Origin of the sequence: Sporosarcina sp. P12(2017), assembly GCF_002743035.1 — a bacterium.
GTDB classification, from domain to species: Bacteria; Bacillota; Bacilli; order Bacillales_A; family Planococcaceae; genus Sporosarcina; species Sporosarcina ureae.
This window is the reverse complement of sequence record NZ_PDYL01000001.1, coordinates 115,344-229,166: the sequence shown is the minus strand read 5'-3', so window position 1 is coordinate 229,166 and position 113,823 is coordinate 115,344. Positions and strand designations below refer to the sequence as shown.

General features: G+C 41.6%; 141 protein-coding genes, 4 pseudogenes and 1 riboswitch (2 of these 146 running past the window's edge). Of the genes and pseudogenes, 19 read left to right on the top strand and 126 right to left on the bottom strand.

Annotation, left to right across the window (positions count from 1 at the left end):
• From CSV80_RS01280 to CSV80_RS01260, 5 genes are all read right to left on the bottom strand, one after another.
• A protein-coding gene (locus tag CSV80_RS01280) for a dihydrolipoamide acetyltransferase family protein (RefSeq protein WP_099669264.1) crosses the window boundary here: on the bottom strand, positions 1-1,311 show its 5' portion. Its footprint begins 12 nt before the window's first position; the window shows 1,311 of its 1,323 coding nt (coding positions 1-1,311); it begins with the start codon at positions 1,309-1,311; the stop codon falls past the left edge of the window.
• A gap of 18 nt (positions 1,312-1,329) precedes the next feature.
• Positions 1,330-2,313, bottom strand: a complete 984-nt coding sequence (locus CSV80_RS01275; protein ID WP_099669263.1) for an alpha-ketoacid dehydrogenase subunit beta — start codon at positions 2,311-2,313, stop codon at positions 1,330-1,332.
• Positions 2,313-3,317, bottom strand: a complete 1,005-nt coding sequence (locus tag CSV80_RS01270) for a thiamine pyrophosphate-dependent dehydrogenase E1 component subunit alpha (protein WP_099669262.1) — start codon at positions 3,315-3,317, stop codon at positions 2,313-2,315. Before CSV80_RS01270 ends, CSV80_RS01275 begins: the two co-directional genes overlap by 1 nt.
• A gap of 13 nt (positions 3,318-3,330) precedes the next feature.
• Positions 3,331-4,758, bottom strand: coding sequence for a dihydrolipoyl dehydrogenase (gene lpdA / locus CSV80_RS01265; RefSeq protein WP_099669261.1), 1,428 nt, complete (start codon positions 4,756-4,758; stop codon positions 3,331-3,333).
• 105 nt (positions 4,759-4,863) lie between these two features.
• Positions 4,864-5,955, bottom strand: coding sequence for a Leu/Phe/Val dehydrogenase (locus tag CSV80_RS01260; RefSeq protein WP_099669260.1), 1,092 nt, complete (start codon positions 5,953-5,955; stop codon positions 4,864-4,866).
• Positions 5,956-6,166: 211 nt separating this feature from the next.
• On the opposite strand from CSV80_RS01260, the gene CSV80_RS01255 reads away from it, so the two are divergent.
• Positions 6,167-6,409 (top strand): DUF2627 domain-containing protein, encoded by a 243-nt coding sequence (locus tag CSV80_RS01255; RefSeq protein ID WP_099669259.1) that lies wholly within the window; start codon positions 6,167-6,169, stop codon positions 6,407-6,409.
• 15 nt (positions 6,410-6,424) lie between these two features.
• Here the strand turns inward: CSV80_RS01255 and CSV80_RS01250 are convergent, their stop codons facing one another.
• The 26 genes from CSV80_RS01250 to CSV80_RS01130 all read right to left on the bottom strand — a co-directional run bounded on the left by CSV80_RS01250 (position 6,425) and on the right by CSV80_RS01130 (position 28,962).
• Positions 6,425-7,144 carry a glycerophosphodiester phosphodiesterase gene (locus CSV80_RS01250; protein WP_099669258.1) on the bottom strand — a complete coding sequence of 240 codons (720 nt, stop codon included), beginning with the start codon at positions 7,142-7,144 and terminating at the stop codon, positions 6,425-6,427.
• Entirely contained in the window at positions 7,137-8,690 is a 1,554-nt protein-coding gene (locus CSV80_RS01245) for a flagellar assembly protein A (RefSeq protein WP_158231841.1), read from the bottom strand. Before CSV80_RS01245 ends, CSV80_RS01250 begins: the two co-directional genes overlap by 8 nt.
• A 559-nt stretch (positions 8,691-9,249) precedes the next feature.
• Positions 9,250-10,044: a sporulation transcription factor Spo0A gene (gene spo0A, locus CSV80_RS01240; protein ID WP_099669256.1), complete on the bottom strand. Its 795-nt coding sequence runs from the start codon at positions 10,042-10,044 to the stop codon at positions 9,250-9,252.
• 223 nt (positions 10,045-10,267) lie between these two features.
• On the bottom strand, positions 10,268-11,221 hold the full coding sequence (locus CSV80_RS01235) for a SpoIVB peptidase S55 domain-containing protein (protein WP_099669255.1): 954 nt from the start codon (positions 11,219-11,221) through the stop codon (positions 10,268-10,270).
• Positions 11,222-11,331: 110 nt separating this feature from the next.
• On the bottom strand, positions 11,332-13,032 hold the full coding sequence (recN, locus tag CSV80_RS01230; protein WP_099669254.1) for a DNA repair protein RecN: 1,701 nt from the start codon (positions 13,030-13,032) through the stop codon (positions 11,332-11,334).
• A 17-nt stretch (positions 13,033-13,049) separates the two neighbouring features.
• Complete coding sequence (ahrC, locus tag CSV80_RS01225; protein WP_029054568.1) at positions 13,050-13,499, bottom strand: transcriptional regulator AhrC/ArgR; 450 nt, start codon at positions 13,497-13,499, stop codon at positions 13,050-13,052.
• A 77-nt stretch (positions 13,500-13,576) separates the two neighbouring features.
• Positions 13,577-14,398, bottom strand: a complete 822-nt coding sequence (locus CSV80_RS01220; protein ID WP_099669253.1) for a TlyA family RNA methyltransferase — start codon at positions 14,396-14,398, stop codon at positions 13,577-13,579.
• Complete coding sequence (gene dxs / locus CSV80_RS01215) at positions 14,395-16,293, bottom strand: 1-deoxy-D-xylulose-5-phosphate synthase (RefSeq protein ID WP_099669310.1); 1,899 nt, start codon at positions 16,291-16,293, stop codon at positions 14,395-14,397. The genes CSV80_RS01220 and dxs overlap by 4 nt, the downstream gene beginning before the upstream one ends.
• Positions 16,294-16,434: 141 nt before the next feature.
• Complete coding sequence (locus CSV80_RS01210; protein ID WP_099669252.1) at positions 16,435-17,319, bottom strand: polyprenyl synthetase family protein; 885 nt, start codon at positions 17,317-17,319, stop codon at positions 16,435-16,437.
• Positions 17,312-17,554, bottom strand: coding sequence for an exodeoxyribonuclease VII small subunit (locus CSV80_RS01205; RefSeq protein WP_029054564.1), 243 nt, complete (start codon positions 17,552-17,554; stop codon positions 17,312-17,314). The genes CSV80_RS01210 and CSV80_RS01205 overlap by 8 nt, the downstream gene beginning before the upstream one ends.
• A 2-nt stretch (positions 17,555-17,556) precedes the next feature.
• Entirely contained in the window at positions 17,557-18,906 is a 1,350-nt protein-coding gene (gene xseA / locus CSV80_RS01200) for an exodeoxyribonuclease VII large subunit (protein WP_099669251.1), read from the bottom strand.
• A gap of 63 nt (positions 18,907-18,969) precedes the next feature.
• Entirely contained in the window at positions 18,970-19,839 is an 870-nt protein-coding gene (folD, locus tag CSV80_RS01195) for a bifunctional methylenetetrahydrofolate dehydrogenase/methenyltetrahydrofolate cyclohydrolase FolD (protein WP_099669250.1), read from the bottom strand.
• Between the two features lie 78 nt (positions 19,840-19,917).
• Positions 19,918-20,292, bottom strand: coding sequence for a transcription antitermination factor NusB (nusB, locus tag CSV80_RS01190; RefSeq protein ID WP_029054561.1), 375 nt, complete (start codon positions 20,290-20,292; stop codon positions 19,918-19,920).
• A 524-nt stretch (positions 20,293-20,816) separates the two neighbouring features.
• Positions 20,817-21,203 (bottom strand): Asp23/Gls24 family envelope stress response protein, encoded by a 387-nt coding sequence (locus tag CSV80_RS01185; protein ID WP_099669249.1) that lies wholly within the window; start codon positions 21,201-21,203, stop codon positions 20,817-20,819.
• A 16-nt stretch (positions 21,204-21,219) separates the two neighbouring features.
• Positions 21,220-22,566 (bottom strand): acetyl-CoA carboxylase biotin carboxylase subunit, encoded by a 1,347-nt coding sequence (gene accC, locus CSV80_RS01180; protein WP_099669248.1) that lies wholly within the window; start codon positions 22,564-22,566, stop codon positions 21,220-21,222.
• 13 nt (positions 22,567-22,579) lie between these two features.
• Positions 22,580-23,089: an acetyl-CoA carboxylase biotin carboxyl carrier protein gene (accB, locus tag CSV80_RS01175; protein WP_099669247.1), complete on the bottom strand. Its 510-nt coding sequence runs from the start codon at positions 23,087-23,089 to the stop codon at positions 22,580-22,582.
• Between the two features lie 279 nt (positions 23,090-23,368).
• Positions 23,369-23,920 carry a SpoIIIAH-like family protein gene (locus CSV80_RS01170; RefSeq protein WP_099669246.1) on the bottom strand — a complete coding sequence of 184 codons (552 nt, stop codon included), beginning with the start codon at positions 23,918-23,920 and terminating at the stop codon, positions 23,369-23,371.
• Positions 23,907-24,329: a hypothetical protein gene (locus tag CSV80_RS01165; protein ID WP_029054556.1), complete on the bottom strand. Its 423-nt coding sequence runs from the start codon at positions 24,327-24,329 to the stop codon at positions 23,907-23,909. Before CSV80_RS01165 ends, CSV80_RS01170 begins: the two co-directional genes overlap by 14 nt.
• 64 nt (positions 24,330-24,393) lie before the next feature.
• The gene (locus CSV80_RS17440) at positions 24,394-24,561 is read right to left on the bottom strand and encodes a hypothetical protein (protein ID WP_155979529.1); all 168 of its coding nucleotides are present in this window, start codon (positions 24,559-24,561) and stop codon (positions 24,394-24,396) included.
• Positions 24,562-24,570: 9 nt separating this feature from the next.
• On the bottom strand, positions 24,571-25,470 hold the full coding sequence (locus CSV80_RS01160) for a stage III sporulation protein AE (protein WP_029054555.1): 900 nt from the start codon (positions 25,468-25,470) through the stop codon (positions 24,571-24,573).
• 35 nt (positions 25,471-25,505) lie between these two features.
• Positions 25,506-25,883, bottom strand: coding sequence for a stage III sporulation AC/AD family protein (locus CSV80_RS01155; protein ID WP_083030713.1), 378 nt, complete (start codon positions 25,881-25,883; stop codon positions 25,506-25,508).
• Entirely contained in the window at positions 25,884-26,093 is a 210-nt protein-coding gene (locus CSV80_RS01150) for a hypothetical protein (protein WP_029054553.1), read from the bottom strand.
• Positions 26,094-26,382: 289 nt separating this feature from the next.
• A complete protein-coding gene (efp, locus tag CSV80_RS01145) occupies positions 26,383-26,940 on the bottom strand; it encodes an elongation factor P (protein ID WP_029054551.1) in 558 nt (185 codons plus the stop codon).
• 24 nt (positions 26,941-26,964) lie between these two features.
• Positions 26,965-28,026 (bottom strand): M24 family metallopeptidase, encoded by a 1,062-nt coding sequence (locus CSV80_RS01140; protein ID WP_199083907.1) that lies wholly within the window; start codon positions 28,024-28,026, stop codon positions 26,965-26,967.
• Complete coding sequence (gene aroQ, locus CSV80_RS01135; protein WP_099669244.1) at positions 28,020-28,466, bottom strand: type II 3-dehydroquinate dehydratase; 447 nt, start codon at positions 28,464-28,466, stop codon at positions 28,020-28,022. Before aroQ ends, CSV80_RS01140 begins: the two co-directional genes overlap by 7 nt.
• Positions 28,467-28,536: 70 nt before the next feature.
• Positions 28,537-28,962 (bottom strand): hypothetical protein, encoded by a 426-nt coding sequence (locus CSV80_RS01130; RefSeq protein WP_029054548.1) that lies wholly within the window; start codon positions 28,960-28,962, stop codon positions 28,537-28,539.
• 122 nt (positions 28,963-29,084) lie between these two features.
• On the opposite strand from CSV80_RS01130, the gene CSV80_RS01125 reads away from it, so the two are divergent.
• Positions 29,085-30,074 (top strand): DUF1385 domain-containing protein, encoded by a 990-nt coding sequence (locus tag CSV80_RS01125; RefSeq protein WP_099669243.1) that lies wholly within the window; start codon positions 29,085-29,087, stop codon positions 30,072-30,074.
• Between the two features lie 118 nt (positions 30,075-30,192).
• Here CSV80_RS01125 and CSV80_RS01120 read toward each other — a convergent pair whose 3' ends face one another.
• From CSV80_RS01120 to CSV80_RS01085, 8 genes and pseudogenes are all read right to left on the bottom strand, one after another.
• Positions 30,193-31,620: a carbon starvation CstA family protein gene (locus CSV80_RS01120; protein WP_099669242.1), complete on the bottom strand. Its 1,428-nt coding sequence runs from the start codon at positions 31,618-31,620 to the stop codon at positions 30,193-30,195.
• 235 nt (positions 31,621-31,855) lie between these two features.
• A pseudogene (locus CSV80_RS01115) lies at positions 31,856-32,974 on the bottom strand (vitamin B12-dependent ribonucleotide reductase); the annotation flags it as partial.
• Between the two features lie 211 nt (positions 32,975-33,185).
• Positions 33,186-33,665, bottom strand: coding sequence for an HNH endonuclease (locus tag CSV80_RS01110; RefSeq protein ID WP_099669240.1), 480 nt, complete (start codon positions 33,663-33,665; stop codon positions 33,186-33,188).
• An 86-nt stretch (positions 33,666-33,751) separates the two neighbouring features.
• A pseudogene (locus CSV80_RS01105) lies at positions 33,752-34,390 on the bottom strand (vitamin B12-dependent ribonucleotide reductase); the annotation flags it as partial.
• 252 nt (positions 34,391-34,642) lie between these two features.
• A complete protein-coding gene (locus CSV80_RS01100; RefSeq protein WP_099669238.1) occupies positions 34,643-35,122 on the bottom strand; it encodes an endonuclease domain-containing protein in 480 nt (159 codons plus the stop codon).
• Positions 35,103-35,522, bottom strand: a complete 420-nt coding sequence (locus CSV80_RS01095; RefSeq protein ID WP_099669237.1) for a hypothetical protein — start codon at positions 35,520-35,522, stop codon at positions 35,103-35,105. The genes CSV80_RS01100 and CSV80_RS01095 overlap by 20 nt, the downstream gene beginning before the upstream one ends.
• Before the next feature lie 74 nt (positions 35,523-35,596).
• Positions 35,597-36,412: pseudogene (locus CSV80_RS01090) on the bottom strand (ribonucleotide reductase N-terminal alpha domain-containing protein); the annotation flags it as partial.
• 164 nt (positions 36,413-36,576) lie between these two features.
• Positions 36,577-37,410 carry a lipoate--protein ligase family protein gene (locus CSV80_RS01085; RefSeq protein WP_099669235.1) on the bottom strand — a complete coding sequence of 278 codons (834 nt, stop codon included), beginning with the start codon at positions 37,408-37,410 and terminating at the stop codon, positions 36,577-36,579.
• A gap of 175 nt (positions 37,411-37,585) precedes the next feature.
• Between CSV80_RS01085 and CSV80_RS01080 the strand changes: the two genes are divergently transcribed.
• The 3 genes from CSV80_RS01080 to CSV80_RS01070 all read left to right on the top strand — a co-directional run bounded on the left by CSV80_RS01080 (position 37,586) and on the right by CSV80_RS01070 (position 39,911).
• Positions 37,586-37,936, top strand: coding sequence for a rhodanese-like domain-containing protein (locus CSV80_RS01080; RefSeq protein WP_369802795.1), 351 nt, complete (start codon positions 37,586-37,588; stop codon positions 37,934-37,936).
• A 60-nt stretch (positions 37,937-37,996) separates the two neighbouring features.
• The gene (locus CSV80_RS01075) at positions 37,997-39,262 is read left to right on the top strand and encodes an ATP-binding protein (RefSeq protein ID WP_099669234.1); all 1,266 of its coding nucleotides are present in this window, start codon (positions 37,997-37,999) and stop codon (positions 39,260-39,262) included.
• Positions 39,263-39,746: 484 nt separating this feature from the next.
• Complete coding sequence (locus tag CSV80_RS01070; protein WP_099669233.1) at positions 39,747-39,911, top strand: aspartyl-phosphate phosphatase Spo0E family protein; 165 nt, start codon at positions 39,747-39,749, stop codon at positions 39,909-39,911.
• On the opposite strand, the gene CSV80_RS17720 is transcribed toward CSV80_RS01070, so the two are convergent.
• From CSV80_RS17720 to CSV80_RS01060, 3 genes are all read right to left on the bottom strand, one after another.
• Positions 39,835-40,086 carry a hypothetical protein gene (locus tag CSV80_RS17720; protein ID WP_233208462.1) on the bottom strand — a complete coding sequence of 84 codons (252 nt, stop codon included), beginning with the start codon at positions 40,084-40,086 and terminating at the stop codon, positions 39,835-39,837. The two genes, CSV80_RS01070 and CSV80_RS17720, sit on opposite strands and share 77 nt — an antisense overlap.
• Positions 40,083-40,631, bottom strand: coding sequence for a DUF7010 family protein (locus tag CSV80_RS01065; protein ID WP_099669232.1), 549 nt, complete (start codon positions 40,629-40,631; stop codon positions 40,083-40,085). The genes CSV80_RS17720 and CSV80_RS01065 overlap by 4 nt, the downstream gene beginning before the upstream one ends.
• Positions 40,632-40,718: 87 nt before the next feature.
• Entirely contained in the window at positions 40,719-41,144 is a 426-nt protein-coding gene (locus CSV80_RS01060; protein ID WP_099669231.1) for a DUF1801 domain-containing protein, read from the bottom strand.
• Between the two features lie 484 nt (positions 41,145-41,628).
• Between CSV80_RS01060 and queC the strand changes: the two genes are divergently transcribed.
• Genes queC through queF form a run of 3 tightly spaced genes read left to right on the top strand, consistent with a single transcriptional unit; the run spans position 41,629 to position 43,348 of the window.
• A complete protein-coding gene (gene queC, locus CSV80_RS01055) occupies positions 41,629-42,294 on the top strand; it encodes a 7-cyano-7-deazaguanine synthase QueC (protein WP_099669230.1) in 666 nt (221 codons plus the stop codon).
• A complete protein-coding gene (locus CSV80_RS01050) occupies positions 42,294-42,845 on the top strand; it encodes a VUT family protein (protein ID WP_099669309.1) in 552 nt (183 codons plus the stop codon). The genes queC and CSV80_RS01050 overlap by 1 nt, the downstream gene beginning before the upstream one ends.
• Positions 42,846-42,859: 14 nt before the next feature.
• Complete coding sequence (gene queF, locus CSV80_RS01045) at positions 42,860-43,348, top strand: preQ(1) synthase (protein WP_099669229.1); 489 nt, start codon at positions 42,860-42,862, stop codon at positions 43,346-43,348.
• 617 nt (positions 43,349-43,965) lie between these two features.
• Here queF and CSV80_RS01040 read toward each other — a convergent pair.
• The 14 genes from CSV80_RS01040 to CSV80_RS18095 form a co-directional block, all read right to left on the bottom strand.
• Positions 43,966-45,282 (bottom strand): GntP family permease, encoded by a 1,317-nt coding sequence (locus CSV80_RS01040; protein ID WP_099669228.1) that lies wholly within the window; start codon positions 45,280-45,282, stop codon positions 43,966-43,968.
• A 41-nt stretch (positions 45,283-45,323) separates the two neighbouring features.
• A complete protein-coding gene (gene hisD / locus CSV80_RS01035) occupies positions 45,324-46,601 on the bottom strand; it encodes a histidinol dehydrogenase (protein ID WP_099669227.1) in 1,278 nt (425 codons plus the stop codon).
• Between the two features lie 155 nt (positions 46,602-46,756).
• Positions 46,757-47,743, bottom strand: a complete 987-nt coding sequence (locus CSV80_RS01030; RefSeq protein WP_158231839.1) for a LacI family DNA-binding transcriptional regulator — start codon at positions 47,741-47,743, stop codon at positions 46,757-46,759.
• A 293-nt stretch (positions 47,744-48,036) separates the two neighbouring features.
• Positions 48,037-48,873, bottom strand: a complete 837-nt coding sequence (locus CSV80_RS01025; RefSeq protein ID WP_099669225.1) for a malate synthase — start codon at positions 48,871-48,873, stop codon at positions 48,037-48,039.
• Between the two features lie 709 nt (positions 48,874-49,582).
• Positions 49,583-51,070: an aminomethyl-transferring glycine dehydrogenase subunit GcvPB gene (gene gcvPB, locus CSV80_RS01015; protein ID WP_099669223.1), complete on the bottom strand. Its 1,488-nt coding sequence runs from the start codon at positions 51,068-51,070 to the stop codon at positions 49,583-49,585.
• Positions 51,063-52,409 carry an aminomethyl-transferring glycine dehydrogenase subunit GcvPA gene (gcvPA, locus tag CSV80_RS01010; protein WP_099669222.1) on the bottom strand — a complete coding sequence of 449 codons (1,347 nt, stop codon included), beginning with the start codon at positions 52,407-52,409 and terminating at the stop codon, positions 51,063-51,065. The genes gcvPB and gcvPA overlap by 8 nt, the downstream gene beginning before the upstream one ends.
• 21 nt (positions 52,410-52,430) lie before the next feature.
• Positions 52,431-53,531, bottom strand: a complete 1,101-nt coding sequence (gene gcvT / locus CSV80_RS01005) for a glycine cleavage system aminomethyltransferase GcvT (RefSeq protein WP_099669221.1) — start codon at positions 53,529-53,531, stop codon at positions 52,431-52,433.
• 163 nt (positions 53,532-53,694) lie between these two features.
• Positions 53,695-53,787: riboswitch (glycine riboswitch) on the bottom strand.
• 134 nt (positions 53,788-53,921) lie between these two features.
• Positions 53,922-54,428, bottom strand: a complete 507-nt coding sequence (locus CSV80_RS01000) for a shikimate kinase (RefSeq protein ID WP_029054530.1) — start codon at positions 54,426-54,428, stop codon at positions 53,922-53,924.
• Positions 54,429-54,590: 162 nt separating this feature from the next.
• Positions 54,591-55,025, bottom strand: coding sequence for a competence type IV pilus minor pilin ComGF (comGF, locus tag CSV80_RS00990; protein WP_029054529.1), 435 nt, complete (start codon positions 55,023-55,025; stop codon positions 54,591-54,593).
• The gene (locus CSV80_RS17285) at positions 55,022-55,321 is read right to left on the bottom strand and encodes a type II secretion system protein (RefSeq protein ID WP_143560444.1); all 300 of its coding nucleotides are present in this window, start codon (positions 55,319-55,321) and stop codon (positions 55,022-55,024) included. Before CSV80_RS17285 ends, comGF begins: the two co-directional genes overlap by 4 nt.
• Positions 55,314-55,766, bottom strand: a complete 453-nt coding sequence (locus tag CSV80_RS00985) for a type II secretion system protein (RefSeq protein WP_158231838.1) — start codon at positions 55,764-55,766, stop codon at positions 55,314-55,316. Before CSV80_RS00985 ends, CSV80_RS17285 begins: the two co-directional genes overlap by 8 nt.
• Positions 55,759-56,034: a competence type IV pilus major pilin ComGC gene (gene comGC, locus CSV80_RS00980; protein WP_099669220.1), complete on the bottom strand. Its 276-nt coding sequence runs from the start codon at positions 56,032-56,034 to the stop codon at positions 55,759-55,761. Before comGC ends, CSV80_RS00985 begins: the two co-directional genes overlap by 8 nt.
• Before the next feature lie 288 nt (positions 56,035-56,322).
• A complete protein-coding gene (locus CSV80_RS00975) occupies positions 56,323-56,565 on the bottom strand; it encodes a DUF3006 domain-containing protein (RefSeq protein WP_099669219.1) in 243 nt (80 codons plus the stop codon).
• A complete protein-coding gene (locus CSV80_RS18095) occupies positions 56,562-57,626 on the bottom strand; it encodes an MBL fold metallo-hydrolase (RefSeq protein ID WP_158231837.1) in 1,065 nt (354 codons plus the stop codon). The genes CSV80_RS00975 and CSV80_RS18095 overlap by 4 nt, the downstream gene beginning before the upstream one ends.
• Positions 57,627-57,778: 152 nt before the next feature.
• Here CSV80_RS18095 and CSV80_RS00965 point away from each other — a divergent pair, with 152 nt between their 5' ends.
• Positions 57,779-58,420 carry an HNH endonuclease gene (locus CSV80_RS00965; protein WP_099669217.1) on the top strand — a complete coding sequence of 214 codons (642 nt, stop codon included), beginning with the start codon at positions 57,779-57,781 and terminating at the stop codon, positions 58,418-58,420.
• Positions 58,421-58,453: 33 nt separating this feature from the next.
• Here the strand turns inward: CSV80_RS00965 and CSV80_RS00960 are convergent, their stop codons facing one another.
• The 45 genes from CSV80_RS00960 to CSV80_RS00755 all read right to left on the bottom strand — a co-directional run bounded on the left by CSV80_RS00960 (position 58,454) and on the right by CSV80_RS00755 (position 92,005).
• Positions 58,454-58,789, bottom strand: coding sequence for a YolD-like family protein (locus tag CSV80_RS00960; protein ID WP_099669216.1), 336 nt, complete (start codon positions 58,787-58,789; stop codon positions 58,454-58,456).
• A gap of 399 nt (positions 58,790-59,188) precedes the next feature.
• A complete protein-coding gene (locus CSV80_RS00950; RefSeq protein ID WP_099669215.1) occupies positions 59,189-59,926 on the bottom strand; it encodes a Panacea domain-containing protein in 738 nt (245 codons plus the stop codon).
• The gene (locus tag CSV80_RS00945; RefSeq protein WP_099669214.1) at positions 59,919-60,605 is read right to left on the bottom strand and encodes a nucleotidyltransferase family protein; all 687 of its coding nucleotides are present in this window, start codon (positions 60,603-60,605) and stop codon (positions 59,919-59,921) included. The genes CSV80_RS00950 and CSV80_RS00945 overlap by 8 nt, the downstream gene beginning before the upstream one ends.
• Before the next feature lie 260 nt (positions 60,606-60,865).
• Positions 60,866-61,660 (bottom strand): N-acetylmuramoyl-L-alanine amidase family protein, encoded by a 795-nt coding sequence (locus CSV80_RS00940; protein WP_158231836.1) that lies wholly within the window; start codon positions 61,658-61,660, stop codon positions 60,866-60,868.
• Positions 61,653-61,775 (bottom strand): hypothetical protein, encoded by a 123-nt coding sequence (locus CSV80_RS17970; RefSeq protein ID WP_255407624.1) that lies wholly within the window; start codon positions 61,773-61,775, stop codon positions 61,653-61,655. The genes CSV80_RS00940 and CSV80_RS17970 overlap by 8 nt, the downstream gene beginning before the upstream one ends.
• A 1-nt stretch (position 61,776) precedes the next feature.
• Entirely contained in the window at positions 61,777-62,055 is a 279-nt protein-coding gene (locus tag CSV80_RS00935) for a phage holin (RefSeq protein WP_099669212.1), read from the bottom strand.
• A gap of 13 nt (positions 62,056-62,068) precedes the next feature.
• Positions 62,069-62,503 carry a hypothetical protein gene (locus CSV80_RS00930; RefSeq protein WP_143560443.1) on the bottom strand — a complete coding sequence of 145 codons (435 nt, stop codon included), beginning with the start codon at positions 62,501-62,503 and terminating at the stop codon, positions 62,069-62,071.
• A 62-nt stretch (positions 62,504-62,565) separates the two neighbouring features.
• On the bottom strand, positions 62,566-62,712 hold the full coding sequence (locus tag CSV80_RS17430) for a hypothetical protein (RefSeq protein ID WP_158231971.1): 147 nt from the start codon (positions 62,710-62,712) through the stop codon (positions 62,566-62,568).
• Between the two features lie 2 nt (positions 62,713-62,714).
• Positions 62,715-62,828, bottom strand: a complete 114-nt coding sequence (locus CSV80_RS17965; protein WP_255407623.1) for a CD1375 family protein — start codon at positions 62,826-62,828, stop codon at positions 62,715-62,717.
• Positions 62,828-63,259, bottom strand: coding sequence for a hypothetical protein (locus tag CSV80_RS00925; RefSeq protein WP_099669210.1), 432 nt, complete (start codon positions 63,257-63,259; stop codon positions 62,828-62,830). The genes CSV80_RS17965 and CSV80_RS00925 overlap by 1 nt, the downstream gene beginning before the upstream one ends.
• 1,282 nt (positions 63,260-64,541) lie before the next feature.
• Positions 64,542-65,699 carry a hypothetical protein gene (locus tag CSV80_RS00915; protein ID WP_099669208.1) on the bottom strand — a complete coding sequence of 386 codons (1,158 nt, stop codon included), beginning with the start codon at positions 65,697-65,699 and terminating at the stop codon, positions 64,542-64,544.
• A 15-nt stretch (positions 65,700-65,714) separates the two neighbouring features.
• Positions 65,715-66,800 carry a hypothetical protein gene (locus CSV80_RS00910; RefSeq protein WP_099669207.1) on the bottom strand — a complete coding sequence of 362 codons (1,086 nt, stop codon included), beginning with the start codon at positions 66,798-66,800 and terminating at the stop codon, positions 65,715-65,717.
• Positions 66,801-66,818: 18 nt separating this feature from the next.
• Positions 66,819-67,202, bottom strand: coding sequence for a phage tail-collar fiber domain-containing protein (locus CSV80_RS00905; protein WP_099669206.1), 384 nt, complete (start codon positions 67,200-67,202; stop codon positions 66,819-66,821).
• Positions 67,138-67,284 (bottom strand): hypothetical protein, encoded by a 147-nt coding sequence (locus CSV80_RS17425; RefSeq protein ID WP_158231835.1) that lies wholly within the window; start codon positions 67,282-67,284, stop codon positions 67,138-67,140. Before CSV80_RS17425 ends, CSV80_RS00905 begins: the two co-directional genes overlap by 65 nt.
• Positions 67,285-67,295: 11 nt before the next feature.
• Positions 67,296-68,270, bottom strand: coding sequence for a putative phage tail protein (locus tag CSV80_RS00900; RefSeq protein ID WP_099669205.1), 975 nt, complete (start codon positions 68,268-68,270; stop codon positions 67,296-67,298).
• Positions 68,267-69,364 carry a baseplate J/gp47 family protein gene (locus tag CSV80_RS00895; RefSeq protein WP_099669204.1) on the bottom strand — a complete coding sequence of 366 codons (1,098 nt, stop codon included), beginning with the start codon at positions 69,362-69,364 and terminating at the stop codon, positions 68,267-68,269. Before CSV80_RS00895 ends, CSV80_RS00900 begins: the two co-directional genes overlap by 4 nt.
• Entirely contained in the window at positions 69,342-69,815 is a 474-nt protein-coding gene (locus CSV80_RS00890) for a DUF2634 domain-containing protein (protein WP_158231970.1), read from the bottom strand. Before CSV80_RS00890 ends, CSV80_RS00895 begins: the two co-directional genes overlap by 23 nt.
• The gene (locus CSV80_RS00885; RefSeq protein ID WP_143560442.1) at positions 69,815-70,069 is read right to left on the bottom strand and encodes a hypothetical protein; all 255 of its coding nucleotides are present in this window, start codon (positions 70,067-70,069) and stop codon (positions 69,815-69,817) included. Before CSV80_RS00885 ends, CSV80_RS00890 begins: the two co-directional genes overlap by 1 nt.
• Before the next feature lie 11 nt (positions 70,070-70,080).
• Positions 70,081-71,061, bottom strand: a complete 981-nt coding sequence (locus tag CSV80_RS00880) for an XkdQ/YqbQ family protein (RefSeq protein ID WP_099669201.1) — start codon at positions 71,059-71,061, stop codon at positions 70,081-70,083.
• The gene (locus CSV80_RS00875) at positions 71,058-71,711 is read right to left on the bottom strand and encodes a LysM peptidoglycan-binding domain-containing protein (protein ID WP_099669200.1); all 654 of its coding nucleotides are present in this window, start codon (positions 71,709-71,711) and stop codon (positions 71,058-71,060) included. The genes CSV80_RS00880 and CSV80_RS00875 overlap by 4 nt, the downstream gene beginning before the upstream one ends.
• An 18-nt stretch (positions 71,712-71,729) precedes the next feature.
• Positions 71,730-75,470 carry a tape measure protein gene (locus CSV80_RS00870; protein ID WP_099669199.1) on the bottom strand — a complete coding sequence of 1,247 codons (3,741 nt, stop codon included), beginning with the start codon at positions 75,468-75,470 and terminating at the stop codon, positions 71,730-71,732.
• Between the two features lie 162 nt (positions 75,471-75,632).
• Complete coding sequence (locus tag CSV80_RS00860; protein ID WP_099669198.1) at positions 75,633-76,124, bottom strand: phage tail assembly chaperone; 492 nt, start codon at positions 76,122-76,124, stop codon at positions 75,633-75,635.
• Positions 76,125-76,140: 16 nt separating this feature from the next.
• Complete coding sequence (locus tag CSV80_RS00855; protein ID WP_099669197.1) at positions 76,141-76,584, bottom strand: endoglucanase; 444 nt, start codon at positions 76,582-76,584, stop codon at positions 76,141-76,143.
• A gap of 17 nt (positions 76,585-76,601) precedes the next feature.
• A complete protein-coding gene (locus CSV80_RS00850; RefSeq protein ID WP_099669196.1) occupies positions 76,602-77,996 on the bottom strand; it encodes a phage tail sheath subtilisin-like domain-containing protein in 1,395 nt (464 codons plus the stop codon).
• A gap of 5 nt (positions 77,997-78,001) precedes the next feature.
• A complete protein-coding gene (locus CSV80_RS00845) occupies positions 78,002-78,226 on the bottom strand; it encodes a YqzN/YkzM domain-containing protein (RefSeq protein ID WP_233201485.1) in 225 nt (74 codons plus the stop codon).
• A complete protein-coding gene (locus CSV80_RS00840; protein WP_233201484.1) occupies positions 78,216-79,055 on the bottom strand; it encodes a hypothetical protein in 840 nt (279 codons plus the stop codon). The genes CSV80_RS00845 and CSV80_RS00840 overlap by 11 nt, the downstream gene beginning before the upstream one ends.
• Entirely contained in the window at positions 79,055-79,480 is a 426-nt protein-coding gene (locus CSV80_RS00835; RefSeq protein WP_099669194.1) for a hypothetical protein, read from the bottom strand. Before CSV80_RS00835 ends, CSV80_RS00840 begins: the two co-directional genes overlap by 1 nt.
• Position 79,481: 1 nt before the next feature.
• Entirely contained in the window at positions 79,482-79,844 is a 363-nt protein-coding gene (locus tag CSV80_RS00830; RefSeq protein ID WP_233208461.1) for a hypothetical protein, read from the bottom strand.
• A gap of 17 nt (positions 79,845-79,861) precedes the next feature.
• Positions 79,862-80,227, bottom strand: a complete 366-nt coding sequence (locus CSV80_RS00825) for a hypothetical protein (RefSeq protein ID WP_099669192.1) — start codon at positions 80,225-80,227, stop codon at positions 79,862-79,864.
• A gap of 16 nt (positions 80,228-80,243) precedes the next feature.
• Positions 80,244-81,305, bottom strand: coding sequence for a phage major capsid protein (locus CSV80_RS00820; protein WP_099669191.1), 1,062 nt, complete (start codon positions 81,303-81,305; stop codon positions 80,244-80,246).
• A gap of 14 nt (positions 81,306-81,319) precedes the next feature.
• Positions 81,320-81,712 carry a DUF2190 family protein gene (locus CSV80_RS00815; protein WP_099669190.1) on the bottom strand — a complete coding sequence of 131 codons (393 nt, stop codon included), beginning with the start codon at positions 81,710-81,712 and terminating at the stop codon, positions 81,320-81,322.
• Positions 81,713-81,730: 18 nt separating this feature from the next.
• Positions 81,731-82,912: a hypothetical protein gene (locus CSV80_RS00810; protein ID WP_099669189.1), complete on the bottom strand. Its 1,182-nt coding sequence runs from the start codon at positions 82,910-82,912 to the stop codon at positions 81,731-81,733.
• A 95-nt stretch (positions 82,913-83,007) separates the two neighbouring features.
• Positions 83,008-83,994, bottom strand: a complete 987-nt coding sequence (locus tag CSV80_RS00805) for a hypothetical protein (protein ID WP_099669188.1) — start codon at positions 83,992-83,994, stop codon at positions 83,008-83,010.
• The gene (locus CSV80_RS00800) at positions 83,981-85,498 is read right to left on the bottom strand and encodes a phage portal protein (RefSeq protein ID WP_099669187.1); all 1,518 of its coding nucleotides are present in this window, start codon (positions 85,496-85,498) and stop codon (positions 83,981-83,983) included. The genes CSV80_RS00805 and CSV80_RS00800 overlap by 14 nt, the downstream gene beginning before the upstream one ends.
• Positions 85,491-86,810 (bottom strand): PBSX family phage terminase large subunit, encoded by a 1,320-nt coding sequence (locus CSV80_RS00795; protein WP_099669186.1) that lies wholly within the window; start codon positions 86,808-86,810, stop codon positions 85,491-85,493. Before CSV80_RS00795 ends, CSV80_RS00800 begins: the two co-directional genes overlap by 8 nt.
• Positions 86,800-87,705: a terminase small subunit gene (locus CSV80_RS00790; protein WP_099669185.1), complete on the bottom strand. Its 906-nt coding sequence runs from the start codon at positions 87,703-87,705 to the stop codon at positions 86,800-86,802. Before CSV80_RS00790 ends, CSV80_RS00795 begins: the two co-directional genes overlap by 11 nt.
• A gap of 66 nt (positions 87,706-87,771) precedes the next feature.
• A complete protein-coding gene (locus tag CSV80_RS00785) occupies positions 87,772-88,611 on the bottom strand; it encodes a HEPN domain-containing protein (RefSeq protein WP_099669184.1) in 840 nt (279 codons plus the stop codon).
• A gap of 125 nt (positions 88,612-88,736) precedes the next feature.
• Complete coding sequence (locus CSV80_RS00780; protein WP_099669183.1) at positions 88,737-89,279, bottom strand: sigma-70 family RNA polymerase sigma factor; 543 nt, start codon at positions 89,277-89,279, stop codon at positions 88,737-88,739.
• A gap of 14 nt (positions 89,280-89,293) precedes the next feature.
• A complete protein-coding gene (locus tag CSV80_RS00775; RefSeq protein ID WP_099669182.1) occupies positions 89,294-89,482 on the bottom strand; it encodes a hypothetical protein in 189 nt (62 codons plus the stop codon).
• Positions 89,479-89,634: a hypothetical protein gene (locus tag CSV80_RS17420; protein ID WP_158231834.1), complete on the bottom strand. Its 156-nt coding sequence runs from the start codon at positions 89,632-89,634 to the stop codon at positions 89,479-89,481. Before CSV80_RS17420 ends, CSV80_RS00775 begins: the two co-directional genes overlap by 4 nt.
• 110 nt (positions 89,635-89,744) lie before the next feature.
• Positions 89,745-91,154 carry a hypothetical protein gene (locus CSV80_RS00770; RefSeq protein ID WP_099669181.1) on the bottom strand — a complete coding sequence of 470 codons (1,410 nt, stop codon included), beginning with the start codon at positions 91,152-91,154 and terminating at the stop codon, positions 89,745-89,747.
• Entirely contained in the window at positions 91,151-91,342 is a 192-nt protein-coding gene (locus tag CSV80_RS00765) for an XtrA/YqaO family protein (RefSeq protein WP_369802794.1), read from the bottom strand. The genes CSV80_RS00770 and CSV80_RS00765 overlap by 4 nt, the downstream gene beginning before the upstream one ends.
• 68 nt (positions 91,343-91,410) lie before the next feature.
• Entirely contained in the window at positions 91,411-91,584 is a 174-nt protein-coding gene (locus CSV80_RS17415; RefSeq protein ID WP_158231833.1) for a hypothetical protein, read from the bottom strand.
• A gap of 17 nt (positions 91,585-91,601) precedes the next feature.
• Positions 91,602-91,835 (bottom strand): hypothetical protein, encoded by a 234-nt coding sequence (locus tag CSV80_RS00760; RefSeq protein ID WP_099669179.1) that lies wholly within the window; start codon positions 91,833-91,835, stop codon positions 91,602-91,604.
• Positions 91,802-92,005, bottom strand: coding sequence for a DUF6877 family protein (locus CSV80_RS00755; RefSeq protein WP_099669178.1), 204 nt, complete (start codon positions 92,003-92,005; stop codon positions 91,802-91,804). The genes CSV80_RS00760 and CSV80_RS00755 overlap by 34 nt, the downstream gene beginning before the upstream one ends.
• Before the next feature lie 64 nt (positions 92,006-92,069).
• On the opposite strand from CSV80_RS00755, the gene CSV80_RS00750 reads away from it, so the two are divergent.
• Together CSV80_RS00750 and CSV80_RS17960 are read left to right on the top strand one after the other, a co-directional pair.
• A complete protein-coding gene (locus CSV80_RS00750) occupies positions 92,070-92,480 on the top strand; it encodes a helix-turn-helix domain-containing protein (protein ID WP_099669177.1) in 411 nt (136 codons plus the stop codon).
• A gap of 24 nt (positions 92,481-92,504) precedes the next feature.
• Positions 92,505-92,627 carry a hypothetical protein gene (locus tag CSV80_RS17960; protein ID WP_255407622.1) on the top strand — a complete coding sequence of 41 codons (123 nt, stop codon included), beginning with the start codon at positions 92,505-92,507 and terminating at the stop codon, positions 92,625-92,627.
• 6 nt (positions 92,628-92,633) lie between these two features.
• Here the strand turns inward: CSV80_RS17960 and CSV80_RS18225 are convergent.
• The 20 genes and pseudogenes from CSV80_RS18225 to CSV80_RS00665 form a co-directional block, all read right to left on the bottom strand.
• Positions 92,634-92,711: pseudogene (locus tag CSV80_RS18225) on the bottom strand (DUF7336 domain-containing protein); the annotation flags it as partial.
• 117 nt (positions 92,712-92,828) lie between these two features.
• Complete coding sequence (locus CSV80_RS00745) at positions 92,829-93,014, bottom strand: hypothetical protein (protein ID WP_099669176.1); 186 nt, start codon at positions 93,012-93,014, stop codon at positions 92,829-92,831.
• The gene (locus CSV80_RS00740) at positions 93,011-93,520 is read right to left on the bottom strand and encodes a Holliday junction resolvase RecU (protein ID WP_158231832.1); all 510 of its coding nucleotides are present in this window, start codon (positions 93,518-93,520) and stop codon (positions 93,011-93,013) included. Before CSV80_RS00740 ends, CSV80_RS00745 begins: the two co-directional genes overlap by 4 nt.
• A complete protein-coding gene (locus CSV80_RS17610; RefSeq protein WP_199083904.1) occupies positions 93,520-93,687 on the bottom strand; it encodes a DUF6011 domain-containing protein in 168 nt (55 codons plus the stop codon). Before CSV80_RS17610 ends, CSV80_RS00740 begins: the two co-directional genes overlap by 1 nt.
• Positions 93,688-93,881: 194 nt before the next feature.
• Positions 93,882-94,457, bottom strand: a complete 576-nt coding sequence (locus CSV80_RS00735) for a dUTP diphosphatase (protein ID WP_099669174.1) — start codon at positions 94,455-94,457, stop codon at positions 93,882-93,884.
• 238 nt (positions 94,458-94,695) lie between these two features.
• A complete protein-coding gene (gene ssb, locus CSV80_RS00730) occupies positions 94,696-95,202 on the bottom strand; it encodes a single-stranded DNA-binding protein (protein ID WP_099669173.1) in 507 nt (168 codons plus the stop codon).
• Positions 95,199-95,348: a pilus assembly protein PilO gene (locus CSV80_RS00725; protein WP_099669172.1), complete on the bottom strand. Its 150-nt coding sequence runs from the start codon at positions 95,346-95,348 to the stop codon at positions 95,199-95,201. The genes ssb and CSV80_RS00725 overlap by 4 nt, the downstream gene beginning before the upstream one ends.
• Before the next feature lie 13 nt (positions 95,349-95,361).
• Positions 95,362-96,189, bottom strand: a complete 828-nt coding sequence (locus tag CSV80_RS00720; protein WP_099669305.1) for an ATP-binding protein — start codon at positions 96,187-96,189, stop codon at positions 95,362-95,364.
• A complete protein-coding gene (locus CSV80_RS00715; protein WP_099669171.1) occupies positions 96,170-97,102 on the bottom strand; it encodes a Lin1244/Lin1753 domain-containing protein in 933 nt (310 codons plus the stop codon). Before CSV80_RS00715 ends, CSV80_RS00720 begins: the two co-directional genes overlap by 20 nt.
• A gap of 18 nt (positions 97,103-97,120) precedes the next feature.
• Positions 97,121-97,822 carry an MBL fold metallo-hydrolase gene (locus tag CSV80_RS00710; RefSeq protein WP_099669170.1) on the bottom strand — a complete coding sequence of 234 codons (702 nt, stop codon included), beginning with the start codon at positions 97,820-97,822 and terminating at the stop codon, positions 97,121-97,123.
• Positions 97,823-98,749 (bottom strand): RecT family recombinase, encoded by a 927-nt coding sequence (locus CSV80_RS00705; protein ID WP_099669169.1) that lies wholly within the window; start codon positions 98,747-98,749, stop codon positions 97,823-97,825.
• Positions 98,750-98,920: 171 nt separating this feature from the next.
• Positions 98,921-100,900, bottom strand: a complete 1,980-nt coding sequence (locus CSV80_RS00695) for an AAA family ATPase (protein WP_099669168.1) — start codon at positions 100,898-100,900, stop codon at positions 98,921-98,923.
• A gap of 94 nt (positions 100,901-100,994) precedes the next feature.
• A complete protein-coding gene (locus CSV80_RS17605) occupies positions 100,995-101,147 on the bottom strand; it encodes a hypothetical protein (RefSeq protein ID WP_199083903.1) in 153 nt (50 codons plus the stop codon).
• Positions 101,148-101,273: a hypothetical protein gene (locus CSV80_RS17955; protein WP_255407621.1), complete on the bottom strand. Its 126-nt coding sequence runs from the start codon at positions 101,271-101,273 to the stop codon at positions 101,148-101,150.
• Positions 101,260-101,442, bottom strand: a complete 183-nt coding sequence (locus CSV80_RS00690; RefSeq protein ID WP_099669167.1) for a hypothetical protein — start codon at positions 101,440-101,442, stop codon at positions 101,260-101,262. The genes CSV80_RS17955 and CSV80_RS00690 overlap by 14 nt, the downstream gene beginning before the upstream one ends.
• 175 nt (positions 101,443-101,617) lie before the next feature.
• Positions 101,618-101,899: a hypothetical protein gene (locus tag CSV80_RS00685; RefSeq protein WP_099669166.1), complete on the bottom strand. Its 282-nt coding sequence runs from the start codon at positions 101,897-101,899 to the stop codon at positions 101,618-101,620.
• Positions 101,900-101,911: 12 nt separating this feature from the next.
• On the bottom strand, positions 101,912-102,193 hold the full coding sequence (locus CSV80_RS00680) for a helix-turn-helix domain-containing protein (RefSeq protein WP_158231831.1): 282 nt from the start codon (positions 102,191-102,193) through the stop codon (positions 101,912-101,914).
• 154 nt (positions 102,194-102,347) lie between these two features.
• The gene (locus CSV80_RS00675) at positions 102,348-103,016 is read right to left on the bottom strand and encodes a Rha family transcriptional regulator (RefSeq protein ID WP_099669164.1); all 669 of its coding nucleotides are present in this window, start codon (positions 103,014-103,016) and stop codon (positions 102,348-102,350) included.
• Positions 103,017-103,031: 15 nt separating this feature from the next.
• Positions 103,032-103,322 (bottom strand): helix-turn-helix domain-containing protein, encoded by a 291-nt coding sequence (locus CSV80_RS00670; RefSeq protein WP_099669163.1) that lies wholly within the window; start codon positions 103,320-103,322, stop codon positions 103,032-103,034.
• Between the two features lie 147 nt (positions 103,323-103,469).
• Positions 103,470-103,694, bottom strand: a complete 225-nt coding sequence (locus CSV80_RS00665) for a helix-turn-helix transcriptional regulator (RefSeq protein ID WP_099669162.1) — start codon at positions 103,692-103,694, stop codon at positions 103,470-103,472.
• Positions 103,695-103,843: 149 nt separating this feature from the next.
• Here CSV80_RS00665 and CSV80_RS00660 point away from each other — a divergent pair, with 149 nt between their 5' ends.
• From CSV80_RS00660 to CSV80_RS00635, 6 genes are all read left to right on the top strand, one after another.
• Positions 103,844-104,482, top strand: a complete 639-nt coding sequence (locus CSV80_RS00660; RefSeq protein WP_099669161.1) for a helix-turn-helix domain-containing protein — start codon at positions 103,844-103,846, stop codon at positions 104,480-104,482.
• A gap of 108 nt (positions 104,483-104,590) precedes the next feature.
• Complete coding sequence (locus CSV80_RS00655; protein WP_099669160.1) at positions 104,591-105,178, top strand: hypothetical protein; 588 nt, start codon at positions 104,591-104,593, stop codon at positions 105,176-105,178.
• Positions 105,179-105,191: 13 nt separating this feature from the next.
• Positions 105,192-105,761, top strand: a complete 570-nt coding sequence (locus CSV80_RS00650; RefSeq protein ID WP_099669159.1) for an ImmA/IrrE family metallo-endopeptidase — start codon at positions 105,192-105,194, stop codon at positions 105,759-105,761.
• 110 nt (positions 105,762-105,871) lie between these two features.
• A complete protein-coding gene (locus CSV80_RS00645; protein WP_099669158.1) occupies positions 105,872-107,734 on the top strand; it encodes a DEAD/DEAH box helicase in 1,863 nt (620 codons plus the stop codon).
• 16 nt (positions 107,735-107,750) lie between these two features.
• A complete protein-coding gene (locus CSV80_RS00640) occupies positions 107,751-108,083 on the top strand; it encodes a hypothetical protein (RefSeq protein ID WP_099669157.1) in 333 nt (110 codons plus the stop codon).
• 87 nt (positions 108,084-108,170) lie between these two features.
• Complete coding sequence (locus CSV80_RS00635) at positions 108,171-109,325, top strand: tyrosine-type recombinase/integrase (protein WP_158231830.1); 1,155 nt, start codon at positions 108,171-108,173, stop codon at positions 109,323-109,325.
• A gap of 49 nt (positions 109,326-109,374) precedes the next feature.
• Here CSV80_RS00635 and CSV80_RS17280 read toward each other — a convergent pair whose 3' ends face one another.
• The 3 genes from CSV80_RS17280 to comGA are packed head-to-tail and all read right to left on the bottom strand — an operon-like array spanning position 109,375 to position 111,534.
• Positions 109,375-109,476, bottom strand: a complete 102-nt coding sequence (locus tag CSV80_RS17280) for a prepilin-type N-terminal cleavage/methylation domain-containing protein (RefSeq protein WP_143560441.1) — start codon at positions 109,474-109,476, stop codon at positions 109,375-109,377.
• 14 nt (positions 109,477-109,490) lie between these two features.
• Positions 109,491-110,543, bottom strand: coding sequence for a competence type IV pilus assembly protein ComGB (comGB, locus tag CSV80_RS00630; protein ID WP_158231829.1), 1,053 nt, complete (start codon positions 110,541-110,543; stop codon positions 109,491-109,493).
• Positions 110,530-111,534: a competence type IV pilus ATPase ComGA gene (gene comGA, locus CSV80_RS00625; protein ID WP_099669154.1), complete on the bottom strand. Its 1,005-nt coding sequence runs from the start codon at positions 111,532-111,534 to the stop codon at positions 110,530-110,532. The genes comGB and comGA overlap by 14 nt, the downstream gene beginning before the upstream one ends.
• Before the next feature lie 345 nt (positions 111,535-111,879).
• On the opposite strand from comGA, the gene CSV80_RS00620 reads away from it, so the two are divergent.
• Entirely contained in the window at positions 111,880-112,122 is a 243-nt protein-coding gene (locus tag CSV80_RS00620; RefSeq protein ID WP_029054524.1) for a DUF2626 domain-containing protein, read from the top strand.
• Positions 112,123-112,183: 61 nt separating this feature from the next.
• On the opposite strand, the gene CSV80_RS00615 is transcribed toward CSV80_RS00620, so the two are convergent.
• Positions 112,184-112,819, bottom strand: coding sequence for an MBL fold metallo-hydrolase (locus tag CSV80_RS00615; protein WP_099669153.1), 636 nt, complete (start codon positions 112,817-112,819; stop codon positions 112,184-112,186).
• Between the two features lie 158 nt (positions 112,820-112,977).
• On the opposite strand from CSV80_RS00615, the gene CSV80_RS00610 reads away from it, so the two are divergent.
• The gene (locus tag CSV80_RS00610) at positions 112,978-113,160 is read left to right on the top strand and encodes a DUF2759 family protein (RefSeq protein ID WP_029054522.1); all 183 of its coding nucleotides are present in this window, start codon (positions 112,978-112,980) and stop codon (positions 113,158-113,160) included.
• Positions 113,161-113,259: 99 nt separating this feature from the next.
• Here CSV80_RS00610 and CSV80_RS00605 read toward each other — a convergent pair whose 3' ends face one another.
• A protein-coding gene (locus CSV80_RS00605) for a YqgU-like beta propeller domain-containing protein (protein WP_099669152.1) crosses the window boundary here: on the bottom strand, positions 113,260-113,823 show its 3' portion. The gene runs 456 nt beyond the window's last position; only the last 564 of its 1,020 coding nucleotides appear in the window; its start codon lies off the right edge, out of view — the gene reads right to left on this strand; its stop codon occupies positions 113,260-113,262.

Below are 113,823 nucleotides of genomic sequence, written 5' to 3'. Positions count from 1 at the left end.
TGTCTTATCTTTAGCCATGCCTTCCAACAACTCTTTCACACGTGCAAGGAAACGTCCACAAACGAGTCCATCAAGCACACGGTGATCAAGCGACAGACAGAGGTTGACCATATCACGTGCAGCCATCATGCCATTGTCCATAATAACTGGACGCTTGACGATCGACTCCACTTGCAAAATAGCGGCCTGCGGATAATTGATGATGCCCATTGACTGGACGGAGCCAAATGAACCCGTATTATTGACAGTGAACGTACCGCCTTGCATCTCTGTCGACTTCAGCTTACCGTTACGTACTTTTCCTGCCAACTCATGAATTTCGCGACCAATACCTTTGATCGTCTTTTCATCCGTTTCTTGGATGACTGGAACATATAACGCATCGTCGGTTGCCACCGCAATCGAGATGTTGATGTCTTTTTTCATGACGATCGTATCGCCTGCCCACATCGAGTTCATTTCCGGGTATTCCTTCAACGCTTGTGAAATAGCCTTGATAAAGAAGGCGAAGTACGTCAAATTGAATCCTTCTTTTTCTTTGAATTCCTTCTTGACGCTATCCCGCAATAGCACGAGTTCTGTTACATCCACTTCTATCATCATCCAAGCGTGTGGTGCTTCAGTTACAGAACGTACCATATTGTTCGCAATCGCGCGACGTACACTCGTTACCGGAATTTCGATATCACCGTTTTCGAGTTTCACATTCGACGACACAGCTTGTTCAGGAGCCGACTGTTGATCGGAAGATGCCACTTGTTGTTGCGGCTCTTCTTGAACAGCAACTTCTTGTGGTGCTGTTTGCGACTGTGCTCCGCCACTTTCAATGAATGCCTGAATGTCTTTTCGTGTAATACGTCCCTCGCGTCCTGTACCGCTTACTTGTGCCAAATCAATGCCGTTTTCCTGAGACATTTTCAACACAGCAGGAGAAAATCGGCCCGCTGCCTTGCCGCCCGTCGCAGGCTGTGACTTCGCTTTCGGTGCTTCCTGGACTGGTTTCTCAGTAGGCTTTTCAGCTGGTACATCTGCTTTAGGTGATGAAACTTGTACTGGCTCTTCTGCGTCGCCTTCAATTTCAATCAAACAAACCGTTTCGCCTACTTCGATTGTATCGCCTTCTTTTGCGATGATTTCTTTGATCGTTCCTGAGAATGAAGAAGGGACTTCCGCTGTCACTTTATCGGTCGTCACTTCCGCAAGGGAATCGTATTTAGCTACCGTATCTCCTGGAGCGACAAGCCATTTTTCGATAGTTCCTTCTGTTACACTCTCACCCAGTTTCGGCATAGTAATTTTTTCAATGCCCATTTCCTTACGCCTCCTTAGTTAAAATTCCGCTAAATCCCTTGCTGCCTTTTCGACCTTTTCAGGATTCATCATAAAGAACTTTTCCATAGAAGGGGCATATGGCATTGCAGGTACATCGGGTCCTGCTAATCGTTTGATTGGCGCATCTAATTCAAATAAACAATTTTCTGCAATGATAGCCGAAACCTCACTCATGATGCTGCCTTCTAGGTTATCTTCTGTTACTAATAGAACTTTTCCTGTTTTCGAAGCAGCTTCAATGATTGCTTCTTTATCTAACGGATAGACCGTACGTAGATCCAAAATATGGACTGAAATATCATCTTCAGCTAAACGTTCTGCAGCCTGAAGTGCAAAATGTACGCACAAACCATACGTGATAATCGTTAGATCTTCTCCTTCACGCTTCACATCCGCTTTACCGATTGGCAATACATAATCATCATCCGGAACTTCCCCTTTAATTAACCGATACGCTCGCTTATGCTCAAAGAATAACACGGGATCTTCATCGCGTACTGCCGCCTTCAACAAGCCTTTCGCATCGTAAGGAGTAGATGGGATGACAATTTTCAAACCAGGCGTCGAAGCGAACATCGATTCGACTGACTGCGAATGATATAATGCTCCGTGAACGCCACCGCCAAAAGGTGCGCGAATGACAATAGGACAAGAGAAATCATTATTCGAACGATAACGAATTTTCGCTGCTTCCGAGACGATCTGATTGACCGCAGGCATAATAAAATCAGCAAACTGCATTTCTGCAATCGGACGCATACCATACATCGCAGCACCAATCGCCACACCCGCAATAGCGGATTCAGCGAGAGGTGTATCAAGCGAACGGTATTCACCGAACTGATCGTATAGCCCAGTTGTTGCTTTAAACACGCCGCCTTTACGGCCGACATCTTCACCAAGTACGAATACTTGGTTGTCGCGTTCCATTTCTTCTTTCATTGCCAGGGTGATGGCATCTATAAATGAACGAACGGCCATTATGCTTCGCCTCCCTTTTCTTCATAGACGTAGCGTAGTGCGTGTTCCGGCTTCGCGTATTCCGTCAGTTCCGCATACTCTGTCGCTTCATCAACCTGCTTTTGCACTCGTTCTTCTATTTCATCATACTTTTCATCCGTCAAGACATTAACTTCTTTCAGATAATGAATGAATGACAATAACGGATCTTGTTTCCTTTCGTCCTCAAGCTCTGCTGCATCACGATATTGACGTTGATCATCATCTGAAGAGTGTGCAGTCAGTCGATAACATACCGCTTCGACTAATGTCGGACCCTCTCCGTTTCTAGCACGGTCTGCCGCTTTTTTTACCACTTCATACACGGTCAGCGGATCTCTTCCATCTACCGTGTAGCCTGGCATACCGTAACCGATTGCACGATCCGAGACTTTCTCACATGCCATTTGTTTATCAAGAGGTACGGAGATTGCATATTTATTATTTTCCACCATAATCACTGTCGGTAATTTATGCACACCGGCAAAGTTCATGCCTTCATGGAAGTCTCCCTGATTGGAAGAACCTTCTCCAAGAGTCACGAACGTGATGAAATCTTCTTTATTCATTTTCGCGGCTAGTGCTACACCGACAGCATGTGGTAATTGCGTTGTAACAGGTGAAGATCCTGTCAATATACGATTCTTGCGTTGGCCAAAGTGACCTGGCATCTGCCGTCCACCGGAGTTCGGGTCTTCCGCCTTGGCAAAAGCCGATAACATCAAATCTTTCGGCGTCATACCGAAATGTAAGACAACTCCCATATCGCGGTAGTACGGTGCGATCCAGTCCTTTTCGTTATTCAGAGCGAATGAAGCCCCTACCTGTGCCGCTTCCTGTCCTTGACAAGAGATGACGAACGGAATTTTCCCTGCACGGTTCAGCAACCACATTCTCTCATCTAAACGACGTGCCATCAGCATCGTCTCGTACATCTGCAACACATCTTCATCTGTCAAACCCAATTCAATATGCCGATTACTCATTCCACTTCCTCCTTTACATGTGAATGGCTAGCCCATCAACCGCTAATGCCGCTTCACTGAACGCTTCAGATAATGTCGGGTGAGGATGAATTGCCGAAGATATTTCCCAAGGAATTGCATTCATCACCATCGCCAAGCCCGCTTCAGAAATTAGATCCGTTACGTGCGACCCCATCATATGGACACCGATAATATCATCCGTCTGCTGATCCACAATGATTTTCACGAATCCATCAGCATGACCGTTAACTAATGCCTTACCATTCGCCTTGAACGGGAATTTACCGATCTTCACATCAAACCCGCGATCTTTCGCTTGTTGCTCCGTCAAACCAACTGCCGCTGTTTCCGGGTAGGAGTAAACACAACGTGGTACTAGATCGTAATCAATCGAATCTACCTGTTTTCCTGCTATATGTTCGATCGCATGCAATCCTTCGTGTTCCGCTACATGCGCCAATTGAAGGCCGCCGATCACATCACCAATTGCATATATATGATCATCTTTTGTTTGATAATGATTGTTCGTTTGAATCGAGCCCTTTTCGACTTGGATATCGGTGTTTTGTAAACCGATATCATCGATTACCGGAGCGCGTCCCACTGACACCATCATCTTCTCGCTCGTGATGGACTGTTCTTCATCACCTAGCTTATAAGAAATCGTGACCTCACTGTCGTTTTTCTGCAACGACTCCGTCAAAATTTCTGCACCTAATATGAATTTTACACCGCGTTTTGCGAGCGCTTTGTGCATCGCAACAGCTACTTCACGATCTTCTGTAGCCAATATCTGCTCCAGACGATCCATGACTGTCACATCTACACCGAAATCTACTAGCATGGAAGCCCATTCGATGCCGATCACACCGCCACCAATAATCGTAATCGAAGATGGAAGCGCATTCATTAGTAGAGCTCCGTCGGATGTCATTACAGACTTTTCATCTACTTCGAGTCCAGGTAATGATCTTGGTTTTGATCCAGTAGCAATCACGAGATTTTTCAGAATCAATATTTCATTTTCATTACCGTTGTCCATTTCCACGGAAATAGTTCCAGGCATCGGAGAGAATATAGAAGCCCCTAGTATTCTACCCGTCCCATGATAGACGTCGATTTTACCTTTTTTCATCAATCCTTCAATACCTGCGTGCAATTGGTCGACAATTTTACCTTTACGTTTTTGTACTTGTGAGAAATCCAATGAGACATCTCCCGTATTCACGCCAAATTCATTCGCTTCTTGACGTGTTACGCGATAGACTTCCGCACTTTTTAGCATAGCTTTACTTGGGATACACCCGCTATGCAAACACGTACCGCCCAGTTTGGATTTCTCTACAATTGCTGTTATCAAACCTAATTGAGCCGCGCGAATGGCTGCTACATATCCGCCAGTACCGCCACCTAAAATCACTACGTCATATTCTTTACTCAACGTAAAGGACTCCTTTCGCTTACAGTATTCAAATAAATGTAGACAGGCGAGTGTAGCGGTGGACAGGTACACCCTGCCTACCGCTATGACTCATCTACTAGATTATTATTTTGATATAACACTTTTTTCATTGCGCAAGAATGTACTTCTCGTTGCGCCCACTCTTGCAATGCGCTCTTCTGCCAAGCGATCGGCAGCCTGGTAGGATGGAATGCCGTCTCGTTTTGAGATAGCGAAAATCTTTAGGATCGTGTCGTAAATACCTTCTACGCGCTTCAGTGCACGTGCTTCATTGTAACCAATTAATTCGTCAGCCACATTAATTACTCCGCCTGAGTTGATCACGTAGTCTGGAGCATAGACGATACCCATTTCATGCAAGCGATTGCCATGTTCAGGTTCCTTCAATTGGTTATTGGCAGAGCCCGCAACGACTTTTACTTTCAATTGAGGAATCGTTTCGTCATTGATTACTGCACCGAGAGCACACGGAGCAAAGATGTCCGCTTCTTGTGAGTAAATCGCGTCCGTCTCAACAGCCGTTGCTCCGAATGCTTCAACTGCACGCTGGACTGCCGCTTTATTGATATCCGTAACAATCAATTTTGCGCCTTCTTCATGCAAGTACTCACAAAGAGTGTACGCAACATTTCCAACACCTTGAACCGCTATAGTTTTATCTTTAAGTGAATCATCACCGAATGCTTCTTTCGCAGCGGCTTTCATTCCTTTGTAGATGCCGAGTGCTGTAACAGGTGAAGGATTTCCTGATGTACCTTCTCCTGAAGAAATACCCGTAACAAAATTTGTTTCCAAATGGATTAAATCCATATCATATTCTGTAGTCCCAACGTCTTCCGCTGTAATATAGCGTCCGTTTAATCCCTCTATGTAACGACCTAATGCTCTGAACAGCTCATCGTTCTTATCCGTTTTCGGATCGCCGATAATGACCGTTTTTCCACCGCCAAGGTTCAAACCTGCTGCAGCGTTTTTGTATGTCATACCTTTAGCCAGTCGCAATGCATCTTCAATCGCATCTTCTTCGCTAGCATACGTCCACATGCGTGCGCCACCAAGTGCCGGTCCAAGTGTTGTGTCGTGAATTGCAATAACTGCTTTCAATCCCGATGTCTTGTCGTAACAAAGCACCAGTTGCTCATAATCGTGATCTTCCATGTACGTAAACAATTCCATAAGTATCCCTCCAGGCTAGTAAAAGATTATAAAGATTCATGCGTATGGTACTGATTCTAAATTTCCCACGACAAAAATGCAAATTTGACACATTTTGGTCATTATTTCCGTAGGAGTTTTGCAAACAATCTACCTATATCGTACATGATGGCAGAGTCCTTGACAATCTATGACCACACGGTAAAATTAAATAGGTAAGGGGTTGAATGATATGGTACGTCTTGCTGCGTTTATTGTACTGTTGATTCCAGGGATTGCAGCGGCTCTGGGAATAAAATTAATGCGCGATTCATTGTTCGGACATCTTTTTCCGCCATTTCCATTCATCTGGATGCAGTTTTTAGGCGGTTTCATACTGTTCGCTGGTGGTCTTGGATTCTTTGCAGGCTTTTTATTACGCCGAGACCGCAGATCTGGACGGGCAGCTGACAGATTTAAAAAAGATTTGAAATAAAAGGGCCAAGGTGCACTACCTTGATCCTTTTATTTTTTTGCGTACACGCTTCGGATAATCCGTTATCCAACCTGTCACTTCGGGTGTAGTGCATAAAATAGATTCTGCACCGGTTACCCCATACATTCGTAATATCTTACCACTTTCTAGCAGATGTCTCTTAAACGGCTCTTTCCACAACCTTTTGTGAAAATGAAATGCATCGACTTCATAGGAATCAAGATTCTGCCAGTCGACCGATTTTTTTCTAAGCAATAATGCGGTTTCCATGTCAGGATTCAATTCCTTTACCATACACAATGTCTCATAATCGAATGAAGAGAGATGTACGTCTGATAACGGTTCTACGTAATGCAAGATTTGCTCAAGTACAGCCACTTGCCCATACACCGTTTCCTTTAATTCGACATTAAGCGCCAAATTATGTTCAGTGCAGAAAGTAACTACATCAAATAATAGAGGGATGGGATGGCCAAACATTCGCCTGTATCTGCTCTTACCTATTTTAATCTGTTGCAGTTCCTGTGATGTCAATTGATCAATGCGCTGATCAATTCCAGCGAGACGTGCTAAATCATTATCATGAATAACAACTAGTTGTCCGTCGCTCGTTTGCTGGACATCCAACTCGATTCCATCCGCACCTTTTTGTAGAGCCCCTAAAAATGCACGCATCGTATTTTCAAAGTAGTTGCCAGACGCGCCACGATGGGCAAATATTTTACTGTCAGACATTTAATACTCCTTCGCTTGTTATTTCGAAAACGCCTTTCGTTGCACGACTCAACATGCTAGTTTTATTACCTATTACGATCTGGACACCGGGGTGTGCTTCACGTGTGATTTCAATTTTAGGCGTGCTAGCTACTTGCACAAGTTGCAACTTATTTTTAATCGTCTGATCTAGCGATACAATTTCTTGCTGTTTTACCTGCAATGTCTTTTCTAGCCTATCCAACTGGCCTGCAGGAAGACTCGCTTTCATACTCGCCATTTCATCAAATGTCAACTCAACTTTCTTCAGCTCCGCGTGCTCCGCTTTCAGCTTTTCTGCAAGTTGCTGAATTTCTTCGAGCTCCATTTCTTTATTGACTCCTTTGACGATCAGTTTCGTCAGACGTTCATGACTATTGCCGGCCGTTGCACATACGATGGAAAACATCGCTTCTGCAACACCACCGATGATCCGACCTTTATGTTGATCAATACAAATATGATCGCCGTATAATTCAGATCCAAGTGAATAGAGGCCGATGTTCACTCGTTCCCCATAGATTTTGCAATTATTCGCATGTTTTACAAATACATTCTTTTTCGCCTTGATAATAGTTTCTCCTCCACCAAACACGCCACCTTTAATATAGACATCGCCTTCTTCGGAATAGATTTCCTTGGCGTTTGTCACACCTTCTTTTCCTTCGATGGAAATATCCCCTGTCGCATTGACTGAGAAGCCCGCCAAAACCGTTCCCATTACACGCACTGATCCATCAAATGTAATGGATCCGGTTTTCGTGCCGACGTCGTCCGGAATGATCAATTGCTTTCCAACACTAATTGCTCCGTTCAGTTCCTCAAGTGCACCGCCATGCAAAGCACGTAAGACCGTTTTGCCCTCTTCCTCAAACTCCCCAACAGATTTTCGATCATACACTAATTTACTATCCTCGCCCTTTTTAGCTGCTATCGGTTCACCAAAGACGTTATAGCCTTCAAATCCTTCTTTAGCAGGCGTCTTCTCACCTAACCAATCATCTTTCACAATCGGTGTCACGAAATTCAATTCATAGTGATCGACAGAACCATCATCCCGAAGACTAGGTTTACGATCCGGCATCGCAATATACTCAACCCGTGCATTTTCTCCTTTGACAGGCTCTTTGCCTACCGAAATGATGATTGGATTACTTGGTAGATATGGTATGCTAAACAGTTTTTCTTTATCATAGTGTACTTCTCTTTGGTCGAGTATTGCTTCCGCCTGTTTCAGGAACTGATCTTTATTTGCAAGAAATTCTTCATTTGTTGCATGAATATACAATTCTACCTTCATTTTACTAGGTGATATATATACTTCACAAGGAGCGGAGTACGAACCGATAGGATGCTGGCCTTCCGTCTGAAGAGCTTTCATTAACTCCTTGAATGAATTCAGTTTTAATCTAGGAATATCAGAAGCCAGTGTGTCAAATGACTTGAGCGGATATCCTACTTTTTTAGTGTTCATAATAATTTTGTTATTTTCTTCTAGAAGTTCAAAATATTCATTTTCAATTAACAACGAAATCCCTCCCTCTTTCATTACTAGTATAGAAGACTACAACGCACTTGAGATAGCTATTATGTGATTACACTGCATAAATAAGCATTTACTCACAGCGTTCTCCGATGTTCTTAAGCATCGAAGTAAATACTGACTTTATTCCTATCTTTCGTCTACTGCATTAACTTCGTCTTGAATTGTTGTGTGAGCGTATTTAGATTCAAAATCAAGTAAGAAATTATTATGTATTGAGCGGTTAGATAAACTGTATGAGCGCTTAGAGCTGAGTATAGAGCGGATTAGGGTGAGATATGAGCGCTTGTGACAAGGTATGGGCGGTTGCAGAGAAAGTATGATCGCTTACACGAATTAATGAGCGCAACCAAATTTGCAATCGCTAGTTATTCCCCTTTTCAACTGATAAACGAAACACCGTGCGACCTCGCGAGAACGCGTTGACCTAGACTGTCAGTACCCAGCGTATCCAATGTCATCCTTCCCTATCTACAAACGAAAACCAACTAATACACCCGATTAGTTGGTTTGTCGTAAACTCTCTATCCATTTATCACTTCAATTAGCTCACCATATGCTCCAAACGGATTTTATCCGCAATCATCGCAATAAATTCACTATTCGTCGGCTTACTCTTCAAATGATGCACTGTATAACCGAACGTTTTTGAAATTAAATCATAATTTCCACGGTTCCACGCCACTTCAATCGCATGGCGAATTGCACGTTCCACACGGGATGGTGTCGTATTATACTTCTTTGCAATATCCGGGTACAGAATCTTCGTGACCGAACCGAGCAACTCCACATCACTATAGACCATCTGAATTCCTTCACGTAAAAACGCATAGCCTTTAATATGAGCAGGCACGCCGATTTCTTTGATCATGGACGTAATCGCTGTATCGAGTACTTTCTGAGTAACGACACCTGTCTGCTGTGTGGACTCCTGTACGACAAACGAAGGTGTTGTATTTTTTGGTTTTCCTGCAGCTTTAAAAATCTGTCCGATCAAGCGGTCGAATTCAAATGGCTTTAACATGAAGTACGAAGCACCAAGATTTGCGGCTTGTGACATGACATTTTCCTGTCCGAAAGCCGTCAGCATCATGATTTGCATATCCCCCATTTTATTCGTTTCATTCAGCGTCTCTAATACTCCAATCCCGTCAAGATGCGGCATAATAATATCCAACAATAAAATATCGGGACGCTCTTCTTCTAGCATCGTCAAGCATACTTGCCCATTATTCGCTGTCCAAATTACTTCTATTTCGTCGTGCTTTTCAAAATAAGACGTCATCGTTTTCACAAGTTCTTTATTATCGTCAGCAATTGCTACCTTCACATTTTCCATAACCCATTCCCCCTGATATAAAATCGACGATCCACTTCTTTTTCCCGCTGTTTCTCTCCTATTATCGTAAGTCATCTATTTGCCAAATTCTACATTTACTTATTTTTTTATGTAAAATGATACTTCCGAACGATGCTTTCTACCTATTTCGACTTTTTTCCCTTTTCTTTGTATCGAACACCTATACTAAAAAGCAACCTGTGCTTTCGCACAGGCTGCTCTTTCACTTCTCATTCGTTCTCATCGTTTCCACGAAAAGCGCAGCCCCTTTTTCGGGCTCGTCCACGAACATATGCGTAATAGCACCGACAAACTTACCATTTTGGATCACAGGACTCCCGCTCATGCCTTGTAAGATCCCGCCCGTCTTACTTAACAGTTTCTGGTCAGTCAATAGGATGTGGAATTGTTCTTCTTCTATCTTCGTAATTTGGATGGTGAATTTCTCTACAGTAGAACCTTCTACCGTGGTGTAAATTTCTGCAGGTCCGATCGTCAATTCAAACGGTTGCATAATTTCAAGAGGTTCAGCCAACACTTTATTATAGGAATTTTTCCAATGACCAAATATTCCATACACATTATTGATTTGAATATTCCCAAGAAATTTATTCTGATCAATAATGGAGGAAATTTTATAACCTGGAATTCCTGGAGAGCTCTTCTTGATTTGGCTGATTTCAGATAAATAAATAGCTCCTTTTTCAAAAGATGGAGCAGACTGCAACGTACTATCAATGATTTGGTGCCCTAGTGCACCATACGTGCCGCTTTCTGGGTCGACATATGTCAATGTCCCAGTACCTTCCGTTCGATCCTTTAGGAAGGGCGTGACGCGCTTAATGAGCGACCCATCTGCTTGAATGGTTTCGTGCTTCCCATTACGCAAAATGTCGAGCATCATCGTAGCGCTGTCTTCTTGTAAAGCCCGTTCGAAATGAACAAGTTGCTTTGTTTCCGTACCGTTCAACTGGCGAATTATATCCCCTTTTTTTAGCCATTCCTGCTGATCCACCTTGACGTCACTCGTTACATAAATACCACTTAAATCCATTTGAATACCGATGGAGTCACCCATCGGTATGAGTGTTTCTTCTTTTGCTAATGAAATTCCAGGCACCAGGCAGAGCATCAGGACAAGCGCTAAAAGCGTTTTGAAAGATTTATTCCATCCCATGTTTCACCTCCTCAACGAAAGATACCTTTGGTATGTCCTTTCGAGGAGAAAGTATGAAAGGGTAAAATAAACAGTGCCAATTCCCATGGAAAACGTTGTGAATTCATACTTTATTTACGGAATTCCTGCTTACGTTGATCAGCTAAAAGCAAAAGTTCTTCGGCATGCTGAAGCGTCAATGTCGTAATTTCTGCACCGGAAAGCATGCGAGATAATTCTTCCGTACGTTCTGTTTTCATAACATCATGAATCGCCGTAGTCGTTCGTCCATCATGCACTTCTTTTTTGATAAGATAATGATGATCTGCCATTGCAGCCACTTGCGGTAAATGCGAAATACATAACACTTGCGAATGACTGGATATCATGGAAATCTTTTCCGCAATGGACTGTGCTACGCGTCCGCTGACTCCGGTATCCACTTCATCGAAAATAATCGATGTAACACCTTGATGTTGAGAGAAAATCGTTTTCAACGCCAGCATCATTCGAGATAATTCGCCACCAGACGCCACTCGTACCAACGGCTTAAGCGGTTCACCCAAGTTTGTGGAAATCATAAATACGACTTCATCAAATCCATTGGCATCAAATTGTCGAGGTTGCTTTTGGTGAATTTGTACTTTGAATGTGGCCTTTTCCATATATAACTGCTTTAACTGCTCTTCAATCCCTTTTTCGAGAGAAAGTGCCGCTTTTTTACGGATAATCGATAATTCATTCGCTTCTATTTCAAGATCTTCTACGTATTGTGCCAATAATTCTTGGTTTTGATGCAATCTTTCGTCACGATTGACAAGTTGATCGAGTGCATCAGCAATTTTATCGCGATAAATTAAAATATCTTCAAGCGATTTTCCGTATTTTCGTTTCAATGTCAAAAATAACGCTAACCGATCTTCGACAAATTCCAATCGATCTGGCTGGAATTCCATACCATCGATCATCCTTTTTAAATCATGCGAAACATCTTGAAGCGCATAAAAGGAAGAATTCACCGTTTCAGACATCGTTTTCAGTTCTTCATCAATCGAAGCCGCTTCTTCGAGATCGCTCATCGAATTGCCAACCCAATCAAGTCCATGCGACTCTAGAGACAATGCTTCATATGAAGTATTCAAGCGATCAAATAACCGATTAAAATGTTGAAGCTTTACAAGTTCAGACTCCAATTCTTCTTCTTCACCGACCTTCAAATTCGCTGCATCAATTTCTTCCAATTGGAATTTGTATAAATCAATTTTCTGCGCAATTTGCTGTTCATCTTGTGTTTTAGCTGCAATGAGTTGCTGGAGTTTTTTATATTTATCATATAACTCGGTATACGTCGACATCGCACGTTCAATCGGCTCACCTATAAAGAAATCTAGCAAATGAATATGACGCTTTTCGTTCATTAACTCCTGATTTTCGTGCTGACCATGGATATCGATTAGCAAGGCGCCAATCTCACGCAATATAGCAATTGTTACAAGTTTACCATTGACGCGGCAAACAGATTTCCCGTTGGTACTTATATCCCTGCGTAAAATCACAATGCCTTCTTCCGTATCAATACCAAATTCCGTCAACTTCTGCGTTACACTTTCAATATTTTTGTCGATTGTGAAAAGTCCTTGAAGCTCAGCTTTCTTCGCACCATGGCGAATGAATTCCTGTGAACCACGGCCGCCAGCGAGGAGCTGGACAGCATCAATAATAATTGACTTTCCAGCACCCGTTTCACCAGTCAGCACCGTTAGACCGTCGTCAAATGCGATTTCAAGTTGTTCAATAATAGCAAAGTTTTTAATCGAAAGTTCGCTTAACAAAGAAATCCTCACCTCGCTTATAGCATGGATAATATTTTATCTTTTACATATTCTGTCTGAGATTCTTCACGACAAATGATCAAACATGTATCGTCGCCACAAATCGTTCCGAGCATTTCATCCCAGTCTAAGTTGTCCACAAGCGATCCAACTGCCTGCGCATTACCGGGAAGCGTTTTTAACATAATAAAATGACTTGCACTGTCAATTCCCACAAACGCATCTTCCAACATACGCTTCAATTTCTCTTCCGTATTATAGCGATGGATAGGAGGTAGACTGTACTTATAATTGCCTGAAGGTGAAGGTACTTTAATCAAGTGCATTTCTTTAATATCACGCGAAACCGTTGCCTGCGTGACATCCGCACCGGCAGCTTTCAGACTCTCGACCAACTGATCCTGTGTTTCTATTTCATGGTTCGTAATAATTTCTCGAATACGTAGATGGCGTTGTCCTTTATTCAAATTTATTCACTCCGATTCTGTTGAGTCCATAAACAAAATTATACTAATCATCTAAAAAACGCGCAACTCATTGCGCGTTATGTTAAATCACTATGTGCCTGTTTCACTAATTGCTTGAAATCTTCCGTTGTAAAATCAGCTACCGCTTCGTCCTCGGCTACTAAATAATACAAGAACTCAATATTGCCTTCTCCACCTGTAACTGGCGAATACGTAGCACCTTTAACGGAAAACCCTTCTGCCACTGCCATCGCAGCGATTTTTTCCAACACTTCAAGATGTATCGCTGAATCACGGACAATACCTTTTTTACCTACTTTATCTTTACCCGCTTCAAATTGAGGCTTCACTAGCGCCACCACTTGCCCACCTGGTACGATAATGTTCTTTAGTGCCGGTAAAATCAACGATAACGAAATGAATGAGACGTCGATCGTAGCGACTTCGGGTAATCCTTCCGTAAATAAATCAACGGTCGCATGACGAAAATTTTGTCGCTCCATCACTGTCACTTGTTCGTGCTGACGGATTTTCCAAGCGAGTTGATTATAGCCTACATCCAGTGCGTAACAATGTTTCGCACCATTTTGCAGTGCGCAATCCGTAAAGCCGCCCGTTGAAGCTCCAATATCAAGAACGATCTTTTCTTTCACAGAAATAGGAAAAGACAGTAACGCCTTTTCCAGTTTCAAGCCACCACGACTTACATATTTAATCGCAGGACCTTTTACAGTCAATGGGGCATCCACTGCAATTTTTTCCCCTGCTTTTTCTATTCTTGCTGTATCAGAGTAAACGAGCCCCGCCATGATGGATCGCTTAGCTTGTTCACGGGATTCTGTTAATCCGCGCTCTACTAGCAACAAATCCACTCTCTCTTTTTTCATAGATGTACTCATACTCTCGCTCTTTCTGCTGCTTGCTGAATAGCCGCTGCGGTAACTTCTGCTACGTGATCCGGTGTCATATGGATTTCAACGAGTAGTTTGTCGACACTACCGTGTTCAATGTAATCATCTGGAATACCGATTCTTTCGAAAATCGTACCCGTATGACCTACTTGTTCTGCATATTCCATCACGCCACTGCCAAATCCACCTGCAAGCACAGCTTCTTCAATTGTAATGATCGGTTTCCCTTTAGAAAATAGCTCATCCAATAAATTCGTGTCCATCGGCTTAATGAAACGCGCGTTGACAATCGCGACATTTTTGCCTTGTGATTTTAATTGTTCAGCAGCGGAGAACGCCATAGGAATCGTTGTGCCGAACGTCAAGATTGTTGCATCTTCACCTTCTTGCAATACTTCCCATGTGCCGATTGGAATTGTATGAAGCTCTTCATCCATTGGTACACCATAACCATTTCCACGTGGGAAACGAAGTGCAATCGGACCTTCATCATAATCAATAGCTGTCTTCACCATGTGTTGACCTTCATTCTCATCTTTAGGCATCATAATGACCAAGTTCGGCAAATGACGCAAGAACGCAATGTCAAACACACCATGATGCGTTTCTCCATCGGCTCCTACAAGTCCCGAGCGGTCAATACCGATAAAGACATTAAGCTTCTGACGCGTAATGTCATGTAACATTTGATCGTATGCACGCTGCAAGAATGTCGAATAAATAGCAAGGAATGGTTTCATTCCAGTTGCTGCAAGTCCCGCAGCCATAGTCGTCGCATGTTGTTCAGCAATCCCTACATCAAAGAAACGATCTGGGAATTCTGCTGCGAATGATTCGAGTTTAGATCCTACCGGCATAGCAGGCGTAATCGCGACAATACGTCGGTCATTTCTCGCAAGCTTGCGTACCGTTTCAGAAACTAAAGCACTCCAAGCAGGGCCTTTCACAGGAGATTTCACAAAATCTCCAGTTTCAATTTTATAAGGACCTGTACCATGCCATGTACCAATTTTATCTAACTCGGCAGGGCTATAGCCTTTACCTTTTTTCGTAATTACATGAAGTAATACCGGCCCTTCCATTTTCTTTGCGTACTGCAGAGAACGCTCCAACTCTACAAAGTCATGGCCGTCAATCGGACCTAAATATGTGAACCCAAGCTCCTCAAAGAAGACGCCGTTCACTACCAAATATTTCAAACTGTCTTTCACACGTTCTGCAGCCGTCGCGACTCTACCGCCGACTGCTGGAATTTTACGTAAAAGGAATTCTAGTTCATCTTTCACATTATTGTACTTTCCAGCCGTCCGTAATTTCCCAAGAATCGAGTGCAATGCACCAACATTCGGGGCAATAGACATTTCGTTGTCATTTAGAATGACTGTGATATTCGTCTTTTCATGTCCGATATGGTTCAATGCTTCGAGTGCCATACCGCCCGTCAACGCACCATCGCCAATGATCGGAATGACAAAACTTTTTTCCTTTTTAATATCTCGTGCAACAGCCATTCCCATAGCCGCTGACAAAGATGTTGAACTATGGCCGGTTTCCCATACATCGTGTATGCTCTCTGCCATCTTCGGAAATCCGCTCAATCCTTTATATTTTCTAAGAGTATCGAACTCGCCGGCTCGGCCTGTAAGAATTTTATGGACATATGACTGATGCCCTACATCCCATAAAAATTTATCGGTTGGACTGTCGAAGAATTTATGCAAAGCAATCGTCAATTCGACAACACCCAGATTCGGTCCGATATGCCCGCCAGTAACCGATAAATTTTCAATTAGAAAATGACGTATATCTGCCGCCAGTGACTCTAACTGTTCTTTATCGAGCTCTTTTATAAAAGATGGATTGGTAATCTTTGTTAGATCCATCATGATCACACACCTTCATCAAGTAAGTAGGTCTTTCTATTTGTACGTCGCACTTTTTCTTGTTTATTAGACAAAGTAGTTGCTGTTTGTTTTCTACATTATAACAGTAACAACGTGCGACACAAATATAACGGTTCCAAATTACATATTTCGCTCAATAATGTAATCTGCTAACAAATGCAATATAGAATCCCCTAAGCCGATGGACTGTAACGCATGGATTGCTTCTTCATGACGTGCTTGTAATTGCTCTCGAGCCCCATCTAATCCAAGTAATGAAGGATACGTCGACTTTTCGCTTGAAGTATCACTGTTTGCTGGTTTGCCGAGCTGCTCGGTAGTTGCTGTCACATCCAAAATGTCATCTTGGATTTGGAACGCCAACCCAATGTTGTGAGAGAATCGGCGAAGTTGCTCGCGCTGTTCATCCGTAGCTTGTGCTAGCACAGCACCCGCTTCAATACAGTATGAGAGTAGTGCGCCCGTTTTATGAATATGAACTTCTTCCAATTCTGCTAAAGGCAATAATTTCTGTTCGCCTTTCATATCGAGGACCTGGCCTTTAACCATCCCTTGTGCGCCCGACGCTCTCGCCAGTAATCCGACGAGTTCAATCGCTGCTGCCGGTGGTGTTTCTTGAAGATCTGCGAGCGCTTGGAATGCCATTGCCTGCATCGCATCTCCTGAAAGCGTCGCCACATCTTCACCGTACACTTTATGATTAGTAGGTTTCCCTCTTCTAAAATCATCGTCATCCATACACGGTAGATCGTCGTGGATCAATGAATATGTATGTATCAATTCAACAGAAGACGCCACTTTTAACGCATCAGCCGAATCCTTTTTCATATCAAATAAAACAGCCATAACCAATAACGGACGAATCCGTTTGCCGCCCGCTTCTACGGAATACATCATGGATTCGTGCAAAACGTCTGGAATATCAGACTTCGCTAGTTGGTTCTTCAGTTCACGTTCAATTTCAGGAATCATTTCATCAACAAACGCTTGTAGTTTATTATTCATTCGGCTCACCTGCTGTCGGATCAAATGAGGATTCGTTACCCTCTTGATCAATCATGCGAATCAATTGTTTTTCTGCGTTCTGTAATTTTTTCTGACAATAGGCTGAGAGCTCCATCCCTTGTTTATACAACGTGATCGTATCATCCAAAGGCGCTTCTCCAGCCTCCAACTTCTGTACAATTTCTTCTAACTGGTGCATTGCCTGCTCGAATTGCATATTTTTATCTTCTGCCATCCTTACTCGACCTCCTTTGGAATGATTCCTTCTACTAAAGTGGAAATAGACCCATCTGCTAATTGAAGCGTCACTCGATCTCCGCTGGCTACATCTTTTATGGATTTAATCACTTCATCATCTTTATAACCGATTGAAAAGCCTCTTTCCATTACTTGTAAAGGATTCAAGGCTTGCATCATGCGCATCAGCGACACAAAATGTTGCTGACGTTGTTTAATGGTGTGCTCTGCAGCACGATGTAAACGCATTTCCAGTTGTTTCGTCTGTTGCTGTTCCAGCTGGATGCGTCGAATTGGTGTGTAGTACTGAAAACCTGCATATACACGATCGAAGTTCATCCGTTTCCCTTGAATGACTGCCTCACTGCCGCGTTGCAATCGATCTTCAAGGTGGTCAAGCTTCTCAATAAACGGCCGATATAATCGTTCCGGATATTGTAGCGGATAGGCAGCTTGAGCCGTTTCTAAACGCTTGTTCAACTGTTTAATCAAGGTCTGTACCGCTAGATAGATCGAACGCTGCTGATTTTTCAAGTATTGGAATAATTGAAGCTGATCTGGCACAGCCATTTCTGCTGCTGCAGTTGGCGTCGGTGCACGTAAATCCGCCACAAAATCCGCGATCGTCGTATCGGTTTCATGACCGACTGCACTGATAATCGGAATCCGACTGGAGAAGATAGCACGTGCTACGTCTTCTTCATTGAATGCCCACAAATCTTCAATGGAACCCCCGCCTCGACCAACAATCAATACATCGACATTTGCCATTTCATTCGCTTGTTCAATCGCTTTTACAATTGAAGGAACTGCAGTGCGTCCTTGCACGAGAGCCGGGAACAAATGCATCTCCGCCATTGGAAAGCGTCGGTTAATTGTGGAGTACATATCACGCAGCGCGGCACCCGATTCAGCTGTAATGAGACCGATTCGTTGTGGTACTTGCGGAATAGATTGCTTAAATCTTTCTTCAAACAATCCTTCTTGCTGAAGCTTCTTTTTCAACTGTTCAAAAGCTAGATACAGCGCCCCTATACCATCCGGCTCCATTGTTTGTACGTAGAGCTGGTAGGATCCTGCCGTTTCAAACACGGTCACATCACCCGTAATCAGAACATTCATACCGTTTTCAGGTTTAAATTGAAGTGTATTGGAACGGGAACGGAACATGGCCGCCTGAATTCTCGTCTTATCGTCTTTCAAAGTAAAATAAATATGTCCGGACGGATGCAGCTTAACGTTCGACAGTTCTCCTTTTACATAAACATTTCGTAAATGTGGATCTGCATCAAATTTACGTTTGACATATTTCGTTAGCGCTTGAACGGTTAAAAAAGTTTGATTGGACATGTTTCCGTCACCTGCCCTTTTATGTATAGAGAGGCGCTCATGAAGAGCGTCTCTCGTTTAGAATTACTTATTTTGCATACGTGCCTTTAATTTATTCTCCGCACTTTCGACAGTATTTTTCAATAGCATCGTAATCGTCATTGGACCTACTCCACCTGGTACAGGTGTAATAGCACTAGCCTGCTTCTCAGCTGATTCATAATCAACATCTCCACATAGCTTACCATTTTCATCACGGTTCATACCGACATCAATAACTACTGCATCTTCTTTTATGTAGTCACCCGTAATGAATTTAGCTATACCAATTGCAACGATTAAAATATCTGCTTGTTGTGTGAATTTCTTCAAATCTTCCGTACGGGAATGACAATACGTCACCGTTGCATCTTTTTGTAATAAAAGTTGGCCCATCGGTTTCCCTACGATATTACTTCTACCGATAATCACCGCGTGCTTGCCCGCAATATCTACATTGGAACGCTCAAGTAACTGCATAATACCGTATGGTGTACATGGTAAGAATGTTTCTTGACCGATCAGCATTTTCCCTACATTCATCGGATGGAATCCATCGACATCTTTTTCGGGGCTGATCGCGCGGATCACTTTGTTTTCATCAATATGTTTCGGTAATGGCAATTGCACCAAAATACCATCGATCGTATCATCTTGGTTGAGTTTCTCCACTTCAGCTAGAAGATCTTCTTCTGATACTGTTTCCGGCAATTTAGTAAGCACAGATTTCATACCTGCTTCCTTGCTGGATTTCTCTTTGTTTTTCACATACGTTTCAGATGCTGGGTTTTCCCCAACTAAAATAACAGCCAGTCCAGGTTGAACCCCTTGTGCGACTAAAGAAGCTACTTCTTCTTTTAATTCATTCCGGATTTCCTGTCCTATTGCTTTTCCATCAATCTTTTTACTAGACATGATTTTCCCACCAAACTTTTTTTATTTGTAATGAAAGTTGATCGAGCTCAAGCTTGCTACTAGTAGTGACGATTTCGGTTATTGGAATTTAGAAAGTACCCCATTAACAAAACGGCCTGACTTCTCGTCACCAAACGTCTTGCATAGCTCAATCGCTTCGTTCATGATGACCCGGTTCGGAACTTCTTCGTTATAAAGGAGTTCATAGACAGCTAATCGTAATACTGTTCTTTCGATTTTCGGCAATCTATCGATGGTCCAGTTTTCCAATTTATTTGTGATTTCACTGTCGACTTCTGTCAGGTGTTCCGCTGTGCCTCGAACTAGTTGTTCGTAAAATGAATCAAGCGGGGTTTCTACAATATAACCTATCGCTTCATCCACGTTCATCTCGCTATTATCCAGCTGAAACAATGTTTGAATTGCTTTTTCACGTGCTTCTCGTCGTTTCATAATTGTTATCTCCTCTACCGCTCATCTTCAAAACCTAATGATAGCACAAAACGCAGGAAAAGAACTAGTGGAATCAAGCGATTTTATGTCATCAGTTTACATTTTCGATCAAGATGTTCATAAATACTTGAGTAGTTGATAGCTGGTAAGGATGGATGCACCGTTGAATGACGTTCCACGCTGACACTTTCCGATACGACTTAGCACTGTTGATCAACTTTTGTTGCAGTTTGAAGTGCTTGTCGTAGATAACTGCTTAGAACTGAAGTAGGTTTCGCTCATTCATTCGTCTAAGCGCTCATATTCCATGCGCTTCCGCTCTATAGTCACCGCTAACCGCTCTACCAATGTCCACAACCGCTCATAACTTTACGCGAATGGCTCTATCACCGATTGTAACCGCTCAATGCCCGCCCCATCTCTAATGGTCTTAACGTATTTCTCGAAGTTACCCAACAAAAAAACCGAAAACAAACCTACTAAAAGGTTTGTCTTCGGTTATACGCTCATTCAATAAGACCCGCTCAGTCTTCGAAATGAATGCCCGTTATGTGAACATTCACTTCATGTGTTTGAAGCGAAGTCATATTCAAAATCGCTTGGCGAATTTCGTTCTGAATCTTCGCCGCAATCGTAGGGATGGAATGGCCATACTCGATAATGCAATACACATCGATTTTTAGTCCTTCGTCTGTCCATTCGGTTTTTACACCTTTTCCGTACATCACTTTTCCCAACTTCTCCGCAACACCTGAAGCGAAATTCCCTTGGGTAGCAATCACTCCGTTTACTTCTGACGTGGCGATGCCAATGATGACTTCGAGTACTTCAGGTGCGAGTTGGACTCGTCCGAGTGCAGCATCTCCAGACGGTGTCATTCCGACAAACGATGCATTTGTTTTATCAGCCATTACACTTCACCTCCAATTATTTCATGACATCGTACTTTTCTAAGAACTTTGTATCAAAATCACCAGACTGGAATATTTCGTCGTCCATTAAGTTCGCATGGAAAGGAATCGTTGTATGGACGCCTTCCACTACGAACTCATCCAATGCACGTTTCATCCGAGCGACCGCTTGCTCACGCGTATCCGCATGAACGATCAGCTTTGCGACCATTGAGTCGTAAAACGGTGGAATCGTATAGCCAGGGTACACTGCTGAGTCAACACGTACGCCAAAGCCGCCTGGAGGCAGATACATTGTCACTTTACCGGGTGATGGCATGAAATTCTTATCCGGATTTTCTGCGTTGATCCGGCATTCAATAGACCAGCCATTGAATTGAATATCTTCTTGTTTAAACGCTAATTCTTCGCCTGCTGCTACTTTTAGCTGTTGTTGAATCAAATCGATCCCTGTAATCATTTCTGTTACAGGATGTTCCACTTGAATTCGTGTATTCATTTCCATGAAGTAGAACTTTTGATTAATATGATCAAAAATGAATTCTACAGTACCTGCACCACGATAGTTACAAGCTTTAGCCGCTTTAACAGCCGCTTCACCCATTTCCGAGCGTAGCTCAGGACTCAACGCAGGAGATGGAGCTTCCTCGACAAGTTTTTGCATACGGCGCTGTATAGAACAATCACGCTCACCTAAGTGAATCGCGTTGCCATACTTGTCCGCAAGCACTTGAACTTCTACGTGACGGAATACTTCGATATATTTCTCAATATAGACGCCTGGGTTACCGAATGCCGCAGCCGCTTCTTTTTGAGTGATTTTAACGCCTTTAACTAGCTCGTCTTCATCACGCGCTACCCGAATCCCTTTACCACCACCACCAGCTGTTGCTTTGATGATCACGGGGAATCCAAGTTCTTTTGCAATTTCAAGTGCATGGTCTGCGTCATCTACAATGCCGTCAGAACCAGGAACGATCGGAACTCCTGCAGACGCCATTGTATTACGCGCAACATCTTTTGTACCCATTTTGGAAATGGCCGCTGCAGTTGGTCCGATAAATTCAATATTTACTTCTTCACAAAGTTCTGCGAAGCTCGCGTTCTCTGCAAGGAAACCATAACCAGGATGGATCCCGTCACAGTCAGTTGCTTTTGCAGCACTGATGACGTTTGAGAAGTTCAGATAACTGTCAGTCGATAGACGTGGTCCGATGCAAACTGCTTCGTCTGCTAGTTGAACGTGTAGCGCCTCTGCATCTGCTTCAGAATAGACAGCTACAGTTTTAATACCCATTTCTTTACACGCACGAATAATCCGTACGGCAATTTCTCCACGATTTGCAATTAATACTTTTTTCATTAGATACTCCCCCTTAGTTTTCTCTAACAAGGAATAAAGGCTGTCCGTATTCCACAAGTTGACCGTCTTGTACTAAGATTTCAACGATTTCACCATTCACTTCTGATTCAATTTCGTTGAATAGTTTCATTGCTTCTACGATACAAACGATGGATTCAGCTGTCACTTTATCACCTTTTTTAACGTATGCTTCTGCGTCCGGTGATGAAGCCTTATAATATGTTCCAACCATAGGGGAAGTAATTTTGTGTAGTGTTTCGTCAGTCACCACTTCAGCTGCTGGAGCTTCTGGTGCCGCTGTTGGAGCTGGAGCTGCTACCGCCGCAGGTGCTGCTGGAGCTGGCGCTTGGACTGGAGTCGGTGCTGCTTGTGGTGTTTGTGGTGTTTCTGTAACCGTTGTCACGGCCTGTCCGTCATTTTTCTCTAGTTTAATCTTGCCACCATCTGATTCCAATGAGAACTTCTGGATGGATGATTGATCGATTAGCTTAATAATTTCTCTGATTTCTTGAATTTTCAACATATCTGATTCTCCTAACTAATTTTTCTTGCTACCATATTCTATGATAGTCGTTTTACAGTAAATATGGAATAGCAAAGACACAAATTATTCTATTATTCTTGAAAGATACCGTTTGTTTGCAAATTTTGTGACAATTTATTCAAAAAAACGCCAATGTGTTACCCTCAAGTATTATCAGGTTTACCCATTAGCGTAAAATATGAATGAAATCCTATAACTATTCCTACGTTTAATTTTTTCTACGTGAAAAAAGGAAGCCACATGGACTTCCTTTTATCGTTATTCTTTTGTTTCTGCAAAATCTACTTTGACAGTTTGAGCGCCTTCCCAACTCGACATGACATACTGTGTTATTTCATCCGCCATTTTCGGTGAGTGGCTTTCATTCGATAACACAGTGACGTTGACACGATCGCCATCTCCACGTACAAACACCTCAGGGTAACCAAGTGCTGCGATTTGCATCTCCATTAACGCTTCTGTGGAACTTACTTTTCGTAAATCAGCAATTTCATTAAAAATTTCATTTTTCTCTTCAGCGGAGAAATCAGAAGAAGTCATTTTTTCTGTCAACTGTTGCACCGTCTCACTGCGTTCGTTACGCACTTCCATACGCATATCCTGGAAAATATACGATTCAGCAAAGACCGGCTTCACTTCCTCCGACTTGCCTTCCTTTTCGAGTAGATTCGTTGCGTCCTTTGTTTCTTTCGTGAAGATCGCAATTCCGTCAAACGGCATCGGTGCTTCCTTCTTCACGTAGTAGATTGAAATCACTGCGACTAGACTGAGTAATGTTAAAAACCAAACTGTTCGTTTATTGGCTTTCATGTTGATTCCCCCTTTTCTTCATTTCCACGATGACGATACGATGTTCAGGCAATTGTAGGACGTTAGCTAGGAGTTGTGAAAGTCCGTTTCGCACAGCCGGATCTTCTGCTCCTTCCGCTACGACGAGCAACCCCTGCAAAGGTGATTGGCTTTTCCCAGCGGATGAAGCGGAGAAATAATTGGCTAATGGGCTCTCTTCTTCCTTTTCATCGTAATGAAAATAAACCTTCACATTTCCTAACCCTTCCATTTGTTCAAGTGTTTCTTCAAGTGTTGACAACATGCGCTTCTCTTCTTTTTTCTGTTTCTCCCCTCCTACATTCGCCGTACTGGTGATGTATAAAATGCTAAACACCATAACCATCAAACCGATCATGATCAATCGGGGTTTCCCTGTGGGCTTTTCCATAGTTCCATCACCATCTCAACGTGAATTGACTAAAACGAATTCTACATTTGCATAATATGTAGCGTCACAGTAACTTATGACTCGCGAATTGTAGAATATATTGCAAAATCCATATGCCAATCGCTACTTTACACAAAGGAATAAACAGTCTTTCCATCTCATAGCTCGCTAGCAATTGAATAATTAGAGCAAGGACTACCAAATTTGCCAGCCCCAATAAAAATACTTCCATACACTCGCCTCATTTCCCGAACGTCATGAGTTTAATGAACGTCACAATGAAAATCGTCGTATAAATGAAAGCGAATGTCAGCAAAAACGAAATGGCGCATAACACAAACAACGTACGGCCAATATCGTCCAGTAACCCGCATACTTCCTTTTGCGAAAACGGTTCAATGATTGCCGCCGTCCACCTGAATAAAAAGGCAATACATAGAATCCTAACCGCCGGCAATAGCGCAACGGTCCAGATGGATACGAGCAGCCAAATACTCATATAAGCCGTGGCACCGGAAGAATAACGGCCGATCGACCCAAGCGTATCGGTCAACAATGAACCGATGACAGGAATATTATTCTTAATCAGCTCTTTTAACGGCTCATTCAAAGCTCCGTTCATCGTCCAAGACAACGCACCACCCGCTGTAATGAAAATGGAATACGCTGCAACCATGGCAGAAACAAACGCAAGCAATGACGTACGCAATAAATCCGCCATTCTCGTGAAGGCAATTTCCGGCACCAACCGCGTAAAGATGTCAAACAATAGCGCCGTCAATAGCACTGGCAACAGGAACTTATCTGCAAAAACGACAGCCCCTTGCGCAAATAACAACATAGCGGGTTGGAAATTCAAGACGCCAAACGTTGCACCGGATGCCAAAATCATCGCGGCAATTAACGGGTACATTCCAAGGAATAAAGAAGCAATCGTATGTGTGATGACTTGGATCTGTTCGAAACTTTCCCTAGCCGGTTCAATTAACAACACTAAAATGAGGATGAGCAACAGAAACCTCGTCCACTTTTGAAACGCTGGAAGAAAGAAATCGACAAGAGAAGCAATGAGCAACATAATGAGCAACAAGAAAAATGGTCCGATGATACCCGCAATACTTTCCTGCAGAAAATTCAGCATAGATGCCTCGTCCATTCATTAATGTTAGGATTCGTTCACCAGGGAATGAACGCGTGAATCGTCTCGATCAATTGCGTGATATACGGCAGCCACAATGTCATGATGACTACTTTCATGCTGGTCTGAAACAGCTGCCCGTATGCCCCGTACCCCTCGTCTTTCATCTGAAGCGACAGAACCTCCGCTACATAATACAGACCTGCACTCACCACTAGTAGTGTCGCATAAGGCGACGGTAACTTATCCGTCAACGCTAACAATGTCGACCCGAAAGGTACAAGGACCGTGAACAATACATACACCGTGACCAGTAAGAATAGTGCGGTATACAGAATGGGATGCAGGGCAGGTGCAGCAAATGAAAGCAAAAGCAGCAAGAGATACACGACAAATAATTGAAAGAGAATTGCCATTTACATCGCCATGGATAGCCAGCTAAAGAATTCCGTGATCTCTGTGAAGAATATTCTAAGGAACATCAGCAACTCGATCGAGATGTACAGGTATGCTAAGAAAAATAGGAAAAATGAGAACTCCTTCTTGCCTGTTTGCTCGAAGAACACGTGAAGTACCCCTATCACCAATCCGACGCCGGCGATGCGCAATAAATCATTCAGTTCCATCCCGCTACGCCTCCTCCATAGTCCACTCTATGAAGCTTGGGTCGGAGATATGCAAAATTTAAAAGTATAGAGGACATTGTGGATTGAAAGAGCTAGGAAGGAGTTTGTGTTGGTGTGGGGATTTCAAGTGCAAAAATGTGCTCCCAAGGAAAGCGTCCCCAACTGGCGCTTCAATCCCCTCGTACTCTCCACTATCTTACTTTGTCTAAAGAATGTGCTTTTGATCTTAAACTTAATTCCACGCAAAAAAAGATGTCCCATTACCGGGACACCCTTGATACGTATTTCATTATGCGCGGGAAACGTATTCCGCTTCTTCTGTGTTGATGATCAACATGTCACCTTGGTTAACAAAGAATGGCACCTGTACGACAACGCCAGTTTCCATCTTAGCTGGCTTAGAACCGCCACTAGCTGTGTCACCTTTAATCCCAGGCTCTGTTTCAGCTACTTCAAGCGTAACTGTTACTGGCAATTCAACGCCCAGTACTTCTTCTTTATACGTGATCACATGAACTTCCATGTTCTCTTTCAAGAACTTCAGTTCATATTCAAGTTGCTTTTCAGATAGTTCGATCTGCTCGTATGATTCGTTATCCATAAATACGTGCATATCTCCGTCAGCATATAAATACTGCATTTTACGGTTGTCAATTTGTGCTTTCTCTACTTTTTCTCCCGCACGGAATGTCTTTTCATTGACGTTTCCTGAGCGAAGATTACGCAGTTTCGAACGAACGAATGCTGCACCTTTACCTGGTTTTACGTGTTGGAAATCCATTACACGCCAAATGTCACCATCAACTTCGATTGTTAGTCCTGTACGAAATTCGTTTACTGAAATCATTCGTATTCCTCCAATTTTAAGCGATTATAAAATAAGCAGTTCTTTAGTAGACTTTGTCAAACGTTCATTACCTGTTTCTGTGATCAGTATATCATCTTCAATACGCACGCCGCCTATTCCAGGAAGATAGATTCCCGGTTCCACTGTTACTGCCATATTCGGTTCTAGCACTGTTTTAGAGCGGAACGATAAGGCTGGAGCTTCGTGAACTTCCATGCCGATCCCATGACCTGTTGAATGTCCGAATGCTTCACCATAGCCTTTAGACTTGATATAGTCGCGTGTAATTGCGTCGGCTTCGATTCCTGTCATGCCGGGCTTAATCTGTTCTACACCCAGTTCTTGGGCGCGTAACGTGACTTCATAGATTTCACGAAGTTTAGCTGAAGGCTCGCCGATCGCAACTGTTCTCGTAATATCAGAGATATACCCATTATAGAGGGCTCCGTAATCCATTGTAACTAAATCACCAGTCTCAATCACTTTATCAGATGCTACCCCATGTGGTAAAGCCCCTCTTTCACCAGAAGCGACAATTATGTCAAATGAAGAGGAAGTCGCGCCTTGTTTTCGCATGAAAAATTCCAATTCATTGGCGATTTCCAACTCCGTTTTACCCGCTTGAATGACCGAACAAATATAGACGAATGCCGCGTCTGCGATTGCTGCCGCTTGCTTTAATACTGTGATTTCTTCCGGTGTCTTGATTAAACGCAGCTTCTCTATTAAACCAGCGACAGGCACTAGTTTTACTTTTACATGTTCGTTATACACTTCAAACTGGCTGTAGCTAAGATCTTCTTTTTCAAAGCCAAGTGTCACGATCTTCATTTCTTTCACTTGATTCGCAACTTCCTGAATCATCGTGCCTGTGTGCTGGACAATACGATAGCCAGACAGTTGGTCATTGGCCTGCCCCATGTAACGGAAATCGGTAATGAACACTGCATCATCTTGCGAAACAATCGCGGCCCCTGCAGATCCCGTGAAGTTCGTCATATAGCGACGATTGTAAGGATTTGTGATGACTAATGCATCGAGTTGCTGTTCTTTCAATAATTTTCTTAATTTCTCTATTTTCAAGATGGTCTCTCCTCTCGTTTTAACAAAAACGCTTGGAAGGCGAGATCGTAGCCCGCTGTTCCAAAACCACAAAGCTGTCCTGCCGCTACAGGCGCAATGACAGACGTGTGTCGGAACTCTTCGCGAGTATGTATGTTTGAGATATGGACTTCAATTACCGGAACGGAAATAGAAGCGATCGCGTCACGAAGCGCAATGCTGTAGTGTGTAAATGCGCCTGGATTAAAGATGATCCCATCAATTTCCCGATCTCCTGCATCATGAATGTAGTTGATAAGCTCGCCTTCTATATTGGATTGAAAGCATGAGAGCGTGATGTCTGATTCATTTGCCATACGCTGAATTCGGTCTTCTATATCCGCAAGTGTCTCTGCACCGTAAATATCCGGTTCTCTTTTGCCTAGCCGGTTTAAGTTTGGACCATTTAAGAGCAACAGTTCCATTATAATCCTCTCCCACTCATTTTTCTTCCTATTCTAGCACAATGAGTTAGCAGGACATACTAATACTGTTCTAGCCGAACGTTTTTTTCATGTAGACAGAGGTTCCAATGACAAAACGGAAGATCATCGCGAACAGACAAGCAAATGGTATCGATATTTTTTTAATGAATTGTGTCATCGTCAAATCCGCTTTAACGTGGATCATCCATTCAATGAATATAATCACGATGATTGTGACGATCAGTGAAGATAGAGTCGGTGGTACCTTAAACGTCAAACGCGCAATAAAGTACAGGATAAAGAACAGCAAAAAGCAGATCACCCCTAATAGCACCCACTTGAACCAACCAGGAAACGTCGTAAACATATGAAGTTTTTTTGTCCAGCCAATCGGCGACCACTTTATAAATTTAAAAACTTGTAGGAATTTCAGTGAAATTATAGATAGTACCGCAGCCATAATAGCTGTCCAGACATGCGTTGTAGTAATTTTCATAACAATACCTCCCATTCCAGTGTCGGGTTATTTGCACATTTTTAAACATCTCAATGGTGCAACTTCACTTTTTTTAGTACAATAGGAATATCGTTTCTTACGACAGAAAGCGTGGGTATGTTATGAGCCAACAGAAAACTCCTCCAGCATACGGAGGTCAAGCACTTATAGAAGGTGTAATGTTCGGTGGAAAGAAAGATACGGTAACAGCAATTCGCCGGAAAGATGATTCGATCGAGTACTACCATGTACCGAGAGAATCACATCCTGTACGCACTAAATTAAAAAAGATCCCTTTAATCCGCGGCATCGTCGCATTAATTGAATCGGCCGGTAATGGTTCTAAGCATTTAACGTTTGCGAGTGATCGCTACGACGTGATGCCTGGTGAAGAAGAGGAACATGCAAAAGAAGAAGAGACGTCGAAACTCGTAATGATTCTTGGAGTGGCGGCTGTCGGAGTGCTATCATTTATTTTTGGTAAGTTCGTCTTTACACTCGTTCCTGTTTTCTTAGCAGAGTTATTCCAATCCGTAGCACCTAGCAAAACAGCACAAATTATGATCGAAAGCTTCTTTAAGCTGTTCTTGTTGCTAACGTATATTGGGTTAATTTCCATGACGCCGCTGATCAAACGCGTTTTCCAATATCACGGTGCTGAGCATAAAGTCATCAATAACTACGAGAGTAATATGGAAATGACAGTAGAAAACGTACAGTCACAATCTCGACTGCATTATCGTTGTGGTAGTAGTTTCATTTTGTTTACGGTGATCGTCGGGATGTTCATTTACTTCTTAGTGCCAACTGATCCACTGTGGTTGCGCGTCCTTAATCGTATTCTATTGATTCCTGTAGTCCTCGGCGTGTCATTTGAAGTATTGCAGTTAACGAACGCAGTGCGCAACGTACCGGTACTTCGTTATCTAGGCTACCCTGGACTTTGGTTGCAATTACTGACAACAAAAGAGCCAGACGACAAGCAAGTAGAAGTGGCCATTGCTTCTTTCGAAAAGTTATTGGAAGTGGAAGAACACGGAGTAGGTGTGTTGAACCCTCAAATTGCAGTAGAAACTGACGAAGCGAAAGAGCCGAAACCTCTTCTTTCATAACAGTAAACAAAGAGCCTCGAATGTGTTTTCACACGTGTTCGAGGCTCTTACTTTTATACAAAAACTAGATGAGAGTAAAAAGAGCCCTTAGCACATTCGCTAAATGAGCCCTTTCTTTTTATTGTTCGCTTACAATCACCGGAACTTGTTTCGCTTGAATAACCTTCAACAAGTAAAACACTCCAATGGCACCTGATACTACAATTCCTGTGCCAACCGATACAGCGTAATCAAGATGTAGACCTTCAGGAGCATACATCCAGTATGTCACGACGACTGCAGTCATGAACATTGCAGGAATTCCTGCAATCCAATGTGCTCGTTTTTCTCTAATTAAGAAAGATGTAGCCGTCCAAAGCATGACGGCAGCTACTAATTGATTCGTCCCGCCAACATAACGCCACAAGAACGAATAATCAATGGTCGATAGATAGAACATCGGTACACCTAACAGCAATGTTGTAGCCAGAATGACCCATTTTTTACTAGGGTTCAACCATTTCGATGTCGCTTCCGTGAAAATCATACGCGCCGAACGAAGAGCAGTATCGCCCGTTGTAATTGGCAAAATAATCACACCTAAAATAGCTAACATTCCGCCGAATGAACCAAGCAACGTGCTCGATATTTCATTTACAGCACCTGCAGGACCACCCGCAGCGAGAGCACCTTGTAGTCCTGCCGTACCGCCAAAGAATGTCATTCCAGCCGCAGCCCAGACCATCGCAATGACGCCTTCTGCAATCATTGCGCCGTAAAACACTTTACGGCCTTCTGATTCTTTTTTCATCGTTCTAGAAACAATTGGACTTTGCGTACAGTGGAAACCAGAAATCGCTCCACAAGAGATCGTCACCATCAGCAATGGCCAAATAGGTAATTCTCCAGGGTGTAAGTTCTGCAACGTTAAATTCGGAATTTTCTCAGGTCCAAATAATAACGCGCCACCGATTCCAACTGCCATAACAATCAAAACCACTCCAAACACAGGATATAAACGACCAATGATTTTATTGATTGGTAAAATAGCCGCTAACACAAAGTAACCAAATATCATAATAAGAGACACAATAAATGAAAGCGGTGTAATGGATGAAATAAGTTGGGCTGGCCCAGCAGTAAAGGCAGCCGCCACTAGAACCATTAGTACAACGGAAATCACATTGATGAAACGTCTAGCGATATCGCCCAAATACTCCCCTACAATTTTAGGAAATTGCGCACCGCCGTGTTTTAAGGATAACATTCCAGAAAAATAATCATGGACGGCTCCTGCAAAAATACTACCGAACACGATCCAAATGAATGCAACCGGTCCATATAATGCACCTGCAATCGCGCCGAATATCGGACCTAAACCTGCGATGTTCAATAATTGAATCAACCAACCTTTCCACCAGCTCATCGGCACATAATCCATCCCGTCAGCCTGTGTATAAGCGGGTGTTTTTCTTGCATCATCAATCACGAATACCTTTTCAACCACTTTCGAATACGTTAGGTAACCAATAATTAGCAAGACGATAGATGATAAAAATGTCAGCATGAAACCCCTTCTTTCTCGTCTTTTAATGTAGTTGTCTGAATGATTACGAATGAATCAAACGATTTTTAATTTAGTATATAATAGTTTGAAAATTATATCAACATAGATTTTTAAAATAATTCAACTTATTAATACTACTTTACATTTTAAGCTAAAGAGTTGACAAACATTACATTTTTATACACAAAAACCCCGAATGCATCTATGAGCATTCGGGAGTTTTCCTACTATATAATTATAGTCCACACTTCAATTGCGCTTGGCAATTCGTACACGTATTACATCCACCGATTTCTTCTACTGTACCTTGTCGGCAAACCGGGCATGTGTCGCCCACTTCTGAACCGATCGTAACGTTAGTAGATCGCAATGCTTGGATGGTATTGACGAGCACGACTTTCGGCTGTTCTGTCACTTCGACTACTTCTTCTGTGTCGGGAATATTATCTTCCGCTTTCAGAGTCAATACTTGTGCATCACGGCTTCCGTCGACGTATACTGTACCGCCTTTTGCCCCGCCTTTATACAATCTCTCATAGACGCTCTCAACTTGCTCCACTGTATAGCCACGCGGCGCGTTAACCGTTTTAGAGATAGAGCTGTCGATCCAGCGCTGAATGATACATTGCACATCCGCATGTGCTTCCGGCGCTAATTCCATTGAAGATATAAACCACTCAGGCAAGTTGTCCGGATCTGCATCAGGATTAGCCTGCAAATACTCTTCTACAATCGCTGCTTTTACTTCAATGAATTTACCCAGACGTCCACTACGGTAGTATGTGAATGAGAAATAAGGTTCTAATCCGGTTGAAACTCCTACCATGGTTCCAGTGGATCCAGTTGGTGCAACTGTCAATAAATGGGAGTTCCTGATTCCGTGTTCCACAATCGCTTCGCGGATATCTTCTGGCATGCGCTTCATAAAGCCAGAATTAATGAAAGCATGACGTAATGCTTTCGTTTCTTCATCCGTTTTACCAATTAGGAACGGGAAACTTCCTTTTTCTTTCGCCAATTCAATCGACTCGCGGTAAGCAGTTGTTGCAATGGCTTCAAATACTTCATCCACTAATTGATTCCCTTCAGGCGATCCGTATTCTTTTTCACAGTAGATGTGAAGATCTGCAAGTCCCATAACGCCTAGACCTACACGGCGTTCACCAAGAGCTTGTACTTTATTTTCTTCAAGGAAGTACGGTGTAGCATCAATGACATTATCTTGCATACGTACACCAGTCCGTACCGTCTCTCTCAACTTTTCAAAGTTAACCGTCTTCGTATTTTTGTCTGCCATCTCAGCAAGATTGACAGCAGCTAAATTACAGACAGAATATGGTGCAAGTGGTTGTTCCAGTTGTTATCCTAAAGGCTTTTTATCCTCTAGTTCTTACAGTTGTCTTCCTGTAAGTTCAGCATACATTTTCACTGTTTTTTATGCAGTGTTGCGGTCTCGTGCCTGGATTATAGTCTGATTAATATCAATCAGGATCACCAGGTATGCGTTGCCCCTGACTAAAAATTTACTTCTAGCCTTCGGTTCGGATTGGCAAGTATAATTAACTTCAAAATCGACTTATATAATCAAGAAGAAATTTTTGAAACTCTTCCATATTTCTAATTCCTTTTAAATTATTACAATCACCGCAGGAAATAGCAATATTATTAATTTCATGTTTCCCTTCTCTTGAAAGTGGTTGCTTATGGTCAAAAACAATATTTTCTCTACTTAGGGGTACCCTGCAATAATGGCAACAAGGATCAGTATCATAAAGTAACTTCAGTTCCATTCCAGAAACAGGCTCAGAGTTAATAATTACCTTTGCAGCAATTCCCGTTTTTCTTCCTTTTGCATTGTTAAAGCTGTAAGATCTAACCCTCCAAAAAGAAATATGATCGTTTTCAGCCCACTTAGCTTTAGAATAAGTTGAATGTTTCTTTTTACATACTTTGCATTGTTGTCTATATCCATCTCTGCTATCTACTCTTTTTTCGAATTCATTAACAGATTTAGTAACACCACAAGTTTTACATGTTTTTTCCATAAGCCCCTCGTCAATTTAGTTTTATTTTAACCATACTATTTCTCAGCTTTCCCGCTTCATCCCGCAATTTTTAACGTGAGGCGAACTTCACCACACGGATTCGTTGCTACAACTTGCTGTCCGTACGCTTTCGCATTCGTGTCGTCATTCGCATTATCAATGAAGAAAATGCCTGGTTCCGCTGAATACGTAGCACAGATATTAATTAAATCCCATAGTGCGCGGGCTTTGATCGTACGATAAACACGAACTTCATGACCTTGACGTTCCCATTCGCGTACGTCGCCAACTTCATGCCACTGTTCGTTATAATACTTCATTTGTTCAGGTGAGTAATTTTCGACTGCCGGGAAACGTAAGTCGTAATCGGCGTCTTCTTCCACCGCTTTCATGAAATCATCCGTTAAGGTTACGGAAATATTCGCTCCTGTCAGGAATTCCGAATTATGAACGGTGTACGTTCCACCATCCTGAAGCTTCAGCTCAGCGTCACGGATGATCGCTGCGTTAAAACCACCTTGACCTGGGATTTGTTTATAGTTTGTGATGCCTTGATACATCGCTTCTTCTTGTGCTGTCAAAGGTTTGAAATTCAATTTCTCATTGGCCAGCTTTTTAATCATTTCATCTTCTGTGTTTTCGATCAAATAGCGCAAAATTCGCGGATTCTGCATTTTGGAGATGATGAATTCATAAATGTCCGGGTGCCAGTTTGATAACATGATCATTTGAGCCATTATGTTACGTTGATACGCTACATCAACTCTCTATGTCACCATAGAGTTCAGACCATATCTTACACCTTCTAGGGGTGTCCTCGCACTTCGAGTTCGCTTGAACCCTACTCTACTCGCTTATGCTGTTTGCATGCTTTCGATGGTCGTTGAACCTTCCTCATAACATTCGCTTTAGAGGCTTGGCTGCTGATTGTCTTTAACCACTTGTTGTTTTCAAGCATTCACGCTCACCGTTTCCAGTCACGTTGTAGCCAACAAGTCATTTATGATGTCTTTCACTATTTCAAAATTATTCAGAATGTCATCTTCCCAAAAACGTTTTATCTCATATCCATTTCTTCTAGCAATTTGATCTTTAAGCAAATCAATTTGAATTCTTTCTAATTGCCAGATTGCAGGTCTTGGATAAAATTTAGGATTTGTATGCCAGTAGTCCCCATCGCATTCAATAATCAAATTATAATCTCTTAAGAAAAAATCAAATTGTCTTTTATCTAGAATAAATGAATATTTATAATTCACTTTCAAAGATATCAGATACGCATCCATCAATTTCTCAATTTTTGTTTTTTGAAATGAATGGTTTTCTAATTGTCTTAGAGTAGCTGCTCTGATTTTTTCAATTGTCTCTTCTGTATAGATGCCAGTCTTTCCACTATTCCATGATGGTGTTCCATTTTTCTTACGAGTTTTTGCCGTTTTAGAAATTATTTTTTTCAAAATGCTTCAATTTATCTTCAGCGGTCATAGTTTTATGCCAGTCAATTATGCTGTTGGATTTTAAGATTTTGGCACATTTCGGACCGCATGTTTTTGTTTTTCTATTTGATGCCTCAAACTTCTTAAAACATATATGGCATTCTAAAGGTAATCCTTTTCCACCACATGACCTACTGCAGTATTTTTTCGGAACACCCCTTCGTAATTGAACCAACTTATCACAAAACTGGTAAGAACACTTTAAAATATTCTCATCATAGAAATGGATTAATAAATATTCATCTAAACTTAAGTAATGATTTGATAAAAGATGCGATGTGAATCTTCCTTGCTTGTTATGTGTGAATACGAGTCCACAAACTTGACACTTCTGTTCAACTTTAGCATCATATTTTTTCACTAGTAACACCCCTATTAAATTTATTGGATGTTAAGCGATAAAGATATCCCAGCAATTCACGAGGTTTATTTATAGACGAGGCACTTCTTTTTACCACGTCTTGATCCGCCCTGCTCAACTAAATGAGTCAACTTCGCAATATCATCCAACCAGGAAACCGATCCGGATGACTTACCGTTGACACCACGCGCCAATGTGTTGCGTGGACGCAATGTCGAACCGTTCGTTCCTACACCGCCACCACGACTCATGATCTCCATCACTTGCTTACGGTGATCGGAAATCCCTTCACGGGAATCGGGTACAAACGGCATCACATAACAGTTAAAGAATGTGACATCCGTATCCGATCCTGCGCCATACAGCACACGACCAGCCGGAATGAAGTTTAATGCCTTCAACTGATCATAGAACATGTTATACGACTGCGTTCTTCGATCTTCCGTCTTTTCAACAGAAGCAAGTCCGGTCGCATTACGTTTCGCAATTTGCTCGTAAAACACTTCGAGTGGCTTCTCTAACACATCAAGGGGACGTGTGATAATACCTTTTTGCTGCTCGTCCATATCGTCAATTGATGAACGATATTCTGGTTCGATCCAGATATCTGCTTTTCCGTTCTCTGTATCAAGGGTCATAATATACCCTAACCCTCGAGCGGGGAACTTTGGATCTTCTCTCACTGTTAGAACGACAAAATCGCCCTCTTTCAGTGTCTTCTTTTCCATATCTTTAAATGAATACCGATCGATCATTACTAGACGAGATACTCCACTATGAGTTAGCTTCATATCCTCCGTAACCGGGTGAACTTGAGGGAACTGCGCAATATCCTCATTCAACTGTTGTTTATCGAGCATCGGTTCGCCTTGCTTCGACATCGTAACCATGTAACATCCTCCTCATAACGCTACAAACACTATATATAGTGTTTGTCTTATTAAATAATCTACTACATATTGAATATTATATCAATCGACATTTACTCTTCCAAAACAGTAAATCATTGATATCGCGACTTTTTGACAAAAAAAATAAAACGAAAGGACCAATTTTATTTTTTAAAATTCCAGTCATTATTCGCATATTTCTCTTTCTCAATCTGATGAACCAAAGCGAGCTGTTCAGGTGTTAATTCTAGCGGTTCCAATACAATATCGAGTGACGTTTCAAATCCTTTGGAAAAGGCTTGTTTGCATTCCTCCACTGAAATCTTTCGATCCGTCAATCGGTCAATCGCAATTGCGCGATCTGGCAACGTTCTACGTACACGTTCTTTCAGTGCAGGTGATGAATACGTGAAAATAGATGTTAATTTATCGACATCCAAGCTCATCAAAATTGCTCCGTGTTGTAATATCACGCCTTTTTGACGTGTTTGCGCACTGCCAGCAACCTTCTTTCCTTCGACGACGAGTTCATACCAGCTCGGTGCATCAAAACAAACACCGCTCTTCGGGCTTCGTAATTGCTCCGTGATGTCTTTATCTGGAATCGAGAACTCCGCCTGAAGTCCAAGATTACGGAATCCTTGCAGCAATCCACCAGAAATCACACGGTATGCTTCTGTTACGGTTTCTGGCATATTGGGATACTGCTCGCTAACAATTACACTGTATGTAAGCTCATGTTCATGCAGGACACCACGACCCCCTGTTGGTCTACGGACAAATCCGAGTCCCAATTCTTGTACTTTCTCCATATCAATATCTTTTTCAATACGTTGGAAATACCCGATGGATAAAGTAGCGGGTTCCCACTCATAAAAGCGTAGAACGGGTCCGATTTCTCCTCTGCTATGTAAGTCAAGAAGCGCTTCATCCAGCGCCATATTGAAGGAAGGACTACATTTTCCAGAGTCTACATAATGCCATACTGCTTTTGTCATAATCTATTCTCCCTCGTCTTTAATACTCCACTTATAGTATAGGAAATCGTCAATGAAAAAAACAATAACGCATTTCATTTTATCATTAGGATTGAACTGATGCCACATAATCTTTATAATAGAGATATTGATAAAGGGGGAAGTTTTTTTGAGTTATTATATTTTGGGAGCAGCTGTGCTCGCGATCATTTTGTATTTCGTCATTACATACATACGGGTCGGAAAAGCATTGACCAGTCTGACGCAAGAAGAGTTTATTAAAGGATATCGCAAAGCACAATTGATCGATGTGCGCGAACCAAAAGATTTCGATGCTGGACATATTTTAGGTGCGCGTAATATTCCATTTACGCAGTTTTCACAACGCTATAAGGAAATCCGACCCGATAAACCTATATATCTTTATGATCAAAACACAAGCCGTACAGGCCGTGCTGCGTTATTCTTGAAGAAAAAAGGTTGTACAGAAATCTATCAGCTACGCGGTGGATTTAAACAGTGGTCAGGTAAAATCAAAACCAAATAATTATCATAGATCCTCCTTTAAAAGGAGGATTTACTTATTTATAAGGAGAGTGTTCTATTAATGAAACCATCTTTTTTAATTCCACTTCAGTCAGCACAGTACGAAAAGCTGACACATTATCAATATTATGGCGTTGTTATTGAAGCAATTCTAGACTCACTGCAGCGACGTTCACCAGCAGATTGGAAAATTATCCAAGTAGATGAATTCGCTTCTTACACAGAAACCATGCTCCCTGAGTTGATTCATCGCAAACAATTGCCTTACGAATCATTAAGTCATATATACGCCACATTACCGACACAAAAGATCCAGCAAGACGAATCTACTACTGCGTTTTCTCTACAAGACACTGAAACAATCGACAATCAGTTACTTTTCTTTCCAGAACATCAAATCGCTATCGCAAACATCAGCTATTATGTCGCAACAGGTTCCACTTGGTCGGAACACACTGTATTCGCTCCATCTGCCACTCACGCGAAAAATTTCATCGAAGCATTGAATCAACTACAGCGGGAAGCGATGAAAACGAATATTACGTATTTAGTGGACACCGAAGAAGGCATAGAAAAAAAGACATATGGCGCTGGCACACAAATTGAGCGTAGTGACGTCCTACTAGATGAAAATTTGAAAAACGATCTATTCCGTTCTATAGATGAATTCTTCCGAGATGGCGGCGCCTTCTTTAAAGAATACGGTCTGCCGTATAAACGAGGGATTTTGCTGTATGGATCTCCCGGTAACGGCAAAACGACGCTCGTTCGTTCTATCACCGGTACAACCGACGCACCTGTCGTCTATTGGCAAATTACGGAATTCACAGGGAGTCATTCGGTACAGGAAGTGTTCAATACAGTCGAACGCCTGGCACCCGCCATTCTCGTAATTGAAGATATCGACTCCATGCCGGAACATATGAGAAGCACATTTCTGAACATCCTGGATGGTGTGCATGTCCGTGACGGCTTATTCATCATCGGGACGACCAATTACCCCGAACGTATCGACCCTGCCCTGATCAACCGAGCAGGCCGCTTTGACAGCACATATGAAATCAAATCTCCGAAACAAGCAGTTCGTAAGCTATACATGGAAAAACTGGATCGTAAAAAGATATTGTCTACAGAACAAGTTGAGGCAATAGCGAAGCAAACAAAAGGCCTTTCGGTATCACAACTGAACGAATTATATATGTCGATTGCACTCACCTACCATTATGAGGCGAACATTCAATACGAAGAACGGATCCGCCAGCTGCAGAAACAGCACAGACAAGCTACTCGGCATGATTGGGAGACCGATTCGACAATCGGTTATTAAAACGCAAAAGAGATTGCCTTAAATTTTTCAAGGCAATCTCTTTTTATTTATCTATTTTCACTCTGAATCACCGATTTTGTAAATTGATTTTTATCCAATTACAGTTAAGTAATTACATATAGTATTCCTTGGTCACATTTAAAAACTTCTATGTTTTGATAAAGCCGCAATTAGTTCAGCCCCCTCTTTCTCATTAAAAAGTAATCCGTAGCTTTATAGAACACAATAGTTTATATCTTCAGTACTTATTTGTGATGGCAAATGTATATTAGTCCCGATTCAGAGAGTTTTAATTTCTTCCTTTACGATTGAATTATCAATCAATATACACATTCATGTCACAATTCAACAACAATATAAAAGTCAGTCAAAATGCGACATACTTTTCATTTCTTGTTGTATATGATAAGAAAGTTGCTTCCATACTAGCAAGAAAACAGCTACATGATTTGAAGCGTAATATATATATTGCGGAGGAATACATATGATGAAAACTGCCCAAAGAAAATTTCTGTTATTTAGAATTGAAGTAAAAAGAATAGTAATGTATAAGAAGGCCGGATTTTTAGGATTTACACATCCAAGCGTTGTAAAAAGCAGCCATAGCCTGGATAATTTATTAAACAAAGTACAAGGGATTTGCCCGTAACTAAAGTAATTAAATCTATGACATCCACAATAATTTCTGAGTAAAAAGACAGTTCCAAAATTGGAACTGTCTTTTCATATTCTCTAACATCCGGGCATTCAGAATATGTTGCTTTACTGAAAAAATATAGATTTTCAATAAAGCGTGGGATATTACTTCCATAAACACAACTCACACTCGCTTCACTGTCTTTCTATAGTCCATATTAAGTGTAATAGTCAATATCAATAAAAACCCTACCATAGAAAAAGAGATCAGCCATAGATTGTCTACATTTGTATACAGACCTAAAAACATTATGCTTATCGCAATAACCGGAGCCGCGATATAATAAGGTTTTGCATTATACAACCATCCATACGCGAAAAAGTGGGCCCCTGTAATAATGGCAAAGATCATCATTGCATTATGTGGGCTTTGTAACATGCTCCAAAAAAGGATTGGAAAATAGATAATCTGTGCTAGATTCAAATATAACCCTAGACTTCCTAAAGCATTATGTTTATATTTCCAATCGGCCTTTAACACATGTGAAATACCAACTGAGAGCGGAAACATCAAACCTGTCGAAAAAAGCATCCATATATTTTTCTGAGTAATTTCGATCGACTGCACAAATATAACGGTAATGATTACCCAAATTACACTGGCAGACAGGAGAAATGAGATCCCATTTCTCCCTTTGATCGATAAATCATTTCTCATTTCATCTATCGTCAAGGAAATCTTCCACCTTTCCCGTTCTCTTGTAAAACAACATGTCTTAACAATGGCAATGACACCTATTACAAATACGCCACTACCTAGTTATTCTTGATTTGGATAGAGCTCTTTTATAAAGAATGCAGATTGTTCTATTAAGCTCTTTAATATCTCTATTTCTATATCCGCTACTTTGTTGATGTATATACACGATGTACCTGTTGTGTATTTCCCGAAATCTTTCAATAATTTTTCACGCTGTTCATTTCCAAGTGTTAAATATAAACTGATTTTCGCTCTTCGTGGAGAAAAACCAACGATTGGCGCATCTCCTTCATGGCCAGAACTGTATTTGTAATGATATTTTCCAAACCCTATAATACTAGGCCCCCACATTTTTGCTTTATATCCCGTTGTTTCAGTAAAGATATCTACTAATGTAAAAGCATCTTCACGTTTTTTAAGTTGATCGATGTTCTCAATAAATTCGATGACACTACTATCGGTTTCGTTTGTTTTTAATTCATACATGGAGCACACTCCGTTCTGAAAAGTTTTTTGTTAATTCATCCCTAGTCCGAATTGATTTCTAACTCATTATTTATCTGCTGCTTCTAATGCAACTAACCATGTACCCCCGAGCGATTACGGATGGTGGCACTGGTATCTCCTATTGAATTAATCGGAAAGAAATAGCGCTGTCGTCCCGCTGACATCATTATCATACATATGCCTTTCTAGTATACACGTATAGCGAAAAATCAATTTCCTACTTGTAAACCAGTGTCCTTTTTATTGCATTCATACAAAATGTTATGAAATAGTAATATAGCTACATCTGTATCAGGTGTCATTAAATATACCAGTAATAGCCAGAATCCTCAATCTACTTGTGATAAGTACAATTCCAGTGTATATTTTAACTACTAATAATCATACGTGTCTTAGCTATATTTAGTTAGGATTCTAAGATTATTACAGAGGGTTCGTAACCATCCCCTCTAAAAACAAAACTATGGAGGAATGTAGAGTGAGTAAAGCAGTTATAGTATTTAGTGGCGGACAGGATTCTACCACTTGCCTGTTATGGGCAATGGGAGAATTCGACGAAGTAGAAACCGTCACGTTTTTGTATGGACAAAGACATAAGTTAGAAGTTGATTGTGCTACAAAAATCGCGAAAGACTTAGGAGTTAAACAAAAATTAATTGAGATGGACGTTCTCAATCAATTAACTTCGAATGCCTTGACCAGAAACGACATGCAAATTGAAGCAGAAGAAGGAAGAGTACCCAATACGTTTGTAGAAGGGCGGAATCATATATTTCTTTCGTTTGCAGCAATCTATGCTAAAACTGTTGGGGCAAATGCAATTATTACGGGTGTAAGCGAAACAGATTTCAGTGGATATCCTGATTGTCGGGATACGTTTATTCGTTCTTTAAATACAACATTAAATTTAGCAATGGACTATCAATTTGATTTGCTCACGCCTTTAATGTGGAAAGACAAAGCGCAAGTTTGGGAATTAGCGGATCAAATGAATCGACTGGAGTATGTAAGAGAAAACACGTTAACTTGCTATAACGGTGTGATTGCCGATGGTTGCCATGAATGCCCTGCTTGTAAGCTAAGAAATGATGGACTAGCGAAATACTTACAAGGGGAACACGTCTCATGATCCGAATTGCGATTTATTTATTATCCATCATTCTTGCCAACGTAATTACAGCACGATTTGCACCACTTGAACTCGGTCCATTAATTATTCCTTACGGTACCTTGTTTATTGGATTGACACTTGTTATGAGAGATATGGTCCAAAATAGATTTGGAAGACATCAAACCTACATATTGATTGGAGTCGCACTCTTATTATCAGCTCTTACAAGTTATTCTTTAGGAGATCAACTATGGGTCGTCTTTGCAAGTACGCTTAGTTTTATTGTTTCAGAAACAGCAGATACTGAAATTTACACACGCTTTAAATTACCTTTTGTAAAGAGAGTATTATTCTCAGGCGTTGTAGCCGGATTTTTAGACTCTAGTTTATTTGTGATCATCGGTATCGGTCCACTCGGCCTTCAATTTGTCCCGTGGGAATTAGTACCTTATGCCATACTAGGTCAATGGGTAGCGAAAGTATTGATGCAGTTAATTGTTGCGGGCGGAATTAGACAAGTTGTCATTAAGTTCAACATATATGAACCAAATATTTCGGAAGTACATTAAAAGGGGAATGAAACATGCCAGTTAACGGTGAAAACAATATAACTTTACTTGGAAATCAACATACGAAATATAACTACGAATATGATCCGGACGTTTTAGAAACATTTGAGAATCAACATCAAAGCAATGATTATTTTGTTAAATTTAATATTCCTGAATTCACTAGCCTTTGTCCAATCACTGGCCAACCGGACTTTGCTACCATATATATATCATATATTCCTGATGTGAAAATGGTAGAAAGCAAATCGTTAAAGCTCTATATGTTCAGTTTCAGAAACCATCCAGGTTTTCATGAAGATTGTGCAAATCTTATTATGAAAGACTTAATTAAATTAATGGAGCCAAGATATATAGAAGTATGGGCCAAGTTCACCCCACGCGGTGGAATTTCGATTGACCCGTATTGTAATTACGGAAAACCTGGGACATATTTTGAACAAATGGCTAAAGAAAGACTGTTTCAACATGATATATATCCCGAGAAGATAGATAATAGATAATTTTTACTGCCAGACACGAAGACAATCCCGATTTGTCACTGTGTCTGGCATTTTTCAGCATTTCTACTATCATTCTTAAATACATATTAAAGCAGAGCTAAATTTCTATACATAACTGCCAGACAAACCGAAAAAACACGATGTACATACCTATGTATACTTTAAATCTACTCCCACCCCTTTTCATTAGAACGTATTCAGTTTATATCCTTGCACCATAAACCAAATGAGGCATTTAGACACTATAAACCGATTAGCGTTGCCAAAACCGGAAACACTCTTTTCACAGCGTCTGACGCAATAGAGGCACCAGATAGTGTATTCGCTAAAAATCACGCTACGTCTAACGACGACTTTGTATTCGCTATTACCCATCAACGTTTTTGGGAGCGAGATATTTACTAATTATTCATAGCATGAAGCGCCACTCTTCATGCGAAGAGTGGCGCTTCTTACTTTTTCTATTATGCTCATAGTACTCTACAAATGACTTAGTAAAACGCTATGAATAATCTTGCCACTCTTTTTAGACTACGCTGTGCCCTACCTATTCTTTTCATTGCCTGGGAAATGTAAAGACCCAACAAACCAAGTTTTAGCTCGTTGGGTTTTCATTATTATAGTCCGATTGAAAACAGAATAACCGCCACTGCAGCACCTAAAATAGGTACAACGACAGACAATGCCCCAAATGCCGGATACGCGTCTTTATGTGTTTCACCAGCAATTGATCGGATCGTTGTGACAACATATCCTCCTTGAGGAAGTGAATCTAACGAACCTGAAGATATGGCTACCGTTCGATGCAATGCTTCGGGATCTACACCTAGGTCTAAATAGTGGGGAGCCAATAGTGGTAATGCGATGGCTTGCCCACCTGACGATGATCCGGTCAAACCAGCGATGACTGCTACTGCAAGCGCTCCACCAATCAGTGGACTTCCTGGAATATCGGTCATGACATTTACTGCAGCTTCGAAAGCCGGTGTCGCCTTGACTACTCCACCAAAACCAACGACCGCAGCTGTATTGGCGATAGCAATTACTGCACCCATCGCACCTTCTCCTACTGCATGACCAAAGTTTTGGAAGTACTTTTTATTCAAAATAAATGTGGCCAATATACCGCCACTTAAAGAAATAATTAATGCAGAGGTACCGAGATAGTTGTGTAACAGTAACGTGATGCCAAGAACTACTACTAATGGGATCATGCTCAGTATCGGATTCGGAAGAGATCTTTGCATATCTACTTCCTTATCCGTATCTCTTGCAATAAACCCTTCTCCTTTAGCGACAGCTTTTGAAATCATTCGCTTCAGCCACCAATAACCAAACAAGAACATGAAGATTGCTACGAAAATACTGACTTCCCATCCTGCATACGGACTCGTACCAAGGAACTCAATCGGAATCCAGTTTTGGATTTCAGGAGATCCTGCAGATGTCATGGTAAATGTTGTAGAACCAAATGCGAGTGCAGCTGGAATGAACCTTCTTGGCAAGTCAGCTTGTTTGAATAGACTTAATGCCATCGGATATACCGAGAACGCAACCACAAACAAACTTACCCCTCCATACGTTAACACTGCACAAGCGATGACAACGGCTAAGGCTGCTCTTTTCATACCAATTTTACTGACAATCCATTGGGAAATACTATCGGCACCGCCACTGTCCTCCATAACTTTACCGAATATCGCACCCGTTAAAAACATTAAATACCAAGAGGCGATAAATCCTGTAAAACCACCCATATAGTTCGTTAAGAAATTCACCGCGCCCTCTTCTACTAACTGTGGGAAAAGCGGGATGCCATTCATAATTGCGATAAACAATGCGGTAATGGGTGCCGCGATGAGAAGGTTCATCCCCTTCATTGTCAAAAAGATTAAGATCGCAAGTCCCCCAAAAAGGCCGATCATTCCTAACATAGTCATTCCTCCTAATTACCTTACCACCTTAAAAACTTGCTTTATCTTTTGCCATATCGATCTACTCGGAGTTGTGCTTGTCTAGCATGTCCTTCAAAGTTCTCTAGCAAACAGAGGCGTGCTGCGTACTCACCGATATATGCAGAGGCTTCAGGAGTTACTTTCTGATAAGTAACTGTTTTGATGAATTTACCGACCCATAATCCACCTGTGTACCGAGCTGCTCCCTTAGTCGGCAAAGTATGGTTTGTACCAATTACTTTATCTCCGTAAGCAACATTCGTCTCTGGTCCCAAGAACAAGCAGCCGTAGTTCGTCATGTGCTCGAGGAAGTAGTCCGGATTCTCTGTTAAAATCTCCACGTGTTCGAATGCTAAGCGATCTGCTTCGATCCGTGCTTCTTCAATAGAATCCACGACTAATATTTGACCATAATCTTCCCAAGACACACTGGCTACATCTGCCGTTGGAAGTGTTTCCAATTGACGTGCAATTTCTTTAATTGTTTCGTGCGCAAGTTCTTCAGATGTTGTAATCAATGCTCCAGGAGACGTTGGCCCATGTTCACCTTGTCCGAGAAGATCAATCGCAATCATTTCTGCATCTGCTGTATGGTCCGCTACTACTAATGTCTCTGTTGGACCTGCAAATAAATCAATTCCTACACGACCGTATAATTGACGTTTCGCTTCAGCAACAAATGCATTACCAGGTCCGACAATCATATCGACAGATTCAATTGTTTCTGTTCCGATTGCCATTGCCCCCATCGCCTGAATGCCGCCAAGTAAATAAATTTCATCTGCTCCTGCTAAATACATTGCGGCAATAGTCGCTTTCGGAATTTCACCATTGATTGGTGGTGTACATGCAATAACCCGCTTCACTCCTGCAACTTTTGCAGTCAACACACTCATATGTGCAGACGCAACCATTGGATATCGTCCGCCTGGGATGTAACAACCGACACTGTTCACTGGAATATTTTTATGCCCAAGAATAACCCCAGGAATATCTTCTACTTCCACATCATGCAAAGAAGCTAGCTGTGCTTCTGCAAACGCTTTTATATTAGTTTGTGCAAATTTAATGTCTTCGATCACACTATCAGGCACTTGTGCAACTATTTCTTTAATTTCTGATTCACTCAGTCTGAAGGATTCCGGAGTCCATTTATCAAATTTCTCGGAAAGTTCACGTACTGCTTGATCTCCACGACTTTCTACATCTTTTAATGCGGCAGAAACAATTTCAGAAACCTTCGTGTCGTTTGCTACTACTTCTTCTTGAGATTTACCTGCTTTGATTACTTTTACCATAATTACGCCTCCTGTTTTTAACCGCTTACATTCTGTTTTATCTGCAAACTAATTTTGGTAACGTATAGAATGCTCAAGCAAAACCCATTCTGCATACGTATGCATTTGAGTCTACCTCAAAATACTAGTCTAAATTTTCGTCAAAGTCAACAACTTTATGTCGTTTTCCTTTCAATTAGTTTCCCATCCACTTCTACCGTTTGTACAAATCCTGTATAAGATGTCACCTCTTCCATCAAATACGTTACCGTTGCTTCAATCATTTCTTCGATTGGCTGCTCCCATGTCGTCAAATCGTAAGCAGGCCAAGAAGCCATACCGATATTATCAAATCCAACAACCCTAGTATGTTCAGGTATTCGGATTCCATGTTTGCGAAGAGCATCTAATACCCCAAGTGCCATAATATCGTTCGCCACAAATATTGCAGACGGTAATTGATCTTCTTCAAGCAAAGTGATTGCTGTGTCATACCCACCTTCATACGTATAGTCTGAATTGTACGTACGATATGTAACATTTTGCTGATCGAGTACTTCACAAAAACCCTTTTTACGTTCGATACTTGTAGAGGTATCTTCATTCCCGGTGACCAATACTAATTCCGTAGATCCTGTAGATACTAAAAATTGCGCAATAGAGCGTCCAGCTTCTAAATTATTGCAACTCACTGAATGAAACACATCAGTATGAGGCTTTCTATTAAAGAAAACGAGAGGGATGTGATTCTTTTTGAACTCATCCCCAACTTTTTCAGAAATTGTAGCATCAGTCACAATTACGCCCGCCACATGATAGTTCAGTAATGTTTCAACATCCTCACCTTGAATTTCATCATTATTAGTGGAGACAAATAAAATACTATAACCTTGTTGTTTGAAAATTGAACTAAATCGTTTCAATACATGCGCGTAGAATGGATTCTGAACACTCTTCATTACAAGGCCAATAATTTTGGATTGGTTTGTAATTAGACTTCTCGCATATACGTTGGGACGATATCCAAGCTCTGCCGCTGCCTCAAGAACCCGTTTCCTAGTTTTATCGGAAACAGATGCCCCTTCAAAATATACTCTTGAAACAGACGATTGTGAAACGCCCGCCAACTTAGCGACATCCATCGCCGTTACGGTTTCTCTCATATTCATTCATCCTTTACCATGTTTTTCAATTATATGTATTAGTTTAACTAGTGCTTTTTTGTTCAATCTAATGAATTATATAGTATGGACTCAAACATTTAAAATGAAATCTACTTTGAAGGTAGTGAAAGTAACAATCCACATTAATCTATACTGAATACAAAATCGTAATTACACACGGAAATAAACAAAAAACTGCCAGGTACCAACACAGTTATCATGTGCTCGTACCTGGCAGCTTACAGTGTAATGAACGACTTCGTAATATACTTCAGCGAAAGCAATACCACTTATTAACGTAACGCACCTTCTGCTTCCGGAATATTATTCATGTCAATAGCATTCAATTTACAGAAATAGTCCATAAACTCTTTCGCTTCTTTGATCTGTTCTTCATCCGTCTTTAATGTGATAATATCTTGTAAAATTTGGGCAGTCCAAATATTATCAAAGTAACGGAATGTCCCAGAGTTCCATGAAGTACGGTCAGGATAGTTTTTATTTCTATAGTAATTCCAGAAAAGCATTTTCTCAGCTTCTTCTTCTGTAAGTTGAATTCTATATTCAGGATGGGTAGGGACCAATCCGTCCTCGCCAATGCTTCCAGTAAATGTGTCACCAACCATGAAGAGACCCAGAATAGTTCTTTCCGTTTCTACTTGATCAGGAGTTCTCACTGTTAGAATACCTGCACTGTTTGGACGCAAACGAGTTACTGGGTTAGGTAACCCTTTATTCTTCCCGCTTTGAATGCTTCCAGTCGATACTTCCCAATCGGTAAACACATCTGACTGTCTTTCTTGATCTAACCAGAAAACAATTTGTGAACTTTCGTGAATTTTGTGGTTCTTTAATATTTCTCTACGTTGCTGTTCTAATACCTGGATAGCCTTTTCTTCCTTACGTTTCTTTTCCAGAATTTTCTCTTCTGCTCTTCGTTCCACAAAAACTTTCTCTAAAGACTCTGCCATACTTCGATTATTTAAAGTAATAAAGTTCTCAAATGCATCAGGATAGACAAATCTTTTAAGATTTTTATTGAAATCAACGGTGATAAATGACTCCTCGTGTTCTACAATATTTCCTTCACCAAACACGTTATGAGTAATTTCTTCATTAATTAAATTCACTAGAAAATCTCCTCCTATAAATTCTTTGATCAAAGCTTTACAGTTAACTGATTAAAACTACGTGAGATTCTACACGTCATTTCATTGAAATAAAACAAACCTTGTTGCAAATTTAAAAAAATGCGCCCTTCATTCCTTTCCGGAATAAGCTGCGCAGGATTGTTGCATGCCGTCCTGTTTACTTGTACTTATACAGCATAACACATAATCAGAAATTTCTCAAATTCATGGTTGACATTGAACATTTGTTTATCGTATAATATACGATTCTGATTTTACAAGACTGTGTATGGAACTAGTTTTATTTTTAATAGTTTCAATATGTAACTCTTACTTGCTGCATGATCATGGTGTTTTACTATCATGGTAACAGCAACTAAATGGGGCTTTATATGTACTATCCGTCCCATTGCGAAACTCTCTTTCATGTCTATTTGATGCGAAATGGAAAGCCTCACAACAGTATTCAACGTACCCCCCCTTATAGTTTATTCCCCAGAAAATACCCACGTTTAGTTTCTTAATTACATGCACCTAAACTACGTAAATTATGAAACAAATAGTTATTTCTTTTCAACTATTCATCCATTACTACTATATTATTCTTTACACATGCCATGTATAACGGAAGGGTTACTAGATTGCTCAAATTTTCTACAAATCAAAAAGCACCGCTAGCTTTCAGCGGTGCTCTTATCAATCTATTTTATTATTGTACGGTTTCTTCAACTGGTGATTGTTCTTTAACATAACGCAATACAGGCTTACGTGCTGCCTTCGTTTCATCTAGACGGCCGATGACTGTTGTGTGGGGTGCTTCTTGAACGATTTCAGGATTCTCTTCTACTTCTTTGGCGATTTGAATCATCGCTTCGATGAAGTTATCCAATGTTTCTTTGGATTCTGTTTCTGTCGGCTCGATCATCATTGCCTCTTCCACGTTCAACGGGAAATAAATCGTAGGCGGATGGTAGCCAAAGTCTAGCAAACGCTTCGCCATATCAAGTGTACGTGCACCAAGCTTCTTCTGACGACGACCGGACAAAACAAATTCGTGTTTACAGTGCTGTGTATATGGCAGCTCGAAGTATGGCTCTAGACGACGCATCATATAGTTCGCATTGAGTACTGCGTATTCCGTTACAGCTTTTAAGCCGTCTGGACCCATTGAACGAATATACGTATACGCACGTAGGTAAATACCGAAGTTACCATAGTAGGGCTTCACACGACCAATGGATTGTGGTACGTCATAGTTCAAGATGAAGCGATCACCTGCTTTTTCAACAACTGGTTTCGGCATGAATGCAGCCAATTCATCCGTTACGCCTACCGGACCTGAACCTGGCCCACCGCCACCGTGAGGACCTGTGAACGTCTTATGCAAGTTCAAATGAACCGCATCAAAGCCCATGTCGCCAGGGCGTGCTTTTGACATAACTGCGTTCAAGTTCGCACCATCATAATACAACTTTCCGCCGACTCCGTGAACCGCTGCCGCCATTTCTAGAATGTCTTCTTCGAAAAGACCAAGCGTATTAGGATTCGTCAACATCAATGCTGCTGTATCAGGACCTACTTTCGACTTCAAATCTTCAAGATCTACTAAGCCTTTTTCATTCGACTTGACTGTTATTGTATCAAAACCAGCAACCGTCGCAGAAGCTGGGTTTGTACCGTGAGCGGAGTCGGGAACAAGTACTTTCGTACGTTGGGTATCACCGTTCGCTTCATGGAAAGCACGGATCATCATCAAAGCTGTCCACTCACCGTGTGCACCAGCTGCTGGTTGTAATGTAACTTGTGGCATGCCTGTAATTTCAGCCAAGTGTTCTTGCAGATCATACACTACTTCAAGTGCACCTTGTACAGTAGCTTCGTCTTGTAGCGGGTGAACGCGTGAAAATCCTGGGAAACGGGCAACCGCTTCGTTGATTTTCGGATTGTATTTCATCGTACAAGAACCTAATGGATAGAATCCTGTATCGACTCCGTGATTCCGATTGGACAATGCAGTATAGTGACGCATGATATCCAACTCAGATACTTCAGGCAGTTCTGCGTCTTCCGTACGAATGACGCCTTCAGATAAAATGGATGTAACATCTACTTCAGGTACATCTAATTCAGGTAAGCTATAACCGATTCGACCTGGTTTGGATAGTTCAAAAATGAGTGATTGATTGTCCTTATGCATGGATAGCCTCCAGTTCTTGCACGTATGCATCGATTTCTTCTTTCGTACGTTGTTCTGTTACAGCGATCAGTGCGTGATTCGCCAGATTTTCATCAACAAGACTAAGATCATATCCACCAATGATTCCTTGTTCAAGCAGTCGTTTATTGACATCTTTAATAGGTGATTTACAATCCACTACGAGTTCATTGAAATGCGCAGGACCGAATTTTACTTCGAAGCCAGCTTTTTCAAATGCTTGTTTCGCATAAGCTGTTTTCGCGATGTTCTGATAGGCGATTTCTTTAATTCCTTCTTTACCAAGAGCTGTCATCGCAACAGATGCTGCAAGGGCGTTCAACGCCTGGTTAGAACAAATATTGGACGTTGCTTTGTCACGACGAATATGTTGTTCACGCGCTTGCAATGTCAGTACGTATCCTCTACGTCCTTGATCGTCATTCGTCTCACCAACTAGGCGGCCAGGAACTTTACGCATCAATTTTTTCGATACGGCAAAATATCCACAGTGTGGTCCGCCGAATGATTCCGCGATTCCGAATGGTTGTGCATCTCCAACCGTAATATCCGCTCCAAGTGCTCCAGGTGGTGTCAATAGTCCAAGTGCAAGTGGATTCGCCGAGACGATCGATAATGCACCATTTTCATGTGCAATATCACTGATTGCCTGAAGATCTTCTACTTGTCCGTAGAAGTTCGGATATTGTACGAGTACTGCTGCAGTCTCACCATCAATCATTTCTTTCAGCTTATCGAGATCCGTTACACCATTTGTATGTGGAATCGTTACTACTTCAATGTATTGCCCGTCAGCGTATGATTTCACTACTGCATGTGATTCGTTGTGAACAGTAGAGGACACAAGTAATTTCTTACGACGTGTATGCCCTGCAGCAAGAGTTCCTGCTTCAGCAAGTGCTGTGCCTCCGTCATACATCGAAGAGTTCGCTAGCTCCATGCCAGTCAATTCACAGATCATCGTCTGGAATTCGAAAATCGCCTGTAACTCACCTTGTGAAATTTCGGGTTGGTATGGCGTATACGCTGTATAGAACTCAGAACGTGAGATGACATGATCTACGATAATCGGACGATAATGATCATAGACTCCCGCTCCTAGGAACGAAGCATAATCTTGAGCGTTAATATTTTTCGCTGCCAAACGTCCAAGTTCTTTTAATAGAGATGTTTCAGATTTCGCAGGTTTGATCTTGTACTCACCTTTGAATCGCACTTTTTCCGGAATATCCGAAAATAGTTCATCGATGGAAGAAATTCCGATTGTTTCAAGCATGTCTTTCTGGTCTTGCTCCGTCATAGGTAGATAACGATGCTTCATAATAATTTTACCCCTTTTCACTTATGATCTTTTATAGAAAGGTGTTGCAATGACTCTTGCCTTCAGACGTTTCGTACGGATCTCCACTTCGACTTCTTTGCCGAGCTCCGTGAACTCTGTAGACAGAAGCGCAAAACCAATATTCTTCTTTAATGTAGGAGACTGAGTGCCAGTTGTAACTTCACCGATCTCTTTGTCACCATCAAATACTTTATAACCTGTACGAGGAATCCCTTTATCGATCATTTCAAGTCCGACAAGCTTACGTTCCACACCTTGTGCTTTTTGCTTCACAAGAATATCTTTACCAATAAAGTCTTCTTCTTTATTCACTTTTACGACGAAACCAAGTCCTGCTTCTAGTGGAGAAATGTCCTCTCTTAGTTCTTGACCGTAAAGTGGTAGTCCCGCTTCAAAGCGCAATGTGTCACGTGCACCAAGTCCTGCAGGTACGACACCCTCTTCTTTGCCTTCTTGCAAAATCTTTGACCACAAATTCTGGATCGCTTCAGGTGTACCGTAGATTTCAAATCCATTTTCTCCTGTATAACCAGTACGTGAAACGAGTACATCTTCACCGCCCACTTGCACATTTTCTTTGAAACGGAAAAATTTAATTTCTTCCAGCGACTCTTTCGTCAGTTTCTGTAATACGGACTCCGCCACCGGACCTTGCAGTGCAAGTAACGCGTAATTTGAAGATTGGTTATCGATAACGACATTGTCGGTTTGTTGTTTTTCCATCCAAGCTACATCTTTTTCGATATTCGACGCATTGACTACTAGTAAATAGCGCTCTTCCTCTAATTTATAAATTAAGAAGTCATCGATCGTTCCACCTTGCTCATTACACATCACAGTATATTGCGCTTGGCCGATCTTCAGTTTGGAAACGTCATTCGTTACGAGTTTCTGCAAATAGTCGAGTGCTCCGCTACCACTGACAAACACTTCTCCCATATGCGAGACATCAAACAAACCCGCTTTTGTACGAACGGCTTCGTGTTCTGCTTTAATACTCGAGAACTGTACAGGCAACTCCCAGCCGCCAAAGTCGATCGTCTTGCCTCCATACTCTTTATAACTTTCAAATAACGGCGTACGTAATAATTGATTCGTCAAACTGTTTCCTCCTTTGTGTTCTGATCAAGGAACGATCAGTATGTAATTCATCAAAAAAAGGACAGGGGTCTCCTATAAAAGAGAACCCCTGTCCTTTTGCCTGAAAGCTTTACAGTTTCCATACTTTCTTCGGCCGCTGATTACTCAGCACTGTCCAGAGATGCGTCATGTATGCGTTTTGTTACCTGAGAGATTCATAACATTCGTTACTTGCTCCTTCGGCGGCGCCTAATGCGCGCTCTCCCCATACAATCATTCGCATGATTCAATTAATTTTTTCTTCACTGATATCTTAACATTTCATATAAGTAAGCGCAATCTATTTATTAAAAGTGCATAAAAGCGAATGATAGCTTAAGCACAAACCAAATCATTCGCTTTTACAATGAGTTATTGATATCTTTCGATTTGAAAGATAATATATTCTGCAATATCCGTTAAAGATTTGCCTGTTGTCTCCACTGTGAAATGAGCAGAGTGTAAATACTTCGGCTTGCGTTTTTTATAAAGTGCTTCTAATTCTTGCCGCGATGATTGTTGTACAATCGGACGATTGACATCAGTCGAGATTCTGCGCCAAATATCGCGGAATGATGCATTGAGGAAAAATACGATGCCTGATTCGCGCATCAGTTGAATATTTTCTTCTTTTACCGCAACGCCTCCGCCAGTCGCTACAATACAATATTCTTCGGGGAATTTTTCAAGGAATTCTGTCTCCAGCTGCCTAAAATACAGTTCCCCGTACTGATCGAATATCTCAGGAATCGTCATTTGCATTTGTTCTGAAATTTCATGGTCCATATCAAAAAACGGAATACCTGTTAGCGTATGCAGCCGTTTACCGATTGCGCTTTTTCCACATCCCATGAATCCGACTAAATAAATCCTTTTCATTTTCATCCATCCCGTTTCATTAATTCAACTGCTTTATGCTCATAATAGGTTTCGAGCCAGTCGTATATTCTGTAGATACTATCATGCCATGAAACGAGGGAGAAAAGAAAGAGACTTACGCAAAATAATAAAACAATCGCGAAAATAAATGATCCTCCCTTCTCATTTTTGATATAAACCAATAGCAAACGTCCTTTCTTTACGCATACCATCCTTCATTTCGACAGCAAGCTTCAATTCGCTATCTTTCACAGTAAATTTACTGGATTTCACATTCATTAATAAAGGGACATGACCTGTTCCATTCACAACTTTACGAAGCATTTTATCGTATTGCTGTATAGTGATCCTTCCTCTTTTAGTTTGGAACGTGAAGAGCGTAGGTTTTACTTCCTCCACTCCAGTTACTTCTTCCAACAATTCCTGTAATTCCAAAGAAAATAACTCCCACTCCCCTAGTAGATCCCCTTGATAAACTTTCTCTATGGGTGCTTGCCAGTAAAAAAATAGAATCGCAAATTGAATCAACATTGTGAATATAAGTAAATGAACGATACTCTCAACTAATGAATAGCCTTTTTCATTCAATTGCTTCATAAACTCACACATTTATGTTTTTCAATTTGTTGTATTTCATATGCAACGCAAATCTGTCTATCACTAACCATCCAATTATAGTGCAGATCTTCATGTGTTTTGTGTCCTGTTGTTTGTCCCGACGATTTATATAAAATAGCCGCTTGATAGGTGGTTTGGGCTGCAATCATTGCTTGCTTTTTTTCGGTAGCAGACGACGTCAATATGTCGGCCAACGGTACAAGAGATCCGAAAATCACCATGACAACGAGTAACGACAACATAGCTTCTGGCCACGATTGCCCTTTTTCATTCATTGACGATCATCCTTCCTCTTTCAAACTGAAATGAGATGAATATTTCACCTTTGCTTTGTGTGAAAAAGATCATCTTCCCTGTTTTGACCATGTATCCCGTTTCAGCAAAATCCAATCTGTTAAGTGAAGATTGTTTAGTCCTGCCCATGCCTTCAGGAAATGATCCATGAATCACAGTTTCCGCCATGTTATTTTTTACCACCTTGTACGTTGTTCCACTGTCGCTAAATATCAAAGCGATATTTTCCTTATGTGTCATGGCATACAATTGCGCCTGATGAACAGTAGTAATGAATTGCTTCAGTGCATCTTCTTCACTTCTTCTTTGCAAGTGCTTTTCACTAAACGGAAGAATAACGGCTGTTAAAACCATCATGATAGATAGAACAAGCAAAAGTTCCAAGAAGGTAAACCCTTGCTGACCTTTACTAGCTTTCTTAGCCACCGCCATTTGACGCCGTCACTTTACCGTCTCCCGCAATTGAAATTGCGTTACCATTCGGACATGCTGGATTTTCGGGTAAATATCCATCTGTTGTTAGAGATGACATCGTGGGGATCGTTTTTTTATCCATCTTATATGCCTGCACCTGGCCCTCTACCATTTTGACATATGCTTCACAGCCCTTTTCATCTATCGATTTAGAATGCTTTGTAACGTTCGGGATTGCGATTAAAATCAATACGGTAATGATCAACAACACGATCATCATTTAAAACAGCCTTTACTGTAGTTTTCAGTACACCCAAAAGCTTGATTTAAAGAGGTGTAAATCACTTTCTTTGTCTATTTTCTTTGCTACGTTTATCTGTCCTTGTTTATTTCCGTGGTTTTTATGTGAGTGGACCACTTAAAAAGACCACATTCCATAGTATTAAAATGTGGTCCCCCGAAAAAAGACCACATCTGATTAAGAACCTTCTATATAATGTACCGTTTTTCTGATGCGTCCAAAATTAAAACAGCCACCTTCTCAATAGAGTCGGTGGCTGTTTTAGTATCATTTTTTATTCTTCAGTTTTTCTAATAAATTGTTCACTTTTTCACGAGTGATGTGTGTTTCATCAATCAACAGTTCAATTCTGTATTGCTGTTCTTCTGAGCTGATAGAGACTATATCGCCCTCATGAAAGATTTCATCTACTTGATCGACCTGTATCAGGAGTTGATTCTCCTCTTCAGGATATTCTAAAAATACGTATATTCCTTCTTCAATTCTGTCCAATGTATACTTTTTGCTCATCGCTCACACGCCCATCCATCTTTATCTCGGTCCATTTTGGACTGATATGCAGGATGTCCTTTAGACACACCGTTAGGATAAACTTTTCGCAACTCTGTGCAGTTTTTGAAATTAGTTTGAGTCACAGGCTTTGTAACCGGTTTAGAAGGGACTGGTTTTGGCTTGACTGGTGTTGGTTTTGCTACCGGTTTAGATGGTTTAGGCTTTGCAACAGGAGTAGATCCCTTGCCACAACTATTTGCTACCGAGTGCTTTGCACCATTAGTCGTCACTGTGATATTGCAGTGAATAGGTGTTTTGTAAGTCTTTGCTCCAACATTTTTCAAACGCGCTTCAATAGCTGCATGCGGATGGCCGTAGCTATTGTTTTTGCCGTAGCTTAGGATCGCTACACTTGGCTTAACATTGCTGATAAATGCAGCTGAACTACTCGTTTTTGATCCGTGGTGACCATTTTTAAGCACAGTTGCTTTTACATCATATTTCGATCTAATATAATCCTCTGTAACAGTATCAGCATCCCCCATTAGCAAAAACGATACTTTATTATAAGTAATTTTCAAAACGATGGATGCAGCATTGCTGTCTTTTCCTTTTTCATCTGCAAATAGTACACGTGTAATTAATTGTGGATCAAGCGCCAACTTGTCCAATTCCTTTGCTACTGTAAACTTAATATTCTTTTTGTCGATTAGCGTCAACAGATTATAGTACGTTTGTGACGTATGTACATAACCAGAATCGATAAAGTTTGTTACCGGGAACGCATTTAATACAGCTTCTAATCCACCGATATGGTCTGCATCTGGATGCGTCGCTACTACGTAATCCAAACGTTTAACGCCTTTTTCTTTCAAAAATGAAACGACTTTACTTCCAGCGGACTTAGGACCGCCATCCACTAACATGTTTTTACCGTTTGGAGACTGGATTAATACTGCGTCCCCTTGACCTACGTCGATGAAATGTACCTTCATCTCTTTTGTTGCTGCGTCTGTAGAAATGGGCAGCAGACTAATGGCTAGAACCATAGTCATGATAATCATTACTAGTTTTTTCAACCAAAACACTCCTTTTGTCATATTCAAAGATTATCATAGTATGTATGTAACTGGTTGTCTACATAATTTTCCAACTATATAATTACAAATCACGTAGTCAATCCCCTGAAAATGTACTATGATACGAATTAATAGAAGGGAGGGTCTGTAAATTGGGTAGGAAACGTCTTAATTTGATAGGTGACCGATATGGTGGTCTAGTAGTTAAAGAAGAGGCAGATCGCAAGGGTAAGGCACGTTGCTATTTATGCATTTGTGACTGCGGAGAGCAAAAAATCATCCTTTTGAAAGATCTTCGATCAGGTAATAGTAAGTCATGTGGCTGTCTACAAAAAGAGAAGGCACGAAATAATGCGTTGGAGTTAGCGGGCAAACGTTTTGGGAAATTGACCGTCGTAAGAAGAGAAGGGAGCATGGGTAGTAATGCAACATGGTTATGTTATTGCGACTGTGGAGGTGTGATACAAGCTTCTGGAGTTCAACTAAAGACAGGTACGGCAAAGTCATGCGGTTGCATAAGCGTTCCTACGGGAGAAAAAGTGCAGAAATATATTAAGGAAAATCTCATGGTTGACGGCGTTTATACAGCCATACTAAAAAGTAAAATCAGGAATGATAACAATACTGGAATTAAAGGAGTATTTCCGGTAAAAAGAAAAAACAGCATCAAATATCGGGCTTCTATTGGTATAAAAAACAAACAATATCACTTGGGGTATTTTGATACGGTAGAAGAAGCTGCCGCTGCACGTAGAGCTGGTGAGGAAAAGTATCATCAACCATATTTGGAGTGAGAACCTAGCCAACTGGGCTGGGTTCTTTTTATATTAATCCAAGCACTGAACGCTCACAATTTCTATTACGTGAATTCGATCCGGCCCGAATGGATCTTCCATTATTACAGTTTTGCTATGTATATTGATTTCTTTTATCTTGCCTTGGTAATAAGTTATCTTTCCATCCTGCCAGGTTTCGATTTCTGTTTCACACTGACGCTTGAGGGCCGTTTCAAGTGTTTCTTGGATGTTATCCCAGTCGAACTGGTCCAGCTGTGGTTGCTCAATATGATCATCCTCTGCTTGCCATTCACGTAGTCGCTCCAAGTGTTCCGGAATAAAGAGTGACGTCCACTTGATGTTGCCACGGTCTCGATTACCTTCCATTATAAGACCACCTTTTCTTTCTGTATGACGGGAACGGCTACTAATACATTGTCGATGAGGAAGGTGCGTTTGGACTTCCTAAGAAAACAGTAGGCGCGGAAAGAGGTCTCTCGAACTTGCAGTACCTTGATTCTTCTTTTGCTGATTGAACCATCGTTAGCCATATACATGACTTCTAGGGTTTCACCATAGTTTACCGCTCTCTCCAATTTTTACAGCACATGCGTTCCTCTCCTTAATCCAATTATAAGGAATGTACGTTCGTTTGTAAAGTAAATAAAAAACGACTCCGTTCACCATGGATAGGGTCGCTTTTAACACTACTGAAGCTTTATCTTCGTTGAATGTCGAGTGTGTTCGTTTTTTAAAAAAAGAAAAAGCACCTCAGAAGAGATGCTTTTATGAATAACCGAGAATTACATCGTCAGTTATAATTTTGTTGATGTTAGGTTTATATACCTTCGACCAAGGAGAACCTTCTTGATGAGTTAAATCCACCAAGTCCCAAGCTCCCAAATGTTGATAATCTTTTAAGACTTCATGAATAGTGTTTAAAGCAGTAAAGCCGTGTTCAGTTGAAATTACTTTAACGAATGATGGAGTAAACGACAGATTTTCATCTGAGTAGATCTTGGCACTATCATCTTCTTCATATGCAATCGGAGAAGATCCGTGAACCTTAAACACATCGTAAACACTCTTAATCACCGGTCCGTGCTTCCAAGCAAATATATCATCATCGAAAAGTTTTTCTCCTGTGGTTTTGAGGAACCTTTCGTATATTAAATATACTAACTTTTGTAGCTTCAAGTGACTTATTGGTGCTAAAGTTAAGACGTACTTCGCGATGTGTACTGCTGTCAATCGTTGTTCTATACCGATTAAATCAATAAATTGTTCACTTCTTTTTACGACAATTAGATCCTTGAAATAGCCGTCAGCTTCGACTACCGATTCCCAATAAGGAGACTCGGTGGTTAACCTGTGTATCCCTAACTGAATATCTCCATGTTTTTTGTGAAGACTATTTAAAAATTTTTGTATTTCCGACGAGTCTAACTGTTCTCCCGAGAAGTGTAAAGCTATCCGAATACCTTTAGAATAAAGGCTAGATATTGCAACAAAGTGCTTAAACATCACTTTTGACCTCCCTGAATTCTGTTTTTTTATAAATTTCTGCCCATTGAGTGTATTCTTGTTTATGCAGAGAATGAGAGTGGATATTGGTTTTGTCATCTTTATGTAGCCAAATTTGAAGTTCCCAAGGAAAGAACCTATTGTTTCCGTTATTAAAGTAAATATGGGTGGCTCGATAATCTCCCTTGCAAGAATTGTGAATCTTCACTCTTGAGTTATCAAGAGAGCTCTCTATGAAGTCGTAACATTCTTGATTGTGATCAAATTCATCCATCCAAACACGAAAACCAAACAAGTCATTTAAACACTTGTTAAGGTTAACCTTCCCTCTTTCGTTCTTTCCATTCATATAATGCAAAATTTTTGAAATCCTTGATTCCGGATCCTTCACTCTAGAAATCACCTTTAGGTCCGCGTCTAGAAAATCGTAAAATGGATGAAAGAATACCTGCTTCAAGTTTTCGCAATATTGATTCATGTATTGTACAAATTCTGCATTAATTTCAATATCTCTTTGTTCTGAAAGCGAATTACTAAAACAAATATCACTAACTTGGTTTTTTTTGAGATTATATGGCTCGTTCACTTTATCTAACCAATTAGCAGAATGATCATGATGTAAACCATCAATGTTATTGATTAATTCAATTAAAGGTGAAATCTCTGTTATATTGCGCAAAAAACCACCTCTGTATATGTATAATATGCTACGTATCTATTAAACCATATGTAAAGATTATTTGCCAATCTATAATTTTCACATAATTATCCGCTAATTCGTATCCGTCAACGATATAATTTGAAAGTGAGCTATTTAACGCTTCGATATTTCGAAAATAAAAAAGCGACCTATCCATAAAAGGACAGGTCGCTTTACCTTTGCATTGGCCTTTCTCCGAACCGCGTCATATCAATGTTTATATTACGGCCAATTGCTCCTTATTTAAATTCTTTAACCCCGGCACCAATCATCAGCGCTACTAAATCTCCGTTAGCCGCGGACCCATCTGCCTGCTTATTAATCCAAGATGAAGAGTATCCGCGTTCCGATGCCGCTTCGACTGCCATCTCCTGTTGTAATTTGCTACCTAGAAAAGTCTCTACTACCTTACGTAACGTGCCAGATGTAAATTCTAACTCGATCGTAAGTTTCTCTGGCGCGGGTGTCGGTTTAGGTTTATTCGGCACTGCTGCTACATCTTTTTTACCTCCTGCGTAATTAACTATTCCTTGCGCTGTCAGTAATGCCAACTTCTCGACTTCATCAATCAAGATATTTTCATCGCTATAATTTGAAATAAACGCATATTCTACGAGAACAGCCGGCATATTTGTTAAGCGCAAAACCGCAAAGTTCGCTCTCTTTTTACCACGATCACGAATACCTATTTGATTAGCGATTGAACTGTGTACTGCGTTCTGTAGTTTTGTAGTTGCGGTGCTAACACTACCATTATAGACGAACGTCTCGAACCCTGTTGCTGATGCTGTAGCCGAGTTGTCGTGTAAACTGAAAAAGTAATCGGCTCCCCAAGCGTTAGCTAGTCTCGCACGCTCTCCCAACGGAATAAATACATCAGTCGAACGTGACAGTCTCACTTCATGCCCATAACCTTCGAGAATCGTTTTCAGTCGTAAAGCTACTTTTAAAACATTATCTTTCTCTTTGGAGCGCTTTCCAACAGCACCTGGATCGTGACCACCGTGACCTGGATCAATAAAAATCTTACTCATCGCCAAACACCTCATTTTCTGGCTCTTGATAACATTCCTCGCACATCATTTCACCGTTAAAATGTTTCAGTACTTCGATTTCTTTTCCGCACACTACACATTCCGTTTTATTCATATTATTTCATCCCTTTCTTTTTATCTTTTCGTGGTTCTTGATACCTCATAGCTTGATCGCTGTCATCGGTACCGTCAGTAGTAGGATCTACGACAATACCCAAGATCACGAGTAAAGCAAACAAAGAGTTAATAAACTTGGTAGCTTCAAGGCCAATCAAATCTGCCGCCAATTCCACATCGAACCACGCCGCGACAATCTGCAAGACCAACAAAAAAGCCGGCACCAAGGCCAGCCAGAACAACTTATTTTTTGCACGTACTTTCCAATTAATTTTCATCTTATTTCTCCTCTCATTTTAAAAACTGTATTAAAGCGGCTATCCCTGCTAAAATTCCGCCTGATCCCGCAAATGCACCAACAACTCCTAGTACGATTTTCTCGCGTGTAGAGAAGCGCTTTAGCGTAATCCGTTCATCTACATGGATTACGTCGCGTTCCGTTTGCAGACGCTCCTTGTCAGCCGCGAAGTAATGATCTACAAACTTGTTTAGGATGCCTCGCGTTTCTTGCCCATCTTTCATCACGGTCAGTTCTAAATTCGTTTGTGAAGACTTGATTTCAGTAACCTGACCCGTAATTTCTGTAACTTGGCCAGTGATTGCTTCTACCTGCGTGTTAAAGTCCATCTGTGCTTTCTCGACTTTCTCCAGTCGAGGCAGAATGTCATGATGTATCAATTCGTCATGTCTTTCGAGCATACCTAGCTCCTCCTCCAGCTGCGTCATATCTCACCCCACCACACTTTTCTCTTTATAGGAAAATAAAAAGAACGCCCCGAAGGACGTTCTCACTCATAACTCTTCATAAGTTCGCCGATTATAGACTCTTGTTCGACAGTTTCGTTAACAAGAGAAAAAATAGTTTCAGTTTGTTTTATTATTAAATCTTCTTGTGATTGAATTACTTCAATTAAGTTTTGTTTTGATTTATCCACACTTAAGCGGCCTTATCGGCATCCAGCAGCGCTTGCGTGTCCGCTAACCAAAGCATTGGAACATTGTCGATGGACCATTTCCCGATAGTAATCATATTATAATAGATTTTCGCCATTATTCTGCACCTCCCGTCACAATTTTCGCTAACTCCAAAATCGCCATTTGGGTTTCTAATTCCATTTTCGCGTTTGACATAGCTAATTCTAAAATCGCCATTGAAAGATCTTCGTTTTCTTTTCGTAATTTAATGATTAAAAAGGGATGGCTCAGATGCAAAGTCTCCGTTTCGAAAATCCCGAATTCCACGTAATCAGAATACATATCACCGAAGTCTTCCGGCATATATTTGATATCCTCAAATCTTTCCAGTTGTTCAGTTGTGTGTTCCACTTCAGTAATTTCTACAATCCGCGTATGTTCCCACGCGTCGGCAAAATCTAACCACCATTTGCGATCTTCGGTATATTTCTCGAATTGTTCGCCGTATTGATTGTAAGTGATTTTGTAAGGGCACAGGTCCCATTGTCCGTTTTTTCTATATAACATTATTTCCTACCTCCTTCATATTAACTTTCAAAGCATCTTTGTCGTTTCGGTAAATGTAGGGATTTCTTCTAATTAAACTATTTATGAAGTTATGGCTGCTTCCGTGCATAGCGTGCCCCTTCCAGCTGTTTAAAATTTGTTCGGCTTTCTCTACAGTCATACACCCTTCTTGAATAAGGCGAGGTAATTTCTTGGCTTTGCGTTTGTTTTTTTCTCTGAATCATCTCGAAGCAAACAATACGTTTTATAAATCTTAAATCCGAACGCATTAATGCCCTGGTTGATCGGAAATGTTTTTATTTTCATTCACGTTAAGATCCAATTGTTTTATTAAAAACTCAATCATTAGCACTAAAATCTGTTGAGCTTCGTCTTTGCTCCTCACAATAAATATTACGTCATCAGCATATCGGACGTAATATTTTAAACTCAGCTTTCCAATCGCTCTCTTAGATTTTTAAGATTGTATGTCTCTTCCCGAGAGAAACGCATCACCGAAACTTTATATTTTCCAGTGCCCGTCAGGCTTTTTCTGTACCCTTAATCGATATTACTTGAATCTATTATGCTATCAATTAAATTGGTCGACATTATCGGTGTTCCTCATTCTTTCGAGTAGTAAGCGTTATGCCCTTGTTTATGTGTTTACAGCCTGGAAGCTGAAGGAATTAAACTCTCTTGAACTTATCTTCAAGTCATGTTGTCGAAGCCTTGACCTCGACAATCTTTTTGCTGACTTTTAATAGTCAGGCCGGCGCCCAGCCGTGGTTAGCATTCACATTCGAAGACGTGTTCCAATTCGTGTTCGACGCGCCATTGTTGCCCCGGTTGACACGGTTGGACGTTTACAGTTTAATCCCTAAATTTCATTAGTTCGTGGAGCGAATATAACCCGAGAGCATTTTGTTGATTTCGGTAAGTTCTAAATCTATTTCCTTAAAAGTCCGACTCTGATGTACTTTCTTTATTTCGATAGCTTAGTAAGGACTTTTAAAACCTGCAAGTAGCCGTCAGCTTCCTGCAGGTAGATTTTCTGCTTCGACTTCACGCTATTTCCCAAAGAAATATATTTTAGTAAATCGAAAAATTTTTGCTTGATCGGTTGAGCTAAACTGAATTTCTCGGATTTCAGGAAGCTTATAACGCACGGGTACATTTTATACAAAAGTTCTTCAGTCCTTCTGTATACATGCATACTTTGTACTGACAAACAAACACCCCTTTCAAACTATGAGCTACGCCTGCGCTCCGGCTTCCGCTCACAAAAACAAGAGAGTAGAAATCAGAGAAGTTCAAGAACCGGCACCCAGCCACGGCGAGCATGCGCAGACGAAGGCGGACCCGAATACGAGTACGACACACCATCGCCGCCCCGAGAAAGACGGGAGGACGCTGCCTCCGCAACTTCTTGACACCATATATACGACCCGTCACCATGAGTATTGTGCGTCAATAAATCAGCGTCAGTAAAATCAATACCCCAATAGGGCACATTGGATTCGACGTTTCCTGGATACATCCAATCTTTATTTTTCGCTTCGATGTGAATTGGCAACATCAGCTTATTCCATTCGCTATTGTGGTTTACCGCACTACTGTAAGCGCCAGCCGGATCTTTGTTTGCTCCCTTCATGAGTCTCACTTTGTAATTCAACCCATTTTTTGATACAGTTTTTGTGCCGAGTGCACATCCTGCCGCATTGATGTGATCCCAAGAAATCGAATGCCGAATCGTTTTCATCGGACGGAAAAGAATTTTTCCTTCGTACGCAAACTTTAACCAGTCGGTATCGTTATGTTGTAGGGTTCCCGCAGATATTCCGACCGCTGCGGATAGCTCGCTGCCAGTAAACAACTCAGCAGCCGGAACTCTTCCGAAGTACCCCGCTTGCATGTCGCCTGCTATTAATTTCAACGGTCCTGGTGCGCCGCTGGTATCATCCGCATTAGGATTTTTTGTGGAAAGCTCTCCTACGTCATTCAGGAAAATCGTCTTTCCGTCAACCTTTACTTCTGGAATGTCAGGAAATATTAACTTTCCATCCGGGGTCGTCGGCGCCTTAACATGCCCCATTTTTTCTAAAGTTGCTCTTCCTGTCGAATGGTTTGACAATTCCTGCGTAGTTGCCGCCCCTGTATCAATTGCCCGAGTACCGTGAGGGTTGCGTTCATTGATGTGGAAAGCTAAATCTTTACCTGTCAGAATGCCAGCTTCCCCTACCGGGACATTAATATTTGCCAACGGAATCTTCGGCCCTCCGATTACGGTTCCATCATGCGAGTGATCCTTTATCAGCCGTTCAATCAATGCTTTCAAAAACACATCGTTATTGATTAACGCTTGATAATTTGGATTCCACGTACTCGGATGGGCTGGATCCGTTGCTTCCAATTGCCGAAGAACATTTACATAACTTGCCGTTCCTGTTAAATTCGCCATCTAATATTCTCCTTTCTAACCTATCGCGATATACGTATAGGTTTGACCTGTCTTATTTGCTTTGTTGGCTGCACCGGTACCAAGCGTAAAGCCGGCAGCTGTGATAGCGCCTATATTGACCCCATCATTTAAAGTGTAGTTTCTCCCATCCAATGCTTGCACTTCTGGTGTAAGTTGCGACAAAGAAGGATACAGCTCAAACGTCGAACCATTCCCGATTACCTTCACATACTTTGCCTGGAAACCTAATGATATATCTCTATTTGCTACATCGTTCCCTGTATAAGTTCCGCTTTCACAACGTGAAGGCGTATAGCCAACCGCGCCTTGTTTCTCGTTCCACGCGTTGATTTGAGCATCTGTTACAAACCGCTTTGTAGTAGATTCTGTAATTATGCTTGCTGGATGAGTAGAGGGGTGCACATACTTATTAGCCCCGGTTTCAACGCCGGAGAGTTTTGTTTTTTCGGCAGTCGTATAATCTTCAGTGGATAAAGCTTTACCGGCAACTTTATCTACTTTCCCGCTAATATCTATAACAGGGATTTTAGAAATTTCGGTGCTCGTATAGCTTTTTGCATCACTTAGAGCCTTTGTTGCCTTAGCTTGCGCGCCCTCGACTGTTTCTTTAGCATTCCACGCAGCCTTTTCTACATCTGACACAAAACGTCTACTGGGATCTTCCGTAATCATCGTTGCCAGGTGAGTGGATGGATGAGTGTACTTATTCGCCCCAGTTTCCACTCCATTTAACTTACTTTTCTCGGCAGTAGTGTAATCCTCGGTTGATAATTGCTTGCCAGTCATCTTATCCACTTTCTTCGATAACTCGTTTGTCATAGTTGCAGAAAATTTCGGGTCATTATTCAATGCATCTGCTAACTCTTTTAGAGTGTCTAACGCCGCCGGTGCGGCTCCAATTAGTTCTTTTATACGGTTATCTACTTCTGTTTTATCTACCTTGACAGCATTTAAAAAAGCACTATTATCAATTAATACCTTAAATAACGGGTTGAACGTATCTGCATGACCTGAATCTGTCGGTTCCACTTTTCGTATATCTGGATAAAATGTTTCTTTATTTCCAGTTTGAATTGCCATTTTTCCACAACCTTTCTTTTAGAATTTCTCTGTCCACTCAAAAGTGATCTCTGTTTCATTGTCCTTATGCTTCTTTTTAAACGCCTTCACTGCGACAATATTTCCCCCACTGTCGACAAGACCAACTTCACTTAGTTCTTTGTCGTTTAACTCCTCCTCTGTCAACGTGCAAGTGAATGTCACCGACGTTGGAGAGGGGTACGAATGGCTGTCCACACCTTTTCGATAGAGTTCGCTATTCAACCTATTCTTTGCCGCATCGGGAGGCACAGGACTGCCAGTCTCATCTACACCACCATCACCAAAAACCATGCCAGTAATTGGACGAAGTGAAACATCACCTGCGTGTGCTTGTGCTAGATGGGAACGCGCTTGTATCAACGTCGTGCTGTTGCTGCTCATTATGAATCACTTCCTTCTCTACTTGTTCTCTTTTCTTTACAAAAATCGTCAGTTCACTTTCTACCTCAATGTGATTGTTCAATACATCGCCTCCTATAGTTTCTGCATTCTGTTACCGTCCATTAAATACTCGCCGTCCATTATCCAGCTGCCATTCATTAGACGCTGGACTCCTACAGTCATCGAACCATCTAAATGCCAGGTGCCATCTATCCGTCTTTCATACACCTTGCGTTCGAAGATTGTGAGATCATGTTCGATTGGTCGAAGCTTGACCAGCTTCGGTGGGTTATCTAGGGTGTGTACATTGTTTAGCGTCCAGTTTCCATCAAGAATCAGAGCTAGATCTTCTTCGTATTCATTGAATACCTTTTCCGTTTTCAAAGTCTCGCGGAAGAAAACCTTATTAATTGGATCTTCTTCAGAAGCACTTGCATTCAACAAAAAACCGCCATTTATATGCCAGCTGCCATTAATCAGCATGCCTAAACCTGGATTATATTGACCGCCCCACCAGGTTGTTTCTGGACGAATTTTCTTTTTCAGTAGTATTTTATGAACAACTTTTCGTTCAGCCTCTATTTTGTCGAGCAGAATGAATATTGCCTTTAGATGAGCCGGCTTCATTTCTTCCACTGTTTTTTTTAGGTCGCTATACGAATTTATAAACTCATTATTCATGGGGATAATAACCCGAAAAGCATATTCGCCATCTATATCTACTACTGTTGCATTTTTATTTTCAATAAATTCGTTAACTATTATTTCCATACGGTGTCTGGTGATTGTGTAGTATTTGTTCAATTCAAAAAGAACCTTCTGAACTCGCTGCCAGTTCAAAAGATTCTTATTTGGCTTGATTCCAAGCATTTGCTCCCAATAGTCAATTGTCCATGTAGCATTTTGTGGATACATTTCAAATGTCAAGCCTTCGATAACCACCGCTATATCATGCATAACCTTGCCGTTCGCTTCAAATACGGATAGCGCCAAGTCATCATTGGTATAGATGGGCGTAACTGACCGGAGCATTTCTGTGCCCGTTGCAGTAGAGATTTCGAATGTCATACAGCTATCACCTCTCCAATGGTAGCACGCTCCCCTTCGGCAAGAATGATATTAGTCGTAGCACTGTTCAACAGCAAACCACTATGATCTTTAACACCCTCTGTATCAGTGATAGCAGTAAAGACATCGGTGTATTTCACAACAGCTTTATCGGCAAGCAACATATCTAGACTTAACTTGATATTGTTTAAAACATCAGCAAGCAAATAAGCTTCCTCTAAAATAATTGAGAGCTTTATATCGACTTTTACTAGAGTCAATGTGTCCACTGTAACAACTGCGCCGATAGGAGCGGTGCCTTCACCCATGCCGTCTATTGGATCAATATATTCTTTTACAGTTGCAATCAATTCAGCAGAGGCAAGTTGCCTGTCGCTGTCTGTAATCAATACCTTGACCGTTTTAGGACCATTCCACAACGGCAAAACGATTACATCTCCTACGCCAGGCACTTCTTTCGCCCATCTGACGTAATCACGCTTGGCGCCACTAAGCGGCTTGTTTCTGTTTCTATCGAGTATTCTAACGCGATAGGACTCATCATCCTCTTCATCGGCTCCGTTTTCAGTAGGCAACTCATTATAAAGACTTGTCAACCCTTTTATTGGCGTTGTAATACCTACTATAGTCTGCGCAGGAACGATGCCAGATAGTCCAGGCTCGATTGCTTTAATACGTAATGTGACTTGTTCGTCACTTCCAATAACTCCGCTATCCATTACTTCAAACAGTTGAGCGACTTCGTTATCATCTCCGATTGTCGTAACGATTGATCCTGCAGGAATAACTGTTTCATGATTTCCTGAGAATGTAATCTCTCCTACTGCACTCACGGGTGGATGCCTATATACACCAATAGGATAGCCGTGCCAATCTAAAAATTGACCTTCTGCGAATTGCGGAAACTTCATCATGAGCGCCATAGTTAATTCATAACTAACCAATCGGTCTGCAACCATAGCTGTAGGTCTAGTGTTATCCCAAAATAATGACCCCTCCGAATTGTCAATATTCGGAGGGGTCATGCGTATCATTAATTCGTGTAGTTCATCTTCAGTTCCTTGTAAAAAATCAGGCAGCGCGAATTCTTCCACTCAACTCACCACCCCTCTGTATTTCAACATTGTCAATTCCGTATACACTTTCTAAAAGGAATGAAATCCAACAGGAATCACCTTCCCAATAAAACGTAAAACCAGTAACCGAAACCGTTCTCTCGTCTACCATTAAAGCCTCTGTGATAGTCCTCCTAATTTCACTCTCCGCTATCCCTCGCGGATAATCAGCAGAGATAATGGATTGAAACTCTACTCCGAAATCGGAACTATATGCATCATATTGATAGCGCTCTGTCAGGCAACACTTGATCGCCCAGAAACGATACGCATCAATCGGTCCGCCTTTTACAGCGCGACCTGTACCTGTAACCACCAGACGTTCTTTTTCGTAATCGTATTTGTAGCCGACTATCTCGCGCAGTTCTTCCACTTCTTCATCCGCCATCAAATCAGGAGCGTCAAACGATGGGTATAATTGTTCTGCCATCATTCCACCAACCCAACTAAGGTAAATGTGTGGCCGTCCTCAATCGGAATACAGAGCACGCGGTCATTCGGCGCAAACGACAAACCCTTCAGCTTGTGATAGTCAGTTGATGGTATCGATACGCCGAATCCGTCGATTAATAAATCCAACTTTGAATCAATCGTCCCGAAGACCGGAAAACTAATCTTCTTCTCAGCTATTTCATTTGATGTACCAGTTAGTATTCCAGCCATTTCATTTACTACGTTGTTCATCGACATTTCTATCACCCTTTCAGCTGCAGTGTCATCATTCGATCGCTACCACGGTCTACACTTTTCACGACACACATTGTATTTATGGTTCCTGAATTAACTTTTATCTTGTCTCCCTTTCGCACCCACGGTATATCTGGATGGACGATAGGACGATTGATTTCTGGTTTTCCGTCTTCCTTCAATATTTCGGCCGCCGCTTCATTGGCCGCTTTCATATTGTCGAAATCCGACTTATATAAAATTTCCTGAGTAATGCCGAATTTGGTTTGACCGTCCTTTGTAGCTTGTACTTTCGGTCGTTTATCACCTTTGGCATTGCCGTAAATCTTAACTCGGGTAACCAATTTTTCGATGGAGCGCTCATCAGAGCTTGTTTCCGTTGTCCAGTCATCCAACTCGTAGATGACTGCGTTGCCACCTTGCAATACGCACTCCATCTTCCCTTTGGTGGATCGGAGTATGTATTTACCGCTGCCTTTCTTCTCAGACTCTTTTATCCGCTCTGTGATAGTGTCAGCAACGTAACTTTTGTATAGCTTTTTTGTTAACTTATTATTCGGTCCTTCTATTTTACCGACGGGAATACCTTGTTCAGCTGCAATTTGCTTAATGCTTGCAGCTGCCGTCATGCCAGTTTTGAAGTAATAATGCTCTTTTGATATTGTGATATTGAATAACGGGTCATACGCAACTACTTGTATTGTGTGATTATCGGAAGTGGTCTTCCACCTCTTAAATGATCCGCGGAATATTTCTTTCCAACCGGTGCCATCCGTCGCTTCGAATACCAAACGTTTATCTAAAAAGACGTGTTGATGAATCCAACCGTCTTCTCGCTTCACGTTTTTCAGTTTCACGGTTAACTTAGCGGCAATCTGGTCTTCCATTTCTTCATGAGACCACGATTCAATTAGTTCTGTAATATCAATCTTAGAACCGTTAGGCGGTAATAATATTAGTCGATAATCAACTCGCATTAAATCGATCATTTCAACCACCCCGCTGGTATGGTCAATTTTTCTCCCGGGTATATCAAGTTGGGGTTTTTGCTTTTTAAATTCTTTTTATTCGCATTCCACAAATCTCTCCAAGCGGTCCCTTTCTGCTTGTATTTCTTGGCTATCTTCCACAGAGAGTCACCTTTAACCACTACATGAATTTTCGGTTTAGGCTTTGATGGGCGAACCTCTTTCTTACCAGATGTAGACCGCTTTACTTCTTTGACAGTGAACGGTCGTAACTCTGTTAGAAACATGGTGTACTTGATGTCTCCATAACCGCCAACATACTCCGGTTCGATATCCCGCAAGAACACAGGAATGTTCCAATCGGTACTGGTAACAATGAACCGAAGCTCTTTGCCTCCTGGTCGTTTGGATTCTGTCCAACTTCTCATCGTTTCGACAATATAATCAGGGGTTAAATCAGAATCTCTGTCGCTAATCGATTGATTCTCACCAGGGAACATACCCTCTAAGCTAAAACTGATAGGTTTACGACCTCTAGGTAGCTCGATTTCGCCCAACACCGTGGGTTCAAACGTCAATACCTTCGTCCCCATCGTAACCGTCATAGACGACGGAGGGACGGGAAGCACGAGAGTCTTTTTATTTACTGGATCAACAAAAGAAAACTTCATATTTAACTTCTCCCTCCGTTATCTTGACATATTGTTTAATGCTTCTCGTAACTTTTCAACAAACTCACGGCTATAGTTGACTACGATATCACGGATCATCTTCTCGTCCGTCTGTCCTCCACCGCTGAACTGCACGGAAATAGGAGCAGAAACATGCACTGGACCGCCTGTATTTTTCACTGTCCCAGCCATCGATCCGGCGAGTGACAATGTCGGCTGTTCAGATTCACCGTAACCTGGAACGATTGGCTCAGGCATCGCGTACTCTTTTACCAATTCCTTCGCTTGACGGAATCGTTCTTGAGTACGCTTGACAAACACGCTCGTGCGCCCACTTGATGGAGAATCCACTAAGTTACTCCGCTCGCTGTCTGACGGTGCTCCTCCGCTGAATCCAATACCTTCCGCGTAAGCAGGTACTTGATTCAAATAGTTCATGGTTTTATGATGCGTCAATACTTCTGTACCTCTAGGTAAATTCATCATTGTAGCTGTGCTAGGCGAAAGCGCCATCTCTCCGTTTGGATAGCGTAATAATTCTGTCCCTCCGCCATCTCCTACAATTGCGTCACCGCCTGGATGGAATCTTGTTCCCTTTGCATAAGCTTTAGGACCGCCACGTCCACCGCTCGGAGCACCTACACTAACTGATGGTGTTGGAACACTGGCAATTCGAGCGGCTAGGTTAGATAACGCGCCTTTAACTGCCGCTGCTCCTGCCTGTATACCATTCAACGAAGCCACCCATCCGGATGCCATACCGAGCGTCATGGCGAGTGCCATGGTATTACCAGTCAACATAGGTCCCGCTCCTGCTAGTGGCATATAAGCTCCTGCCACAACTGCCGAGGATAATCCAAGTACCATCCCGAGTGCCATGGTATTTTGATTCACCATTGCACCAGAGCCAGCTAAAGGAAGATAGGAGCTCGCTACAATTGCAGTGGATTCTCCTAATGTGATTCCCAACGCTGTCGTATTTTGCGTTAGCATAGCCCCTGCACCGGACAATGGATAAAACGCACCAGCGATCCAGCCTGCTGATTCACCCAACGTCATGGTAATGGCGCTAATGTTGTGAACTAAACCTTCAGTTGTGCCCTGCAGCGGATAGAATGCACTCACTATCCAGCCGGATGCTTCACCGGTAACCATCGTCATCGCACTAATGTTATGAACTAGACCCTCAGTCGTACCTTGAAGAGGGTAGAATGAGCCGACAATCCAACCAGACGCTTCACCAGTCACCATTGTCATGGCGCTGATATTGTGGACTAGCCCTTCTGTTGCTCCCTGTAAGGGATAAAACGCGCCAGCCATCCAACCTGCAGATTCTCCGATTGTCATAGTTAGAGCGTCGATGTTATGAGTTAAACCTTCCGTCGCACCTTGTAGTGGATGGAATGCACCAGCGATCCATCCCGCCGATTCACCTAGCGTCATGGTTAATGCTTTAATGTTGTGAGACGCGGCTTCTGCTTTAGACGCCATGCCTGAAATACTCGCTGTTAAAGCCTGGGCGTGTTGATTCAATTCTGCAAAGTCAGGCATTTGACCAGGGGTACCATCGCTTGTCGGAGCAGTTCCGCTTGGTGGCTTTTCTGCCGCTTCAGCTTTTTTACCGAAGAAATTCTTACCGGCCCAATCGCCAATGGTTTCTCCACCTTTACCACCTAAGATACTTCCGCCAATACCGCCCAAGAGACCACCGATTGCAGTACCTACAAGCGGCACGACAGAACCTATTGCGGCACCACCGGCAGCGCCAGCCGCACCTCCTGCAATAGCTCCACCAACGCCACCTACAGCTTTCGCCTTTTCCCCTTTAGGAGCACCAACGACTGCGGCAGTTCCTAGAATCGCACTCAACAACGGAATTCGCTTTCCAAAACTACCAAGCTTGTCGATTCCCTTCGGCAACTTTACAGCTGGCGTTTTAGCGCTCATTTTTTCTATGGCTTTAGTTGTTTGTTTAGGTAATTTCATTTCTTTGTTAGGTCTATCAATCATTTTCTTCATCCACGTCGGGTAAGGAGCTGACCCTGGTGCTGGACCTGGCCAGTTTTGCTTTTTGAAAAGTCCTTTTTCGACCTTTGTTTTGGGTGCTTTTTTCTCTTTGTTCAACATCTTCTGAAACCAAACGGGATAAGGGGCTGAACCAGGAGCTGCGCCAGGCCATTTTTGTTGATTGAAAGGTCCTTTACCCGCTAATTTCCTTCCTGTTCTGGTATCGGTGCCAATTCCTACAGTAGATGATCGAGTAGTTGTGTTAGGCTGATTCCCGCTAGACTTCTTGCTACCAGTCACAATTGGAGTACCTAGACTTCCGCCTTTGCCACCAGGCAATTTATCTTTCAACCACTTGCCTGCCTTAAAAGGAGCTGCAATGGTCTTTAACAAAGGACTTAGCAACATAGAACCAATCGCTCCCGCTCCGAGTGTTGCAATACCGGCTCCACCGATGGATTTCGCAGAAGGATTCTCGAAAGTATCACCCCATAGGCCACCTATAGCTCCCAATCCTTTCATTAGGCCTGTCTTCATACCTTCAAAGATGGCCTCGCCAATTGATAGGCCGATTTTTGAAGCCCAAGGCTTACCCGAACCTTCCCACCATCCGTCAAGAGCTTTCTTACCCTTACCGTTCCACCATCCGTTAATGTCATCCATAACAAAGTTGACTTTGCCCTTAAAAGATAGATCCATAAACTCTTTATTGTTTAGGTAACGAGACTGTACATAATTGAAGCCTTGTTCAAGGTTCGAGAATACGAATTCAGACGCTTTCTTTCCGTGTCCTTTTACGGTGTCTTTCCACCGACCCCATGTATCTTGGTTATTCGCCAACCAGTTATTGATTGCGTCTAGTCGTGGCTTCATCGGTTTTAATATGCCGTCTCCCACGGATCGAAGTAATGAACCTCTATAACCCTTCAACGTGCTTATTACGCCTAAAGACGTCTTCGACAACTTCTCTGCTCCACCATCGAATTTAGTAGTAAGTTGTTTAACGACCCCACCAAAACCGATTTTATCAAACTCTTTTTTAGACAATTTGACGTTAAATTCTTTCAGCCGTTCCATTTCGCCCATTTGACTGTCCGCTAATGCTTCCATTGCATCCGAAACGGTTTTACCTGGCGTTAGCGAAGCCATATCAGCAGATAATTTTAGAAGATCTTTAGCTTGCTTAACATCCCCATTAGTCACACCGATTCCTCGAGTCAACGCAGGGAATAAGTCAACGGAACTGAATGGCGTGGTATCAGCGAACTGACCCATCCACTTGACTAGACTCTTTGCTTTTTTCTCGTTTCCGCCAAGCCAATGCTGCATAGATACTTCATATTGCTCAAAACTCATAGCGGCACCGACAGTAGCGTCTTTCAACTTACCGGCACCAATTACTCCTAATGTGACTGTAACAAGTGCAGGAATGCTTGTAAGCGCCCTGCGGACTCCGCCGATTGCACGACTAGCCAAGTCATAAGCTCGCAAAGTAAAGCGGTAGCTACGATTCGCGACGCGGTGAATGTAAGATGTTACACGGCTTACTACACGAGACGCTTTGTCTACAGCGTTTAACGTCATCGACCACTTGCCACGGTTGAAATCATTGCGGCGTTTGTTCGCCATATTGGTAGACCGTTTCATTGATGCTTCAAATTGTGTGACTGATTGTTCAGCTTTTCTAATTTCGGCACTGTAGTTATCAGTCGCTTCAATCGGTATTTCTACACGATATACTTCTCTTGCCATTCACTCACCTCCGATTCGCAGCTTGTATCGCTTTTCTTTCTTCGTATTCTTTTTCTAACTGCTCACGCATAGAAGAAAAAGCAAAGTCCTGTATGGGTAGGGGCTTCTCTCCGATTTCATCCGGCAGTTTACCGGTTCTTTGGAATATCTCATGCAGAAGGGTTACTCTTCCTCCTGCTCCGATGAGTTTTTTATTAAATCGCTACTTTCCGTACCGAATCCTGAAATGTCGTCAATCTTATCGATGATTGCCGACTTTTCTCCAGCCTTTAAAATCTTATCAATCAAGTCAGGGCCATTAACTACATTCAACTGCTTCCACGCTTGTTTGTTATCCCATAACTCTTTACGATGTTCTGGAATCGTCGCGTGATAGATCAGCAAACTGCGGAACTTGGTTACATCTGTTTCCAATGCAACTTTCACACCGCCTAGATTCTTCGCATTTTTAAACTTTGTTGCCATGTCTTGAAGGTCGTTGTATCTCTTTTCGGAAAGGCCACGAATATCAAACGAAAACAAAACTTTGCCTTTACGAGTGATTTCAATAGTTGTAACGTCTTCTTGTATATCTTCATAAGCGCCTAAAAGGCCGCGAAGGACATCGCCCTCCACCGCCAATAGCTCTTCTTGATCTTTTTTCTTTTCAGTCATTTGTCAATTCCTCCTATTATTCGAAATCCGTGCGCAGTACGCCGGTAAAGTTTAAATTCGCGCCTTTTGAGCGATCTTTCAGTCCAATCAATGCTTTTTGTAGCATGATGGAATCACGAATGATTGTTTCTGTGAATGTCAGAGTGATCGTGTAGTTCGTCGGTACCGCCCACACAATTTTCTTTCCTGCTGGGTTGTAGTCCGTATTTGTAAAGCCAACCGCCATCTGCCAAGTGTTAACTTCAGCAAGGAAGTTACCGTCCTCGTCATACAACTCTCCATCTTTACCTGTTAAAATATTGCGCGGATCGAATTCTCCTGCATCAATTGCCTCTTGAACCTCTGGTGGCAAGTTCGCCCGAAACGTCCATTCTCTGTTTAATACGTCACCAGGAGCGACGTTTGCAAGTACAACGTCGCCATCTGGAACGCAATCTCTAAATACGTAGCGTCCATCCATTCCTCATTACCTCCCTATTAGTACTGGAATCCGAATGCAAGATAAGCTTTTTCAAGCCCGTCCAGATCGACCAGGTTATCAAATGTAAACCAAGCAGAATCGCCTTCAGGTGCTGTTGTTGGATCCACAATCATTTCACCGGATTCAAGTCCACCTTCACGAATCATTTGTCCGATTTCGCCATTAGCGAGTGTACAAACAAATTGACGATCATCCTTGCTGTTATCAATGTTGTTCGCCATTGCTTTATGGATTTTTACCGTAATACGATCAATCAATTCGTAACGAGTACGAACGCGGCGGAGTTTCTTCCAGCCTTCATCCTCATCTTCACCGAGCGACACAAGTGTGTTGATGCCGTAATCGATTTGCGGAATACCGTCTGAATTGAGCGAGAACACCATCATGCCGTTTGTGGCTGCCTCATTGTATTGCGATGCAGTTAACTCTCCTTCAATGCCGATACCCCCAGCAATTGTGTTGCCTGTTAAACTGGATTTATAAGAACCTGAGATAAACATACCGAGTACGCGAGCCGCCGCTTTAGCGCCTGTCAGTACGCCTGTAGTTGTCTGAATGCCATTTCCGATATAAGCAACGGCGAAGTCGTTGAATGCTTTTGCGCGAGACTTACGTACTTCAAAATCAATAGTGGGCTTTTCGCCGACAAATGTCGTCATGCGGTACCCTTCGCGAATCTTCCGACGAACGAACGCATGGAGCGCCGCATGAATAGAAGGATCTTCCGAATCGACCGTGATCGAGTCGTAAAACTTCGTTTCTGTCAGCTTGAATCCGTCTGTGTAGTCCTCTGCTACTGTTTCTGGATCGGAACCGCCAGTTAGTGGTTGATTGATCACTGCCGTTACTGTAGTAGATTCTGTTGAATCTGTAGAAGCTGTAAGAATTTTGCTTTTCGCAAGAACAGCAATGGCTAACGAAAGCGCTTCGTTTTCTCCAGCTGCAAATGTAATGGATTCGATTTGACGACCACCTTCAAAAACGATTAACTCTTTGTTAGTCGGATCAAGCGCCTCGCGAACCGTTACTGAAAATAATCGAGATGTCGGATATAACGTCCGCAACTCTACTGATTTAAGCGTTTCTGCTGTAAGAGACAAAGTGGCCGGTTTTCCTCCTGTGCCAATCCGAACCGTTTGCACGAAGTATGCGCCACCCTCGAATATTTCCTTTACCACGTCGGCACCGTACCCAGTACCCACCATTTCCTTGACTGCATCGCCACTTTCAACCGTAAACAACTTACCGACAGGCCCCCAATTGGACTTGATAACAGCAGCACCTACACCGAGCGGACGTGAATAACGAGCATAACCGCCAGCGTTGTACCAACGGACGAATACTCCTGGACGTGCCTTTTGTTCGCCTAATTTAAACATTGCTCCAATCATTTAATTCACACCTTCCGCTTTCTGAATTTTTCAATCGCCGCAGTAACCTGAGAACGCGTTAACTGATCGCCCTCTGCGCCAAACAACGCACCTGCCAATACCTCAGCATCTACACCAAAGGCGGACGGTGTCGCTTGGATTTCTTCCCGTGAGTAATACGTTTCAACTGCCAATGCTCGCGGTGTTTGTTTCACTACCTCTTTTTTTACTGATTCTTTTTCAGTCGACATGTACTTCTCCTCCTCTTTCGGAATCAAAATAAGCATGTTTCAAGAACGGATACACTACCGGTTCTCGCAACACGCCGAATTTCATTTCTATTTTTATTTGTCCTTGCCTGAATGGATCGTAGCCGTCATCTGCCGCAACAGATAACAATCGCATCTTGGAATTATCCGACATACGAATGCTGTGATCGATTGCCAGCTGCCTGGTTACTCTATCCACGAATTGCCTTCTAACTGTGACGTCAGGCGCAATCACATGACCGTTCAACTGCATTGTCACCCAAGCGCCCCAGTTCATCGGTTCGACCTTCCTTGTCGCTTCTACACGCCAATACAGGGCGGGTTCCGAATCAGAAGGTGACCACAATGTTGGGTTAGTCTGCAAATTTGGAAACTTCTTCGCTGACCACATTTGCAGAGCCGTAACTGGATCAGGCTCAATAGGTGAATGCATCAGCCAAGCAAGTGAATACACTTGGAAGCGCAAGCCTCTTGTCAGCGCATCCCATTCTTGATCCACGATATCTTCTGATGCTGTACCCACATATTCCACATAGTGCGGAACACCTGCCACATCAAAGCTTTTCTGATGAAGCGCATCGATAACTTGCTTAGATATAGCATCTACTTGCTTAAAAGTTGTACGTTTCGCATACGGCCACACTTCATATAAAGAGGTAAAGGCAGCGTACGGTTCATTCGTCTCTTGTGGACCCTCCCGATACACCAATGAAGGCTTCGGCATTTTAGGACCTGCAGCAGACGGTTCCCATACTTCGCCATTGACCAACGATACTGAAGCGATTAACATGTTGCGGATTTCTTCGCGCATCAAGTCGACCCCCAATACTTATGAACCTGGGCTTCAATCATAGGCAGTGCTGCTAAAGCTGTCGGTTCGATAATTGGTTGCTTCGGCATACCCTTTACAGACTTTCCGAATATTTGACTACCACCAACTGTAAATCGCAACATTTTCGAATGAACGGGTACGATAGGTGTACCATGAGGTCCGTATATTCCTGTACCTTCTTCCAAATACGTTCCGACCATCGTTCCATGCGCTAGATAGATGACAGCTCCACTAGAAGTAGCATCGGCACCGCCATGAATAGCGCGTCTAGTATTACCCGTCCGATCCGTCCAGGGCGCTTTGCCTTTTGCAGTATCTTCTAGGTTTTTACCAATCGTGTTCCCTAGAAGGTGCATGCCGGCTTTCTTTCCATCCAAATATTCTTTCGCCTGAAACTTCGCCATATCATGTCACCCTTTCTAGTTCGCCTTGATAGCCAACAATCTCTCCTGCAACCGTTTGTGGATAGATTGCTTTCACTTGGAATATCATGCCGTGTGCTTCGAATTCATCTATTACAATCGTCCCGGCACGAATGTCTGTCTGGTAATCAGCGAGTAAGCTGAAATGACGGTCTACTTGTTTCTGTCCAGCAAGTGTCGAGATTTCTTGCGGAGAGCCACCAGATGTAAAAACGCGCACAATAAAAGGGCCGGTAGTGGATTGTATTTCGTCCATGTACCCGCCCATATTCACTTTCTCGCGTCTATTAACCGTAATCATTACAGGGTTTTGATCGATGCTCCACTGTGTATGCTTACGTCTCATGGCCACAATGTTTTTCATCACATCACATCCGGTATGCGGAATTTCAGCATCATCGATCCGTTAGTATCATCTTCGATATCAACCAACAATTCTGCTTCTTTATCCTTGTATAGCTTCACCATAGCTAAGGCATGAGTATAGCGGTCTTTCATGGATGTAAGGTCATACTTTTCATTACCAGCTGAATACGACTGGATATCCCCTTCAATCAGTCCCGCCTTAATAGACCAGATTTCAGCAGCCAACCCATAGATGCTTTGATGTTCAAAAAACATGAGCGCCAGTTCTTCATCCGAGAATAAGGGGATTAACCCCTCGTTGTTAGGACTTGGATCATTCACCATCAATCGTAATCTCTTAAAATCAAGTGGCGTTGCAATCATTTAGACCACCCCTTTCTTATTGGCCGGGGAACGTGATTTCCTGTACGTTTTCATCAACAGCAGCGAAAACTCCACGCCAGAAGTCGCCAACGATTTGCGCTTCAACCAAACGAGTCAGATCACCAATATCAGACCTGACTTGCAAGCCTTGTTTTACAAGCTCTTTGAATCCACGCTTCGGACGGATCAAGTACGCTTTGCCTTGAGGGACACCTGGGTATTCATAAGATTTACGAGCAACAGTAGTTTCCCATCCGTCGTAGTAGATGATGTCCAGAATGCCGCTAGTCGCACCGTATGGAGTAGCTTGCAACGTCATGCTTCCAAGCGCTTCCTGAATATCTTCCTTGTCGGCAGAGTTAGCAAGAAGAACCGTACCAGGACGTTTCGCCACACGTGCATCTTTAAGCGCCTTGCGCAACGTCTCGCGTAGAGACAGCATGTGATGGGCGTCGCTCGATGTTCCTGCATTGCCGTCAGGCTTTACATATACTGCCGCTGTCTTGTTTGCCGCTTTATATGAGTGTTTAATAATTGGACCTAAGTGCAAGTGATTCAGCATTGCATTGTGCGCTTCACCGAAAGCCTTATTTAGAATCTCAAAGTTGAACATCTGATTAAAGATTTGCATTTCCTTTGTATATTCAAATCCAGCTGCATAACCTTGTATGCGTGCAATAGGACCGTTCTCCGCTTGAAGAGAGCCGAATTTAACTTCTTCACCTTCAAGGTGCTCGAAGAATACAACCGTTCCAGTTTGCGCCCATTTCGCTTCGAATTCTTTTGGGAAGTTTGGATCTGTTAATGTATCGTAAATTGGATTGTAGAGGACAGGTACTTCTTCACGTCCGAGTTCCACATCCAATACAACCTTCTGGACCAGTTCTTTACGAGACGATTCAGATGTCATCATTTCTCCAATCGGTTTGTCGACATCGATTACTTCCATTTCACCGTTTACGATTTTCTTTGGTACCGTTTCTTCTTTTCCATCAAACAAAAAAGAGACTTCGGATTCGATAGTCCCTTCACGACGCTTTTCTTTTAGTGAATCAATTGAGTGTGTACGAATTGTCATTATCTATATCCTCCTTAAACCTGTGGTCCTAGAATGAACCAGATTACGTTATTTTGATCTTTAGCTGATGTTACTCGGCCGACTAAACGATTCGCTCCCGCGCCATCTTCCGGTGTAAACTTGCCGCCAGTAAAGTAGATAGACGTGCCAATCGGAAATGCTTTTGTCGTTTGAATTTGATCTGTTTCAAATTCTGCTTGCTCGATGTTTAGAATAACCTCGTCTGTTTCTCCTGCAGCTGTCACCACCGACTGCATTGCCGTTCCGAAGAAACCGTCTAATTCATAGAATAGACCCGCTTCAATTGTGGTGCTTGCCGGGACTGTTACGCGGACGGATTTACCATCAGATACTTTTGCGCGATACGCTGTGTGCGTAGTTGTTGGAATTGCTCTTGCTTCTGCCATGTATGTTCTTCCTCCTTCTTAAAGCGATACACGCTTTGTTTTAAATTTCGGTGCGTTTGGATTGCTGTTGTTACCGCCTGTGCCTGCTGGCTTGTCTGTATGTTGATTGCTGATTAGACCTTTGACCACCTCGTCAGCTAGGAAGGAATCCATTTCACCGGACAGTTCTTCTTTTGTCTTGTCCGAGTTGAATCCGGAGGAGTGATAGCCCCACATCTTACCAAGCGTAGTTTTAGGATCGTTCAACTCTTTGCGGACAGCTTCTGATTTCACTTTCTCTTCCACCATTTCGCCGACCATTTTATCGAATTTTACTGCTTCTTGTGCCTTGATTGCGTTTGCTGCATCCTTCGCAACCTGGACTACATCCATTTCACCAGAAATACCTAGTGCTTTTTCGACTTCTTGGAGCTTTGTAACAGATTCAGTAACGCCTGCTACCCATTCTTTATCAATGTCTGTTGCAACTTGTTCTGGTTTCCATCCCATCTCACCAGCAATCATTGGGACTGTAATTTGTTTGTTCCCAAGCATTGTTTTCAATGCCGCCAATACCTCTTCTGGATTCATTTCATTTCCTCCCTTATCATTACTCATTTCACCTGTCGGGCCTTCGCCTTCCAAGTCCCACATCTCACCACTCATGGCAACAATGCGAGTGTTCATTCCTGCTCGATCTAATGGCGTCCAATCAATAGACATAGGCTCATATCCAACCACATTCGTTTCTCGTCCAGACCTTTGTAGCTTAGGACGTCCAAAGATAGACACCTGCTTAATACGTCCAGACCGAATCCATCGCTTTAAATCGGTTGCAGCCGCATCGACTACCCCACGAAAATACGCAATCTCCCCAACCATCTTTGCTCCGACCCAATGGGTTACTGGAGGTAAGAACTGATTGCTGACGTCTTCTGGCTTTTGATGGCCAAGGAAACCGTTGAGCGTGCTACTGTTGACCGCTGTGACGATATCTTGCAAGGATTGTCCTTTGTAGTTCCATCCACGCTTAGATGTGCTTGCAGGGATTTCTACAACAACTTCGAGCGGATCCCTATCGCCTTTCATCAATTCTTCCACGTTGACGGATGGAGCGGTGGGGATATCTTCAATCCTCATTTCTCCAGCCAAGTTTCCGAATAGCTGAAAGATTTGTTTGTCTGTCTGCGCCATTTCTCCGCAGATCATAGCTGTATTCATGTTCTCACCTCCTTTCAATTCCTTATCGTCGCAAATAAGGCGAAAATACTTACACAGCACGCAAAGATAGAAATAATTAAAATGATTAAATCCAATCATATCTCTCCCGTCTTATAAACTGTCTGATACCAATGTTCGATGTCCTGTTGCGCCATAGGATTCGCCATCCATTCAATTAAACGGTCCGCGAAGTCCTCCACGTCTTCTGTCACTTCTGACAAGTTACACAAGCAATTCGGATGAGCGGGGTAGTCAGGTAAGGTTTCGAGTGAGTATACACCTTCACCTTTGCCCTCATCATGACTAGCAATAGTCCTGCACTTGTCGCAAGCGACACCAGCATTAGATAGGCTCCATCGAATGCCTTTGTTGGACGGATTAAGTTCAGCGGCTTGTCGGGTTGCTTCACCGAATGCGGCTGCCATTTCCGTTCTTGCTAGACGTAGCGATTCATAACTCAGGTTCATCGGGATGTTACCTTCTAAACGCTCAATCATATTCGGATATTCGGACACCAACGATCCTGCACCGTTCCTGACGTATTGTTCAAGCATTTCAGCAACTTTGTATGGATGTTCACCAGCCGCGATTGCTTCTCGGACGATAGAACCGATAGCGTCTCTCGACTGTCTACTCTTGCCCCAAATACGGTCAGACAGATTCAGACCCTTGATGGTTCTTGTCTGCATCGCTTCAACTGCTTTAGTATGTTGACGGAAGAACGAACGCTCCATTGGTTTCCAATCCAACCCCGCTCTATTCAGAATGCGCAATGTCGCTTGCTTGGATTGGTGGATACCCGCTTCAATACTTAGTTGCAAACCATCGAGGAGAATGAGCGTCAGCCCTTCCTCCAGTTTGCTTGCTTGTTGTTGCAGTAGCGTATCGATTACTTCGTTAAGCTGATAGGCATTACCTGTCACTTCGTAGCGTCTGATTTCAGCGGCAAGTTCATCAGCGTTTTGTATAAACAATTGCTGGATGGCTTTATCCTGTCGCAATAGCAATTCAATCAGTTGCTTACGGGCTTGTAGGGAAAACGTGCTGTTGCCGGATAATCCATAAACTCTACGCTTCGTCATCAGTGCCACCACCACCACTCAGACGTTTCTTGATTTCATTCAACTGAGATTCGAGATCATCACTGTCAGGCATTCGCAAACGGTTAATCCGCGTCTGCTTGATGCGATCTACTTCACTCTCGCCCTCTTCTTCTTCATATTCACTCATTGTATCTACCTGTTTAGCCAGGAAGTTAATAGCGGATTTCTCGCTTATAATATTGTTGTTCAATCCTAGAATCAAGGCGTTCACGGTATTCAGCAATTCTTCACTAATTTCCTTCGTTGTTCTCGGATCTACGTTGACCCACTGCAATTCGGTTGCGTAAGTTTCATACGTCTTGTTCTCCGCTTGCGCTGTCATTGCCAAAACGATACGAGCAAGACGCTTCCAGCTATCTGCAAAGTGCTCACGCTTTCGCTCGATTGATCGGATGAGCACGGGCATTTGCTCTTTAACGGACGATAGACTGGAAGACGTATGCACACCAAATACGAATTCAGGAGTTTCAGATGTGTCAACGATGCAATAGAAGATAAGCTTCAGTAATTCTTTAGCGTCTCCAGTAGTCGAACGAGCTTCAATGAATTCAGCATTTTCTTCATCAGTCATTATCATTAATTCTTTTCCGTCGAGATCCAACGTGCCGCCTTTTTTATAATAAGCAGCCACATCGGTTACACCGAAGTTATTCCTCAAAAACTTGGCTACATCTTTTACTTTAAGCATTAAGCGTGGTGTGCTGTGCATCTTACTGCCTTGCATGGCGTGTAGCATGATGTCGTGGTATGCCTTCAAGAACGGTTCAATTGGTTCCAAGTCGGATTGGCCATACAAACTCTCGTCACCTTCATTCTTAAAATGAATGATTGGTATGAAGTCCCAAGGCGTTTCGTTAATGCCTGGTTCAATGTCAGGCGGTTGATCACCATCAATTTCTACTTCACGTTCACCACGTCGGATACGCTGTGTGACAGTCGCTTTCTTCTTATCGCCATGCTCATCCTCCCATTCATGTGCGACTTCCAATATATATTCCAACACAACACCAGTCATCGGATCACGCTTGATATCCTTTACTTGACCAGGAGGGATGATGTTGTAGATCAACCGCACTTTTTCCTCCGGATACAGAGAAGCGTCATTCTCTTCTTCCCTTGTGATCCATACATACGTATCACCGTCGCGTAACGAATCACGCTGGGTACGTTGCATGTTGGATATGTTGTTCTTGAAGAATGAATCAATGACTTCTTGTGCATCCTTATCAGAAATCTTGTATTGCGGGACTCCCATGAATCCGACCGTATTGTTGATAATAGGTTTAGCGAATCCAGCGCCCAACTTATAATCATCATGTGTATTAAAGTACAATTGCTTGGTGAGTTCGTAATCTACCTTGCTACTGTCTAACTTATAACTACCACCAAGTCCGCCAGTCGTTACGCCACCCCACCCGAAAGGAAGGAGCAGACGTGACCGCAACTTCGATATTTCACCAGTAATTTGGCTCCATTTAGCCATGTACTCTCGCCCCCCTCATAAGCGCAGCAGTGTAGTCGTCCAAGCGAACACCTCTGTTTTCTTTCGTGTATATTCCATAGCGTTCCGCATCCATTACGTGGTCAAAGTCTTTCACAGGCTTGTCCTCTCCTCGATTGGACGCTTTTTCATCCCATACATAGGAGGAACGCTCACGCAACAGATTAACGCAGTCTCGATGTGTCAGGCATCTTCGCTCCGATATCAATCGAGATACAGTTCGTATGCCATCCAGTACAGCGTTGTCGGCTTTCGTTACGAATAACACACCTTTTTCTTCGATCAACGCAATAAAAGACGCAGCGGACGGGTCAATGATTACCTCATTGGTGTACCCAGCGCAAAACGTCTCAAGTTCATCGTAGTATGTGTTATCTGTTTTCTGTTTCCCTTCAGCGCGGCCGTCATAGAAATACTCTTTTAGGTTATAATATGTCGCCACACCGTCAGTATCGTAATGAATACCCTGTAGAACAAACGCTGTCGGGTTCTTGGTTCCATAGTCAATTGCTACTTGATAGTCGTGAATATCAATTGGCCATTCGTCTATGACGTGCTCTTCTTCGTTGAACATGTCGTATATGATGCCTTCTGCAAGAACCCATAAACCGAGTATGTACCGTTGGAAGAAGACACCTGAATAGATGCGATGGAACTTTTGTTTCACTCGCTCAGATAAGGATAGATTATCGTTCATCGTAAAGTGCAGAACGTATATTTTCTTTTCTTTCGCCTTATCGATGAACTGCGTCTTGAACCAATGGTACGGCCCTGCTGGGTTGCAGTTAACAAATACCTTGCCACTATTACCATCAGTTTCAGCAGAACAACGACCAATAGCCTGGTCAACAAATGACCGAGGGAATAACGCTACTTCATCCAGATAAGCACCTGCAGCAGTCAACCCCTGCAATGTATCCTGACTCGCTTCATTGTTTGCTCCAAACAAATAGTACGTATTGGTTCCAATCTGCACATATGGATCGCCCGAACGATGGTAGTGATAGTCAATGCCTTTAGCGGTCAATATCTGAAACATCGGTTCCAGTACGTTCCGCTTCAACGCGCCCATCGACTTACCTGCAATGATGAAGTTCTGGTGCTGATGTTTCGCAAGCGACCAGGTAACGAACGAATCAATCATTGCGACCGTCTTGCCAGAACGAATAGATCCGTGACATATAATCATGTCATAGTCTTTGTATGGACTCCAATCAGTCCACCACATCAGGAGCTTCTTTTGCTTACGACTAAACGGACGGAATTTGAAAGACGTGGACTTCTTACGTTTCATCGTCCATCACCTCATCCGCAAATACATCTTCCGTTTGAGCATTCAATGCATCTTCATAGCTACTACCTTGAGCGTGCGGATCGCCTTCTGTATCACCGCGTAGGTTGCCGAGTTCTAAGTGAGCTTTTTCTATGTCGACTTTCATCTTCTCTTCTTCCAGACGTTTCTTGTCGTGAGCAGAGAGTAAATCTGTGTACTTTGCTAACATATCCAAAGCCTTCATCTTGTCAGCCAGCTTGACAGAGACGCCATCTTTACCCTGCTTCACTTCGGTAATTATAGTGCCGTCTACTTCGTCAGAGTTCATGAAAGTTACGTAGTTTCTCATATAAGTAACTTTCTCGTCCTTATCATCCAGAAGTGCCTTCCCGTATTCATCCATGGCCACAACTTCTTCGGAACCAAATGTCATGAAGTCGGAGATGTCTGCAAAGGCTATATCGATGTACTTTTGGAGTACATCATCAAGACTTAATTTCTTCTCGCTTAGTTTGTCATTTCGCATCCTATCAATCTCCGCTGAAATCTTAGGGTTTCTTAGGTGGCCATGCCCTTCAACCATAGCTGTTGTATAAGCGCATCCGTAAGCCTTCTGATACGCCTTAGTTGCATTAAAGTATTTAATGTAGTAAATACAAAAAAGCCGTTGTTTATCAGTCAGGCTATCCGACTCAACAACAGGCTCTTTATCCTTCTTTTTCGGTTGCATCCTTTTCGACGGGGTTGCAACCTTTTTCTTCCTAGTTGCTTCTTTATTCGATGGACCTCTTACCCAAGACTCACGACTCTTTCTGCTTTTCAATGTCCCTAACTTTACATCGTGTTTTTCAGCAAGCTTAGAAAGTGTGATCTTGGTCGTTTCCCATTCTTTCTGTATCTTTCCCCAGTTTGACATTCTACATCACTTCCGCCTCCTATATTTTCTGGCATAGAAAAAAGCGCCATTAATCAGCGCTTAATATTAATTAAAAGATGGGCTGTTAAACAACTGTCTATCTATAGCATCAAATAAATCATCTTCGGATAATTCAAATGTTTTTATCAGCAGTTCTGAATGAATTTTTCTTAACTCAAAATACTTTTCATAAATATCTTCTTTTTTCAACAGCCTAGTCACCGTGCTAATCTCCCCGTGAACAACCTTACTCCTAATTTTATACATGTCTTTCACTAATTTATTTATTTTCAACCTCTCTTCATAATTATCACTCAAGATAAGGCTTGAATACATAGAAATCTTATACGATAGTGGACCTTCTCCACTAACTAATAAAGACTCTATACCTGTTATAATACTTAAAATGCTTAAATCAACTGTCGGTGAATAACATGCACTGCTATAACTTTGGAACGAATAGCCCCACCTTGAAGGCTCCCATTGATTTACATCTCTATCTTCTTTAGATTTTTTATTATGTTCGCAAACAATGTTGTGAGCTGTAGCTACCTTTTTCATTATTTCCTCAGTAAACTTAATGGGAGCACTTTCTTCAAATTTTATATCATCATCAGACGCAGCATAATAATTCATCAAGTATGTGTTGTGGTCTTTCAAAAGTTCATACATCATAGTTTCATCTTTATATTTTGAAACCCTCAAATTAACCTCCGGCAAAGCTAACTGTAAAGCTTTATAAAATAAAAGGCCATTAGAAATATACATATCTTCATGATTACCTTCTACTTCTACGATTACTGAGTTTTCCTTTTCAGGATTACATACCAACGTTATAAATTCATTTACCTCGTATTTTGGTAAATCCAACGAAATTTTTTCAACTACATAAGAATCAACTGTCATATTCTCATCCTCCTCATGACATTATTCGCCGCGAATGGGAAGAATCCTCTATTTATCACTCGTATGTATGGGGCATATAGGAGCCGTTCATTCGCTCGAACGCACCCCTCCTTTAATGGTTCCCCTCAATCTGCTAGACTCCGCACGTCATCGCACGTCATACTTTCTTTTCCTATTCGCTTATTAACCTTTTTTCGGGCCCGGTTAATAGACTGCTGCACTGTGCTTTTACTGATACCTAATTCATCTGCAATAGAAGACCAACTCATCCCTTGTGCGGTGTGTAGCAAGTAACACTGCCGTTCTCTCAAAGAAAATGACGAAAGAATATCAGCCATAATAATCTTTTCCTCCTTCGTCATGAAAAGATGCTTTTTATTGATATCATTTTCTTCACGTAGCTGTTCCGCTATATCTGGAATCAAATCGATATTTTCATATGAACGACGCTGATAAACGGATTTTTCATCTACCCCCCGGAATGTTCCAGGTTGCCGTCCGCTCGTCATCCATTCCAGCGAGTACGACATAGTTTCAATCATGCTGTTGAAGCGCTTCAAATCTTCCATTTCAATCGGGTTATCTCTGTCCAATTGATCCGCGCGTCTTTTTAGCTGTTGTCTGCCGTCTGTGTATTCCTGAATCAATTCGTCCGCCCAACTTAGCATATTGAATCCCCCTCTTATCGTCTTCTTACAGATCCACGGTGCCGCTTGAATATATCTCTGTTAGTCCCCATCAATTCCGCTAGTTCCCACTCACTCAATCGCTCATTCCGTTTCTTACTTGTCCTAGTATCCTTTTGCTCTACCTCTCGTTTAACAGGCTGTACGAGTCCTTTTTCAATGAGCTGTTCTTGTATGCTTTTCATAACAACATCACACTCACAATAAAAGCAGCTGTACTCGCAATAAAGAGGGTAAGTACCGCCTCTCGGACTTTCGCATTCTCTCTTTCGCCGATGACTCCAAAAGCAGATATCAACATAAGCCCCAATAAAATAATTTGAAAAGCTATAACCATTCACTCTCACTCCTTTTTTGAAATAAAAAAAGAGGACAACAAATGACGCAGCGCAATGCTGCAATCAAATGTTGTCCTCTGGTTGGCCAGGGGGACAGTTCTTAAAGTTATTAGTCTTTTATTTTTGAGAGTTTACTTTTAAACTGAGTTTCATTTTGAATATTTTTAAGCTGTTTGTTTGTTGAATCTGTAATCTTCGTTAGTAACGTTTTGTATCTTTCATTTGCTGTTTTGAGTAAAAAATCTTCAGCTAAGGAGCGAACTCTATTTGCGCATCCCGAGAATTGTAATCTTGAATTAAAACCGCTGTCGTTGAATAACTTCAAGAAAACTTTAATCTGCGGATCCGTAAACTTCTTTATTAATTCATCATAATGTGGAACTGCGGCATTGGCTATTCCGTGCCCATTACCGATAAAACACATTATTATCACTTTTACATACTTATAATTGATGTTCATAGGTATTTTTCCATCATCACCAACAAACGAGGTTAAAACACGAGCAAACGGGGCCTCATTATAAAAATTATTATATCCATTATGAACATCGTATAAGTCTTGAATAGCACGTACCATTTCAACTTCTCTTTCACCTTCAGGCAAATATGATTTTCCTGAAACGAAATCTAAAAACTCTGTAGCATATGTTTTCCTTTCAATTTCTGCGTTACCTGAAAACACAGCATATTTTATTCCTACATTATTTTTCTCTTCTTCGGAGCAGTTATTCCAAAGTATATTGACTATTAATTTGAGGTTATTCCGAACTCTTACCTCTGTTGAAGGGTCGGTGTACATACCAAATACTGCACGAAGACAAGAATCCACTATATCCTCAGGCATCAACTCGATATTCCTTTCAATTGAAGGAATATCATCTTCATCGACATCATAATTTCTTAAATTTGAGAGGAGTCTTTTAACCTCAATAACCGCGCCTTCAGGGTCTTTAGCAAAAACTTCTCTGATGCAAGTCTGTAACCAGCCGACTAATTGTAGACCGTCGATATCATTATGGTTAGGATGTGCAGCGCTTGTATGATTTCTCATATCCCTTATATAATCAAGATGTTTATATCCTATTTCTGTAATGATGCCGGTATCTTTACAACCTCTAACTAGTTCCCAATCATCTAGGTTTATTAAATCCTCTTCATCTTTAAAGGACTTTTTTCTTTTTGTATCTGTGATTATGCTATCGATAAAGTAATTCATATCAAAATGAGCGACTTTTCTTCTAAGATTAACAATTATTTCATTCCATAAAAAATTTAATGCCGCATCAAAAAGTCCTGCTCCGCACGCTGCAATAAATTTAGAAATATACATGGCTTCCATTCTTTGATCATCAACTAACCTCTGAATTGCATGAGGTATATTTTGAATAACCACCAACCTTTCGCTTTCATCTACCAAAACGTTCTTTTCTGGTAATTTAAGTTCCGCTAAGTATCTTTCGAATTGGCTTGTAAACTCAGTAATTCCTGTTTCAACATTTACCCTTTCTAAATTGCTCAAAAATCCTCGCCCTCTTCTCTCCGCATCCGTCTCACTTTTCCTTGATGCGTCACAATCTTGTATTCACCGTGCTCTGGCAATTCCCTCACCTTTGCTATCCCATCCGAAATCACTACAACACAGTTGATTGGTAGTTCCATTATATCAATATTTAACCTACCTTGCCCATCAATCGACAAATTTTCCATATTCACCAGGACCCCTCCATGTGATACAATAATGTCAGCCATGACGGGAGAGATCCTGTCTTTTTTATTTACCCATATACCCGAACCGTCGGATTCTTCTCTTTTGCTTTCTCGATAGAAAACCAATGTTCTTCTGACTCTAAATCGTCAACGTCAATTACACGAATTACATCTGCATAGACCTCTTCAGAACAAATGTATCGTTTTTCATTTTTAAAATTAAGTAGCCATCCACTTTTCATGTTAGTTTCCCTCCCTCTCAATTCCCGTACAATCCAAATTTTCGCTGCTCAATCTCACCCTTCATCTCCTGATCCATAACGAGCAATGCCACACTTCGTCTATTCGTTTTCAATTCCTTAGCCAAGTCACTAATCGGCATGCCGTCACCCCACATTCCCCGAAAATGAAGTAACTCACTTTCTTTCCATGTCCACTTGATTTCAATATCGTCCAGAATCAAGATTGTCTGTTCATTTCTCGCGCTGACCATTCGGCTCCCTCCTTCGCTACTCTCTGCGCATACCGCAACTGCTGAAACATGTACGGATCATCATAGTTACCGCCAGATGATAGCCAGTCCGCTATGCGTTGGTGTAAGTCTTGCACTACCGATAACGGTAGTTGGTCTGCTAATTTATTAATTTCATAGATTGGATTCATAATTATTCCTTTCGTTCTACCGGTTATCCGGTATAATGTATATAAAAACAAGTGAGGTGTTAACATGTCAGAAATCAAAATATCGCTAAGTGAAATATTGAAAGATCGAAACATGGCACAAAGTGAACTCGTACGCTTTACCGGTATCCGCTCTGAAACGATATCCAATCTAGTTAGGAATAAAACTGAAAGAGTCACGTTGTCTCATCTAGCAAAAATAATGACTGCGCTTGAGTTAGATGACATAAGCAAACTACTCTCCTACATTCCAGATGAAGTGCCTGAAGATAAAGATGATGAATGCATCGAAATGCTTGGTCTTCCAGCAGCTGTCTACTTTCCACTAAAGAGAAATTACTATCAGAAAATCGACACAATTAAGGATCTGCTAAAAGCTGATCTGAAGAAAGTTCCAGGCATTGGACCGAAGCATCGAGAAACAATTCGTCTAGCGCTAGAAGAATACAGGAGTTAATTCGCTTTTTTGTTTCACTCCTGTATGGTTTGTTCGGAATGTGCAGCAGATTCATTAAATTTCTATCTGCTGAAATATGAAATTGTCCTTCGCCACTTCTTGGATGTATGTCTCACTATGCCCGAAATCGAAATCATCGCTATCTAAAGCCTGTTGTGCCTGTTCTCGTGTACTGAATACTCCGTGTACATACCCACCCTCGTACGGGTAAGATGTGTAAAGAACGTACAATTTTATACCAACGCCTCCTTCGCTTTATCCGTCTACTACGTCACTCCTGCTTCCCTTTGATAAATCCAAATACATACGCGGTAATAAAGATCAAACCGCCTGCCAGATACACTTCTGTCATTCCTTTTTCCTCACTCGCTCTTCGATTTTTCTTTTCTTATTTTCTAACACTTTGAAAGTAATACTTTTTGTATCTTCGTGACCTCTAATCCAACCTTTATGGTTTGCGTGCTGATATGTAAGTATCAGACTGATCGTCCATGCCGCCGCTATGATAGTTCCCGCCAGAATCATATCGTTCATCCCAACACCTTCAAATAATGCAGCGGATAGCCCTCTGACGCTTGTAAAAGTTCACATTGGCTAGCAATCACATCGTATGGAATTGACTTGCGTCCGCCCTCCTGTGCACCCTGCCAATACGTGCTGAGTGTCGGCATGTCCAACATGTAGTGTTCACCTCGTTCAGAAAAATAAAGAAGAATAAACGTGTGAGCGCCTTGCTTCCACCAGGACATCAATGTTTCATACTGGTGATCCGCTACGTTCGAAAGAGAAAAACTAGTTCGAGTCGATGTCTGTTTTGCATCAAAAATGACTGCTCGACCTTGGCATACACCAACAAAATCGACTAGATCACCTTTGACTACCATGCCGTTAATACGACCACCGTTATTGCTAGTTATCCTTACTGGTGTAGGCACTTTCTTTACATCAGCAAAGCCCGTGGTTCGGTAAATTTTATTCGTTGCATCAATCAACTTTTCCAGTTGCATGCCGCGATTTGCATGCGTTCGACTTTTCGCCATCATCTCGCCACCTTCAACTGATACTCAATCTCCTCATCCAACGTAATCTGCCGCTTCAAGAACTCCGCTTCCGCCTCATCGTGTTTCCTTTTGCAGACCGGACCGAACCCGACTTGGATGCTCTCCGACGTTTTGAGCGGCTTGTTGCATCGTTTGCACTTTGACATGATGTATCTCCTTCCCGTGGTATACCGTTTTTGTTTACCGCCTTGCTGGGTATGAAGGGATGGGCTTCAACATCAACGCGCCAACCCTCTCTTTTCAACTCTCTGATTTCACGAGCATTTAAGTCGCCGTGGATGTACAGCTTTTTCTTGTGATCGACCTTGAACATAGTTAGCACCGGATCACCCCTACTAGATTAATAACCTGTCGCTTGCCGCTCATGATTGATCTTGTTTTTCGAGTAGTAAGCTTGTTCGATCTGTTCCCAGGTGAAGCCGAGCATTTCGCCAAGTCCTAAAAACGTATACACCAATTCGTCGTAATCATCGTATTCATCTTCGAGATACATTCTATTTAGGTGGTAGTTTGTATAAATAAATTGCTCAACTGTATCCCGGTTTTTGTAGACCTGGACATTCGCCTCAACAAACCATTTTTCTGTTTCTTGTGCCGCTAACTCCAACCCAATCGACAAAATGAAATGCAAGCAGTCAACATATTCTTCTAAAAGTGGATTTCTTTCGTACTTGGCTATGCTCGAAAAGCCATTGTGGCCATGCTGTTTTTCTTCATGATGTGAATATGCTTGCGTTCTTGGCTTCCGATCCTCACTCCAAAACTTAAACCCTCGCCATTCATTCGCTAATTCCCCTAACTCGACTTGCAAAGCGAGGATCTTCTGCGGTAACAAGTCCTGCCCTTCCAATCCCTTTTCTTTCACAATCCGTTCATCCAAAACTTTCTGCATTTCAAATAATCTAGTTAAATTCATCGTTTTCCCTCTCCTTCATCCATCCGTTAAATTCTCGATTCGCACACTTTATGCATAAACGACTGGTACTGCAATAACTGTGTTTTTGTACCGTTTCCTTGCAACCGCAGATCCGGCATTCAATTTCTTTTGACACATGACGCGCTGCTTCCGCTTTGATTGCTCGGATGTGCTTACTGTTTCTGCGTCTACTTTTCGTTTCAGCTGTCATGACTATCACCCTTTCAAACTTTCATAGTCAGAAGGGAAGATCATCATCGGTGACGTTAGGCGGCACATCATACACCTGTGCTTGTCCACCGTAATCGTTTTGCCCTGTCTGATAGTTAGATTGAGTATTTGTCTGCCCTTGTCGATTTGGCTGTTGTGGAGCTTGCTGTGAACTATTCGGGGATTCCGAACGGTTCGAGTTATTTGTGTTGCTCGATTTCGGTTCAAGGAATTGTGTACTATCTGCGACAACTTCTGTCGTGTAAACACGCTTGCCATCTTGACCTTCAAAGCTACCCGTCTGGATCCGACCGTCTACTCCAGCTAAACTACCTTTGTTCAAGAAGTTTGATATGTTCTCCGCCTGTTTTCTCCATGCAACGCACTGGATAAAGTCCGCTTGTTGCTCTCCACCCTCACTTTTAAACGGACGATTGCAGGCCAATGTGAATCTGCAGACCGCGATACCACCCTGCGTATACTTCAGTTCTGGGTCCTTAGTGAGGCGTCCAACTAATACAACTCGATTGATCATGCCGTCATCCCTTTCCTCATAGCCATAGCCGTCTCTGCCTGTTGTAGCTTGATTTCCAATGCGTCCATTTCTCGCTTGATCTTCTGCCAGTCGACTTTATCGGGAAGCGGAACCGTGTAGATCCCGCTATTGTTTTTCCAAGTCATTCAAATTACCCTCCTACACTTGTTTTTCATACTCTTCCACGCTGATTCCGAGTGCCCTAGACATCGCCTTGCTCTTTCGATAGTTAGCTGCTGTGTTTAATACACAATTCATATTGCCGATGATTCTCCACCAGGTTCGCCCTTTGTCGTCTAACCTGTAGGCAATGTCTTCACCTTCAAATTCTTGTGGCGTGATATTCGATGTCATCCAGATCGGCTTATTCGCTCGTTCTCGACCGTTGATGATTTGGAACGTCCAATCCTTCTCATCATTCGACAATCGTTGACTACTCATGAAGTCATCCCAAATCAGAAGATCCGCATCGAGACACGCACTCATGATTTCTTGAAAAGATTCCGAGTTGTTGAAATTACGAGTTGCTCGCAATCTACTGAACAGGTCTTTTTCGGTAATGTAGATCACTGAATATCCTCGCTTGATTAATGCATTACCACCGCTGGCTGTTATGTGACTCTTACCGTTACCTGTTTCACCGAAGATGAACACGCCTAGTTTTCCACGGTTATCAAAATCTTTTACAGCGTTCACCACTTCGTCCCTGGCCTCTTTTGCTCCATCTCGTAATATAAAATTCTTAAATGTCATAGACTTAATATCATCCATTGCACTTGATAGCTTTAAAGCCTTGTCAATTCGAATACGCTTCTGCTTGGCTTCTTGATCCCGCTTGAATTCTTCACGTGCTTTCACTTCGCATTCACAAGCACATGACACCCATCGCTTTTCTTTTTTGAAAGGATGGTCAATCTGTATTTGCGGTTTGTCCATTCCACATTGATCACATACAAGTGGTTCAGGTTTACTTATAGAGTCGGACATTCCCGAATTTCGTAGAATGTTGGTCATCGCGTTTTCCATCATCTGCATTCCTTTCGTAAACAGGAGGAGAGAAGTTGGTTACGTTAGATGGCTTGGATAGTCCGTCCAACTTCTTCACGTCTTCGACTGTCTTTATATTTTGATTCTTCCAGTTACTGAGGATCTTCTGTGTGTATCTAATTAGATTCGACGGTCTTACTTCAACTGATTTTTTCAAAGCGCATAATACTAACTCTGAATTATTTTCATCAACAAGGTGACCAAACTCTTGGCTTACATGTGGTGAAATCAATCCAACATTCTGTTCGTAAAAAGAAATGATTTCTCCAAAAGATTTATCAACGACAACAACTGGTTTTTCTTCTGGAACATCAACCGTTTTTTTCTCTTCGGTTGCATGCTCTTGTTTACTTTCCTCTTCTTTCCTTTCCTTTACTTTACTTTGTGGGGTTTTTGCTGACATCATGTCTACAATTTCTCCATTAATGTCTACATCAACCTCATTAATGTTCACATTAACTTTCTCCACGTCTTTAATTAACATATATTGGTTTACAACCGTAACGTTCTTTCTTCTTTTTGTTGCTTCAAAGTATCTTTCTTGGATACCTGAAGAAGTCAAAACTCTATAAGTCTCATAAATTTTAATGTTGAATATTCCATACTTAATGCAATCATTTACTATTTCATTGAGGGTGTTAATGTCTACATTTACTCTCCTGCTGAACAGTAATTGTTCCGTTTCACCCCACTCGTAGTAGTAACCTTCTTTGTAGATACGCATTAACAATTTAATTACTACTGAAAATCCTGTCATTCCATGTAAGGCTTCGACCAGCTGGATCTTGTCATCCTGGTCGATATCCACATCTAATGGAAAATAATCAAGTCCTCGCTTTTGCGGTCTCGCCATTACAATGTCCTCCTTTTATTACGGCACGACTACTAACTTTCCAGTAGCAGCCTGTACCGCTTGTTTAAATTCGATTTCATTACTGTTTGAATCCGATAAATGAAGCAAATGAATCTCTTGAACTCGTGATAGATCGTTAGCCTTTAAAAAGACCAATAGATTTTCAAGTGAGAAATGCGAATTCATTATTCGCTCTGCTAGAAATAGTGGTATAGATCCGTCCGCTAACTTCTGATTAATTATTTCTAGTGAATAGTTGCATTCGATAAGTAAATGCGTAATTCCGGTAAATTTGTACTTAATGTAATAAGTATCGCTAGCGAACAATATACGTTCTCCGCCTTCACTTTCAATCAAGAATCCGAAAGGTTCTGCTGCGTCATGTTGTAAATCAAAACCGAGTACCTTCCACGATCCAATCTGTACAGCTTCTTTGTTTTTTATGATCTTTATCCGGTGGTGTTCGATGCCTATAGCGGCTTTAGTTCCTTGCGACATGTAAATGTCTAGCCCACGGTTCGCGACGTCTTGCACGGCCTTACAGTGATCTTTGTGGTCATGGCTTACAAGAACCGCTTCTATTTCACTTGTTTTAAAATTCAATCCTCTTTGAATATCCTTGAATGAGATGCCACATTCTATAAGCAAAGAAGTGCGGGAATCGCTAATGTAATAGCAATTCCCTGTACTGCCTGTTGCGAGTGTTTGGATCGTAATCATTTAGAAGCCCGGCCCATCTGATGTGACTGTTACCGGTTCAGGTTCTTTTGGTGTCGATTTCTGCGTTGCTACCTCTTTTGCAGGTTGAATGATTTCACCAATCGTCGGTTCAACAAAATCCAATACTTCTTTGTTTGCATTTTGGTCAATTTCATACTGCGGATTGATTTCACGGATCGGTTTATCGTCTTCAAATTCGTTTTCTGTCGTGCGATTGATTGCTCCAATGAATAAATCGCTATCATCCGAAGTGTTAATAAAGGCTTTGGATGCTCGGTTGATCACTGTTCGTTTTGCCATCTCTTGTGGGTACTTATTTTGCACCGTCTGCATAGATGATTGGGACCATGATGTTTGAATTTCCGCCATTGTCATGACAGTCAGGAATTGCACACCATCATCTCTCTCGATAATGCAATACGCTCCGAGAATGTCTTCTTTCTTGCCGGTAGCCGCCATCCAGTCAACGCTATGAGATTTGAAGGCTAGTTGACCTCTCTCGTTGTACTCCACGTTGAATTCTTCGCCTTTCCAGATGACGTTAGCCCATACATCCTTTACACCGTTCAAGCGCTTTAGCACCGCCTGTGTACCGTGGTATGAACGAGTGAACTGCATTTTGTCACCGTATACGATGAAGTAGCCTTGATTTTTCGCTACACTCAATGCCTGGATCGCCATATCTTGAAGAGAGAATGCGACACTTTCTGGCGTTGCACTATCCATCAAGGATGTTTTCTTCTTGAAATCTACCTCTGTCAGTTTGAAATAAGCCGCTTGTACTGCATTCACAATAGAGTAGTTTTCAGGAATGTTGATCTGATTGTTTTCAACCATTGCTTTCACTTTGTTGGCGACTTTTGTCACCAATTCGTTTTTCTTTTCTGCCGGTTGCATTTGTTGAGTTTCTTGTAGTTGATTAGTCATTTATTTTTTCCTCCTTATTAACTTCTTTTCTTTCTAGTAGAGTTACCGATCCTGTATATTCACCGGAATTTATCATGGTAAGAAACAACATCCGTTCCGTCAGGGAGTTGAACATAATTGTGTTTCTCCCATGTCTTCCTGAAAGCGTCACTCCATATTTAGTCGTTTCCATTACGCCACCACGCTTTCTTCATTCGACTGCGTTTCAACCCGCAACTGTTTGTCCGGCTCTGATACAACCAAGCTGATCAGCTGGGAATCTGTATCTGCAATCCGCGTGACTGCTTCGGCATTGTCCACGAAGATCGGCGCTTGAATCCCATAGTGTTCGGATAGCGTGTTGATGATGTCGATTCCTACATTGATACGAGCCGCGTTATTTAGACCGCTTGAGAACGGAATACCATTCATCGTAGTTTCACAAATTTCTTGCAGACCGCCATTCACTTGCTGAGCAAACAGCTTAAATCGCGCATACTTGAATTTGCTGTTGATCTTGCTTTCCAGTAGTTCCACTTTCGAACGGATAAACTGTTCAGTCAGATACAATTCGCGCTCCAAGTTTTCAAATTCCGTAGCCAGTTCTTTCTGCTGTTCTTCCAGTTCGGCTACACGCTTTTCAGATGCTTTCACTTGGTCGTGAGCCGCGATTTTTGAGTTCAGTTCTGACCTTTTCGCCTTAAGCTTAACAATTTCTGTTTCCAGCTCAGCAATGGATTCAGAAACATTGGATTCAAGCGCTTTGATCTCTTCTTGCACCTTTGTCATTTCTGCAACCTTGTCCGTATATTTCGGTGTAGTACGAGCGTTCTTCACTTCATCGCGTAGTGCATTGAGCTGGATTGTTAGCTTGTTGATTGCTTCTTCTTTCTTTGCGATATCTTCTTTCAGTTGTTCTACGGTTTTTTCGGATGTAGCTATGCGCTTTAGCGTTTCTTCTTTATCTGCCGCAATCGCTTTGCCTGTCTTTTGAATGCTTTCCAATTTGTTTGATTTGGTTGTATTAAACTCTGCGACCGCTTTGTCTCTAGCGGCTGTCAATTGATCCTCCGGTAAAGATTGACCGCATGTCGGACACTCGCACGCTTCTTTATGTTCAAATTGTTTAGCATCCTCTGCCGCGAAGTCTTCTCGAAGAGCAACTAGTTTCTCGTCAAACCCCATGACGTCTTTCCGTCCTACTTCAATCTGATGGTTCGCATCAGCAAGTTTTCGTTGCATAATCGCTTGATTGGATTTTTCTTCTTGAATCTTCGCCTGGACCTTGTAGCCTTCTTCGGTCGCTTCAGATTCCAGTTCACGTTTAATTGCTTCGAGATCCATTTCAATCTGTCGTAAATCGTTTTTCTTGTTGGTGGCTGCTGCGCCATTCTTGATGTTGTTAATTTGGGCACTTGCTTTATCTAATTCAATTTCTACTTTTGTTAGTTCTACTTGCAGTTGTTCAGGAGTGCTTACCAACTCACTGCTTGCATTGTTCAGTTCATCGATCCGTACCGGAATGCGGTCCAATTCTTTGTTGATTTCTGCACGTTTGGACGCAATCACTTTACGGTGATCTTCAATCGTGCGACCTTTCAGGATGGCGGGTAAGTCTTTCAGTTCCTCGTTGAATGCCAATACATCTTCGAGCTCTACATCGCCGCACACTTCAAGCAGTGTCGCTCTGCGGTCCTGCCATTTGACTTGTTCATTGAAGTAAAGTGGATTGGTGAGAAGTTTAAACACTTCTTCTTTCACAATGGAGCCAACTTTTTCTTCATACTCTTTTTTCTTCACCGGAACCGAATCGATATAGTACAGCGTTTCATGACCGGTAAATTCAGCCATTGGAGCACCACGTTTCTTTGTCCACTTTTCTTTGTAGATTTTACGGAGTGATAGCGGCACATTGTCTACTGTGAATGTTGCATCTACTTCATGCTCCAGGTTGTTTATTTCTTTGCCATCTTCCAGTGTTTTAATGGCAAAGTCAGACTTGTTATTACTGTCCTTGCCAAAGAGTAAGTAGAGGAATCCATCGAAAATCGAGGTTTTTCCGGTAGCATTATCTCCCCATATCTTCATATCTTGACCGTCCGCTAGAATTTCCAAGTTTTTGATGCCCTTGAAGTTCTTCAATGTGAGATTCATCAATTTAATATTTTTCAAAATGTTCTCCTCCTTGTGATTTTCGGGATTCCGCGCTATAATAGCGCCAAGTAGTTTTATAAGGAATCCGGAACTCGCTGCTCGAACAGCGGGTTTATTTTTGTTCATTTTCCTTTTCGACTTCCCACTTCATCATCTCTGCATGACAGTCATCGCACGTCATGGGGAAGCCCACGTCCTCACCCATGAACTCACCGCACATTTGGCAGACGATGCCACTCAAAGCCATTTCAGCGTATTCGCCCATTCAAATCGCCTCCTCAAAACGAATAATTTCTGCGTCTTTACGAATTGCGTAGACTTTCATGTGATCGCCATAATTGTCGTAATACGTTTGAGCTGCAGCTAACACACTGTCTTCAAATGTCATCACGTAGACCGAATCGATTTCTTGCATAAACACTATTTCCCACTGGTACGTTGTCATCCTCTTCACGCTCCTCTCCAAGTTGGTGACCGGCATCTTCCCACAATCGTCCAATCATAAATGCAATAATTGGAAGCATGATGGCGCAAATCAGTGCGTATTCGTAATCCGTCATGTCATCAACTCCTTTCTATATGATGGATGTGAATCCCATCAAAGAGCTTGGGATGATCTGAGTAACCAGCTCATATCGTAGGGAGGAAATTATTTAATGGCTCCCAAGCTCTTTGACGGGAGCCAAAGCTCCCATTCTGTGGTATACTGAAAGTACATAAATTTTGGTTTGCCGTTTAGCGTCGGAAGCGCTGATCGGCTTTTTTTATTGCCATAATGTTAATACCTTTGCTTTGTAATTCTTGAATCAGTAGTTGCATGTTCCGTTCGTTTCGTTTGATATCCTTCTTAACTCTCACTCTCTGTAGAGACTCATAGAGTTTTAATGTTGAACCAGTAGCTGCTGGCATATCATCTGTCCAAATCGCCTTTTCAATCTCTTCGATATAACCTAGCGCCGCTCTCTTTAATTCCAATACCGCCTCTATATCCGCTTCCTTGTAGTCTTTTAAATTCATTGTGACTTCCTCCTATAAAAGTAGATTGATAAAACCGCCGATAATACTTGTCCCTGTTATTGATAAAATGTTAGCTAAGATCGTCATGCCTTCCATGCCCGCGATAAACGCGACCAGTACGTCTGTTGAGCCTGTCATCACTGCCCACTTCTGAAAAAGTGACATCGGTGGTTCTTTGCGATCGTTCTCGATTCGTGAAACGTCTGCCTGTTCGATACATAAAGCGTCTGCTAGGTCTTCTTGTGTCCACCCCTTACGCTTCCGGCAAGCTCGTAATATTGCGCCATAGTCCATGTCCTCACCCCCTTTTTCAATATGTCGAATTGACATACTCTATTTATCTAGGGTGTTGTATTCTAGTAATAGACCTACTCATAACCCCGTGTTACGCTTCGTAAGCAACCTCTGAATCTAGTGGAGCAAACCCCTCCGCTCCGCTAGATTACTTCTAAGCTATACGTTTAGGAATCCACGCTTCTACGTAATAGATTGCTGATTGTAAATCTTTGCGTAGAACATCTTTATATGAAGCAACACCGAAACGGTCTTTAATTTCTCGGTATAGTTCACGAAACAGTTTTCTTCTTGCTTGATCTTCACTTTCAATCTCATAAACCCGAGCGCCCACCGCTCTTTGTAATCTTCGTTGCATCCCATAATCCAATGTCATCTGGTTGTCCACCTTGTCTTTCAACTGAGCAACATCCACTTTTATCGCTTCCACTTCTTCCGATGTTTCTAGTGATAGCCTCATAGATGCTTTTAGTTGCTCTTTTTCAGTTAGTGGCCTAGGAGAACTTAATTCCTTTTCCATCCTTTCAAATTGAGAGACATAAGCGGCTGTAAACAAAACCCCTTTATCACCAGTCATCTTGTTCGCTACCATGTCGCAACCTTTTCTAGTAAGTAAGAAACACGGTCGGACTTCCTTTTTTGCATCCTGGTACGTGTGCGGAATGAAGAAATCCGACGAGCGCAAACTTGCGCCGGTTAAAACTCCTATATAACTACGGATGGTTCTCAATAATTCCTTGTGCTGCTGATCTACCATTTCTGCTACTTCACGACTTTCTGTGACTAGTTCGCCGTTTGATGAAATTATTTTTAACTCATTCATAATATTTCCTCCTTTTCATCCGCTGAAGTTGTAAACCAAATCGTAATTACTCCGGTTCTTAATCCATTGCAACAGTTGATCCGTTACAATCTTGGTGTGACCAAAATCATGAGTAACTGGAAAGCCTTGAATTTTTGCTGCGCGGTGCACTGTTGCGTAACTCACACCCAGCAAGTCTGCAGCCTCTTGCAATGATAGTAAGATTGGTAGTTGGCGTTCGCGTAAAGCTTCACCAACCGCCCGATTTACTGCTACATTGATGAGCTCGTTTAATTGCGTAGCGGTTGTTACAATCACTTCTGACATCTTTCTCCCTCCTATCCGACTTCTTTTCTCACACCCATCAAACTGAACTCGAATCACGGCTCTTTAACTCTGTTTATCGCTCTCCATTATCGGATCGTGGCGCAGGTGGCTATTCGAATGCAGTTTGTTGGGTGTGAGTGGCATTATCTAAACGACTTCTGACTTATTACGCGTTTCGTGTACTTTATCTTCAAAAAAAAGAGTCCATTTGAATTTAAGTACATCTCCTATTCGAACTGCAACACCTACACTCGGATCGCGCTCTCCCTGTTCATACATTGCATAAGTAGTTCTAGCTACTCCTGCTTTAACAGCTACTTGTTCTTGAGTTAATTTAGCTTTCAAGCGTTTGTCTTTCAACCAAACTCTCATTTCTACACCTCCTGTACACCTTTCGTGTAGTTGTTGAATTAATCATAATACACCTTTTGTGTAATGTCAAACAAATTTACGCATTTCGTGTAAAAGTATTTAATACACTTAATGTGTAGGTATAATGTGGATATAAGGAGGCCGAATAAATGCTTTCGCATAATTTAAAAAAGCTTCGTACAACACAAACTAATCTGACTCAGTCAGAGTTCGCTAAAAAGATTGACGTCGCCAGAACAACTTACGCGATGTATGAGCAAGGTCATAGAGAACCGGATTATAAAACACTTCAAAGAATAGCTGACTACTATAATGTTTCAATAGACTCTTTACTTGGCAGAAGTAATAGAGGCTTTACGACTCAACAAATCCTAAGCCATAGAATCACGAAAGCCCGACAAAGTAAAAAAATGAGCGCAAGGGATATATCAAATAAGTTGTGTATTGATATTGAACTATACAAAAAATATGAGCAAGAGCTTGCAATACCTGATAGTAAAACGTTACGAAGGATATCCGATATTACAGATACTTCACTAGAATATTTATCGGGACTAACTGATAACCCTGAAAAAGAAATTGTGAAAGTAGCTGGACAAGAAATAAACCTAACCGTTGAAGAACTCCAGCTCTTCAATGAACTAAAAAAACACCCTGTCATGTTTCATGACTTGGCATCTGATCCGGAAAAGAAAGTGAAAGAGCTTCTGAAGATGTATAAGATGAAGAAGATGTTTTTGGAGGACGACGAAGAACTGGGCGATGGATTTGGGGATTTGGAAGATTGAAGGCAAGGTAATACCACGGTTTAACAAACCGTGTTTATTTTTACATATAATATAGGAGTATCTCACTAAGTCATGTATGTGAGACAAATTAATTAGGAGGGGTTTATTTTGAAAAAACTAATTTTTCTTATCGTTATGATGACTTCGGTGATTGGTTTAACCGCTTGCGGTAGCAGTTCAAATAACACCGAAACTAAAAAAGTAGATGCGGATGTAACGCCACTTGAAACTACTACTTCCTCAGCGGGAGATAAAGTCGAGGTGGAAACCAATATTCCATCCGATAAAGCAGAAGTGAAAAGTTATCTAGATGAAGTCAAAACATCTTATATAAAGCTATCTGATTTAGGTGCTAGATGGGATGAACTGCGTGAAGCCTCGACAACCGGTGAAATTGACGACTATGAGCTTGGAGTATTAATTCAAGAAGAAGTTCTTCCGGCAAATATGGCATTGTTAGAAGAACTAGAAGCAATTCGCACGCCGAACGATGAAACTACCGAGGTTAATGAAATATTAATTGAAGCTATTGGTAACCAGCAACTAGCTTTCACAGAAATATTATCTGCGATAGAAACTGGAGATTCTTCCAAAATCACTTCAGCAAACGCACTATTAAATGACGTTAGAAAAAATGATAGAGAATTTGGTAGAAAAATTGAGCAATTACTTTCTGATTATAACTTAGAATTTTAAAGGTCGTGAGCGTATGCAGCTAAGACACCACACCGACTACTGGGAGGAACGGGCCGACAAGGTCCTCTCCCATTTTTCTTATACATATCCAGATGAAATCGATTTGTATGACATCTGTTGGCGCTACGGTATACGAGTATTGCCCTTGGACTCCCCTTCTATAGAAGGAATAGCAATTAATAAACATTTAAAGGCTTTCTCCATACCGAAGGATCATGCACGACGTGGGACCATCTTCATTAAAGAAGGATTAGACGCTATTGAAAAGAAACTATTGCTTGCCGAAGAGTTCTGTCACTTGTACGCCCATCATCAAACGCAATTAAGCGTGGATCAATACACTCTTGGCAAGTGTGAGAATCAGGCGAAGCGTATGGCAGCCTATCTACTGATGCCCGGGCAATTCATTGAAGATGTATATGCAGACGCTTATGAAGCACCTGTGGTGATCTCGGATATTGCGGATTACTTTCTGGTGACGGATGAAGTGGCTGCTTATCGGATGGAGTTGGAGTTTCAGCATAAGGTGGATGGGTTTGTTGTGTCACGTGGGAAGTTGGGGACGTTGGAGTGGATTGAGTAATAGGTAATAAGATCAAAAGCAAGACTACTTTTATATTCATTGCAGGGAAAATCATTTCGAGCAATATAAGACCACTTCTACACATATTGATTTTACTAGGAGGAAAAAACATGAGTGAATTTGAAAAAGTATCCCTTTCCATTACAGATAACACTTACCTGAGAGATCCACAAGTGGAGGCATATAGAAAAATTGAACGCTATTTTAATACTCCGTCCGAAACTAGAAAAGAAGCTTTAATAGTTTTGCCCACTGGTACTGGTAAGACAGGTTTAATTGCTATTGCTCCCTACGCTGCTTCAAAAAAAAGAGTATTAGTTGTCACTCCCCAAACAGTCATTGCTGATACCGTGATGGGTTCATTAGACAGTGGAGATTATAAGAATTTTTGGTATACATCAGGAGTGATTAAAGATGTGCGTGATCTCCCCTCTGTAATACATTATGACAAAAAGATTACGAACGGAGTATTAGATATTGCAGACTTCGTTGTGTTGAACGTCCATAAGTTACAAGAAAGATTAGAGAGTTCATTACTAAAAAAAGTACCCTCCGACTTCTTCGATTTGATTATTATTGACGAAGCTCATCATTCAGAAGCACATACTTGGAAGAGAGCTATTGAATATTTTGGGGAAGCTGGGGTACTTAAGCTAACTGGTACACCCTTTAGAAGTGATGGAGTTCAAATCCAAGGAGAAGAAATTTATAATTATTCTTTATCAAAAGCAATGGCTAACGGCTATGTGAAAAGCTTGGAAAAATTCAATTATATCCCTGATCAAATGTTCTTTACTCTGGATGAGGATGATAAAACTTATACTTTAGAAGAACTTAGAGCACTTAAGATAAAAGATAATGAGTGGGTAAGCCGAAAAGTAGCCTTGGCAGAAGAATCTAACTTAGGTGTCATAAGAAAGAGTATTGAAAAACTAAAATCTAAGAGAGAAAGAACCGGAAATCCTCATAAGATTGTAGCGGTTGCCTGTAGTATTGCTCACGCTGAGCAACTAAAGACACTTTACGAAGATGAAGGTTTAAAAACCGCTCTTGTTCACAGCGATATGGAAAAAGAATTACTAAAGAAAGAATTTTTAAAAATCGATACACACAACGTTGAAGTAGTAATAAATGTCGCGCTTCTTGGAGAAGGATACGATCATAAGTTTCTATCAATAGCTGCCATTTTCAGACCTTTCCGATCTGATTTACCTTATCAACAATTTATAGGGAGAGTTCTTCGATCTATTTCACTCGCTGATGCAGAAAGCATAATGGAAGAAGATAACATTGCGCAAGTAGTCGTTCATGAAGAACTAGGTCTTGATCCACTTTGGGAAGCCTATAAAAAAGAAATTATGAAAAAAGGTATGATTAAAGAAATCCGCGCAGAAAAGAAAAGGCAAGATCCAAGAGTTTCCCAGGATTCAACAGATGATTCTATTGTAACTGAATCTGAAGAACATAAAACAGAAGAAGATACTTTTATCAATACAGATTTATTGCATATGCGAAAAGAAAAAGAAAAAGAAGATAGAGAGAAGATTCGAGTGATTATGGATACCTTAGGCGTTTCACCCGAAGAAGCTAAAAAAATTATCCTTTCATCAAATACGCGAGAGAGTAAACACGCTCTACTAAGACCTGACTTACTGCAAGCAGATTTGAGAAAGGAAATTGACAATCGTATTAGAGAGGAAATAATTCCTGAGCTTCTTGTTGCAAATGCTATTGAATTACAGGGTGAAGAGATATACAATTGCATGGAGAGCATTTTCCCTCGCGGCTTGCAGAATCTCCTAAGACATTACAAGAAGAACGGTGCAATATTGGCTATTTACTTTAACGCAGAATTAAAAAATAAAATAGGTGTAGCAAGAGATCAATGGGAAATAAATGACTACTACATCGCTATTGATTTTTTAAATAATATGGTGCCTTTTATTTCTCAAAAACTTAGTGCCCACATCTAAATAAAGGATGATTTTTATGAACTATTCATCATTACTAAACAAATTATACACTGAGATGTATGAACCAAAACTTCTTCCACAAGACCTACTAGATAACCTTAGCCATAAAAATTACATCTCTGTTGATTTCTATAAGCGTGATGATTTACTTATCGGCAACACAAAATGTTATTTGGCAAATGGGGTAATTGGGGAATATGAATACATTTTTAAAGATAATAAACTAATTCGGTTGGAAGCACATAACGAAAAAATGAATGCGGAAATCCTATACGATCGTCAAGAAGAAATTAGCAAGCTTAAAAATCAATTAAATACGCAACTCAATAATTATTCAACAGTTTCCTAACTCACCTTTCTTATGGTGAGTTTTCTTTTAACCACGATAAGAACATACATTCTTAATTATATTTATTATTCGAAAGGAGAAATGCATATGTACTGTCGGAAATTAAATAACGGAAAATGGTCGTGCACCACTGACGCAACTCCTAATCCCCTCACTGGCCGACGCCGACAAGTAACACGCCGTGGCGACACAAAGAAGGAAGCGTCACAAAGAGCCCAGGTAGCTGCAAAGGAATTATCTAAACAGAGACAAACGCAAAAAAGAATCGTCCAGGAAGTTTATGACGACTGGTTAAATATATACAGTGAAACGGTTAAAGCTTCGTCAGTAAAAGCTAGAATGGTGGCAATGCGTCCCTTTATTGATAAGCATGGCAACCACTTGATCAGCAAGTTACAAATAAACGACATTCAGAAATTCTTAGTTGAAAGGCGCGATACAGATATTTCAAAACATCATATCGCCTCGACTCGAACCGCATTGAACTTAATGTTTGAATTTGCTTTTAAAAATGATTATGTCGAAAAGAACATAGTGAAAGACACTGTGATACCCAAAGCTAATAAGAAATCACAGCAACTCGTTAACTCAAAGAAAAAGTATCTCGAAAAGGATGAGATCCAAAGCTTCTTATCCGGTGTAAAGTCTTCTGGCAGAAGAAACGCTTATCCGTTGGCACTCACCATGCTTTCTACCGGCTTACGTGTCGGGGAGGCATTAGCACTCACTTGGGATGACATCGACTTAGAAAAACACAAGCTCACGGTTTCAAAGACGATGTTTGAAAAGTCCGCCGACGAAGGTGGATTTGAACATATGCCGCCCAAAACCCAAGACTCCAATCGTACCGTATCCTTTAACCAGGATCTCGCCGAAGAACTGAAGAAGATGAAGGTCCAATATAATAAAGAAAAATTGATAGGTTTACGAGATCCTAAATCCGTGTGGTGCAATCTAGTATTTACAGGAAGAAGACAGCAACCTGTCCGAGCTGTCACGATCGCTGCGGTTTTCAATAAAATATATAAGGCGTACGGTATAAAAGATGTTAGCGGTACTCATATCTTGCGGCACACACATATCACCATGCTCGTCGAAGCGGGTGTGGACTTGCCTGTCATCATGGAACGCGTCGGACACTCGAACATAAATATCACCCTCGACATTTACACGCATGTCACGAAAAAAATGCAGAAGCAAAGTGACGACAAAATTAATGAGTATTTCCGCCAATTTATCTAAAATTAAAATAAATGTGGTCTTTCTGTGGTTTTTCGACTTATCAAGTCACCTATAAACCTTTGCGAGCGCTGTAGTTGCGCTCTTCCCACTCTCCAACGTTTAAGATGATCATCATTTCGATTAATGTAAAGCCTTTTTCATTCTTCAGCAATTCTTTTCCTCCTTTTAGATACTGTCGATCATTTTATAGACTGGCAATAAAATAGATAAATAGGACAATAAAATACAGACTGCAAGGACACCAAATAAGGCAGGCTGTAAGATCGTTATCCATTGATTGACCTTTTCCTCCAGCTGTTCATTTGTGTGTTCGCTATACAGTATGAGTTCTTTTGGTAAGTAACCGGTATCTGCCCCGTGTTTCGCAAAATCTGCGAGGCGTGGTGATAAACCATCTGTTAAACGGATTGCCTCATGTAAAGATTCACCATAAATGACATGCTCACTTAGTTCGTTAGTAATCACAGATAATATAGGATCTTCTGTTTGCTCCGTTAGGACAGTCAATGCGCTTTGCATAGAAAGTCCCGATTGTAACAAACTGCCGAGCTCACTGGCAAAATCCCTAGTTTTCATTTCACTATAGAACGTATTGATTCCAGGGACTTTTAATACATAGTGTAAAACTTCAAAAGGGGACAACTTTTTTAACCACATTCGGACTAAAAGAAAACCAACAGCTAGTATAATGGACGCAATTAACAAAAGATCCGGTATAGAAGAGACGAGTTTTGGTAGCAATTGGACAATCCCGCCCTCGTTATTTTCTCGCATTACAGTTAACGCTTCGAAATTCGGCAAGAAAAATTGTCGAAATGCCACTAATAAAATGAGTAAGAAAGAGAATAGAACAATTGGATACGCCAATAGTTTTCGTATTTGTTTCTGCTTCTCCGCCTTTCGATTGACGCGGTCTGCTACTTCTTTCAACGCGCGCATCAAGTTGCCGTCCACTTCTGCAATGACAATCGGCAACATCATACTTTTACCGAAACCTAAACTCTTCAAGATATGCGAAACACCATACCCCATCTTTAATTCCTCTTCTACTTGCCGAAGTTTCTCATCGTATTCTTTCGTATGATAGGGCAAGATCAGAATGAGTCCTTCATGAAAGGTATATCCTTCTTGTAGTAATACCGAAAGTCGCACTAAAAACTCCGCTGGCTTTGTTAATTTCTTATTGGAAGTAGGTCTGTATAATTTAATCCGTGCCATATAGCACCTTTTCATACAAAGCTTGCTGTACTTCGATTTTCTTATGAATAGGAGGCGAAAACCGTAGACCATTCAACATGGATTCCGTAGCTACTTGTAGATCTGATTCCTGCAATATTTCAAAAACCGCTGCCGTCTCTCCAGACTGTTGTGTAATCAATCGCTGAGCGGATATCGCGATAATAGTCTGTCTAAGCTCTTCTACGTGAATACCGAGGTCCAGTAAACGATACAAGCAGCCTACAGGATCTTTTGCATGAATTGTGCTAAGAACCAAGTGCCCTGTCAACGCTGCTTCTACTGCGATTTTAGCTGTTTCTGCATCACGTATTTCTCCAATCATAATGACATCAGGAGAATGGCGCAAAATCGCTTTCAATCCAGCAGAATACGTAATACCAGAACGTTCATTCACTTGAATTTGTAGTAAATGACTATGATTATTTTCTACCGGATCTTCGAGTGAAATGACATGACGTTTGAGTTCGGATACACAATGGGATGTCAATGAATATAATGTAGTCGTTTTACCAGAGCCAGTAGGTCCAGTGACGAGGAATAGTCCTTGTTTGCAAGAAGCGGCTTCAGCCAATTGCTGTGTCCATTCGGGATCGAGACATAGCTGGTTGAGCGGCACGATTTTATCATGCTTCTGAATACGAATCGCGACACTTTCCCTCAATTGAATAGACGGAATCGTCGAGACGCGAAAAGAGAAGCTGCAGTCGAAAAAGGACTGATGAAAGGAACCACTTTGTGGACGTCGTTGTTCACTGATATCTAAAGAAGATAAAAACTTATAGAATGAAATTAAACGACCACCTAATGTATGAGGATATTGACCGATTTTCGAAAAATACGAGTGCTTGCGAATCGTCACGTCATATCCTTCTGTCGTAGGCACAAAATGAATATCTGTCGCTTCAGACTTAATAGCTTTCTCAAGCAGTTGTACACAAGTTTTTTCTATAGGGTTCTTTTCAGTTTCCATAGTTCTCTCCTTTCTCCATTCGACAAAAGACCACTTTTCATCTTGGAAAGAAGTATATATGGAAATTAAATTGTTTGAAAACGCACTACATTTGTGTGAATTCATTTTTCATAGTCAATATAGAGTCATAATTCATTTCTTTACGTCAATTCGATAGCAAAAATCAATTTTCATATTATTTTCACGAGAGGTTCTGTTATACTGTTATCAGCTACTATCTTAATCCGTTCGTACAAGTACACTCTTTTGACACAATGTAAAATCGATTGGAGTTTACTTTTGGGCTGACGTTCTATTATAATGGATAAGAGCTTATTGTAATGTTTGTGAAGGAGGGATTCTTAGATGGATAATATGTTTAAACTTTTAGGATTCTGGTCAGGTATTTTTGCGGTAATGTTCTATGTAGGAAATATGGTTCCAGCTGCTTTACTTATGGTAGCAGGTACAATCTTCTTTGTTCTACTTGGATACTTGAAGCTTTCAGAGCGTATGTATATTTACCTATTCGGAGCATACCTGATGATTTTCATGGTTGGTTTCAGTTACTATTCAATTTTCATTCACGTACCTGGCGGAGGACACTAATCCGTACATACAAAAAACAGCTTCCTCAATGGCAAGCTGTTTTTTGTTTGCTTTATTTTGATCAAAATCCATGCAAGTACGGGTTTTGGTCTTTTTCAATTCCAGGTGTTGTCGCCGGTCCGTGTCCTGGATAGATCAACATCTCGTCGTCTAGTGTCAATAACTGTTCGTGAATCGCATTAAGCAACGTTTCCGTATCGCCTCCAGGCAAGTCGGTACGACCGACGCTACCTTGGAACAACGTATCCCCTACGATTGCGAATCCTTCATCTTCAAAGATATAGCAAACGCTTCCTGGGGAGTGTCCCGGCACATGACGGGTTTCCAACTTAAATGGACCTACTTCCAATTGCTTTTCATCACATAGTAGTACGTCAGCAGGATTACAAATGACGTCAGGTAATACCGGATATTTAGCGGAACCATTTAACTCAGGACTCGCAAGCCATTTCTTTTCTGCCACATGCAAATACACAGGAATATCATAAGCCGTTCGAATCTTTTCCAACGCCCCGATATGATCAAAGTGTGCATGCGTCAGTAAAATGGCAACAGGCTTCAGCGATAACTTCCGTAATTCCGATAGCAATGCCTCTCCGTCTTCACCAGGATCGAAAATCAAACAATTTTTCTTTTCATCTTCCAATATGTAGCAATTCGTTTGAATTGGACCTAATGGATGTATATGTATTCTCATTTAACTCACCTCTTTATCTAATATTAATGAATGTGGACACAAACTTCAAATAATCGTCATTATTTAATCTCGACAAAACGATTCATTAACAGTACAATAGAGGAGGAATATCGCTTTATGGCATTCATTTTTTCAATGTTGAAAGGAGTGTCTACTCAATGAATTTATTAGTCATCATTTTTGGATTGATTGCAATTTTAGCAGTCTTTGGAACGGTCCAAGCTTTTAAAGAGCGGAATCTGTTAAGTATAGTTTTCAATGTGGTAACGGTTGTAGTTATCGGAGGATTTACGATCGCTACTGTCATATATTCTGGATACCCGCCACAACTACACAAATAAGTTCCAAAAAATAAGGACACCCCTTCATTGGGATGTCCTTATTTTTATGTTAAGATTCGTAGAGCGATTAGTCATGATGTATCCCTTTTATAGTAAAGCTTACTCCACTCGCCCAATCTCCAACCACTTTACCGTCTCACCGGTCTCAATATCAATCCAAGTATCCAAACTATACCCCGTCAGACACTTGTTACCTTCGCAATCTAGAGTGCCGCCTTCTGGTAGCTCTTGGCGCTTCACTTCCTCACCATCTTCTATCTTCACTAGAAAACTAGTTGGCATCATCTCGGTTTGATTAGTAACAGTCATCATCCATGTATTCTCATTTAAAAGAACAGCTCGATCCATCACGAATGCATCATCTTCAGCAAGCCAAGAGTTTTTCTCTTCTCCAGTAGAATTTAGTACTGCATACCGTACTTGCTCACCTTCAAATGATTCAATCAATACCCGATCTGTAGCTGAATGAAATTGGTTGGTATTATTCGCAAATGTAGTCTTCTCTCCTGTAGACAGTGATTGTTTCCATACATTAGCGTCTTCTAAGTACACCAACTCTTCAGTACCTAACCAACGGGGGAATGGATCAGGGAGTTCCACCGCTACCAATGTATCGTTATTTGCGTCATAGCGCATAATTTCATAACTCCAATCATCAGAGAA

Coding starts and splice junctions, on each gene's coding strand:
- CSV80_RS01275 (WP_099669263.1), bottom strand. CDS start 2,313: ATGGCCGTTCGTTCATTTATAGATGCCATCACCCTGGCAATGAAAGAA.
- CSV80_RS01270 (WP_099669262.1), bottom strand. CDS start 3,317: ATGAGTAATCGGCATATTGAATTGGGTTTGACAGATGAAGATGTGTTG.
- CSV80_RS01260 (WP_099669260.1), bottom strand. CDS start 5,955: ATGGAATTGTTTACGTACATGGAAGATCACGATTATGAGCAACTGGTG.
- CSV80_RS01255 (WP_099669259.1), top strand. CDS start 6,167: ATGGTACGTCTTGCTGCGTTTATTGTACTGTTGATTCCAGGGATTGCA.
- CSV80_RS01250 (WP_099669258.1), bottom strand. CDS start 7,144: ATGTCTGACAGTAAAATATTTGCCCATCGTGGCGCGTCTGGCAACTAC.
- spo0A (WP_099669256.1), bottom strand. CDS start 10,044: ATGGAAAATGTGAAGGTAGCAATTGCTGACGATAATAAAGAACTTGTG.
- CSV80_RS01235 (WP_099669255.1), bottom strand. CDS start 11,221: ATGGGATGGAATAAATCTTTCAAAACGCTTTTAGCGCTTGTCCTGATG.
- CSV80_RS01220 (WP_099669253.1), bottom strand. CDS start 14,398: ATGAGTACATCTATGAAAAAAGAGAGAGTGGATTTGTTGCTAGTAGAG.
- dxs (WP_099669310.1), bottom strand. CDS start 16,293: ATGGATCTAACAAAGATTACCAATCCATCTTTTATAAAAGAGCTCGAT.
- CSV80_RS01210 (WP_099669252.1), bottom strand. CDS start 17,319: ATGAATAATAAACTACAAGCGTTTGTTGATGAAATGATTCCTGAAATT.
- CSV80_RS01205 (WP_029054564.1), bottom strand. CDS start 17,554: ATGGCAGAAGATAAAAATATGCAATTCGAGCAGGCAATGCACCAGTTA.
- xseA (WP_099669251.1), bottom strand. CDS start 18,906: ATGTCCAATCAAACTTTTTTAACCGTTCAAGCGCTAACGAAATATGTC.
- folD (WP_099669250.1), bottom strand. CDS start 19,839: ATGTCTAGTAAAAAGATTGATGGAAAAGCAATAGGACAGGAAATCCGG.
- nusB (WP_029054561.1), bottom strand. CDS start 20,292: ATGAAACGACGAGAAGCACGTGAAAAAGCAATTCAAACATTGTTTCAG.
- CSV80_RS01185 (WP_099669249.1), bottom strand. CDS start 21,203: ATGGCTGATAAAACAAATGCATCGTTTGTCGGAATGACACCGTCTGGA.
- accC (WP_099669248.1), bottom strand. CDS start 22,566: ATGAAAAAAGTATTAATTGCAAATCGTGGAGAAATTGCCGTACGGATT.
- accB (WP_099669247.1), bottom strand. CDS start 23,089: ATGTTGAAAATTCAAGAAATCAGAGAAATTATTAAGCTAATCGATCAA.
- CSV80_RS01170 (WP_099669246.1), bottom strand. CDS start 23,920: ATGAAAGCCAATAAACGAACAGTTTGGTTTTTAACATTACTCAGTCTA.
- CSV80_RS01165 (WP_029054556.1), bottom strand. CDS start 24,329: ATGGAAAAGCCCACAGGGAAACCCCGATTGATCATGATCGGTTTGATG.
- CSV80_RS17440 (WP_155979529.1), bottom strand. CDS start 24,561: ATGGAAGTATTTTTATTGGGGCTGGCAAATTTGGTAGTCCTTGCTCTA.
- CSV80_RS01160 (WP_029054555.1), bottom strand. CDS start 25,470: ATGCTGAATTTTCTGCAGGAAAGTATTGCGGGTATCATCGGACCATTT.
- CSV80_RS01155 (WP_083030713.1), bottom strand. CDS start 25,883: ATGGCAATTCTCTTTCAATTATTTGTCGTGTATCTCTTGCTGCTTTTG.
- CSV80_RS01150 (WP_029054553.1), bottom strand. CDS start 26,093: ATGGAACTGAATGATTTATTGCGCATCGCCGGCGTCGGATTGGTGATA.
- efp (WP_029054551.1), bottom strand. CDS start 26,940: ATGATTTCAGTAAACGAATTTCGTACAGGACTAACAATCGAAGTTGAT.
- aroQ (WP_099669244.1), bottom strand. CDS start 28,466: ATGGAACTGTTGCTCTTAAATGGTCCAAACTTAAACCGGCTAGGCAAA.
- CSV80_RS01130 (WP_029054548.1), bottom strand. CDS start 28,962: ATGAAAATTACTACAACGCATGTCTGGACAGCTATTATGGCTGCGGTA.
- CSV80_RS01125 (WP_099669243.1), top strand. CDS start 29,085: ATGAGCCAACAGAAAACTCCTCCAGCATACGGAGGTCAAGCACTTATA.
- CSV80_RS01120 (WP_099669242.1), bottom strand. CDS start 31,620: ATGCTGACATTTTTATCATCTATCGTCTTGCTAATTATTGGTTACCTA.
- CSV80_RS01110 (WP_099669240.1), bottom strand. CDS start 33,665: ATGGAAAAAACATGTAAAACTTGTGGTGTTACTAAATCTGTTAATGAA.
- CSV80_RS01085 (WP_099669235.1), bottom strand. CDS start 37,410: ATGACAAAAGCAGTATGGCATTATGTAGACTCTGGAAAATGTAGTCCT.
- CSV80_RS01075 (WP_099669234.1), top strand. CDS start 37,997: ATGAAACCATCTTTTTTAATTCCACTTCAGTCAGCACAGTACGAAAAG.
- CSV80_RS01070 (WP_099669233.1), top strand. CDS start 39,747: ATGATGAAAACTGCCCAAAGAAAATTTCTGTTATTTAGAATTGAAGTA.
- CSV80_RS01060 (WP_099669231.1), bottom strand. CDS start 41,144: ATGTATGAATTAAAAACAAACGAAACCGATAGTAGTGTCATCGAATTT.
- queC (WP_099669230.1), top strand. CDS start 41,629: ATGGAGGAATGTAGAGTGAGTAAAGCAGTTATAGTATTTAGTGGCGGA.
- queF (WP_099669229.1), top strand. CDS start 42,860: ATGCCAGTTAACGGTGAAAACAATATAACTTTACTTGGAAATCAACAT.
- CSV80_RS01040 (WP_099669228.1), bottom strand. CDS start 45,282: ATGTTAGGAATGATCGGCCTTTTTGGGGGACTTGCGATCTTAATCTTT.
- hisD (WP_099669227.1), bottom strand. CDS start 46,601: ATGGTAAAAGTAATCAAAGCAGGTAAATCTCAAGAAGAAGTAGTAGCA.
- CSV80_RS01030 (WP_158231839.1), bottom strand. CDS start 47,743: ATGAGAGAAACCGTAACGGCGATGGATGTCGCTAAGTTGGCGGGCGTT.
- gcvPB (WP_099669223.1), bottom strand. CDS start 51,070: ATGCATAAGGACAATCAATCACTCATTTTTGAACTATCCAAACCAGGT.
- gcvPA (WP_099669222.1), bottom strand. CDS start 52,409: ATGAAGCATCGTTATCTACCTATGACGGAGCAAGACCAGAAAGACATG.
- CSV80_RS01000 (WP_029054530.1), bottom strand. CDS start 54,428: ATGAAAAGGATTTATTTAGTCGGATTCATGGGATGTGGAAAAAGCGCA.
- comGF (WP_029054529.1), bottom strand. CDS start 55,025: ATGAAGCAATTGAATGAAAAAGGCTATTCATTAGTTGAGAGTATCGTT.
- CSV80_RS17285 (WP_143560444.1), bottom strand. CDS start 55,321: ATGAATGAAAAAGGGCAATCGTGGCCAGAAGCTATGTTGTCGTTACTC.
- comGC (WP_099669220.1), bottom strand. CDS start 56,034: ATGATGATCGTGTTGTTGATCATTACCGTATTGATTTTAATCGCAATC.
- CSV80_RS00975 (WP_099669219.1), bottom strand. CDS start 56,565: ATGAGCAAAAAGTATACATTGGACAGAATTGAAGAAGGAATATACGTA.
- CSV80_RS00960 (WP_099669216.1), bottom strand. CDS start 58,789: ATGGAAGGTAATCGAGACCGTGGCAACATCAAGTGGACGTCACTCTTT.
- CSV80_RS00950 (WP_099669215.1), bottom strand. CDS start 59,926: ATGTTTAAGCACTTTGTTGCAATATCTAGCCTTTATTCTAAAGGTATT.
- CSV80_RS00940 (WP_158231836.1), bottom strand. CDS start 61,660: ATGAGTAAGATTTTTATTGATCCAGGTCACGGTGGTCACGATCCAGGT.
- CSV80_RS17970 (WP_255407624.1), bottom strand. CDS start 61,775: ATGAATAAAACGGAATGTGTAGTGTGCGGAAAAGAAATCGAAGTACTG.
- CSV80_RS00935 (WP_099669212.1), bottom strand. CDS start 62,055: ATGAAAATTAATTGGAAAGTACGTGCAAAAAATAAGTTGTTCTGGCTG.
- CSV80_RS00930 (WP_143560443.1), bottom strand. CDS start 62,503: ATGACGCAGCTGGAGGAGGAGCTAGGTATGCTCGAAAGACATGACGAA.
- CSV80_RS17965 (WP_255407623.1), bottom strand. CDS start 62,828: ATGGCGAAAATCTATTATAATATGATTACTATCGGGAAATGGTCCATC.
- CSV80_RS00925 (WP_099669210.1), bottom strand. CDS start 63,259: ATGTTATATAGAAAAAACGGACAATGGGACCTGTGCCCTTACAAAATC.
- CSV80_RS00915 (WP_099669208.1), bottom strand. CDS start 65,699: ATGGCGAATTTAACAGGAACGGCAAGTTATGTAAATGTTCTTCGGCAA.
- CSV80_RS00910 (WP_099669207.1), bottom strand. CDS start 66,800: ATGGCAATTCAAACTGGAAATAAAGAAACATTTTATCCAGATATACGA.
- CSV80_RS00905 (WP_099669206.1), bottom strand. CDS start 67,202: ATGAGCAGCAACAGCACGACGTTGATACAAGCGCGTTCCCATCTAGCA.
- CSV80_RS00900 (WP_099669205.1), bottom strand. CDS start 68,270: ATGACATTCGAAATCTCTACTGCAACGGGCACAGAAATGCTCCGGTCA.
- CSV80_RS00890 (WP_158231970.1), bottom strand. CDS start 69,815: ATGGCAGAACAATTATACCCATCGTTTGACGCTCCTGATTTGATGGCG.
- CSV80_RS00885 (WP_143560442.1), bottom strand. CDS start 70,069: ATGAACAACGTAGTAAATGAAATGGCTGGAATACTAACTGGTACATCA.
- CSV80_RS00880 (WP_099669201.1), bottom strand. CDS start 71,061: ATGATCGATTTAATGCGAGTTGATTATCGACTAATATTATTACCGCCT.
- CSV80_RS00875 (WP_099669200.1), bottom strand. CDS start 71,711: ATGAAGTTTTCTTTTGTTGATCCAGTAAATAAAAAGACTCTCGTGCTT.
- CSV80_RS00870 (WP_099669199.1), bottom strand. CDS start 75,470: ATGGCAAGAGAAGTATATCGTGTAGAAATACCGATTGAAGCGACTGAT.
- CSV80_RS00860 (WP_099669198.1), bottom strand. CDS start 76,124: ATGACTGAAAAGAAAAAAGATCAAGAAGAGCTATTGGCGGTGGAGGGC.
- CSV80_RS00855 (WP_099669197.1), bottom strand. CDS start 76,584: ATGGATGGACGCTACGTATTTAGAGATTGCGTTCCAGATGGCGACGTT.
- CSV80_RS00850 (WP_099669196.1), bottom strand. CDS start 77,996: ATGATTGGAGCAATGTTTAAATTAGGCGAACAAAAGGCACGTCCAGGA.
- CSV80_RS00845 (WP_233201485.1), bottom strand. CDS start 78,226: ATGTCGACTGAAAAAGAATCAGTAAAAAAAGAGGTAGTGAAACAAACA.
- CSV80_RS00840 (WP_233201484.1), bottom strand. CDS start 79,055: ATGCGCGAAGAAATCCGCAACATGTTAATCGCTTCAGTATCGTTGGTC.
- CSV80_RS00835 (WP_099669194.1), bottom strand. CDS start 79,480: ATGGCGAAGTTTCAGGCGAAAGAATATTTGGATGGAAAGAAAGCCGGC.
- CSV80_RS00830 (WP_233208461.1), bottom strand. CDS start 79,844: ATGAGACGTAAGCATACACAGTGGAGCATCGATCAAAACCCTGTAATG.
- CSV80_RS00825 (WP_099669192.1), bottom strand. CDS start 80,227: ATGATTGCAACGCCACTTGATTTTAAGAGATTACGATTGATGGTGAAT.
- CSV80_RS00820 (WP_099669191.1), bottom strand. CDS start 81,305: ATGACAATTCGTACACACTCAATTGATTCACTAAAAGAAAAGCGTCGT.
- CSV80_RS00815 (WP_099669190.1), bottom strand. CDS start 81,712: ATGGCAGAAGCAAGAGCAATTCCAACAACTACGCACACAGCGTATCGC.
- CSV80_RS00810 (WP_099669189.1), bottom strand. CDS start 82,912: ATGAATACAGCTATGATCTGCGGAGAAATGGCGCAGACAGACAAACAA.
- CSV80_RS00805 (WP_099669188.1), bottom strand. CDS start 83,994: ATGACGAAGCGTAGAGTTTATGGATTATCCGGCAACAGCACGTTTTCC.
- CSV80_RS00800 (WP_099669187.1), bottom strand. CDS start 85,498: ATGGCTAAATGGAGCCAAATTACTGGTGAAATATCGAAGTTGCGGTCA.
- CSV80_RS00795 (WP_099669186.1), bottom strand. CDS start 86,810: ATGAAACGTAAGAAGTCCACGTCTTTCAAATTCCGTCCGTTTAGTCGT.
- CSV80_RS00790 (WP_099669185.1), bottom strand. CDS start 87,705: ATGTCAAACTGGGGAAAGATACAGAAAGAATGGGAAACGACCAAGATC.
- CSV80_RS00785 (WP_099669184.1), bottom strand. CDS start 88,611: ATGACAGTTGATTCTTATGTAGTTGAAAAAATTTCGTTGGATTTACCA.
- CSV80_RS00780 (WP_099669183.1), bottom strand. CDS start 89,279: ATGCTAAGTTGGGCGGACGAATTGATTCAGGAATACACAGACGGCAGA.
- CSV80_RS00775 (WP_099669182.1), bottom strand. CDS start 89,482: ATGAAAAGCATACAAGAACAGCTCATTGAAAAAGGACTCGTACAGCCT.
- CSV80_RS17420 (WP_158231834.1), bottom strand. CDS start 89,634: ATGGTTATAGCTTTTCAAATTATTTTATTGGGGCTTATGTTGATATCT.
- CSV80_RS00765 (WP_369802794.1), bottom strand. CDS start 91,342: ATGGAAAATTTGTCGATTGATGGGCAAGGTAGGTTAAATATTGATATA.
- CSV80_RS17415 (WP_158231833.1), bottom strand. CDS start 91,584: ATGAAAAGTGGATGGCTACTTAATTTTAAAAATGAAAAACGATACATT.
- CSV80_RS00760 (WP_099669179.1), bottom strand. CDS start 91,835: ATGGTCAGCGCGAGAAATGAACAGACAATCTTGATTCTGGACGATATT.
- CSV80_RS00755 (WP_099669178.1), bottom strand. CDS start 92,005: ATGAATCCAATCTATGAAATTAATAAATTAGCAGACCAACTACCGTTA.
- CSV80_RS00750 (WP_099669177.1), top strand. CDS start 92,070: ATGTCAGAAATCAAAATATCGCTAAGTGAAATATTGAAAGATCGAAAC.
- CSV80_RS17960 (WP_255407622.1), top strand. CDS start 92,505: ATGGTTTGTTCGGAATGTGCAGCAGATTCATTAAATTTCTATCTGCTG.
- CSV80_RS00745 (WP_099669176.1), bottom strand. CDS start 93,014: ATGAACGATATGATTCTGGCGGGAACTATCATAGCGGCGGCATGGACG.
- CSV80_RS00740 (WP_158231832.1), bottom strand. CDS start 93,520: ATGGCGAAAAGTCGAACGCATGCAAATCGCGGCATGCAACTGGAAAAG.
- CSV80_RS17610 (WP_199083904.1), bottom strand. CDS start 93,687: ATGTCAAAGTGCAAACGATGCAACAAGCCGCTCAAAACGTCGGAGAGC.
- CSV80_RS00735 (WP_099669174.1), bottom strand. CDS start 94,457: ATGAATTTAACTAGATTATTTGAAATGCAGAAAGTTTTGGATGAACGG.
- ssb (WP_099669173.1), bottom strand. CDS start 95,202: ATGATCAATCGAGTTGTATTAGTTGGACGCCTCACTAAGGACCCAGAA.
- CSV80_RS00725 (WP_099669172.1), bottom strand. CDS start 95,348: ATGACTTGGAAAAACAATAGCGGGATCTACACGGTTCCGCTTCCCGAT.
- CSV80_RS00720 (WP_099669305.1), bottom strand. CDS start 96,189: ATGTCCGACTCTATAAGTAAACCTGAACCACTTGTATGTGATCAATGT.
- CSV80_RS00715 (WP_099669171.1), bottom strand. CDS start 97,102: ATGGCGAGACCGCAAAAGCGAGGACTTGATTATTTTCCATTAGATGTG.
- CSV80_RS00710 (WP_099669170.1), bottom strand. CDS start 97,822: ATGATTACGATCCAAACACTCGCAACAGGCAGTACAGGGAATTGCTAT.
- CSV80_RS00705 (WP_099669169.1), bottom strand. CDS start 98,749: ATGACTAATCAACTACAAGAAACTCAACAAATGCAACCGGCAGAAAAG.
- CSV80_RS17605 (WP_199083903.1), bottom strand. CDS start 101,147: ATGGGCGAATACGCTGAAATGGCTTTGAGTGGCATCGTCTGCCAAATG.
- CSV80_RS00690 (WP_099669167.1), bottom strand. CDS start 101,442: ATGACGGATTACGAATACGCACTGATTTGCGCCATCATGCTTCCAATT.
- CSV80_RS00685 (WP_099669166.1), bottom strand. CDS start 101,899: ATGAATTTAAAAGACTACAAGGAAGCGGATATAGAGGCGGTATTGGAA.
- CSV80_RS00680 (WP_158231831.1), bottom strand. CDS start 102,193: ATGGACTATGGCGCAATATTACGAGCTTGCCGGAAGCGTAAGGGGTGG.
- CSV80_RS00675 (WP_099669164.1), bottom strand. CDS start 103,016: ATGAATGAGTTAAAAATAATTTCATCAAACGGCGAACTAGTCACAGAA.
- CSV80_RS00670 (WP_099669163.1), bottom strand. CDS start 103,322: ATGTCAGAAGTGATTGTAACAACCGCTACGCAATTAAACGAGCTCATC.
- CSV80_RS00665 (WP_099669162.1), bottom strand. CDS start 103,694: ATGAGAGTTTGGTTGAAAGACAAACGCTTGAAAGCTAAATTAACTCAA.
- CSV80_RS00660 (WP_099669161.1), top strand. CDS start 103,844: ATGCTTTCGCATAATTTAAAAAAGCTTCGTACAACACAAACTAATCTG.
- CSV80_RS00650 (WP_099669159.1), top strand. CDS start 105,192: ATGCAGCTAAGACACCACACCGACTACTGGGAGGAACGGGCCGACAAG.
- CSV80_RS00645 (WP_099669158.1), top strand. CDS start 105,872: ATGAGTGAATTTGAAAAAGTATCCCTTTCCATTACAGATAACACTTAC.
- CSV80_RS00640 (WP_099669157.1), top strand. CDS start 107,751: ATGAACTATTCATCATTACTAAACAAATTATACACTGAGATGTATGAA.
- CSV80_RS00635 (WP_158231830.1), top strand. CDS start 108,171: ATGTACTGTCGGAAATTAAATAACGGAAAATGGTCGTGCACCACTGAC.
- comGB (WP_158231829.1), bottom strand. CDS start 110,543: ATGGCACGGATTAAATTATACAGACCTACTTCCAATAAGAAATTAACA.
- comGA (WP_099669154.1), bottom strand. CDS start 111,534: ATGGAAACTGAAAAGAACCCTATAGAAAAAACTTGTGTACAACTGCTT.
- CSV80_RS00620 (WP_029054524.1), top strand. CDS start 111,880: ATGGATAATATGTTTAAACTTTTAGGATTCTGGTCAGGTATTTTTGCG.
- CSV80_RS00615 (WP_099669153.1), bottom strand. CDS start 112,819: ATGAGAATACATATACATCCATTAGGTCCAATTCAAACGAATTGCTAC.
- CSV80_RS00610 (WP_029054522.1), top strand. CDS start 112,978: ATGAATTTATTAGTCATCATTTTTGGATTGATTGCAATTTTAGCAGTC.